This window comes from Kocuria sp. CPCC 205260 (genome assembly GCF_040981045.1).
Lineage (GTDB): Bacteria > Actinomycetota > Actinomycetes > Actinomycetales > Micrococcaceae > Kocuria > Kocuria palustris.
Genome location: NZ_JAVKPT010000002.1, coordinates 56924 through 172266, shown reverse-complemented (window position 1 = coordinate 172266; position 115343 = coordinate 56924). Strand labels below are relative to the sequence as shown.

Genomic DNA, 115343 nt, shown 5'->3' with positions numbered 1-115343 from the left:
ACGTCTTCAACGAGATCGGCGCCGTGACCGGGGGCCTGGAGATCGAGGAGGGCGAGTACATCATCGCTGTCGACGCCGACGGCAAGTGGAGCTTCACGCCCATGACCGAGGAGGAGTACGAGTCGGCCAGCTCCGATTCCTGAGCCGCAGGAAGCGCCCGGTCGCCTGATCGACGCGCACACGACGACGCCGCGCCGCGATCCCCACAACGGGGGCCGCGGCGCGTCGTCGTCGCGCGTCCTGCGGGCGAGGGTCAGTAGCCTGGCGGGCATGTTCAGTCACCCCGCCGCACCGATCCCGCCCCAGCAGCCGCAGGGCTCGAAGGTCGCCGGCACCCCCGCCCTCGACGCCGACTGGGCAGCAGCGGCCACGCGCTGGGAGCCGGAGATCCGTCCGGCGTCGCCGGCGCACTGGTCCTGGCTGCGCTGGGCGTGGGAGCAGCTCGACGGAGACCTGCCGTCGTCGGCGGCACCTGCTTCTGGCGCGGCGGAGGGGTCCGAGGCGGCTGCGCAGGGCGACGCTGCGCTGCTGGATGCGTCCCTGGCCCTGCTGACGGCGTTCCTGCAGGCCGCCGACGGCGACGCCGAGGTGCTCTCGGGTGCGGAGGCCGAAGCCCCCGACGGCACCACCCTGCGCGGCGCACCCCGTGCGGCCGCGGTGGCGGAGGAGCTCGCCGCGCGCTGCGGCACGACCCTGGGCTTCGCCCAGCTGTGGAGCCTGGCTCGACCCGAGGAGCTCCAGGAGGATCCCTGGGCGGAGCTGGGCGGGGATCCTGCGGAGGCGGATCAGGAGACGGAGGTCGTCGATGTGCCCGGCGAGGAGGCCCGGCGCCGCCCCCTGTTCCCGCTGGATAGCGATGACATCGCTTGGATCGTCTCCGGGTCCATGACCCCGGCCAAGGACAGCACCTGGCGGTGGTTCTCCGGCCTTGCCGCCGGAGCCGCGCAGAGCTGACTCGCGCAGGGCTGACCCGCCCTGAGCTGCTCCGCGCTCAGGGGCGCTCCCGGCCTGTCCGGGCGCCGCGCCCCAGCACGACTGGCACTGTGGTCGGCAGGCCCGGCGGCCGGGAGGGCCTCAGAAGCCGATCGTCCAGCCGCTGTCCACGAGGCTGCGGGCGTAGGCGGCCTGTCCCAGGTGGGTCGAGGCGTCCTCGAAGGTCGAGACCAGGCGCACGCCGCGGGTCACGGGCGGGTCGTAGGAGTCGTCGATGACCTCGGCGAGCTCGTCGTCCGACAGCGAGGCCGTGTACCGGGCCGATGCCTCCGTCACCTCGGTGAGGTAGGCGGCCAGCTCGTCGAGAGAGCTGGTGGTGACCGCGCCGACGTCCTGGGCCGAGTCGCCGAAGCCGAAGTCCTCGGCCCCGCGCTCGATCCCCAGGCGCTGCGCCCAGCCGCCTGCGCTCCAGACCTGCTCCCGGCCGCTGAGCTGGGCGACCTGGACGTCCTCCTGGCGGGCGGCATGCCAGATCAGCCACACGATCGAGTTGTGGATCCCACCCGGCTGGGTGTGCGCCTCCTGGAGGCCCAGGCCGTCCAGCACCAGTCCTGCGGTGTCGGCGGGGCGGCGTGCGAGGTCCTCGAGCAGCTGCTGAGCGGCGGTCATGATTCCTCCTGCGGTCGGCTGGCCCCTGCCTCCGGGGCCGTTCTCACGACCCTATGACCGCGCCCCGACACGACGAGAGGCCCGAGCTGCCGGCGTCACGCAGAGTCATCACGACGCAGGTGTGTGCTTTAGGGAATGCATGAGGCAGGATGGAGGCGGAGCCGGATCCACCGGCATCCGTCGCACCACCGCGGAGAAGGAGCACCCCCATGGGCTTCCGGAAGTCACAGACCACCCAGTCGTCGTCCGCCGAGCACGAGGAGCTGGACACCCAGCCCGCCGACCAGCTGCGCTCGAGCGCGCCGAAGCGCCGCCGCTCACCGCTGATCCTCGGCGCCCTGTCGCTCAGCGCCGGGCTCGCCCTCAGCGGCTGCGTCGCCACCGGCGGCGACGACTCCTCCGACGACTCGTCGTCCTCCTCGTCCGAGGAGACGTCGAGTGAGGAGAGCACGGAGGACTCCGCGGCCGCCAGCGAGTCGCCCTCGGAGGAGTCCACGGAAGGGGCCTCCGAGGACTCCTCGGACGACGCCTCGTCGGAGTCTTCGGATGATGCTTCCGAGGGCGCTTCGGACGATGCGTCGGAGGGCGCTTCGGAGGACGACTCCGAGGGCTCGGGCGGCGGCTCGGCCTCCGCCACGGGCGATGTGGTCGAGCTGTCCGGCCTGCCCGATGTGGAGCCGGTGCAGTCCGAGTCCGGCTCCGGCGACGGCGAGTTCGCCCTGGAGCACCCGGACGGCGAGGACGCCCCGGTCTACACCAGCCGCTCCGCCAGCGGGGACAGCTCCATCTACGCCTACTTCACCGGTCAGCGCACGGACGGTTCCACCACCTCCATGGGCGGCGTGGTCCCCGGAACCACCGGTGTGGGCTTCGAAGATCCCTACTGGATGGACGAGCGCATCACGGATGTGAAGGTCTCGGCCGAGGACGATGTCGAGTGGCAGTTCGACGTCTACTCGATCGACGAGATCCCGGACGTCAGCCCCGGTCAGTCGGTCAAGGCCGACGGCTCCAAGGTCTTCCACTGGACGGGCGAAGAGGCCGGCTCCTTCGACGTCCAGGTCGAGAGTGACGGCAACTTCATCGTCAAGGCCGAGACTGCCGATCCGGACGGCCCCACCGCCGAGACGATCTTCAACGAGATCGGCCCCGGCGAGGGCACCATGGAGCTGCCGGCCGAGGAGTACTTCATCACGGTGGAGTCCAGCGGCCCGTGGGAGCTCACCGCCCAGTGAGGCCCCTGATGATCATCGTGGCCCTCAGAGGATGATGGCCACGATGATCATCACCAGGACCAGCGCCAGCGCGAAGATCCCCCAGTTGCGCAGCGTGGTGCGGAACTCGGCCTTCTCGGCCTCCGTGGTGGGCTTGGGGGTCTCATCGCCCAGGTAGCGGAAGTCGTAGGAGCGCGGCGGCTGGCCCTCGGTCGTGCCGCTGCCGGGGCCGTAGCCCGGTCCGCTGCCCTGCCGAGCCCGCGGGACGTCCTCCTCCGAGCCGGAGGGCTGCCCGAAGGCAGCAGCATTCCCGCCGTCGAACCCCACGGGCCGGCCGGAGTCCGGGGCCTGCGGGGGCTGGCTGCTTCCCTCGCCCGACGGACGCGGCTCCTCCGTGGCCGGCTCGTCGGCCGGATCGCGGCCCAGCATGGAGGCCAGGGCGGCGTCATCGGCCGAGGACCATGACGGCGCGGGGCCGTCCTGAGGCTCGGGAGCCTTCGGTGCGGCCTCGCCCTCCGCGGTGGTACCGGAGTCGGTTCCTGCGGCGGTGCCGGCGTCGGGTCCTGCAGCGGTGTCGGCACTCGCGGCACTGTGCTCGGCGCGCTGGCGTCGGGCCTGCTGATCGGCAAGGCCCAGGGTATCGGTGAGTCGGCGCAGCCGATCCTTGAGGGCGCGGCTGAGGCCCTTCTGCTCGGAGATCTGCACGGCTCGCTGCGACACGCGGCTGTAGATGCGTCCGTCGTCGTCCACGCCCAGGTGCGCGGCCGCCTCGGCGGCCTCCACGGGAGGCGCCCCGGGGCTGGACTGCGCGGCCCAGCTCAGCAGCTGCACGGTCGCCGGAGTGCCGAGGGCCCGTGCGGCGGCGGGGCGCAGCGCCGGTGCGAACCGCAGCTCGAGCGCCTGGGTGCTGGCAGCGGCCTCGTCGTCCAGGGCGTCGATCGCGCCGCTGTCCGAGAGGACGGCCTCGAGCAGCACCGCGGCAGCCACGCGATCCCGGGGCTCGGCCCCGGCGTCCGACAGGACGGCCCTCAGCGTCTCGCGGGAGGCCTCCGCATCCCGGGTCAGCGCGGACAGGCGCTCCGGATCCGCCTGCGTGAGCTGCGAGGGATGCGACAGCGCGCCGCCCGGCTGCTCGTCGGAGCCTCCGGAGGAGCCGCTGGAGCGATTCGGGGACACGATCAGCACCTCTTTCATCGGACGGGGTGTGTCTCCGAGCCTACGCGGGCGAGCGCGCCCGCGCTCAGGCCTCCGCCAGGCGCAGCGTCCCGTGCACCGGCGGGACCCGCAGCGGCTCCGGCGCGCTGAGCCCGGCGGCCGCCGCTGCCTCGGCCAGGGAGTCCCTCAGGACCGACGACGAGCCCAGCCCTCCGCCCAGCACGATCGGACCCGTGAGGCTCAGCTGCTCGGCGACCCCGGCTGCCATCTCGATCAGGTGCCCTGCGGCGGCCTCGAGCAGCTCGCGGGCTCCCAGGAGGCCGGCGCTGGCGCAGCGGTCCACGTGCGTGGCCAGACCCGCCCAGGCGGTGCGCTCGAAGCGGTCGTGGAAGTCCGCGATCAGCTCCGAGCGCTGCCCCAGCCCGCGGGTCTCGAGCACGGCGCGGTCGAGCTCATCGGCGGGCTCGCCGGCGTCGGCTCGTCGCAGGGCGCGGCGCACGGCCTCGCGGCCGACCCAGAACGAGCTGCCCTCGTCGCCCAGCAGGTAGCCCCAGCCGCCGCGACGGGCCTCGGAGCCGTCGGCGGTCCGCCCCCAGGCCACGGAACCGGTGCCGGCGATCAGCGCGATGCCCTCGTCCGCCCCGGCGGCGGCCAGCAGCAGACGGGTGTCGTGCACGATGCGGAACCGCGCTGCGGCCAGAGTCCCCGCCGCCTCGATCACGAGCCGCCGGAGCCGGCGGGCGTCGTCGTCGGTGTCCACGCCGCCCGCCCCGATCACCACGTCCACGTGCTGCGCGGCCGGATCCAGTCCGGGGGCGCCCAGCTCCTCGAGCACGGCGGCCAGCCTCTGCCGGGCCTGGTCGCGGCTCACGTTCTGCACGTTGGAGCTGCCGCCGGAGGCCTCGGCGCCGATGACGAGCTCGGGCCCCGGTGCGGCGGCGGGGCCGTCCGCGCGCAGGCCGCGGGTGGAGGTTCCGCCGATGTCCAGGCCGATCACGGTGCGCTGCTGCATGCCTCCAGGCTAGCCAGCGGCTCTCGGCACTTCCTCTGGGGGAGAACGGCGTTGTGATCCGGGCCGCAGTCTTCCTACTGTGGTCACACGAAAGTCCCCTGATGAAAAGGAGCACTTCAGCATGACGACCACTGACACCTCCGTCACCGTCACCCGCGAGATCGATGCCCCGGCGGCCGAGATCTTCCAGATCCTGTCCCTGCCTGCCCGCCACGTCGACTTCGACGGCTCCGGCAACATCAAGAACGGCTCGGACCAGCGCATCGAGAAGGCCGGCGACGTCTTCACCATGGACATGCACCGCGAGGACCAGGGCGGCGACTACAAGACCGACAACACGGTCACAGGCTTCGACCCCAATAAGCTGATCGCCTGGAAGCCCGCCAAGCAGGGCACCACGGTCGAGGACAACGGCTGGGAGTGGGTCTGGGAGCTCGAGTCCTTGGGCGAGGGCCAGACGCGCGTCACCCAGACCTACACGTGGAAGGACGCCAACCCCGAGATCCTCAAGAAGGTCCACTTCCCCATGATCTCGGAGGAGGAGCTGGAGGAGTCCATGAACCGCCTGGCCTCCGTCGTCGCCTCCTGATCGACTGACGCATGATCCCGCACTCGGGATCGGCGGACCACGGCGCCCCGGCTCCTGCGAGCCGGGGCGCCGCGCCGTCCGGGTGCCCGTCTTGCGACCCGGGGTGACTGAGGGGCTCGCGAGGATTCGCTCACGCAGGGCTTGGCGAGCGATGGTCTGCGCAGGCGACTCCTCGCGGGTGCGAGGTGCCCGTGCGGCTGCGTCGGTCCTTGAGATCGGAGGAGCCCGGGCATGCGAGGACCCCGGGGCGTCGCGATCGCCTCCGGGGTCCTCGTCTGGTCTGCGCGGTCCTACTGCGGGGTCGGCTTGCCACCGTGCTCTTCTCGATGGTTATCGCCTGCGCCGCATGCGCGCCGCCGGTGTGTTGATGACCCGTCTCTCATTGTGCTGGGCTCGATCGTCAACCGGTTCGGCTGCTGCGGTCTGCTCCGGCCTTCACTGCGCGGCTTCTGCAGCCCTGCCCGTGTCGGTCCCGCTGATGGATGCCTTCTCCATTCGCACTCCCGTCTGTCGACCTGTGGTGCGCCAGACGCTACTCCTGTCTGCTGCTGTGAGCAAGGCCACATCGCGAGGAATCCCGACGGCTCCCGAATGGGAGGATGGCGCCATGAGCACCGCCCCTGACAACGGTCCAGCCTCCGTCCGCCTGGACGTGTGGCTATGGTCCGTCCGGATCTTCAAGACCCGCTCGGAGGCCACGACGGCCTGCCGGGCCGGGCACGTGCGGCTCAACGGTGCTCCCGCAAAGGCGGCGCAGGCGCTGCGCGTGGGGGACACGGTCACGGTCAGGCGCCCGGGCTGGCAGCAGGAGATCGTGGTCCGCAGGCTGCTGCTCAAGCGCGTGGGCGCCCCGGTGGCCCGGGAGTGCTACGAGGACCGCTCGACCCCGCCGCCGCCCCAGCTGCGCTCCGCGGTGCCGCAGCGCGACCGGGGTGCAGGGCGGCCCACCAAGAAGGACCGTCGCAAGATCGAGCAGCTGCGCGGGTACTGAGCACAGGGGCGGCCGCCGGCGAGAGCCTCCCTGCGCCCCCGGAGCAGCCGGCGGCGGGCGCTTCTCACGCGCGCGGCGGGCAGCTGCGCGCGCGGCCCTCAGCCGGCGTCGTCGTCGCGGCGGCGGGAGAAGTAGGACAGCAGCGAGGGCGCGTGGTCGTCGTGGCCGTAGATCTCGTCCATCGCATCGGCCGCCGTGGGCGCGCCGCCGCGGCGTGAGGGACGGTCCTGGTCGAAGGGCTCGTCCGAGCGCGTCGGCCGCGACGTCGGACGGGGGCGCGGGGCCGGGACCCGGGCCTCGCGGCGGATGCGCTGGCCCGCGGATTCGTGCAGGGCCCGCGTCCCGGAATCCTCCTGTCCCTGGTGGCTGCGCTGGCCCAGGTAGGCGCGCAGGCCCTGGGGCTGCTCGTCCGCGGCCGCCGGGCCCGGGCGCTGAGACCCCCGGCCGCTTCCTCGACCGCGCCCGGAGCGGCCGCGCGCGGGCTCCTGCTGCTCCACGGGTGCGCCGCGACGGGCCTGCTTGGCGCGGATCGCGCGCTGCACGGAGCGATCAACCAGCACCTCCGGCGGGCCGTCGTCCGCAGAGCCGTGCTCTGAGTCCCCGCGTGCCCCGCGCCTGCCGCGACGTCCGCGGCGCAGGGGCTCGTCCCGTGCGGGCACGGTCTGCAGCGGGGCGGTCTGCGGACCGTCCTCGGAGGCCCTGCGGTGCTCGTCGTCGTCCACGTAGAGCGGCAGAGCGGCAGTGGGGTCGTCCTCCTCGGCGCGATCGACCCGCCGGGTCGCGGCGATGCTCGCGGCGGTCGGCCGATCCTCCCGGTAGCGGGGCATCCCGGCGATGGAGTCGAGGTCCTCGGCGCGGCTGTGTGCGGGCTCGGGCTCGTCCTGCCAGTCGTCGTCCCGTTCCTCGTCCTCCCAGACCTCGTCCGGGGTGGGGTCCGGCTCCTGGGAAGAGCGCGGGCGGGCTCGGTGGTCGCGGACGTCGCTCCAGGCCTGCCAGCCGCGCAGCAGCCGCCAGCCCAGCCATAGGATCGCCGCGATCAGCGCGATCACTCCGGCGCCGTAGCCGCGGGCCATCCAGGCCAGCATCACGAGCAGCGTGAGGATCCCGCCGCCCAGTGGTGCCAGGGCGTACGGGGAGAGCTCGGGGAGCCAGCCCAGCGTGGGGGCGGAGACGCGACGACCGCCGAGCAGCCCCAGCCGCCAGCGGCGCACGCGGACGCCGCGCAGGACGTCGTCCTGGGCCCCGGGCTCCCACTCGGCGGAGCCGTGGGCGAGCAGGACGCGGTCGGAGCTGAACATCGCGGCCACCAGCAGGTGCAGCCCGATGGCCAGCCAGGCGATCGGCAGCCCGACCGCGAACCACAGCGCGATGACCCGCACGGGAGCCGGGACCCCGGAGGCGTCGTAGACCGTGAAGTCCAGGGCTCCCCAGGTCAGCCACAGCAGTCCGATGCCCGCCGCGGCTGCGACCAGTCCGTTGAGCACAGCGCGCACGCGCAGCGGGGGCCACGACGGGTGGGAGGAGCGCACGGGGCGTCCGCCGGACGAGCGGGCCATCGCGAGACCTCCTGGGGGGATGCGGGTCAGGCCGAGAGGCCCTGGATGGATACTGTGGAAGGCTAGCAACGGGGCGCGACGAACAGGCGCTCGAAGACGGCGGAAGACGACGGAGGCAGGACAGGTGCAGCGCAGCGATGTGCCGGGCGGCAAGGGGCTGAATCGGCGCATCCTCGGACTCGCCGTGCCTGCCTTCGGCGCCCTCATCGCGGAGCCGCTGTTCCTGCTGGCGGACACCGTCATCGTGGGGCGGCTGGGCACCGAGCCGCTGGCCGGCGTGGCCCTGGCCGGGGCGGTCGTCCAGACGGCCGTGGGGCTCATGGTGTTCCTGGCCTACTCAACGACTCCCGCAGTGGCCAAGCACCTGGGTGCCGGGCGCATGCGCGAGGCGCTGGCGGTGGGCCGCGACGGACTCTGGCTCGGCGCAGGCCTGGGCGTGGTCCTGGCGGTGCTCGGCGCCGTGCTGGGGCAGCCGCTGCTGCAGGCCATGGGCGGTCAGGGCGCGGTGCTGGAGCAGGCCTCGTCATACCTGTGGTGGTCGCTGCCCGGGCTTCCCGCGATCCTGCTGGTCACCGCCGCCACCGGCGTGCTGCGCGGGCTGCAGGACACCCGCACGCCGCTGGTCATCGCCATGGCGGGTGCTGCGCTGAACGTGGGCGCCAACGTGACGCTGGTGCACGGGGTCGGCATGGGCGTGGCCGGTGCGGCGCTGGGCACGAGCCTCACGCAGTGGGCCATGGCCGCCGTGTACCTGGTCATGCTCGGGCGGCGCTGCCGGGCGGAGGGCGTGGGCATGGCCACCTCCCCGCGCCGGGTCGCAGCGCTGATGGGGGTGGGCTCGTGGCTCATGCTGCGCACCGTCTCCCTGCGTGCTGCGCTGATGCTCACGGTCGTGGTCGCGACCCGGCAGGGGGCCGAGAACCTCGCGGCCTATCAGCTGATCATGACCATCTTCAACGTCATGGCCTACGCGCTCGACGCCCTGGCCATCGCGGCGCAGGCGCTCGTGGGCAAGGAGACCGGTGCTCGCGACACCCGCGCCGAGGGCCCCGACGGCGACGAGGCCCGTGAGGCCGTGCGCGTCCTGGTGCGGCGCATCGTGAGCTTCGGGATGGTCTTCGGCGTGGTCACCGGGCTCGTGGTGGGGCTGGTCCTGCCGCTGGCCGCGCCCCTGCTCACGCCCTCGCCCGACGTCCAGCGGCTCTTCGCCCTCGGGATGATCGTGGTGGCCCTGGGCCAGCCGCTGGCGGCCTGGGTGTTCGTGCTCGACGGCGTGCTGATCGGAGCCGGCGACGCCCGCTACCTGGCCCTGGCGGGTGTGGTGAACCTGGTGGTCTACCTGCCGATGCTCGCAGCACTGGTGCTGGCGGATCTCGGCGGCTCGCTCGGGCTGGTGCTGCTGTGGATCGCCTACGCGTTCGGCTACATGGGAGCTCGCGGGATCACGCTCGGAGTGCGCTCCCGAGGGGATCGCTGGCTGCTTCAGGCCTGAGCCGCTGCGGGCGGCGGCGCCGCTCGACTGACTCTGCGGGGCGCATCACCTGCTTCGATGATCCGTCGATGCGTGGGCGGTGGAGAAGCGTCCGGCCGGGGCCTGCCGACGCGACGACCGGGCGCACCCGGAGCCCATCTCGAGAGGTGATCTGCGGATGCCGTCGGTTGCCATCACAACGGGCCCGGATGTGCGCGCTGTCATAGAATGAAGGTGGAGAGGCAGTCAGGAGCGGCGCCGCAAGGGGCACGGTCTCCGGGCCCGATCCGCCAGGTCGCACAGGGCCTCTCCACCGGCTTTCAGCGTGGAAAGGCAGAGCGATGACCCAGAAGATCCTCGTCGGCTATGACGGCTCCGAGTTCGCGGAGAAGGCCCTGGATTGGGCCATCGGAGAGGCCAAGGCCCTGGACGGCGAGCTGACCGTGGTGGTCTCCACCGGTCGCCCCGTCGTGGCGGATGCCGCCATCACCGGTCCGTTCCTGGAGAAGATCGAGGACGAGGCCGAGCAGACCGCCCGCCGGGGCGTGCAGAAGGCCAAGGATGCGGGCGTGCGCGCCCAGGGCGTCCTGGAGCGCGGCGACGTCGCCGGGGTCCTCGTCAACGAATCGCGGGACAGCTCCCTGGTGGTCCTGGGAAAGCGCGGCCTGCACGGTCTGCGCGGTCGCCTGGGCTCCGTCTCCGCCGCCACCGCCGCCCACGCCGAGTGCCCGGTCATCGTCCTGCCGGAGACCATCGAGCCCACCCAGGGCGACTTCACCGGCCGCGTGGTCGTGGCCGTCGACAAGCTCGGCCTGGAGTCCCCGTCGGTCAGGAAGGCGGCCGAGTACGCCCAGGCCCACGGCAAGGGCCTCTCGCTCGTGACAGTGATCCCGTCCGTGACCTCCCTGCCCTCGGGCTCCGCGGAGCTCGATCAGGCGGTCTCGGAGCAGCTCACGGAGCCGGCGCGGAACATGCTGCAGGAGGTCGAGGACGACGTCGTCAGGCAGTTCTCCGGTCTGGACACCAGCATCCACATCCTCTCGGGCCGCCCCGCCGACGCCCTCGTGCAGGCCTCCGCCTCCGCGGACCTCGTGGTGATGGGCACGCGCGGCCGCGGCGGCTTCCGCGGACTGCTCCTGGGCTCGGTCTCCCAGGCCGTGCTGGTCGACGCCGTGTGCCCCGTGATGGTCGTGCCGAACCGGGCGCAGGCTGACAAGAGCTGAGTCCTCAGCCTCTCGGGCGAATCCCCGCGGCGCGCGCTTCGACGCCTGAGCCGACTCAGCGGCTGCGCCGTCAGGACCTCGCACTACAGTGGCGGGGCATCCCGTTGCGGATGCCCCGCCGCTGTCGTCCCCGGAAGCTGGTGCCCGTGTCCTACGAACCCGCAGCCCTGCGCGGTCTGGTCGCGCCCACCCTGGTGCGCGCCCTGCTGACGCTGGCCTTCGCCGCCTGCACGATCTTCGTGACGGACCCGAGCCTGGGCTTCAGCATCTGGCTGCTCGGGCTCTGGATGGCCGCCGTGGGCGCCTGCGTGCTGTGGGGCGATCTGCGCTCCCGTGACCACGAGAGCCTGGATCTGGGCGGACTGGCCACCGTGCCGCGCTCGACCGGGATCATGTGGGTCCTGGGAGGCATCGCCGTGGTGATGATCCCGTCCACCGCCGAGATGCTGGCGCTGGTGGCCTCCGTCGTGCTGTTCCTGGTCGGCCTGCCGGAGGGCTGGCTGGGCACGTCGCGCCGCGGCCTGCATCCCCTGGCCAAGGACTGGCAGATCGTGGGTCTCGTCACCGCCGCGGCCGCGATCGGCGTGCTGCTCGTGGCCGGGCTGGGGCCGCACGCGATCCTGGGTGTCGTGGGAGGCGCTGCGATCATCTCGGGGGTCCTGCTGCTGCTCGCCGGTCTCACCCTGCGCCATGAGTCCCGCTCCTGCGGGGTCCCCGCCGATCCGGACCCGCGCGGCGCGGAGTAGACTTGAACGGTGTGCCTCCGGCGCGCCCGGGTGTCCGAGTGACGCTCGCACGGGGGCTCGCATCCGCTCGACGGCCCGCCTTCGGCGCAGGGCGCAGCACTGGCTCTCGAGCCCGCATGACGACGACTTCAGGAGGACAGCCCCGTGGCTGGAGACAACCGACGGTCCAAGCGCCGCACCCCGGATGTGAAGGCACCCCTGGCGGTGTCCGCGGTCCTGGGGCTCGTGGCGTTCGGCATCGCCTCGGTCGTGGGCGCGGGCGGGACCGAGGGGGGCCTGCGGCTGGACCTCGGGCTGATCATCGGCGGGATCGCATTCATCGCCTCCGTGGTGGTGTGCGCGACCCTCATGATGATCGAGAAGCCTAACGACCCCTCCCTGGGCGAGGGAACCGGCGTCAACCGCTCCTCCGCCAAGCTCTACGCCCAGCGCCGGGCCACCCGCGAGCAGCGCGAGGCGCAGAAGGACTACGGGAAGAAGCCGGGAGATGACGACGGCGGCCCCCAGTTCGGCCAGCGCGTCCACCCCGAGCAGTGAGCTGACCCGCAGCAGCCCCGAAGTCGAGGCCGCACCTGCGCTCCCCATCAGGACTGATGGGAGGCGCGAGTGCGGCCTCGACGCATTCTGGCGTGACGAACCCTCCGCAAGTGTTTGCATTCGTGATGTACATATGCAACGATTGCATTAGCACACGAACCGAGGAGGACATGATGTCCGTTCGACGCTCCGCCCAGATCATCACCGCCGCCGTCCCGCTGCTGCTGGTCGGCGCTGCGGCTCCCGCCCTGGCCCTCGATCAGGCGCCTCCGGCCGCCGTCGAGACGGCCGCGGCGCAGGAGGGCCTGTCCGTCCCGCTGGAGATCTCCGGGATCGTCGACGGACTCAGCGATCGGGAGACGGCGCAGGTCGAGGCCTTCGCCCTGGGCATCGACGGCCAGCGCGAGTCGCTCGGGTCGGTGCAGGTCGACTCCGAGGGGCGCTACCTGCTGCAGGGAGCCGTCCAGCCCGGAGCGCCCGTGCTGCTCGAGGCCACCGTCTGGGAGTCGGGCCATGAGGACGAGGCCCTGAGCACCTGGTACGGCGACAGCCCGGATCTCGCCGGCGCCGAGGCGCTGCGCGCAGTCGGGTCGATGGACGGCATCGACATCTCCGTGGCCCGGCAGCAGGTGCCGGAGGCGGAGACGGTCGCGGCAGGCCCCGCCGTCGTGCCTGCCTCCCAGCAGGTGCCGGCCTCGGAGAGCGGGCTGTCCGCCGCCGGCTCGGCACCGCAGCTGTCCTCCGAGCGCGACGCTCAGCGGCTCGTGCTGGCGCTGCTGGCCACCGGGTCCTTCGTGGGCGGACTCGCGCTGCTGCGCAGATCCTCCGCCCAGCAGCGGGACTGACCCGCACCGCGTCGGGTCGCGGCCACCTGGCCGCGCTCAGCGCACAGACTTCCGAGCTGCGACGCCGTGCGCGCCGCAGGCTTGGTGCATGACTCGTCGTCGGTCCCTGCGGGGGCCGCGGCGCAGAGGCTCTCCGCCCGCATCCGCCGGGCGGAGAGCGGTCGCCCCGGGCAAGGGCGGCCGGGCCGCGGGCCGAGGCCGGGAGACCGAGGCCCGCGGGCGGGGAGAGTGCCCGCGCGTCCTGACGGGCGGGCGGGGCCGCGGGGCGGCTGCTCGATGACCGGGAGATCGTCGAGCCCGCCGCCCCGCGCGCCTCCCACCCGGGCCGAGTGCTCGAAGCGGGCTCGGATATGTCAGATTGGTGCCATGGCTTCCCCCCTCGAGGACTACGCGCTGCTCTCCGACATGCAGACCGGGCCGCTGATCTCGCGGCGCGGCTCGATCGACTGGATGTGCGTGCCCCGCTACGACTCCCCGTCGGTCTTCGGAGCGATCCTGGGCGATGCCGACCACGGCCGCTGGCTGCTGGCGCCGTCCGCCACCGTGGACGACGAGGGCCGCGATCTGCCCGAGGAGCAGTGGCGCGATCAGTGCCGCGTGGGCGATCGCTTCTACGCCGAGCACACCTTCGTGCTGCACACCGTGTGGATCACGGACACCGGCTCGGTGCGCGTCACCGACTTCATGCCGCTGGACACCCAGCTGAACGTCGTCCGGCGGATCGAGGGCCTGACCGGGGATGTGGAGATGGTCCAGGACCTGCGCCTGCGCTTCGACTACGGGCGCATCACCCCCTGGATCTCGCACTTCGCTGGCCTGGAGGACCCCGAGACCGGGGAGATCGGCGACGAGGAGCTGATCGCCCTGGCCGGTGCCGATGCCATGGTCCTGCGCAGCGAGGTCCCCGCCGAGCGCATCGATGACGACAACGGCCCGCGCCACGTCTCGCGCTTCACCGTCTCGGCCGGTCAGACCCGGGACCTGGTGCTGACGCACTTCGAGTCGCACCGCACCCCGCCGCCGCCCGTCGATGCCGGCGACGAGCTGCGCACCGCCCTGGACACCTGGCGCGAATGGGATGAGCAGTGGGAGAACACGCAGCGGACAGAGGGGAAGGTCGAGCTGAGCGACGGCGGCGACGGCGCGCCCACCTACGGCGGAGCCGCCGCCGAGGAGGACGGCCCCGATCCGCTGCTGAGCCTCGAGGAGCGCGAGGAGGCCGTGCGCCGGTCCCTGCTGGTCGTGCGCTCGCTCATGCACCAGCGCAGCGGCGGTCTGGTGGCGGCGCCGTCGATGTCGCTGCCGGAGCAGATCGGCGGCGAGCGCAACTGGGATGCCCGCTACTCGTGGCTGCGCGATGCGGCCCAGGCGCTGCAGGTCATGCTCGAGCACGGCCACGACCGCGAGGCCCTGCAGCTGCGCAACTGGATGCTGCGCTCCGTGGCCGGGCCGGCCGAGGACATCCAGAGCGTGTACGGCGTGGGCAGCGAGCGGGAGACCTCCGAGCACACGGTGGACCTGCCGGGCTACGAGCGCTCGCGCCCGGTGCGCGTGGGCAACTCGAGCTCCGGGAAGCTGCAGTCGGACACCGCGGGCTACCTGCTCGTGGCCTTCGAGCGGCTGCGCCGCCGCGGGCTGGAGGAGGATCAGCTGTCCTGGCCGATCCAGAAGGCGCTGCTGGGCCACGTCGTGGCGTCGTACGAGGAGCCGGACCAGGGCATCTGGGAGATGCGCGGGGACCGGGAGTTCCACACGCACTCGCGGGTCATGATGTGGGCGGCGCTGCAGGCCGGTGTGGAGGCCGTGCGCACGCACGGGCTCGACGGCGACCTGCAGCTCTGGGAGACCCACCGCGATCAGCTCGCGCTCGAGATCTGGACCTCGGGCTACGACCCCGCCGTGGGGACGTTCGTGCAGCGCTACGGCGCCCAGAGCGTCGACGCCTCGCTGCTGCAGCTGCCCTCCCTGGGCTTCGTGGACTGGGAGGACGAGCGGATGGTGCGCACCGCCCAGCGCATCGTCGAGGAGCTCGGCACCGAGTCCGGGCTGCTGCGCCGCTACCAGAACGTGTCCGTGCCGCCGGGCTCCGATCCCGCCGACTTCGAGTCGCAGATCGGCCAGGACGGCTTCGAGGGCCCGGACAGCCCGCATTTCGGCGTGACGCTGTGGCTGGCGGCCTACCAGGCGCGCAGCTCCCAGCTCGACGAGGCCCGACGCACGCTCGCCGGCGTCCTGCGCCGGGCGACCGATCTGGGGCTGCTCTCGACCGCCTACGACGGCGATCCCGACCACGGGGGCCGGATGCTCGGCAACATGCCGCACGTGAGCTCCCACCTCAGCCTCATCGAGGCGCTGGCCGCACTCGACGAGGCGGAGGGCCGACGCCCCGCGCCCGTGCTGCATGACGACCCCGAGGAGGATCCCGAGACCGCCGACGGCCAGGACCTCACGCGGGGAGGCTGAGCCCTCCGGGCGCTCGCCGCTGCCGCCCGGCAGCTACCGAGGCGGCTGTGGGAGGATCATCGCCATGCAGGCAGCCCTCCTCGTCGACGTCGGACAGATCGACTACCACGTGGGCGACGAGGCCATGGGCCACGCCGCCGTCGCCGCCCTGCGCGCTCGCGGGATCCAGGAGCCCGTGATGCTCACCCGGGATCCGCAGCACACCGCGGCTCGGTTCGAGTCGGTCGTGCCGGTGCCCACCCCGCGCTTCCCCTGGCCCCCGGAGGATCGCGCGCGCTACCTCGGGGAGATCCGCGAGGTGCTCGACGGCCGCACCGACGCCCTGCCGCCGGAGGATCAGGTCTTCGCGCTGATCGAGGCCCTGCGCGGCGTGGACGCGCTGCTGATCGGCGGCGGCGGCAACATGAACTCCCGCTACGGCTGGCTGCTCAGCGAGCGCGCCGCCGTGGTCGAGATCGCTCGCAGCCTGGGGCTTCCCGTGGTCATCAGCGGGCAGACCCTGGGCCCCGAGCTCAGCGAGCAGGACCGCCCCGTGCTGGCCAAGATGCTCGAGACCGCGGTGCTCGTGGGCCTGCGCGACCCGGACTCCCTGGCGCTGGCGCAGCAGCTGTGCCCCGGGCATCCGGGGTTGCGCGCGTGCCCCGACGACTCGGTGGGCTGGGCGCTCGAGGTGCTCTCCGCGCCCTGGAACACCCCGCAGAGCGAGGCTGCGGCGCCCGGCGGCTCCACGGCCGCGGCGCAGCCACTCGCGGAGGCGCCATCAGCTGAGGCCTCCCCTTCGGGCAGCCCGGCCGCGGGCGCTGCTGCGGAGGACGTCGAGGCCCAGGCGCTGTCCGATCCCACCGCCCCGCGGATCGTGGCGACCTTCGCCCCCGGCGCCGGCCCGTTCGAGGAGCATGAGGCCGCTGAGGTCTACGCGGTCGTGCTGGACGCGCTGGTCGAGCGCACCGGCGGGGCCGTGGAGCTCGTGCCGCACCTGGCCCGTCCGGGCGAGCACGACGGCGACGAGGCCTTCCACCGGCTCGTGGCCGCCCGGATGCGCCATGCGGCCGCCCACCGTCCGATCGAGGACGCCGAGGACAGCCTGCGGCGCACCCTGAGCGCCGACTACGTGGTGAGCTCGCGCTATCACCCGCTGGTCTTCGGCCTGGCCGGAGGTGCGACCGTCCTGCCGATCGCCGTGGACCGCTACTCCCAGGTGCGCATGGAGGGCGCCCTGCGCACCTGGGGCATCTCCGGGCAGGTCGTCCCGCTGGCTGCGCTGATCACCCCGCGCGAGGCCGCATGGGACACGCATCAGGCCGCGCAGCGCTGGACGCAGGAGGCCGTGGAGGGCCACCGGGAGTTCTGGAGCGATCTGCTGGCGCGTCGGGCCGCTGTGCGCGAGACGGCCGCGGCCTGGTGGGACGGGGTCCTGGTGGGGCTGTCCGGGGCGCTGCCCGGCCCGGCGGAGGTGCCGGAGGTCCCGGCGGCAGGGGCCGGCACCGAGTTCTCCCGCGCACTGCGCCGCGACTGGACGGATCCGCAGGCGCCGGTCGCAGAGGGCTCGGCGGCCTCCGTGGCGATCATCATGCGCACCAAGGACCGCCCGCTGCTGCTCGAGCGCGCCCTGGACGACGTCCTGGCCCAGACCCTGGCCGACTGGCGGCTGGTCATCGTCAACGACGGCGGCGATCCCGAGCCCGTGCAGCGCCTCGTCGACGCCCGGGAGGAGCGCTTCCGCGGACGCTGCCGGATCCTCTCGCACCGCCGCAGCGTCGGCATGGAGGCCGCCTCCAACCGCGGGGTGGCCGCCTCGGACAGTGAGTTCGTGGTGATCCACGACGACGACGACACCTGGGACCCCCAGTTCCTCCAGCGCACCGTCGCCTTCCTGGAGCGGCCGTCGTGCACAGATGCCGGGGTCATGGCCCGCACGGAGATCGTCTACGAGCAGATCGACGACCACGACGGCCAGAAGAGCGTGCGCGAGACCGGGCGCGCCCTGTTCTGGGCCGAGCAGAGCGCGATCACCCTCAGCGAGCTGCTGAGCATCAACCGGGGCGTGCCGATCTGCTTCCTCTACCGTCGCAGCCTGCACGGGCTCGTGGGGGGCTTCGACGAGTCCCTGCCGGCCGCCGGGGACTGGGAGTTCAATCTGCGCGTCGCCTCGAGCGCGACGATCGGCTTCCTGCCGGGCCGGCCCCTGGCGTTCTGGCATCAGCGCCCCAGCGCGCTCGGCGCGGACGGCAACTCGATGTTCGCGGGCAAGGCCCTGCACGAGAAGCACGATCTTGCGGTGCGCGAGCGGCACCTGCGCGAATGGACCGATCAGAACGGGATCGGCCTGCCGCTGTGGATGGCGCGGGAGATCCAGGATCTGCGCGAGCGGCTCGAGCAGATGCAGGAGGCCCAGCAGCAGATGCTCGAGCAGAACCGTCAGCTCCTGGAGGCCGTGCAGGCGCAGCGGGAGCTGACCCAGGAGGCCGAGCAGCGGATCAAGGAGCACTCCCTGAGCAGCCGGGTCGGTCGCGTGCTGCGCCGGATCGCACCCTGGGCCTTCCGGGGCCGCTGAGGCGTCTGGCGGGGCAGATTCATCAGCAGACGCATGGTGTGCGCAGTGTGGGGTGCGTCTCCTAGGATGGCCGAATCGGCCCAGCAGCGAAGATCCCCACGTGCGAACCCTGACTCGAGGCCGATGACCGTGGGAGTGCCACGGTCATCACCGCAGTACGTGCCTGAAAGCGAATCGCCTCATGGTCACCCCCCTCACCGACAACACCCCGGTCGGCCCCGCTGAGCTGGCCGATCTTCCCGCTCTGGTCGATCCTGCCGTCGAGCAGGCCACCACCTGGATCCGCAGGGCCCAGCAGCTCTCCGAAGAGGGAGTCGCGGACTCGGACGCCGCCGACCGCCTCTCCGCCATCCTGCAGGACCCCCGCGGCCTGGACTTCACCGTCGGCTTCGTCGATCGCGTCATCCGCACCGAGGACAGCGTCGCCGCCGCACGGGCGCTGCAGCGCATCGCGAGCATCGCCCCCAAGTCCCTCTCCGCGCTGGATCGCTCGCAGATCGTCTCCGGCAGCTACATGAGCCACCTGGCTCCGGCCGTCGTCATCCCGATCGCCCGCGGCCGCCTTCGCCAGATGGTCGGTCACCTGGTGGTCGACTCCCGACCGGGCCCGTTCGGCAAGGCCGTCGAGCACATCACGCAGCGCGGCGACTCGCTGAACATCAACCCGCTCGGCGAGGAGGTCCTGGGCCTCGCTGAGGCCGATAAGCACCTGGACGAGGTCGACCGCATCCTGGCCCGCGACGACGTCGACTACGCGTCGATCAAGGTCTCCTCCGTGGTCCCGCAGCTCTCGCACTGGGGCTTCGACGAGACCGTCGAGCGCGTGGTCGAGCGCCTGCTGCCGCTGTACCGCAAGGCCGCCGATGCCCCGGCCGGGACCAAGTTCATCAACCTGGACATGGAGGTCTACTCGGACCTGCACCTGACCACCCAGGTCTTCACGACGCTGCTCTCGCGCCCCGAGCTGAAGAGCCTGGAAGCGGGCATCGTCGTGCAGGCCTACCTGCCCGATGCCCTGGGCGCGGTGCAGCACCTGTCCGAGTGGGGCGAGCGGCGCGTGGCCGAGGGCGGCGCGCAGATCAAGGTCCGCCTGGTCAAGGGCGCCAACCTGCCCATGGAGCGCGTGGACGCCGAGATGCACGACTGGCCGCTGGCCGTCATGCCGACCAAGCAGGCCACGGACGCCAACTACAAGCGGGTCCTGGCCTGGGCCATGGACCCCGAGCACCTGCGCGGGATGCGCATGGGCGTGGCGGGGCACAACATCTTCGACATCGCCTTCGCCAAGCTGCTCGCCGAGCAGCGCGGGGTCTCCGAGCGCATCGAGTTCGAGATGCTGCAGGGCATGGCCGCCGAGCAGTCGATCGCCGTGTCCGAGGACGTCGGGGGAGTGCTCTACTACGTCCCCGCCGTGGCCCCGGAGGAGTTCGACGTCGCCGTGGCCTACCTGGTGCGCCGCCTCGAGGAGAACGCCGAGTCGGAGAACTTCATGTCCGGGATCTTCGAGATCGAGCCCGGCAACCAGATCTTCCGCCGTGAGGAGGGCCGCTTCCGCGCCGCCGTCGAGCAGCTGCTCGAGGAGGGCATGGTCCTGGACGGCGAGCAGGCCCCGGGCCCGCACCGCGTGCAGGACCGCACGCAGGAGGCCGCCGGGCGCCAGAGCGGCTACCAGGGCCATCAGCCGCTCGACGAGCCCTTCCGCAACGAGCCGGACACCGACATCTCGATCCCGGCCAACCAGAAGTGGGCGCTCGAGCTGCGGGATCTGATCACGGACCGGTCCTGGTACCAGGGTCTGGCCACCCCGGACTCGCTCGAGCTCGACGACGTCGCCGAGATCGTGGAAACCGGTCGCAATGCTGCCAAGGGCTGGCGCGAGCGCGGGGCCCGGGAGCGCGCGGAGATCCTCAACCTCGCTGCCGACAAGCTGGCCGAGCGCCGCGGGCACCTCATGGCAGTGGCCGCTGCCGAGACCGGCAAGGCCTTCACCCAGTCGGACGCCGAGGTCTCCGAGGCCATCGACTTCTGCCGCTGGTACGCCCGCCATGCCGAGGAGCTGGAGCAGGTCGACGGCGCCGAGTTCGAGCCCGATGTCCTGGACCTGGTCACCCCGCCGTGGAACTTCCCGCTGGCCATCCCCACCGGCTCGACCGTCGCCCCCCTGGCCGCCGGCGCCGCCGTCATCCACAAGCCGTCGCCGCAGACCGTGCGCTGCTCCGCGGCGCTGATGGAGGCGCTGTGGGAGGCGGGCGTCCCGCGCGACGTCCTGCAGCTCGTGGACGCCGTCGAGGGCGACACCGGCAAGGCGCTGGTGAGCCACCCGGGCGTGGATCGCATCGTGCTGACGGGCGCCTACGAGACCGCCGAGCTGTTCGGCGGCTGGCGCAGCGGCCGTCTGGTGATCGGCGAGACGTCGGGCAAGAACGCCCTGATCATCACTCCGGCAGCGGACCGCGATCAGGCCGTGTGGGATCTGGTCACCAGCGCGTTCGGCCACGCCGGGCAGAAGTGCTCGGCGGCCTCGCTGGGCATCATGGTCGGCTCGGTGGCCACCTCGCAGCGCTACGAGAAGCAGCTGCTGGACGCGGCGTCGTCCATGGTCGTGGACTGGCCGGAGAACCTGCAGGCCATCGTGGGCCCCACGGTCGAGAAGCCGGGCGACAAGCTCAAGCGCGCTCTCACCCAGCTGGACGAGGGCGAGAAGTGGCTGCTCGAGCCCAAGCAGCTCGACGACTCGGGCCGCCTGTGGCGCCCGGGCATCAAGACGGGTGTGAAGCCCGGCTCCTTCTTCCACGAGACCGAGGTCTTCGGCCCCGTGCTCGGGCTGATGCACGCCAAGGACCTGGACCAGGCGATCGAGTGGCAGAACGCCGTGGAGTACGGTCTGACCGCCGGCATCCACTCCCTGGACGTGCAGGAGGTCGGCTCCTGGCTGGAGCGCGTGGAGGCCGGCAACCTCTACGTCAACCGCGGCATCACCGGCGCGATCGTGCAGCGCCAGCCCTTCGGCGGCTGGAAGAAGTCGTCGGCGGGCCTGGGTGCCAAGGCCGGCGGTCCGAACTACCTCACGCAGATGGGCCACTGGACCAAGGGCGCCTTCCGCGCAGGCAACTCCGTGGAGGTCCAGCCGGGGCTGCTGCCCGCGGTGCGCGACGTCCTGGGCGACGCCGACGTGATCGAGGCGCTGCCCGCGGAGGATCTGGCCTGGCTGCGAGCCTGCGCCGCTGCCGACCAGCGGGCCTGGGAGTCCGAGTTCGGCGTGGCCAAGGACCCCACGGGCCTGGTCAGCGAGGCCAACATCTTCCGCTACCGCGCCCGCGACATCGTGGTGCGCGCTGCGGAGGATGCCCCGGTCACCGACGTGATCCGCGTGGGTCTGGCCGCCGCTCGCTCCGGCTCGGAGGTCACGCTCTCGGCCGCGCCTGCCGTCATGGAGGCCCTGCCGCGAGCGGCCCGCGCCCTGTTCACCCAGGTGCTGCCCGCCGTCGACGACGAGCGGTTCCGCGTCCAGGCCAAGGCCCGGCGCCTGCTCGGCGCCCGCACCGCCTACCGCGCGATGTCCGAGCCGGAGGAGCAGCGCTCCGCAGTGCAGAAGCTGCGCGATCGCCTGCCCTTCGGCGGCCGGGCCTCGGAGGACTCCGATCCCGAGGTGCTCGAGCTCGGTGTGGGCGCGCGCATCAAGGTCGTCGGCACCGATGCGGACCTGGTGGTCGATCTGGGCGCCACCCCGGATGTGGCGGTCATGATGCACCCGATCGTCGGCGCCTCCCGCGTGGAGATCCAGGAGATGCTCCACGAGCAGGCCGTGTCCATCACGCTGCACCGATTCGGCAACCGGTTCGCCGACATGCACCGGCTGCGGGACGAGCTGATGGGCTGAGGAGCGCGATCGGCGGATGCCTGCTCGAGGCATGGATAATCGAATGCCGACGATGAGATGACGGGCCGATCGGGGCGCCGCTGCCCAGCGGCGCCCCGATCGGTCATTGCAGAGGGGAGCAGCTATGTCATTGCGCGAGACCATCGCCCACCTCCCGCCCGAGCAGCGGGAGCGGATCGCCGGATTCGCCCGGCATGTGCCTGCAGGGATCAGGTTCGGGCCCGTGTTCCGACAGACCCGGCGGGAGATCCGGAAGGCGTGGACGGTCCCGTCATGGGGGCGTGAAGAGCGAGATCGACGGCTGCAGTCGCTGCTGGATGCCGCGGCTGGAACGGACTACTACGGCTCAGCTGCGGGGTACGAGGCGCTGCACGAGACGACGATGCCGCCGATGGAGCGGCTGAGCCGCCTGCCCATCCTCACGCGGGAGGCGGTGACGGCGCACAGCAGCAGGATGCTCACGGTGCCCGAGGCCCAGCTCGAGCGGGTCGCGACTTCCGGGACCTCCGGGGAGCCCATCGTGTTCTGGCTCGACCGCAGCCGGGGCGCCAGCGAATGGGCCTACGTCCTGAGCGCCTGGGAGCGGAGGACCGGCTATCAGGCCGACGACTGGCGTCTGCGGCTGCGCGGAGCCGAGCTTCCCGGTGGTGCGGACTGGTTCGTCCAGGGCTCCACGGGGGAGGTCGTGCTGCGCGTCCAGGCGCTGCGTCCCGAGCTCATCAGGGAGCACTGGCAGCTGGCCTCTCAGCGAGGGATCCAGTACCTGCACGGCTTGCCATCGGCCATCGCGTACCTGGCGCGCCTGGTGGAGACCGAGCTGCCGGACGATGACTGGCGGCACAGGATCCGGGGGATCCTCGCCGTCTCGGAGGAGCTCACAGAGGCCCACCTGGAGATCCTGCACCGCGTCTTCCCGCAGGCGCGCGTGGCCAACTTCTACGGGCTGAGCGAGCGCACGGCCTTCGCCGTCATGGACGACGACGGCGATTTCCACCCCGAGCCCCTCTACGGGGCCGTCGAGCTGGTCGATGAGCAGGGCCGAGCCGTCGAGGTCGGCGCTCGCGGCAGGATCATCACCACCGGTCTGCGGCTCACCGGACAGCCCTTCCTGCGCTATGACACGGGTGACTCGGCGCTGCGTACGGGAACGGATCCCTGGGGTCAGCCGATCTTCCGCGAGATCCGCTCTCGACGCAGGCGGGAGGGGCTGATCCGCAATGACGGCAGCTTCCTGCCCGCCGCGATCTTCGGAATGCACACCATGGAGGTGCTCGCAGCTCGGAAGTTCGGGTTCCGACAGCACGAACCGGGCAAGGCCACGTTCCTCGTGGAGCCGGTCACCGGAGCCACCGATGCGCAGATCCAGGAGCTCTACAGAGCGATGGCGGCGGTCATCGGGGATCGCATCCACCTCGAGCTGGAGGTGGTGGACCGTCTGGAGGTCCCGGCCAACGGCAAGGAGCGTCTGGTGGATCAGCAGATTCCGGGGGCGGCGACCACCTGGTCATGATCCTGCAATCGCATGGAGAATTTGCGGACGAACACGTAACCTCGCATCAGAGGTGCGCGCCTCTGGGCAGCTGATCCGATGACCCCCGGCGCGACCACATCCGAAGGGGAGAGCGTGAGATCGTTTCGTGAGAAGGTCGCCCACCTTCCGGCGGACCAGCGGGAGAGAGTGGGCCCCCTCGTCCGAGCCATTCCGCCGTCGCTGCGCTATGGGCCGGTGTTCCAGCGGACGCTGAGGGAGCTGCGCAAGGCTCGCACGGTGCCGTCCTGGGCGGCCCAGGAGCGCGGACGACGGCTCGAGCAGCTGCTCGATCAAGCAGCCGAGACCGATTATTACGGTTCCGAGCCCGGATACGAGGCACTGCGCGAGCGCGGCGTCGGCGCCTTCGAACGACTTTCCCGCTTGCCGATCCTGACCCGCGAGCAGCTGTCCAAGCACTCCCTGCGCATGCTCACGGTCCCGGAGAGCGGCGTCCAGATGACCGCCACCTCCGGCACCTCGGGCGATCCCATCCTGTTCCACCTGGACCGGCAGCGCGGGGCCGCTGAGTGGGCCTACGTCTTCGATGCCTGGCACCGGGCCACGGGCTATGAGCTCGACGACTGGCGGCTGTTCCTGCGAGGGGCGGCCGATCTGCCCGGTGGGGCGGATCACTACCTGCAGCGCGCGACCGGCGAGCTGGTGCTGCGGGTCCAGGCGCTGGCCCCCGAACGCATCCAGGAGCAGTGGGGCTGGGTGCGCGATCGCGGGATCCGCTACCTGCACGGCTATCCGTCGGCCCTGAGCTACATGGCCAAGCTGGTCGAGGAGCAGCTGCCCGACGACGAATGGCGTCATCAGATCCGCGGCGTCCTGGCCGTCTCGGAGGAGTTCACGCCCGGCCAGCAGCAGACCTTCGAGCGGGTGTTCCCGAATGCGGGGATCTCCAACTTCTACGGTCTGAGCGAGCGGACCTGCTTCGCCTCGATGGATCCGGACGGAACCTTCCATGCCGAACCCCTGTACGGCATCACGGAGCTGCTCGGAGAGGACGGCCTGCCCGTGGAGGTGGGGCAGCGCGGCCGGCTCGTGACCACCAGCCTCATGATCAAGGGCCAGCCGTTCCTGCGCTATGACACGGGAGATTCCGCCGAGCGCGTGGGCACGGATGCCTGGGGTCAGCCCACGTTCCGAGCGATCTCCTCACGGCGCGGCCGAGAGGGCCTGGTACGCGCAGACGGCTCGCTGTTCCCCACCACGTCACTGAACGTGCACGGGCATCAGTTCCTGTGCATCCGCCGCTTCCGCTTCCGGCAGGACGTGCCCGGCCGCGTCACGCTGCGGGTCGAGCCCACGGCTGATGCCGCCCCGGAGGAGCTCGAGGAGTTCTACCAGGCGATGTGCCGACGCACGGCCGGTCAGGTGGAGCTGGGCTTCGAGCTGGTGGGGCACCTGGAGATCCCGCCGAACGGCAAGGATCGGATCGTCGACCAGAACATCGCCGGAGTCAGCGGGACCTGGGCCTGAGCCCGACGGCAGGCCCGACCTGCCGTCGGTCAGCGCAGCTCGGTGCGCGGGCGCGTGGTCGCGACTGCGGCGATGATGCCGAGCAGGAGGCCGACGGCAGCACCCATGACTCCGATCATGGTCATGCTCAGGCCAGAGGGATCCTCGGGAGTCGTGGGGCTGCCCGCCGGTTCGATGCTGACCTGCGCGTCCTCGGCGCTGGTCGCCACCACCGAGGTGAGGGCGTCGCGCCAGGCCTCCGCCAGGGCGCTCGCCTCCTCCGGCGACTCGCCCACGGCCGTGATCTCCACGCCCGTGGTGGCCGGTGTGGCCGTCACAGTGATGCCGTCGAGCAGCTCCGAGGCCGACTTGTCGGTGTCGAGATCGCTCTTGGCCTCCTCGGCGACCACTAGGGACTCTCCCAGGGCCTCGTAGGTCGTGGTGCGGGAGATCGCCAGCTCCTCGGCGGCCAGGCGCTCGGCGGCGGTGTCATCGTCCGCCCCGGCGTGGACCATCATGGTCGTGACCGACTCGTACTGCGGAGGCTCCGAGGCCGCGAGCCCGAGCGCGATGCCGAGACCCAGGATCAGGCCCACGAGCGGGGCCCACCAGCGCCGCCGCAGCGCCGTCCCGAGATGCTCGGCGGACACGTCTCTGACCATGGGATCGCCGCCCTGATTGCGGGACCGGGTCTCGGTGCGCCTGCTGGTCTGCATGATTCTGCTGCTCCCCCTGAATTCGAATCGTTCGCTCTCCCCAGAGCGAGGTGGACGGCGCTGCAGTGCTGCGAAGGCTCCCGTCCGGTCTCCCAGAGTAGTGTCACCGATCTGACGCACATGCTGTATACGGCCATGAACCGTGCAGTTGAGTGGACAAACAGCCTTCATGAACGAACATCTGCCCGGAGGCACGTGACGTCGTGCCATCATGTCGTGATGCGTGCCGCCGCTGGGGAGCGGTCGGGCGCAGCGGCAGGTGCTCGGCGCCGGGTCGGGGGATCCGGAGCGTCGACGCCCTGCATTCGACGGCACGGGGACCGTCCCGGGGAGGAGCACACATGCAGACTGCAGTCTCAGCCCTGTCGTGGGGTGCCCTCGGCGCGGTCCTGCTGGTCGGCGCCGCGTGGGTGATCAAGCTCTGCCTGACGCATCCCAAGGCCACCATCGGGGCCGCCGTTGTCTACTCGATGATCTCCCAGACCGTCGGCACGGTGGGCGGCATCTCGATCCTCAACTACGGCGACGAGCTCGCCGTCGTGCTGGCCGTGGGCGTGGCCTGCGCTCGGCGTCTGATCGATCATCATGCGCTGCGCTTCTTCGCCGCGGTGTGGTTCCTGCTCGCCTTCATCCTCTTCGGCCTGATCAGCAGCGTGGTGCATGCCGTGCCCTCGTCCATCACGCTCATGGGGACCCTGCTGTACCTCAAGGGGCCGGCGCTGGGCTTCGCGGTGGCTCAGCTGGACTGGCGTCGTGCAGATCTGCCTCGCATCGCCAGAGCCGGCGCTGCGGTGATCGTGGTGATCCTGTTCACCTGCGCGCTCAACGCCGCGGCTCCGGGCCCGTGGAACGACCTGGTGAGCAGGACGGAGGTGGCCAGCGAGCGCGGAGGCTTCACGAGCCTGACCGGGCCCTTCGACCACCCGGTCGGGCTGGGCACCACCATGGCCCTGGCCTTCCTGGCCATCTACCTCTACCGCCTGCTGGTGCGCCGGACGCCCTTCACGTTCGTCCTGCTGATCGCCACCGGTCTGGCCTGCCTGGCGGCCTTCCGCCGCAAGTCGATCGTGGCGGGGATCGCCGTGGCCCTGGGCGTTCGCGCTGTCCTGCCCCTTCCACGGGCTCTGTTCGTCACGAGTGCGGTGATCCTCCTTCCCGTGGGCCTCGTTCTCCTGCGGGAGCCCCTGACGGCCGTCGTCGACGGGACCCTCACCGAGTACCTGACCGACTGGGATCGGGTCGCTCGCATCCGGATGACGATCGACGGCTTCCTGCTGGCTGTCGGTGCGTTCCCCCTCGGAGTGGGTCTGGGCCGCTTCGGCTCCTTCACGGCCTCCGAGAACTACAGCCCGATCTACACGGATCTGGGCTACGAGCGGATCTGGGGTCTGGGGCAGGGCGACATGGGCGGCTTCCTCTCGGACACCTTCTGGCCGGCCCCGCTGGCCGAGACCGGGATCCTGGGCGCCCTGTGCTATCTGGGAGCGCTGATCATGTTCATCGTCCCCGGCTGGCGGATGATGCGCTCGGCCTCGGATGGGCACAGCAAGTGGATCGGGGCGGTGACTGTGGCCTGGTTCGCCCAGCTGCTGATCGAGTCGGTCGTCGCGCCGGTCTTCCTGTCGCCGCCGATGTACGGGCTGCCGTTCGCAGTGGCAGGACTGTGCCTGGCGCTCGGAGCAGAGCCTCGCAGCGGGCGACGAGCGCTGGGGGTGAGGCCGTCGCAGGCCGCCGAACAGGATGCATCGATAGCCAAGCCCGGACGCGCTCCTTGGGAGCTCGGTGCCCAGCAGCAGGAAGGAGTCTCATGATCAAGGCGACCATCATCGGACCTGCCCCCGGGTCCTCGGGCGGAATCGGCATCATGGCCGGTCATCTGCTCGGCACGAGCTCCGAGCGCATGTCACTGGTCTTCCTGGATTCCGGCGGTGCTCCCGGACCGGCTCTGCAGAGGCTGGCGCATTTCGTGAGGGCGGCCGCTGACTGCCTCGGGCCTTCGTCAGCGCACCTGCGGGTGTTCGCCGTGGCCTCCCGCGGCAGCACATGGCGCAAGCTGACGCTGAGCGCACTGGTGCGCCTTCGCCGCCGTCCATACGCACTGCACCTTCACGGGGGCGGCTATGACGACTACTTCCGATCTCGTGGGCGCCTGGAGCAGGCCCTGGTGAAGAACATGTTCCAGGCGGCTCACCAGGTCATCGTCCTGGGGGAGAGCTGGGCGCAGTTCGTCCAGGAGGAGCTCGGGGTGTCGGATGCTGCCGTGTCCGTGCTGCCGAACGCGGTCCCTGGTCCTCAAGAGGTCCCGCAGCACGTGACCCATCCGATGCGCGTGCTCTTCGCGGGCCGCGTGGGTGCCCGCAAGGGGGCCCCCGAGCTGCTCCAGGCATGGTCCCGGATCAGCGCCGGGCGCGATGCCGTCCTGGTCCTGGCAGGCGATCTCGATGACCCGGACGGCTCCATCCGGGCCGCCGTGGACCGCGCGGAGCGGGTCGAGCTCACCGGCTGGTTGGACGCGGAGGCCCTGCAGGATCAGCTGCGCCGCGCCCAGATCCTGGTGCTGCCCAGCCGGGCGGAGAACCTCCCGCTGTCGCTGCTCGAGGGCATGGCGTGGGGGCTGGCACCCGTCGTCACGCCCGTCGGGGCGGTCCCGGAGGTCATCCTTGACGGTGAGAACGGCGTCCTGGTGCCGGTGGGGGAGGTGACGGCGCTCGCTCGGGGCCTGGCCGAGCTGATCGACGACGACGCCCGGCGGCAGCGGATCGCCGCCGCCGCCCGCACCACCTGGGAGCGGGGCTACAGCATGGACGGCTACCGCCAGCGCTTCGACGACATCATCGAGGCGGCCGTCGGGGCCGCAGCGCAGACCACGGAGGAGAAGCCATGACGTCGCAGGGACTCGAACCGCAGCTGCAGGCCGAGGTCGACGGGGCCCTCGGCCGCGCCATGGACTTCGCCCGTGAGCGCGACTACGCCGGGACGGACCCGTACGACGGACTGCTCTCGCCGTACGCGCGCGTGCTGCGCGGACGCGTTCCCCGCCAGGCCTGGGTGCAGGGGCACAAGCGCCTGGGCCGCGGCCTGCGCGCCGCCACACGTGTTCCCCCGGTGCGCATGACCAAGGGGATGGCGCTGTTCTCGACGGCTGCATCGCTGTCCGGCGACGAGCAGACGGCCAGGCAGCTCGCGCAGCGGATCCTCCAGGAGCGCGGGACGGGTCCGTGGGGCTACGAGTTCGACGTCCAGACGCGCTGGGCCTTCTATCCGGCAGGCAGCCCCAACGTCATCGCGGTGACCTTCGCACTGCGCGCCCTGTCCGCGGCGGGGATGCTGGACCGGGTCAGCGCTGACGTCCGTGATTGGCTGGAGGGGCAGTTCCACACATCGGGCTACTTCCGGTACACGACCACCTCGGACCGACTGGTGCACAATGGGTCCTTGCTTGCGGCGGAGTCGCTGGCGATGCTGGACGGAGACAGGGAACTGATCCGCACTGCGGTGGACCGGGCGGTCCGCGCGCAGGCGGAGGACGGCTCCTGGCCGTACGGTGAGGGTCCGGGACTCGAGTGGATCGACAGCTTCCACACGATCTACAACCTGGACTCGCTGTGGGCGCTGCAGCAGATGGGCTTCGAATCGGGGGATTCGGCAGCTCGCGGCGCGCAGTTCTGGAAGGACCGCTGTCTCAGCCCTGAAGGTCTCCCGCTCTACATGGCGGATGACCGGCAGGTCTCGACGGATGTGCACAACGTGGCCACCACGGTCGGGTATCTGGCCCGCGCAGCGCAGCGCGGCTGGCCGGTCCCGGACCCGGAGGCCGCGATTCGGCATCTGCTGGGACTGCAGGGCGGCGACGGCGGATTCCGCAGCGGAGGCAGGGGGCTTCCGCACATGCGGTGGAATCAGGGCCACGCGGCTGTCGCGCTGGCCTCATGGGCATCGTCAGGACGGCGGGCCGATTGGGACTCTGGGGGGAGAACCGATGACGGATCAGATGCAGCGAGTGATCGCGCCTGAGCGCACGGACGTGATGGGTGTGGGCGTCGATGCCCTCACGATGGATCAAACCATCGACCGGCTGCGGGAGATGATCGCCACAGGCAAGGGGCAGAACCACCTGTCCGTCAACGCCGCCAAGCTCGTGGCGGCCATCGAGGACCCGACCAAGCTCGAGGAGTTCAACCAGGGGACGCTCGTGAGCGCCGACGGCCAGGCCGTCGTGTGGGCCGCCCGCCTCCTGGGCCGCCCGCTTCCGCAGCGTGTGGCGGGGATCGACGTCATGAACCGCCTGGTCGATCTCTCCGCCCAGGAGGGGCAGCGGATCTTCCTGCTCGGTGCTCGTGAGGACGTCGTCGGGCGAGTGCGCCGCGAGTTCACCGCCCGCGGCGCCAACGTGGTGGGACACCGCGACGGCTACTGGCGCCGGTACATGACGGATGCCGAGATGGCCCAGACCATCCGCCTGCTCGACGTCGACATCCTCTTCGTGGCTTTGCCCTCGCCCATGAAGGAGGATTTCATCTACGGCTTCCGCGAGGCCATGAACGTCGGCCTCAGCGTGGGGGTGGGCGGCTCGTTCGACGTCGTGGCCGGCCGCACCCGGCGGGCTCCCGCGATCATCCAGCGCCTCGGCCTCGAATGGCTCTTCCGCCTGGTGCTGGAGCCGCGGCGGATGTTCAAGCGCTACGCGGTCGGCAACTCGAAGTTCCTCTGGTACCTGGTCAGGGAGCTGCTGCGCCGCGGCTGACGGCGGCCCCCGCGTCCGACGGCGGACGCGCGGTCTCAGGCCCTGCGCGCCGGCCGGGCGGTGCCCACCGCCACCAGGATGCCGACGAGCAGCCCCACCGCCCCGCCGACCACCAGGACGGCCGGATCGGACAGGCCCGACGTCGTCGCGGGCACGGTCGGCTCCCCGGCCGGCTCGATGCTCACGCGGTCCCCGGCCCCGCCGGATCCGTCGGCGTCGGCGGCATCGCTGAGCGCATCGCGCCAGGCCCCGGCCAGCTCGGCGGCGCCGTCGGCCGAATCCGCCGTGGCGGTGATCTCCAGGCCGGTGGTCTCGGGCGTGGACACCACGGTGACCTGCTCCAGCAGGTCCTCCGGAGAGGTCTTCAGCCCCAGGTCGCGGCGCACCTCGTCGGCCACCACCACGGAGTTGCCCAGCGACTCGTAGGTGGCCGCGCGAGCCTGCGCCAGGTCCTCGGCGGCCAGGCTCTCGACCGAGGTCGCGTCGTCGGTGGAGGGGCGCACGAGCGCCATGGTCACGGAGGTGTAGGTGGGGGCCTGCGTGACGACGAAGGCCGCGGCCAGCCCGAGCCCCAGGATCAGCCCCAGCAGCGCCTTCCACCATCCGCGGCGCAGCGCAGAGCCCAGCTCCGCGCCGCTGATGTCGCGCACTGCCGGAGCCACGGTCTTCTCTCCTGCCGAGCTCTGGTGCATGGCCTGCCCTTCGTCGGTCCCCCGCGCGCCCTGGGCGCGCCATGTCATCCCAGCGGCGCCTCGGGCGCGACGGTCCCCCCGGAAGCCGTCGGCCATGCCGCTGCTCGGGGCTCAGCCCCGGCGCGCTCATGATAGGCAGGCGCGGCGGCGGCGCGTCGAGTGAGCGGCGCAGGAACTGCTGCGCGACGTCAGATGTGGGGACAACCTGACGCCCCTTGTCAGAGGAGCTTCCGAACGTGCGAGCATGGGCCCGGAGACCGCGCGCCGCCCGTCGGATGCGCGCGGGCGGACGACGCTCGGGGGAGCGTCGCAGGGGGAGGGGGAGAGGTGACGGGTCCTGCCGAGGCGCTGGTGCTCGCGGCGGTCTGCGCCCTCGGTGGCGCTGCCGTGCTGTGGCTGCTGCGCGCGGCCTTCCGCGCGCCCAAGGCGTTCGCCGGCGTCGTCGCCGTGTCGACCGTGATCTCCCAGACGGCGCAGACAGTCACCGGCAGCAGCGCTGTGGGGTACATGGACGAGCTGTGCGTGCTGCTGGCCGTCGTGCTGTTCACCCTGCGCAGGCTGCGCGATCACGGATCGGTCCGCTGCTTCGCCGCGCTGTGGCTCTTCCTGGCCTTCGGCCTGCTCGGGGTCCTGAGCGGTCTCGTGCACTCGGTGCCGCTGGGCATCACCGTCACCGGAGCCTTCCTGTTCCTCAAGGGCCCCATGCTCGCCTTCGCCCTGGCGCAGCTGGACTGGCGCCGCGAGGACATCCCCGGGCTGATCCGCGGCGGCGCCGTCGCCGTCGTCGTGATCCTGCTGTTCACCGCGGCCAACGCGGCCGCACCCGCGGCGTGGAACGACTTCATCAGCGCGGGCACGGTCGAGCTCAGCGAGCGCGCCGGGATCGCCAGCCTCTCCGGGCCGTTCAACCACCCGGTGGGACTGGGGACCACGATGTCCCTGGCGTTCATCGCGATCCTGGCCTACCGCTCCACGATCCGCCGCTCCCGGATCAGCCTGGCGCTGCTCATCGGCTCCGGGCTCGCCTGCCTGCTGGCCTTCCGCCGCAAGTCGATCGCCTCGGCCCTCGTGGTCTCCCTGGGGATCCGAGCGTCGCTGCCGGGCAAGAAGGCCATGTACCTCACGAGCCTGGCGATCCTCACGCCGGTGGCGCTGATCCTGGGCTGGGACACGCTCACGCGCGTCGTGGACGCCACGCTGACCGAGTACCTCTCCGACGTCAGCCAGACCGCTCGCATCCGCCTGACCCTGGACAGCGTCCCGCTGGCGCTGGGGGCCTTCCCGCTCGGCGTGGGCTTCGGGCGGTTCGCCTCGTTCACGGCCGCGGAGAACTACAGCCCCTACTACCAGGAGCTCGGCTACACGCGCATCTGGGGGATGACGGGCCACGACGAGGTCGACTTCCTCTCGGACACCTTCTGGCCCGCGCCCCTGGCGGAGACCGGCGTCCTGGGCCTGCTGTGCTACATCGGCGGTCTGGTCATGCTCGGGCTGCCCGCCTGGCGGATGATGCGCCGCAGCCAGGATCCGCACCTGCGCTGGATCGGCTGCGTGGGCGCCGGGTGGCTCGCGGCCATGGCCATCGAATCGGTCGCAGCACCGGTGTTCGTGGCCCCGCCGATGTACGGGCTGCCCTTCCTGCTCTCCGGCGTGGTGCTCGCCCTGACCGCGGAGCCGACGACCGCCGCGGCATCCGTCGGTGCGCCCGAGCCCGTGACCGCGGCCGGCCCCGCATCCGCGTCCGGACCCGGTTCCGCCTCCGAGCCCGTCTCCGCGTCGGGAGCGGCCATCGCTCCCTGGGCGAGCGCCGCAGTGACGGTCCCCTGGGCACAGGGCGGGCCCGAGCCCGTCGGCCCGCAGCCGGGGCGGCCGGACGGCTCGGACCCGCCCGAGAGCGACCCGGGTCGACGTGCCTGAGCCGCACAAGTGGGGGTGCCCGACCCGGGTGCTGCGCCGGAGGCGGGACGTAGACTGTGGCGCCGCAAGACAGGCCCGCCGGCAGGCGCCTGCGCGCCGCGGGGGCGGTGCGGGGACCGGGAGGTCCGGCGCCGCGGTACGGGGATCGCACGGCATGAGCGGAGGACGGGTGGGATATGGCTGCTGAGAGACAGCGCGCTGCCGCCCTGCAGTCCGCACTGGTCATGTCCATCCGCATCGGCGGAGCCGCCCTGCAGATGCTGCTGGTGGCCGTCGTGGCCCTGCGCTTCCCCGTCGAGATGGTGGGGCTCAACGGCGTCATGTGGGCCGTGGCCCTGGTGGCGCGCGCCGCCGGCACCTTCGGGCTCGACACCTCCGGCATGCGCTCGCAGTCGCCGCTGTGGGCCGAGGGCAGGCACGACGAGGCCCGCGCCATCGCCCGCCGCGACGCCCGGGCCCTGCTGCGCATCTGGGCGGTGCTCACCGTCCTCGCCCTGGTGGCGTCCCTGATCGTCCAGCTCACCGCGGGGACCGGCGGGCTCGTGCTCGTCCTCTACGGCGTAGCCGTCTCCTCGGCCCTGGGGCGCCTGTTCATGGTCCAGCGGGTGGCGCGGCAGGCGCCGCTGGCGGGGCAGTTCCTGGAGTCCGTGGCCCTGCCGGGGCTCGCGCTGCTGATCGCGATCGCCTCCGCGCTGCTCGCCCCGCAGCTGCTGATCCCGGGACAGGTGGCCGCCTTCGTGATCATCAGCATCGCCTTCTGGCGGCTGTCGCCCTCGGCAGGGCCGCCGCCGCCGAGCGTGACGGTCCCGCCGGTGCCGTGGGGTCAGTCGCTGATCCTGGCGGCGGGGTCCGCGCTGACCGCGCTGAGCGTGCGCGGGCTGATGTTCCTGCTGGGCGCGCGCTCCCTGGCGGCCACCGGCACCTACGAGGTGGCCCAGCGCATCCAGTCCGCAGGGGCCATGGGCACCACCGCCGTGGCCACCGTCTTCATGCCGCGGATCGCGATGTCCGTAACCCGGCGCGGCAGACTGGTCGCCCTCGTGCTGGAGGCGGCCGCGGTCTCGGCAGTGCTTCCCACGCTGCTGCTCGGCTTCCTGCTGGTGCTGGGCGAGCAGAGGATCGTCGATCTGCTCGGCCCGGAGTACCAGGGCACGTGGGGCGCTTCCGTCATCCTGGTGGTGGCCACGCTGATCAACGCCCTGACCTCGGCCACGAGCAACGTGCTCATGTTCGGCGGGCGCGAGCGGCTCTTCATGGTCATCAGCGGGGCTCAGCTGGTCCTGGTGGTGGGCGGGGCCTGGCTGCTGGGGACCGACACTGCGGTGGGCATGGCCTGGTGGATGCTGATCGGCGAGCTGCTGCGCTCGTGCTCCATGGTCACCGGGTTCCTGGTGCACCTTCGGGGACTGCAGCCCAGGCATCGAGCCGACTGACCCTCGCATCTACGTGATGTATCAACTATGATTCGGGGCGTCCCGCGATCACAGGAGATGCCATGCAGCTCGGACTCAACACCTTCGGCGACGTCCACCCCGGCCCGGACGGTCAGCCCCTCTCGGATGCCCAGGTCATCCGCGACGTCCTGGCCGAGGGCATCCAGGCCGACCGTGTGGGCCTGGACTTCTTCGGGGTCGGCGAGCACCACCGCAGCGATTTCGCGGTCTCCGCGCCGGATACGGTCCTGGCGGGACTGGCCACCGCCACCGAGACCATCCGTCTGGGCACCGCCGTCTCCGTGCTCTCCTCGGACGACCCGGTGCGCCTGTACCAGCGCTTCGCGACCGTCGACGCCCTGTCCTCCGGCCGGGCCGAGGTCGTGCTGGGCCGCGGCTCCTTCACGGAGTCCTTCCCCCTGTTCGGCTTCGACCTGCAGGACTACGAGCGGCTGTTCGAGGAGAAGCTCGAGCTGTTCTCCCGTCTGCAGTCGGAGGGGCCCATCACCTGGGAGGGAGGTCTGCGCCCGGCGATCGACGGACTCGAGGTGCATCCCAAGACGGAGTCCGGGCGCCTGCCGGCTTGGATCGCGGTGGGCGGCTCCCCGCAGTCGGTCGTGCGTGCCGCGCACTACGAGATGCCCGTGATCTTCGCGATCATCGGCGGCAGCCCCACCGCCTTCGCGGCCTTCGCGCAGCACTATCGCCGGGCTCTGGAGCACTTCGGCAAGCCGGAGCTGCCCATCGCCTGGCACTCGCCGGGCCACGTGGCCGAGACGGACGAGCAGGCACGCGAGGAGTTCTTCCCCGCCCAGGCCCACAATCACGCGGTGATCGGGCGCGAGCGCGGCTGGCCGCCGCTGTCCCGCGAGGCGTTCGAGCAGATGGCCGGGCCCGACGGCGCCTATTACGTCGGCTCCCCGGAGACCGTGGCGCGCAAGATCGTGCGCCATCAGAAGGCTCTCGGCGCTGCCCGCTTCGACCTCAAGTACGCGGTCGGAACCCTGTCGCACAGCGCCATGATGCGCTCGATCGAGCTCTACGGCACCGAGGTCCGCCGCCTGGTCCAGGACATGCTCGCCGACTGATCCTGCGCGGTCGTCGTCCTCGTCCCTGCCCTCGCGCGCGGGCGGGGACTAGGGTGTGTGCATGGCTTATCACGCAGACGCGGCAGACGTTGACGGCAAGGAGATCCTCACGTGGGAGGGCTTCGGCGCCGCCACCCGGGAGCTCGCGCAGGATATCGCTGACAGCGGCTTCGTGCCGGACATCATCATCGGCGTGGCCCGCGGCGGGCTCGTCCCGGCAGGCGCGCTGTCCTACGCGCTGGGCGCCAAGCTGCTGGACGCGGTGAACGTCGAGTTCTACACCGACGTCCACGAGACCCTGCCGGACCCCGTTCTGCTGGCCCCCATGCTCGATGTCGAGTCGATCAGCTCCAAGAAGGTCCTGGTCGTCGACGACGTCGCCGACTCCGGGCGCACCCTGGCCCTGGTGCTCGAGCTGCTCAAGGGCTACCAGTCGGACACCCGCTCGGCCGTCATCTACTCCAAGCCGCGCTCCCTGGTGGACCCGGACTTCGTGTGGAAGGCCACCGACGAGTGGATCGTCTTCCCCTGGTCCGACGAGCCCCCGGTCACCCCGTCCGCCTGAGTCGTCCAGTTCCAGAGAAGCCCCCGATGCCGCAGCGGCATCGGGGGCTTCTGCGATCCGGCCTGTGCGCAGCGGCTCAGCTCGCCCGACGGCTCACCAGCGCAGCGGTGGCCTCGGCGATCGCGCGCTCCTCGTCGGTGGGGACCACCAGGATCTCCAGGCGCGACTCCGGCGTGGAGATGCGGCGGACCTCGTCCCCGCGCACGGCATTGGCCTCGGGGTCGAGCTCTGCGCCCAGCGCCCCGAGCTTGTCGACCACGCGCTGGCGGAAGCCCGCGGAGTTCTCCCCGATCCCCGCGGTGAAGATCAGGGCCTGAGCCCCTCCGACGGCCACGTGGTAGCCGCCGATGTACTTGGCCAGGCGGTAGGCGGCCATCTCCAGGGCGAGCTCGGCGCGCTGGTCGCCGGCCTGTGCGCGCTCGTCGACCGTGCGCATGTCCGAGTGGCCGGCCAGGGCCTTGAGCCCGGACTCCTTGTTCATGATCTGGTCCAGGCGCTGAGCATCGAGATCCGGGTAGCGCTCGAGCAGGGCCGTGACGATCGACGGGTCCAGATCGCCGGTGCGGGTGCCCATGATCAGCCCGGCCAGCGGCGTGTAGCCCATGGACGTGTCGTAGGACGCTCCGTCCCTGATCGCGGTGGCCGAGGCCCCGTTGCCGAGGTGGGCGACGACCGCGTCGAAGCTGTCGCGCTCCACACCCAGGAAGCGTGCGGCCTCGCCGGTGACGTAGTCGTGCGAGGTGCCGTGGAATCCGTAGCGGCGCACGCCGTACTCGGAGTACATCTCCTCGGGCAGCGCGTAGCGCCACACGTGCTCCGGCATGGAGCGGTGGAACGCCGTGTCGAACACGCAGACCTGGGGCATGTGCGGCCACTTCTTCTGGATGGCTCGCAGGCCCAGGGCGCTGGCCGGGTTGTGCAGCGGGGCCAGCGGGGCCAGGCGCTCGATCGCGCGGATGATCTCGTTGCTGACCAGCACCGGGGCGGAGAAACGCTCGCCGCCGTGGACCACGCGGTGCCCGGCGGCGTCGATCGTGCGGTCGCCGAGCTCCTCCTCGAGGCGCTGGGCCAGCAGCTCCAGGGCCTGCGTGTGATCCTCGATCTCCGAGGTGCCGATGTTCTGGATCAGGCCCTCGGTGATGACCTCGCCGCTCTCGGCCCCCTGGGTGGCCTCGTCCATGTTCACGAGTTCGTCCACGCGCGGCATGGAGGAGGTGTAGGCGGAGGGCTCCCCGCCCTCCTGGGTGGTGACCTCCCGGACCTGGTACTTCAGCGACGACGAGCCGGAGTTGACGACGAGGACGAGCATGGCGCTCCTTCGGATGGTGGGATTCGGTGTGCTGAGGTGCCGCTGCGGCGGACGCTCAGCCGTTCTGGGCCTGGATCGCGGTGATCGCCACGGTGTTGACGATGTCCTCGACCGTGGTGCCGCGGGAGAGGTCGTTGACCGGCTTGCGCAGGCCCTGCAGGACCGGGCCCACGGCGACGGCACCGGCGGACTGCTGGACGGCCTTGTACGTGTTGTTGCCGGTGTTCAGGTCCGGGAACACGAACACGGTCGCGTGCCCGGCCACCTCGGAGCCGGGCAGCTTCTTCTGGGCGATCGAGGCGTCCACGGCGGCGTCGTACTGGATGGGGCCCTCGACGGGGAAGTCCGGCTCCTCGGCCTGGACCAGTCGGGTGGCCTCGGTGACCCGCTCGACGTCCTCGCCGGAGCCGGAGGAGCCGGTCGAGTAGGACAGCATGGCCACGCGCGGGTCCACGCCGAAGGCCCGGGCGGTCTGGGCGGAGGCCTTGGCGATGTCCGCGAGCTGCTCGGCGTTCGGGTTGGGGTTCACGGCGCAGTCGCCGTAGACCAGCACGCGGTCCTCCAGGAGCATGAAGAACACCGAGGAGACGACGCCGACGCCCTCCTTGGTCTTCACGAACTCGAGCGCGGGGCGGATCGTGTTGGCGGTGGTGTGGGCCGCGCCCGAGACCATGCCGTCCACATCGCCGAGCTGGACCATCATGGTGCCGAAGTACGAGCCGTCGAGCATGCGCTCCAGGGCGGTGTCCTTGTCCACGCCCTTGTGCTTGCGGTACTCCACGTAGGCCTCGGCGTAGCGCTCGCGGCGCTCGGCGTCGTGGCGGAAGTCGATCAGCTCGAGCCCGTCGGCCTCGAAGTCCAGGTCGATGCCCTCGGCATCGCACAGGCGGGCCACCTCGTCCGGCTCGCCCAGGATGACCAGGTCGCAGAAGCCGCGGCGATGGATCATCTCGGCGGCGCGCAGGATGCGGGCGTCGTCGCCCTCGGGCAGCACGACGGTCTTGCGGTCTCGTCGGGCCTGCTCCACGAGCTCGTGCAGGAAGCGCAGGGGAGTGCGCCGCTCGGGGCGCTCCAGGCGCAGGCGGGAGGCCAGCTCCTCGCCGTCGACCTGATTCGCCCAGGCGCCCAGCGCAGCCGCCGCCTTGCGGGCCCCGCCCTTGACGATCCGCCCGCGGGTGGAGCCGACCCTCCTCGCTGCCGTGTAGGTGTCCTCCTCGGTGCTCAGCACGGGGAAGGGGGCGCTGGCCACGAACGAGCGCACCAGGCCCTCGGGCACGAACCCGCCCGTGAGCAGCACACCTGCGGGGGTGGCCTGATCGGGGGTGAGCGCTGCGGCCAGGGTGGCCATGAGCACGTCCGAGCGGTCCCCGGGGGTGATCACCAGATCGCCGTCGACGAGCAGCTCCAGGAAGTGCTCGACGTTCATGGCCGCGATCTTCACGCCCTTGATGTCGCGGTCCAGGGTGACGTCGGTGAGATCCGAGCGCAGGCCCGCCGACTCCACGAGCTCCTCCACGGTGGGGCTGATGACCTCGGGGACCTCGGGCAGGACGTACACAGGGAGGTTGTGCAGCCCGCGCTTGGCCTTCTGGGCGACCTCCTGGACCCACTCGGCGGGGCAGCGGTTGACCATGATCGCGAAGATGTCGCACTTGGAGTCGCGAAGCTCCGTGCGGGTGACCTCCACGGCGTTGAGCAGGTCCTCGGGGTGCTCCGCCTGCTGACCGCCGATGACGGCCAGCACCGAGCAGCCCATGTTGTTGGCCAGGCGCGCGTTGAGGTCGAACTCCGCGGTGGCGGCGTTGTGCGCCAGCAGGTCGGTGCCGTCGACCACGATGACGTCGCAGTGCTCGGCCATCTGCGCGTAGACGTCCACGGCCGCCGAGTCCAGGGCGTCGTGATCGCCCGAGGCCAGGAGCTCCCGGCACCGGTCCAGGGTGACAGCGCCGCGGCAGCGCTCCGGCGGCAGCTCGAAGGTCTGGGCCATGAGCGCGAGCATGGGGTCCTGCTCCGGGGTCTCGCCCAGGTGCACCGGACGGAGGAAGCCCACACGGTCGGAGTTCTTGAACAGGGTGTCCGTCAGCCCCAGCGCGATCAGGGACTTGCCGGCGGCCGGCGTCATGGCGCTGAGGTAGATGCCTTGGGTCATGGGGATGCTCCTCGTCGAGGTCGTCTCCGTGCCCCGCCCCTGCGTGGTCCCCGGGGCTTCCCCGAGCACGCCGACGGGCACAGACCAGTCTGCTGTCCAGCCTAGGCGGTGGGCCTGCCGCCGGACCCGGGGTTGCCCGGGCTTCCCCGGGGTTTCACACGGCGGTCGTCGACGGGGGCCCTGTCCGAGTGCCGGTGAGCAGGCTTACGCTGGGGGCATGATCGTCGCCTTCTCCGTATCGCCCATGGGCGGGGACAACCCCGCCGGCTCCGTCCACGACGCCGTGGCAGCCGCTGTCCAGGTCGTCCGCGACTCCGGGCTTCCGTACCGCACCGACTCGATGTTCACGAGCATCGAGGGGGAGTGGGACGAGGTGATGGCCGTCGTGAAGGAGGCCACCGAGGCCGTCGGGCGCTATGGCCCGCGCGTCTCGCTCGTGCTCAAGGCGGACATCCGCCCCGGCCACTCCGGAGAGCTCGACGGCAAGGTCGAACGTCTCGAGGCCGCGATCCAGCGCCAGCAGCTCGAGAGCGGGCACGCAGCCCAGGACGAGTCCTGAGCTCCGTCGCCTGGTCCACGCGCGTCGCCGGTCCCGACGACGCCGACGTCCTGACCCGGCTGCACGTCGCCTGCCTGCGCGAGACCTACCAGCCGCTGTACGGCCAGGACTTCGCCGAGGCCCTGCTCTCGGAGGATTCGGTGGCGGACATCGCCGCCGAGGACCGCGAGTTCCTCTCCGATCCCGCCGGCCGCGTGGTGCTGGGGCTCGACGGCACGGGCGAGCCTGCGGGATTCGCCACGGTGTGCGACGGCCCCCAGCGCTGGGAGCTGCAGTTCGAGCCCGGCCTGCAGCCCGAGCGCGAGCTCGTGAAGCTCTACGTCCTGGAGCGCCTGCACGGCTCCGGACTGGGTCGGCAGCTGCTGGACGAGGCCGTCGAGGGCCACGACCCGGTCTACCTCTGGATCATGGCGGGCAATGCGCGGGCGGAGGCCTTCTACGCCAAGAACGGGTTCGAGCGCATCGGCCCGGCCTACCAGGCCGACGGCCCCTGGTCCGGGCAGGAGACCTTCCGGATGCGCCGCTCCTAGACTGGCGCGCATGGGCCGACAGCGCAGGAACCGCAGGGACGATGCACAGGCCTCCGAGGATCCGGATGCGCTGCAGCCCGGGACGTGGCCGATCGCCACGGGAGAGGTCGAGCTGCGTCCGGATGACCTGAGCCCCGGCGCCTGGACGGTGCTCGTCAACGGCGTCCCGTCCTCGCACGTGGAGCCTTCCCGGCCCGAGCTGCTCGACTTCGAGTACATGCGCTGGATGGCCGCGATGCTGCGGACGCACGTGTCCGCGCACCTGGACCCGACGAGCCTGCGCGTGCTTCATCTGGGCGGCGGCGCCTGCTCCATGGCCCGCTGGGTCCACTGGCAGTGGCCGCAGGCCCGGCAGGTGGTCGTGGAGCTGGACGCGCGGCTCGTCGAGCTCGTGCGCGGCTGGTTCGACCTGCCGCGGGCCCCGCTGCTGCGCGTGCGCGCCGGGGAGGCTCGGGAGGTCACCGAGTCGCTGACCGAGTCCACGCGCGAGGTCGTGATCCGCGACGTCTTCGCCGGCTCTGTGACGCCCGAGCCGCTGACCACCGTGGAGTTCGCCCGTCAGGTCGATCGTGTGCTGGCCCCGGGCGGGCTGTACCTGCTCAACGTCGGCGACACCCGCGATCTGCAGGGAGCCCGCGCGGAGGCGGCGGCGCTGCGGGAGGTGTTCGAGCACGTGGCCGCCGTCGCCGATCCGGCGATGCTCAAGGGGCGCCGCTACGGCAACGTCGTTCTGGCCGCCTCCCATGCGCCCCTGCCCGCAGCTGCCTCGCCGGAGGCCGCGGCCATGGAGCGCGAGCTGCTGATCGACCCGGTGCCCGCTCAGCACAAGGACGCGAGCTGGGTGCGCGCATTCGTCGGCACCGTGCAGCCCCGCCGCGACCCCACCCCCTGAAACGCCGAGTGGATCCTCAGCTGCGCTGAAAGGCGGAATAGCGCAACTGAGGATCCACTCGGCGGTGTGGGGATCAGACGGTCAGAGGATCCAGCCCTCGATCACCCCGATGCCGAAGTACGCCACGAAGGCCGCGGCCACGACCCACATCAGCGGGTGGATCTCGCGGATCCGGCCCTGCACCACGCGGATGAACACGTAGGAGATGAAGCCGGCGCCGATGCCGTCGGCGATCGAGTACGTGAACGGCATCAGCACGAACGTCAGGAACGACGGCACCGCGATGCCCCAGTCGTCCCAGTCGATGCGCACGACGTTCTTGGCCATCAGGAAGCCCACGACCACCATGGCCGGGGCCACGGCCTCGAACGGCACGACCTCGACCAGCGGGGTGATGAACATGGCGGCCAGGAACAGCAGGCCCGTGACCACGTTGGCCAGGCCGGTGCGCGCGCCCTCGGCGATGCCGGTCGAGGACTCCACGAAGATCTGGTTCGAGGACACCGAGCCCGCGCCGCCGGCCACCGCGCCCGCGGCGTCGATGAGCAGGATGCGGTCGACGTTGTCGATCTTCCCGTCCTTGACCAGACCGGCCTGCTCGGAGAGCCCGACCATGGTGCCCATGGCGTCGAAGAAGATGGACAGCAGGATCGTGAAGATCAGCAGCAGCACGGTCGTGACGCCCAGCTGGGTCCACAGCCCGACCGGGTCGGCCTCGCCCACCAGGGACAGATCGGGCAGCGAGAACAGGCCCGTGGGGGTCGACGGCACCACGAGCGACCAGCCGGCCGGATTCTCGCCGGAGGACCCGGACGGCGCGACGGCCTCCAGGACGTGCGCCAGGACAGTGCCGCTGAGCACCGCGATCAGGATGGCCCCGCGGATGTTGCGCACCATGAGGGTGATCGTCAGCAGCAGCGTGATCACGAAGGTCAGCAGCGGCCAGCCGATGAGCTCGCCGCTCACGCCCAGGTCCACGGGCACGGTGGTCCCGGCGGCATCCGGCATGCGGCGCACGAAGCCCGCGTTGACGAGGCCGACCAGCGCGATGAACAGGCCGATGCCCACGACGATCGCCGACTTCAGCGAGGCCGGCACGGCGTTGAACACCGCGGTGCGGAAGCCGGTGAGCACGAGCACGAACATGATCACGCCGGCCCAGATGATCAGCCCCATAGCCTGCGCCCAGGTCAGCCCGGGCGTGGTGGCGATCGTGACGGCCAGGAACGCGTTGACGCCCAGGCCGGTGGCCACGGCGAACGGGGTCTTGGCCACGACGCCCATCAGGATCGTCATGACACCGCCGATCAGGGCGGTCATGGCCGCCACGCGGTCCACGCCCAGGGTGGCGCCGGTCGAGTCCGCGCCCAGCCCCAGGATCAGGGGGTTGAGCACCACGATGTAGCTCATGGCGATGAACGTGGCGACGCCGCCGCGGACCTCCCGGCCCATGGTGGAGCCGCGCTCGGTCACCTTGAACCAGCGGTCGAGGCCGCCCTTGGGCGCCGACGGGGGTGCGGCGACGTCGGTGCCGGTGGCGGTCGCTTGCTCCGCGGAGGCGGGCGCGGTGTGCTCGGACGGGGCGTCGGAGGCCTGCCAGGGTGGCTGCGACGAGTCGCGCGAGAAGGGTGAGGACATGGTGCGGCTCTCTCGAGAAGGGCGCCGTCGGTCATGCGGCACGCCGACGGATCCGCCGATTCTACGGCGGGTCGCCGGGCCCGCCGCGGCCGATATGGGCCGGCGGGGTGTGGAGCCGGCCACACCTCCGCATCGCCGGCTCCTCCGTCAGGCGGAGTGGACGGCGCCGTCGAGGTAGAGCCACTGCCCGTCCACGCGGCGGAAGCGGGAGTTCTCGTGCTGGCTGCCGCGCGGGGCGTCGGTCCCGGGCATGGGCCGGTAGTGGGCGGTGAAGTCGACCGTGCCCCACTCCTCGAACGGGCCGCCGCCGGTGGTGGCGTGGATGTCGAGGCGGTACCAGCGCAGGTCCGGGTCCAGCTCGAGGGTCTCGGGCCGGGTGTCGGGGTGCCAGGTGCGCAGCAGGTGCTGCTCGTCGCCCACCGCGAAGGCGCTGAAGCGCGAGCGCATGAGGGCCTCTGCCGTGGGTGCGGGCCTGCCCTGGTGCAGCGGCAGGCAGCAGCCGCCGTAGACGTCGCCGGAGCCGCAGGGGCAGCGCGACTGCGGGTCGAGGGCGGCCGGGGTGGTGTCAGCGGGGAGCGTCATGGATCCGTTCGGGACGAGGGAGGGCCGGTCTGCGGTGCGATGCGGCCTCCCGGGCAGGGGAGGAGCGCGCGGGCGGCCCGTGGGTCGGGACACTATGGCACGGGCCTGCCTCTGTCACCCTCATCCCGGGATCGCGCGACTACGATCGTCGGCAGGACGCTCACGACGAGGAGAGGGCCCGCATGCGCATTCCGCGGACGATGGCGATGGTCCTGGCAGGGGGAAAGGGCTCCCGGCTGGAGGCCCTGACGGAGCACAGGGTCAAGCCCGCGCTGCCGGTGGCCGGGACCTACCGGCTGATCGACATCTCGATGTCGAACCTGATGCACTCGCACCTGTCGGACGTGTGGGTGATCGAGCAGTACTTGCCGCACACCCTGAATCGGCACCTGAGCAACGGGCGGCCCTGGGACTTCGACCGCACGCACGGCGGTCTGCATGTGCTGCCTCCGTTCCAGGGGGCCGAGGGCGAGGGCTTCCCTCAGGGCAACTCGGACTCGCTGCTGCGGCAGAAGCAGACCATCCGGGAGTTCGACCCGGACCTGGTGCTCGTGCTCTCGGCAGATCACCTCTACACGCTGAACTTCCTGGACGTGATCGACACCCACCAGCGCCAGCGCGCCGACCTGACCCTGGTCACCACCCGAGTGGACGAGGATCCCTCCCGCTACTCCGTGGTGAGCACCGACGGACAGGGGAGCGTGAGGCAGTTCGCGTACAAGCCCGAGGACCCCCAGGGGCAGATCGTGGCCGCGGAGATGTTCCTCTTCGACGGACCCCAGCTGATCGAGGCGCTCGAGGACCTTCAGGAGGCCGAGGGCGGGCTGGAGGACTACGGCCACGACCTCATCCCGTGGTTCGTGCAGCGCCGCAGGGTCGTGGAGCACCGGATGGACGGGTACTGGATGGATCTGGGCACCCTGCAGTCCTACTGGACGGCGCAGCTGCAGATCCTCGACGGCGACGGCGCCGTGCTGGATGACCCTCAGTGGCCCATCGTCTCCGGGCAGCCGCAGCTGCTCCCGGCCCGCATCGCGGCCTCGGCGGAGGTCTCGGAATCCCTGATCTCGGCGGGCTCCCGGATCCGGGGCACGGTCGAGCACTCGGTGCTCAGTCCGGGGGTCGTGGTCGAGGAGGGCGCGGTCGTGCGCCACAGCGTGCTGCTCGACGGCGTGCGCGTGGGCGCGGGGGTGCAGCTCGAGAACGTGATCGTCGATGCCGGGGCCGAGATCGCCGGTGGCTCCAAGCGGGGCACGGCCGAGGCCGTCACGCTGATCGGGGCCGACGGCCGCGTGGCCGTGACCGAGCGCTTCGACCGCTCGGCGACGCTGCCCTCAGGCTTCTGACCCGCTGAGCGGGCTCGGTGCGGGGTGCGCCGTCGGGAGCTCCCGACGGCGCCATCCGGGTCCGTCGGCGACCACCAGACCGCGCTGCTCGAAGGCTCGGAACCAGCCCTCCATGGGCCACCTGCCCCAGCGCCGGGCGAAGACCTCCGCGTTGCGCAGGATGTCGTCCAGGTGCTCGACCGGCGGCGAGGACACCGGGTGCCACTGGTGATACGCGTCGGCACCGCCCACCCACTGCAGCGCGACGCCGTGGGCGGACAGGTTCATGGCGAAGTCCGTGTCCTCGCCGCCGTAGCCGGTGAACTCCTCGCAGAAGCCGCCGAAGCGCTCGCGCAGTCCCCGCCACGTCCCGGCGCTGAGCGCGAAGCTCAGGGACCAGAACAGGACGTGCTCCCCGGGGCGAGCGCAGCGGGTCTGCCCGCGCGGGAGATCGGGGCGAGCGGGATGGGGGCTGCGCAGCGAGCTCAGCCGGTCGAGGTCGTAGGGGCGGTCCTGCGCGCGCAGGTAGGTCACGGGTCCGCACAGCACCCCGGGGCGCTCGGCAGCCGCAGCGGTGTAGGCCGCGCCGAGATCGGGACCGGGCAGGCAGTCGGCGTCGAGGAAGATGATCACGTCCGCACCGGCGTCGCAGGCGGTGTCGCCAGCGGCGTTGCGCGCGGCCGCCAGGTTCACGGGCCCGGGCCCGGTGCGATCCAGCCGACGGGTCCCGGGGGCCTCGAAGGGCTCGGGGCCGATCTGGACCGTGTGGTGGACGGCCGCGGGCAGCCAGCGCCGCACGGCCTCGAGCTGGCGCAGGACGTGGTCCCGCCGCCCGATCGAGCACACCGTCACGACGTGCACGGAAGGCGCCGCCGGCGCGCTCATGACCCGCCCCGCCCGTGTCCAGCCGCCCCGAGGACGGTCTCGGCGGCGCGGCTGGCGGCGCCGTCGACCTGCCATGCCCGGCGCCGGTCCTGCGGGGGCCCCAGCAGCAGCGCGCGGTCGATGAGCTGCGGCCACTCGCCCGCCGCCGGCAGACCGGGTGCCTCGGGCACCACGGCCAGGCCGGCGTCGGCCAGGATGCGCGCGGTGGTCTCCTGCTCGGCGAAGGGGCGCTGCTGGGCCAGCACGATCATCGGGGCCCCGGCGGCGGCTGCATCGGCCACGGAGTTCTGCCCCGCCGCCGTGATCACGACCCCCGCCTCGGAGAGGACCTCGAACGGGTCCTCGACCCACTCGTCGAGCCCGAGCAGCCGGCAGCGCCCGCCCAGGTGAGCGGAGGCGATCCGCGCGACCTCGTGCCAGTAGGCAGGCGAGCCGTCCTGGCCGCCGCGGCCCAGCAGGATCGCCGCATCGCGACCGCGCACCGCGGACAGGGCGCGGCCCTCGAAGCGGCTGATCCCGCCCACCCGATGCACCCGCTCGGCTGACGGCGCCAGGTGAGCCGGCAGCGCAACCCAGTCAGGCCACGCCGCCACGATCCGATCGGCCAGCCGGAAGGAGAGCTCGTGCGGGGCGTCGTCGCGGATGCCCGGCAGGGCCTGGACGGTCGTGGGCACCCCGAGCAGGCGCACCAGCGCCGTCACCTCGACGGAGAGGTCCACGTGGACGACCGAGGGACGGTGATCGCGCACCCATGCGGCGATCATCGCCATGCGCTCGGTGTATCCGTCGTGGCCCTGCGGCGCCCAGTGCAGCGCCCCGTGGGCGGTGACGCCGCGCTCGTCGGCGGGGGCGTCCATCGGCAGGACCACGTCGGCCTCGGGGTGGGAGGAGAGGATCACCGCCTCCTCGTGCGGGGCCAGGGCGCGGGCGAGCGCGCGGCAGCGGGTGAGATGCCCGGCCCCCTGATGATGGGCGTACAGGCCGATCACGACGTGATCACCTCCTCGAACAGGGACAGGTACCGATCGATCATCACCTTCAGGTCGAAGCGCTCGACCGCGATGGCCCGGGCCTCGGCGCGCGGCTGGTGCAGGGCTGCGCGGGCCGCGCGCACGAGGTCGTCGACGTCGTCGGGCCGGGCCAGGTGCTCGGGCACGGTGCGCAGGATCTCGGGGATGCCCCCGCGGCTGAACGCGGCCACGGGAGTGCCGCAGGACAGCGCCTCGATCAGCACGAGCCCGAACGGCTCATCCCACTGCGGCGTGGCCAGGGCCAGCGAGGCCCGCCCGACCTCGTCCATGATCTGCTCCGGAGCCATGGCCCCGAGCCAGCGCACCTGATCCCCCAAGTGTGCAGCGATCCGCTGGGAGAAGTAGGTCGGATCCGCGCAGCGCCCGATCAGGGTCAGCGGCATCCCGAGCCGGCGGCAGGCCTCGATGGCAAGGTGGGGGGCCTTCTCCCGGGTCAGGCGCCCGAACCAGACCGCCCCTCCGCCGCCGGGGCCCGGGCGCCACTGGTCCGTCTGCACGCCGTTGTGGATCACCTCCGCGGCGCGCGGCAGCGACCACTGGCGGGCCGTGAACCGGCTGACCGCGCAGAACCTCTCGGAGGCGCCCGCAACCCGACCGAGCACGCCCTGCATGTCGTCCTGGGGCGGGGTGTGCAGGGTCGTGACCATCGGCGGGCGACGGGCGGGGCCCAGCTCCAGGATGGAGGGGTGCACGCTGTTGTTGTGCACCAGGTCGTAGTCGGAACGCTCCAGATACCGGCAGACGCGGGCGAAGGCGGCGGTCTCGGACTCCCGGGCACCGGGCGGATAGCGGTCGTCGCGGGCGCCGTGCTCGTGCCCGCTCCAGTCGACGCCGGGGAACTCCAGATCGCGGCGATGCCCCTGGGAGCCTGCGGCTGCGAACAGGTCGACGTCGAGCCCGCGACAGCGCAGCCCCTCGACCATGCGCTGGACGAAGACCTCGAGCCCTCCGCCGAAGGGTGGGGCGATCGGCATGCGCGACGGGCCGATCACGGCGATCCTCATGATCCTGCCTCAGCAAGCAGCTCGCGGTGCCGCAGCGCGATGCGCTCGGCCTGGGCGGCGCGGTCGCCGGCCCATGGCAGGGGTGCGACGCCCAGAGCCTGTGCGGCCGCACGGGCGGCATCGCGGCCGTCGCCCGTGCGGCAGGAGAGCACCGCGCCCGGCTGGTCGGCCTGATCCGCGAAGTGCCCGCAGTCCGGGGCCACGACCACGACGCCCAGGTCCCGGCACATCTCCAGCCACCCGGAGTGGGTCCCGCGAAGGTAGGGGAGGACGACGACGGCGCACTCGGCCACCTGCGTGAACAGGCGCTCGTCGTCCATCCGCCGATGCACCACGAGCTCCAGGCCCTGGATGCCGCTCAGGCCGCGACCCAGCTCGGTGCCGGCCGCGCGCTCGTCCAGGAAGACGGTGAGTCGGGCGCCGACCCCTCGGAGCCCCTCGGCCAGATCCCGGTGCCAGGACAGCTCCCGCACGGTGCTGGCCCGCAGGTCCTTGAGGAACACGGCGACCCCGAGCGAGGGCCCGCCGCGCTCGCGGACCTGCTCCTGCAGTCGTCGCGCTCGCTGCGGCGCGACGACGCAGGGGTGGGCGATGACCTCCGCCCGCCGGCCGAATCGCCGGCGGATCTCCTCGGCCGCCGAGCCGGTGAGGGTGATGACGGTCTCGGCTGCCTCGATCAGCACGGCCAGGCGCTCGAGGTGCTCCCGCTGCTCCTGAGCGGTGCGCAGATGCGGATGGGACAGATCGTGCACGGTGAGCACCAGACGGATCCCGGAGGCGCGGCACTGCTCGACGAGCTCGCGCATCTGCTGCGGGGTGCGGTGCTCGAAGCCGAAGTGCACGTGCAGGACATCCACGCGATCGGCGTCCTCGGCCAGGCGCTGCGCTTCGAGCAGCGGGTGCGGGATCCAGGTCCCCGGTCCTGCTGCGTCGAGCTCGGGAGGTGCGACGAGCTCGAATCCGTCCCAGCCGGCCAGCGGCTCCACGGCGTCCACATAGGGGTGATGGGCGGGGATCGGCGCTGCTCGCAGCCTCTGACTCCCCTGCACAGCACGATGCACCGCTGTCAGCCCTCCACCGCCTTCCGCGCAGAAGGGACCCCACGGGGCCCCTTGTCATAAGTATCGTTATCATCATACGGTGAGCAACCCCGGGCGCGCGAAGCACTATGCGGACTTCTACGGACAGGCCTCGGAGCGCGCCGGACAGGACGACGCCGCCCCGGGTGATCTGCCCCTCGTGGTCGTGATCGGCAACTGCCAGGCGGAGTCTCTGCGCGTGCTGCTGGATGCCGATCCCGGCCTGCGCTCCGTGCGCGTCCCGCCGGTCTTCGAGTGGGGCACCCGTGATGCGGAGGCGGCCGCCCGGCTCCTGGCCCGGACCGACGCGCTCGTGATGCAGCCGGTGCGCGACGACTACCGCGGCCTGCCCTCCGGCACGCGCCAGCTCGAGGCGCTGCTGCCGTCGTCGTCCCTCCGGCTGCGCATCCCGGTGCTGCGCTATGCCGGGCTCCACCCGTTCCAGGTCATCGTCCGGGACCCGGAGGACAGCTCGTTGGATCCGCCCGGGGTGCCGTACTCGGATCTGCGCACGCTCGCGCAGGCCTCGCGGGCGGGCGCGGGCCTCAGGCCCGACGCCCTGCCGCCGAACGCCCCGCAGCTGGAGGCCGAGGCGCTGGAGGCCCTGCATGCCGAATCCGTGGGGCAGCTGCGAGCACGCGAGCAGGCCCATGGCACGGTCGTCATGTCGGATGCGCTCGAGGCCCGTCCGCACTGGCACACCATCAACCACCCCGACAACGCGACGCTGCGCATCCTGGCCCAGCGGGTGCTGGAGGAGCTGGGCCGGGGGCTGGGCTTCGCCCCGGACCCGGATGGCGTCGCCGATCCCGGGCGCGAGCTGCTGCGCTCGGTGGAGTCCCCCGTGGATCCGACGCACGCGAGGGCGCTCGGGGCTGTCCTGCGGCCCGACGCGCGCACGAGCGGATGGCGGCTGGGCACAGGCCGGGACGCCCGGGAGCTCGATGAGGCCGGGATCGCCCGGGAGCAGCTCGCCTTCTGCCGGGCCAGGCCGCGGCTGATCGAGCGCGCCCTGGCCCGGCACGGGCAGCGCATGACCATGCTGGGGCTGCTGCCGTGAGCCGCCGGGCATCGGTGATCAGCCATCTGGTCGTGGGCCCCGAGAGCCACGGGGTGGTCCGGCACGGGCTGGGTCTGTTCCACGCCGCGCGGGAGGCCGGGGTCGGCGGGTTCGACCACCGGCTCGTGCGACGGACCGTCGAGCTGCCCGTCGCGGAGCCGTCCGCTCAGGCGCTGCTGCACGTCAGCTTCACCGACGCCCTGTTCGGCGCCGATGCGGACGGCGCGGTCGAGGCCGTGCTGCGGCTGCGCGGCCGCGGCCTGCTGAGCGTGGGTCCCCACGACGTGCCGCAGCCGGAGGAGGGGGCGCAGAGGTTCGCTCGCCGCCGCACGGCCTTCGCCCGCCTGGTGCGCGGCGCCGATCTGGTGATCGCCCACTCCGAGCACGAGGCTGCGGCCCTGCGCGCGCTGGCCGGCGAGGGGCCCGACGGCGGGGCGAGCACCGCCGTGCGCGCAGTGCCGCTGCCCCTCGAGGAGGCTCTGCCCGTCGGGCGCCCCGCGGCCGCCGGCGATGGCGGGGTCGTGGGGGTTCTGGGCTTCGTGCATCCCGGCAAGGGCATCGAGGATGTGATCGACTCCGTGCCGCGGGGGACCCTGGTGCGCGCGATCGGGGCGAGTGCGGCGGGCCACGACGCCGACGTCCAGGTGCTGCGGGAGCGCGCCGCGGCGCGCGGGGTGCGCTTCGAGCTCACGGGCTACGTCCCCGAGCCCGAGCTGGCGGGGCAGCTGGAGGCGGTCGACGTCCCCGTGTGCCCGCACCTGCACGTCTCCGCCTCGGGCTCGCTCAACACGTGGATCGCCCACGGGCGCCGGCCGCTCGTGGTGGACGGCCCGTACATGCGCGAGATCGACGAGCGCTGGCCCGGCGCCGTGCTGCGTCGTCGGCGCGAGGAGCTGGGGACGGCGGTGGGCGAGCTGCTGGCCGAGCCGCGGCGGACCCGGGCCGATCGCCCGCTGCCGCGGTGGGGCTGGGCGCAGGTCGCCGAGGCCTATGCGGATGCGTGGAAGGAGCTGCTGCGATGACGCTCGCGTCCGCTGGGGCCGACAGCGGCGGGATCTCCGTGGTGATCCCGTACTTCGAGGACCAGGAGGGCCTGGACGCTGTGCTCGCGGGGCTGCGCGCGCAGGAGCCGGTGCAGGCGCTGGAGATCGTCGTGGCCGATGACGGCTCCGCGCGCCCGCCCCGGGTCCCCGCCGGGGTGCGCGTGGTGCGCCAGGATGACCGCGGGTTTCGAGCGGCGGCGGCGCGGAACCTGGGGGCCGGGCACTGCCGCGGCGGGATCCTGGTCTTCCTCGATGGCGACACCGTGCCCGAGCCGGGCTACCTCGCCGCCGTCGAGGAGGCCCTGCGCGAGCATCCCCACGCCCTCGTCGTGGGGACCAGGGTCCATGTGGACGACACCGCGCAGCCGCCGCGTGATCTGGGCGAGCCGCAGTGGCTGGCCCGGGCGTGGGCGCAGACCGATCATCTGCGCCGCCACGACGACTCCCACTTCCGGTACGTGATCTCCGCGGTGCTCTCCTGCCGCCGCTCGACCTTCGAGCGCCTCGGCGGGTTCGACGCCGCGATGGTCGGCTACGGCGGGGAGGACTGGGAGCTGGGCTGGCAGGCCGTGCTGGGCGGCTGCGAGCTGCTGCATGCCCCGGCGGCGCGCGCGGTGCACCGCGGGGCCGACTGGGGTGGGCGCTCGGAAGCCGATCCGTCGGCGGCCGTGCTGCAGAAGAACCGCGAGAGCCTGCGCCTGGCCTCGCGGATCACCCACCCGATCGCCCGGCCCTCGGGGATGGTGCATGCCGTGGCGGACATCGTGGTCACCTGGGGCGATGCCGCGCAGAGGGAGGAGCACCTGCGCACGGGCACGGCCGCACTCGCGGTGCGGGATCTGCTGGGATCCGGCGATGTCCACGTGCGGCTCCCGGGCGGGTCCGGGGACATGGCAGAGGAGCTGGAGGAGATGCTGGCGGCCGATCCGCGGGTGCAGCTGGGGAGACCCGCTCCCTCCGTCGGCGGGCCGGGGGGCGCCGCCCGTGTCCGTCCGCGCTTCGAGGTCGAGCTGGTGCGCGCCTGCCGCATCCCGCCGGGCGGTCTGCAGGAGGCCTGCGAGCAGGCGGCGGCCCACGATGCGCCCGCGCTGGTGGTCACGGGCGGCGGCCAGGTGCTCGCGCGGATCCACCCCGTCCGGGTCGCGGCTCGCACCGCCCTCGGGCTGCGCGGCCGGGATCCCGGGGAGGCCGTCGGCGCGGAGGAGCAGATGCTGCGCCTGATCCGCTGCTGGCCGCTGCTCCAGGCGGGCACGCGGCTCGAGGACGTCTTCCGGGATGACGCATGAGCCGGGCCGTTAACTTAGTCAAGCCTGAGAAGTCAATGATGACGCCGGGTGACCTCCCATGTGACGTGGCGGCCCCCGTCGTCGTTCCATGGTCGGCATGACGAGCGAGACCACTTCGCGCCCTGCACGCGCACGCAAGCCCAAGCCCGAGGGGCAGTGGGCGGTCGACGGCCGCGAGCCCCTGAACCACAACGAGGAGTTCAAGGCCGCCGACGACGGCTTCGCCGTGCGCGCCCGGATCGAGAAGAAGTACTCGAAGGAGGGCTTCGCCTCGATCGATCCCGATGATCTCCACGGGCGCTTCCGCTGGTGGGGGCTGTACACCCAGCGCCGCCCCGGTATCGACGGCGGCCGCACCGGCGCGCTGTCGGACGCGGAGATCGAGGACGAGTACTTCATGATGCGCGTGCGCCTGGACGGCGGCGCCATGTCCCGCGCCCAGCTGCGCTGCCTGGCCGGGATCTCGCAGGAGTTCGCCCGCGGCACCTCGGACATCACGGACCGGCAGAACATCCAGTACCACTGGATCCGCGTGGAGGACGTCCCGGAGATCTGGCGGCGCCTGGACGAGGTCGGTCTGGACACCGTCTCGGCCTGCGGCGACGTCCCCCGCGTGATCCTGGGCTCCCCGGTGGCCGGTGCGGCCGCCGACGAGATCCTGGACCCCACACCCGCGATCGAGACGCTGAAGGCCGAGGTGCGCACCCTCGAGTTCTCCAATCTGCCGCGCAAGTACAAGACCGCGGTCACCGGGCACCCGTCGCTGGACGTGGCCCACGAGATCAACGACTGCTCGTTCGTGGGCGTCGTGCACCCCGAGCTCGGCCCCGGCTACGACCTGTGGGTCGCCGGCGCGCTGTCGGTGCAGCCGTACCTCGGCCAGCGCCTGGGCGTGTTCGTGCAGGAGGACCAGGTTCGCGACGTCTGGCGCGGGATCACCTCGATCTTCCGCGACTACGGCTACCGCCGCCTGCGCAACCGGGCCCGCATGAAGTTCCTCATGAAGGACTGGGGGCCGCAGAGGATGCGCGAGGTGCTCGAGACCGAGTACCTGGGCTATGCCCTGGCCGACGGCCCCGCCCCGGCCGCGCCCACCGGCCCCTCGGACCACATCGGCGTGCACCGGCAGAAGGACGGCCGGAACTACCTGGGCGCGGCCCCGCGCGTGGGCCGCATGCCGGGGGAGAAGCTCGCCGCGCTGGCCGAGATCATGGAGCGCTTCGGCTCGGACCGGGTGCGCCTGACCCCGCAGCAGAAGATCGTCCTGCTGGACATCGCCGATGACGACGTCGACGCCGCGATCGAGGCCCTCGACGAGATCGACCTCAAGGTCAAGCCGTCGCCGTTCCGCCGCTCGACCATGGCCTGCACGGGCATCGAGTTCTGCAAGCTGGCGATCGTGGAGACCAAGCAGGTCGCCTCGGACACCATCGACGAGCTCGAGCGCCGTCTCGAGGACCTCGAGCTGGACGTGCCGATCTCCCTGCACATCAACGGCTGCCCCAACTCGTGCGCGCGCATCCAGGTCGCCGACATCGGGCTCAAGGGCCAGCTGCTGCCGACCGAGGACGGCGGCTCCAAGCCCGGCTACCAGGTGCACCTGGGCGGCGGGCTGACCAGCTCGGAGCACGGCGGCGACGCCAACCTGGGCCGCACCGTGCGCGGGCTCAAGGTGTTCCAGGACGAGCTGCCCGAGTACGTGGAGCGCCTGACCCGCCGCTTCGCGGAACAACGCGAGCCCGGAGAGGGTTTCGCCGCGTGGAGCACCCGCGCCGAGGAGGAGGATCTGCAATGACCGCTGGAACCGCTGAGAAGACGCTGCGCAGCGAGGACGAGCTGCGCGAGCTCGCCGCCGCGGGCGCTCGCGAGCTGGGCGCCGAGCTCGACGCCGACGGCCACGTCCCGGCCCAGGGCGAGGCCGACCACACGGCCGCGATCCGCTGGGTCGCCGAGAACTTCCCGAACGCACGGGTGGCCGTGGCCTGCTCGATGGCCGACCTGGTCCTGCCGGCGCTGGTGGCCGAGCAGATCCCGAACGTAGACGTGCTCTTCCTGGAGACCGGTTACCACTTCCCGGAGACCGAGGGCACCAAGGAGGCCGCCAAGGCCATGCTGGACATCAACGTGATCGACGTGATGCCCAAGCTGACGGTCGCCCAGCAGGACGAGCAGCACGGCAAGGACCTGTTCCGCACGAACCCCACGGCCTGCTGCGCCATGCGCAAGGTGGAGCCGCTGGCCGAGTCCCTGCAGGACTACGAGGTCTGGTTCACCGGCGTGCGCCGCGACGAGTCGCCCACGCGCACCGACGCCCCGCTCGTGTCCTTCGACGAGACCCACAAGCTGGTCAAGGTCAACCCCATGGTCCGCTGGTCGCTGGACGACCTGGTGGAGCACTCGAACAGCGAGGGGCTGCCCGTGAACCCGCTGCTGTCCGAGGGCTACCTCTCGATCGGCTGCGCGCCCTGCACCCGCAAGGTCGCCCCAGGCGAGGACCCCCGCGCCGGGCGCTGGTCCGGCAGCGACAAGATCGAGTGCGGCATCCACCTCTGATGCCCGCGCGGGTCCGCCCGCACCACGAGACCACCGCACCTTCAGGAGAGCGAGACCCCATGACAGAGACCGCCGCGTCTGCCGCCGTGTCCGCCACGGGCGAGCAGTCCGCCCTGGACGCCCTCGAGTCCGAGGCCATCCACATCATCCGCGAGGTCGTCGCCGAGTTCGACCGCCCCGCCATGCTGTTCTCCGGCGGCAAGGACTCCGTGGTGATGCTCCACCTGGCGGCCAAGGCGTTCTGGCCGGCGGCGATACCGTTCCCGGTGCTGCATGTGGACACCGGGCACAACTTCCCGGAGGTCCTCTCCTTCCGCGACCGCACGGTCGAGCGGCTGGGGCTTCGCCTGGTCGTGGCCTCCGTCCAGGACTACATCGACGACGGCCGCCTCACCGAGCGCGCCGACGGCACCCGCAACCCGCTGCAGACCACCCCGCTGCTGGACGCGATCGCCGACAACCGCTTCGACGCCGTGTTCGGCGGCGGGCGCCGCGACGAGGACAAGGCCCGGGCCAAGGAGCGCATCCTGTCCCTGCGCGACGAGTTCGGGCAGTGGGATCCGCGCAACCAGCGCCCCGAGCTGTGGAACCTGTACAACGGGCGCCACACGGCGGGCCAGCACGTGCGCGCCTTCCCGATCTCCAACTGGACCGAGCTGGACATCTGGCGCTACATCGAGCGCGAGCACATCGACCTGCCCCCGATCTACTTCGCCCACGAGCGCGAGGTCTTCCAGCGCGACGGCATGTGGATGTCGGTGACCCCCGTGTCCCAGCCGCGCAAGGACGAGCAGATCGAGGCGAAGCAGGTCCGCTACCGGACGGTGGGCGACATGTCCTGCACCGGAGCGGTGGTCTCCCAGGCCGCCACCGTGGCCGACGTCGTCGCGGAGGTGGGCGTCTCCACGCTGACCGAGCGAGGCGCCACCCGCGCCGATGACCGCATCTCCGAGGCCGCCATGGAGGATCGCAAGAAGGACGGCTACTTCTGATCCTCCGGGCCGTGAGCCCCGCTGCCTCCGCCCCGTCCACGCCCCAGCGCCGATGCGCGCCGAAGAACCACAGAAGGTGCCCGTGACCGAGACCTCCGCTCCCGCCGTGACCTCCACGATCGATCCCGGCTCGCTGTTCCGCTTCGCGACCGCCGGCTCCGTCGACGACGGCAAGTCCACCCTGGTGGGCCGGCTGCTGCACGACGCCAAGGCGATCCTGGCCGATCAGCTCGAGGCCGTGGCCCGCACCTCCGCCGAGCGCGGCTTCGGCGGCGGCGAGGGCAAGCTGGATCTCGCCCTGCTGACCGACGGGCTGCGCGCCGAGCGCGAGCAGGGCATCACGATCGATGTGGCCTACCGCTACTTCGCGACCGACCGCCGCTCGTTTGTGCTGGCCGACTGCCCCGGGCACGTGCAGTACACGAAGAACACGGTCACCGGCGCCTCGACCGCCGACGCCGTCGTCCTGCTGGTCGACGCCCGCCACGGCGTGCTCGAGCAGACCCGCCGCCACCTGGCCGTGACGGCGCTGCTGCGCGTCCCGCACGTGATCGTGGCCGTCAACAAGATCGACCTGGTGGACTGGTCGCAGGCCCGCTTCGACGAGATCCGCGACGAGATCACCGAGGTCGCTCGCAGCATCGGCTCCGAGGAGCTCCTCCAGGGTCTGAAGGTCGTGCCGGTCTCCGCACTGGAGGGCGACAACGTCGTGGAGCCCTCCGAGCGGCTGTCCTGGTACTCCCGGGGCGGCTACGACGGCCGCCCGCTGCTGCGGATCCTCGAGGAGCTGCCCACGGTCGACGAGTCCGGCCGCGGCGAGGCCCGACCCTTCCGCTTCCCCGTGCAGTACGTCATCCGCCCGCAGGGAGGCGTGGCCCAGGGCGTGGATCCCGAGGCCACCCGCGACTACCGCGGCTACGCCGGGCAGATCGCTTCCGGGACCGTCTCCGTGGGCGATGAGGTCGTCGTGCAGCCGTCGGGGCGCCGGAGCACGGTCGTGGGCATCGACGTGGCCGGCACGGCCTCCGAGCAGGCCGGTCCCTTCCCGGGCGAGCAGCTCACGGAGGCCGCCGCCCCGCGCTCGGTGACGCTTCGCCTGGCCGATGACCTCGACGTGGCCCGCGGCGAGCTCATCGCCGCAGCCGATCCGACCCCGCCGGAGCCGGTCAAGGAGATCGCGGCCCGCCTGGCCTGGCTCGGCGAGACCCCTCTGCGCCCGCGCTCCCGCGTGCTGCTCAAGCACGGCACCGCCACGGTCAAGGCCATGGTGGGCGAGATCGTCGGCGCCCTGGACCTCGAGACCATGCAGCTGGGCCAGGCGCAGACGCTGGAGCTCAACGACATCGGCTCGGTCGTGCTGCGCACCCCGTCGGCGCTGCCGCTGGACGACTACGCCCAGCTGCGCCGCACCGGTGCCTTCCTGCTGATCGACGAGCAGTCCGGGAACACCCTGGCCGCCGGCCTGGTCGGGGAGGGCTGAGTGGCCGAACGCAGCCGCGGCCGCGACGGCGCCCCAGAACCGCTGGAGACCGTCACGCGCACCCCCGGCGGGTTCCAGGGGCGGCAGCGGCCCAAGCGCCGCTTCACCGGCTGGCCCCTGGTGCTCACAGGCCTGGCCGTGCTGCTCGTGCTGTCCGTGACGGCCACGGCGCTGCGCGCCAACGGGACGCTGGACGCGCTCGAGGACCAGCGGATCCAGACCTCGGATGCCGACGAGCTCACGCTGGGCTACTTCGCCAACCTGACGCACGGCCCGGCGCTGGCCGGTGTCCACGACGGGATCTTCGACGAGGCGCTGGGCAGCACCGAGCTGAGCACCCAGGTCTTCTCGACCGGCCCCACGACCATCGAGGCCATGAACTCCGGCGAGGTCGATGCCGCGTTCATGGGCCCGAACCCCGCGATCAACTCGTACGTGCAGTCCGGCGGCGAGTCGATCACGATCATCGGCGGGGCGACCTCCGGCGGCGCGCAGTTCATCGTCTCCGACGACGTCGCCGGCGAGGACGACCTGGCCGGGCGCACGTTCGCGACCCCGGCGCTGGGCGGCACGCAGGACGTGGCGCTGCGCGTGGGGCTCGAGGAGCGCGGCTACGAGGTGGACACCGGCTCCCCGGACTCCGTCTCGATCACGCCCATGCCCTCCGGTCAGGCGCTGCAGACCTTCCGGCAGGGCCAGATCGACGGCTTCTGGGGCCCCCAGCCGTGGGTCACCCTCATGACCGAGGAGGGCGGTCGCGTGCTCGTGGACGAGGGCGATCTGTGGCCCGACGGCGAGTACCCCACGACGGTGCTGGCCGTGCGCACCGACTACCTCAAGGAGCACCCGCAGACCGTGGAGAAGCTGCTCGACGGCCTCGAGGACTCGGTCGAGCACCTCGAGCAGATGCCGCAGGAGGACGAGGCCGTCATGCTCAACGAGGCGATGGTCGACGCCCAGGGCCAGGCGCTGCCCGAGCAGACGCTGATCAGCGCCCTGGAGCAGATGCAGTGGACCGCCGATCCCATGGCCTCGACGTATTCGACCCTGCTCGACAACGGCGTCTCCGCCGGGGTCACGCAGGATGCCTCGCTGGACGGCATGGTCGACGTGGAGCCGCTGAACCGCGTGCGCGAGCAGCGAGGCCTGGAGCCCGTGGAGGCCCAGCAGTGAGCGGGCAGTCCGTGATCCGCCTGGACGGTCTGGCCAAGTCCTTCGGAGGGCCCCCCGTGCTCGCGGACCTGGACCTGGAGGTGCGCCGCGGCGAGTTCGTGACCCTGCTCGGGGCCTCGGGCTCCGGCAAGACGACGCTGCTGAACATCATCGCCGGACTCGAGGAGCCCACCGCGGGCAGCGTCACGGCCCCTGCCGAGGGCTGCGCGTTCATGTTCCAGGATGCCTCCCTGTTCCCGTGGCTCACCGCCGGGCAGAACGTGGAGCTGGCCCTCGAGCTGGCAGGCGTGCCCCGTGCCCAGCGCCGCGAGCGGGCCGAGGAGCTGCTCGAGCTCGTGCGCCTGCCGCAGGTCGCGGACAAGCGCCCGCACGAGCTCTCCGGAGGCATGCGCCAGCGCGTTGGCCTGGCCCGCGGCCTCGCCCAGGAGCGCGAGGTCCTGCTGATGGACGAGCCCTTCTCGGCGCTGGACGCCATCACCCGGGACCTGCTCCAGGAGGAGCTGCTGCGGATCTGGGAGGTCACCGGGCGCACCATCGTGTTCATCACCCACAACGTCTCCGCGGCCGTCCACCTGGGCCAGCGCGTGCTGCTGCTGTCGTCGCGGCCGGGGCGGATCGTCGAGCAGTGGGACACGGGGCCCTGGAAGGATCCGGACTCCTACGGCTTCGAGGCCAGCGGCCAGACCTCCGAGGAGACGCTGGCGGAGCTGACCCGCACCATCACCCGCCGCCTCAGGGAGGAGATCGGCCGCCATGCCCGCTGATCGCACCACCGCCGGCGCCCAGACGCCCTGGGCGCAGGGTCGCGGCACGCCGTCGTCGGGCCCGTCGTCCTCGGAGACGTCCGCGTCCAGCCCCGACTCCCCGGACAGCGCCCTGGCGGGGCTGGACGCGCTGCAGTCCGACGGCCGCCGTCGACGCTCCCCGGGGGAGGTCTTCCGGCAGCGCGCCGCCCCCACGCTGGCCGCGCTCGTGGCCGCCGTGCTGATCTGGCAGCTGCTCGTGGCCCTGATCGATCCGCGCCCGGACATCATGCCGGGACCGATCGACGTCGCCCGGCAGATCGGGGCGGCCACCGCCGACGGTACGCTTCCCGGGGCGCTGGGCACGTCGCTGTGGCGAGGCATCAGCGGCTTCCTGATCGCGGTTCTGGTGGCCACGCCTCTCGCCCTGCTGATCGCCTCGTGGCAGGGGCTGCGCAACGCGGTGGGCCCGCTGATCTCCGGCATGCAGGTGCTGCCCTCGGTGGCCTGGGTGCCGGCGGCGATCGTGTGGTTCGGCCTGTCGGATGCCACGGTCTACTTCGTGGTGCTGATGGGCGCGATCCCGTCGATCGTCAACGGCATGCTGGCCGGCGTGGACCAGATCCCGCCGCAGCTGCTCAAGGCCGGGCGGATCATGGGGGCCACGGGCTCCACGCTGGCGCTGAAGGTCGTGCTGCCCGCGGCGATGCCGGGCTATGTGGCTGGGCTCAAGCAGGGCTGGGCGTTCTCGTGGCGCTCCCTGATGGGTGCCGAGCTCATCGCGATCGGCGGCTCGATCGGCTTCGGGCTGGGCTCCCTGCTGGCGCAGGGCCGCACCGTCTCGGACATGGCGGTCGTGCTGACCGCCGTGCTGACCATCCTGGCGGTCGGCATCGTGATCGAGCTGCTGCTGTTCAACCCGCTCGAGAAGCGGCTGCTGCGAGGTCGCGGCCTGCTGCGGTCCTGAGCGGACCAACTCATTGCTTAGGCTGGCCTCAGTGGATCAGCCGCAGAAACGTACGCACGGCCCCCGGCTGGGGCCGAGGAGGAGAGATACATGACGGAGCAGACGCAGACGCAGGGCGCCGCACGGCCGCTGCGCGTGGCGATCATCGGCGCCGGCCCCGCGGGCATCTACACCGCGGACATGCTGGCCAAGTCGGAGGCCGTGAAGTCCGGCGAGGTGGAGGTCTCGATCGACATCTTCGACCGCTACCCCACCCCCTTCGGCCTGATCCGCTACGGCGTGGCCCCCGATCACCCCCGCATCAAGGGCATCATCACGGCCCTGCGCCAGATCCTGGGCAGCGGCGCGGTGCGCTTCTTCGGCAACGTCGAGTACGGCCGGGACCTCACCCTGGGCGACCTGCAGGACCTCTACGACGCCGTCGTGTTCTCCACCGGCGCCGTCAAGGACGCCCCGCTCGAGGTCGAGGGCGTCGAGCTCGACGGTGTGCACGGAGCGGCGGACTTCGTCGCCTGGTACGACGGCCACCCCGACTACCCGCGCGAGTGGCCCCTGGAGGCGGAGCAGGTCGCGGTCATCGGCAACGGCAACGTGGCCCTGGACGTGGCCCGCGTGCTGGCCAAGCACGCGGATGACATGCTCACCACCGAGATCCCGGGCAACGTGTACCAGGGGCTGAAGGCCAGCCCGGTCACGGACGTCCACGTCTTCGGCCGCCGCGGCCCGGCCCAGATGAAGTTCACCCCGCTCGAGCTGCGCGAGCTCGGCAAGGTCCCGGACGTCGACGTCATCGTCCACGACGAGGACTACTCCCCGGAGGATGTGGCCGACGAGGCAGCCGGTGACTCCAACCAGGCCAAGGTCATGCTCAAGACCCTGCGCAAGTGGGTCGAGGACGAGACCCCCAAGACGGCCTCGCGCCGCCTGCACCTGCACTTCTTCCAGCGCCCGGAGCAGATCCTGGGCGAGGACGGCAAGGTCGTGGCGCTGCGCACCGAGCGCACCCGCCTCAACGAGGACGGCTCCGTGTCCCCGATCGGCGAGTACGTCGACCACCCCATGGGCGCCGTCTACTACGCGATCGGCTACCTGGGCTCGCCGCTGCCGGAGATCCCGTTCGACCTCCACCGCGGCGTGATCCTGAACCAGGAGGGGCGCGTGATCGATCCCGAGGGCTCGGTGCTCAACGGCGTCTACGCCTCCGGCTGGATCAAGCGCGGACCCGTGGGCCTGATCGGCGCCACCAAGTCGGATGCCCTCGAGACCATCACGCACCTGCTCGAGGACCGCGGCCAGCTCTCGGCCGTGCGCCCCGAGCCCGAGGCGGTCGTGGAGACCCTCGAGTCCAAGGGCGTCGAGTACACCACCTGGGACGGCTGGCTGCAGCTCGACGAGCACGAGCAGGCGCTCGGCGCCTCCTCCCACGACGCCGAGGGCAACCCCCGCGAGCGCGTGAAGGTCGTGGACCGCGAGGAGATGGTCCGGGTCTCCCGACAGGGCTGAGCCCCGTCTGCCGGTCCTGCCCCGCTCGCGGGGCGGGGCCGGCAGCTGCTCTCAGAGGCCCAGCAGGCCGCGGGCGGTGTCGTTGAGCAGGAGGCCCCGGGGGTCCGCCTGCTCGCGCACGGCCAGGAAGTCGTCCCAGTGCGCGTACATGGGACGCAGCTGCTCGGCCTGCAGTCCATGCCGACCGCCCCAGTGGGGGCGTCCGTCGTGGGCCAGGAAGACCTCCTCGAGGGCCTCGAAGGTCTCCGGGCGCCAGCGCCGCCAGAACTGCCGCACCGTGATCCACCCGGTGTAGCGCGCGTGCGCCGGAGACAGCCAGGTCTCCTCCGGCGCCGAGCATCGCACGCTCAGCGGGAGGCCCAGATCGGCCTGCTCGCGCTCGAGCACCTTCTGCACCTCGCGGAAGGTCTCCGGGAGCTGCTCGAGGGGCACGGCCCACTCGGTCTGCAGGAACTTCACGGGCCTCGAGGAGGCGAAGACCTTGTAGGACAGATCCGTGTAGCGCCGCGAGCTCAGCGACAGCGAGTCCAGCCGGCGCAGCCCGGGGATCGCTCGCGGGGCGGCCCCGGCCAGGCGGTTCAGGGCCGCCGGCAGGGCGCGGCGCAGGACGGCGTCGTCGCTGCGGCGCACGCCCTGGGCCATCCGGGAGCCGGGGGCGGACCATTCGGAGGGCAGCCGGTGCAGGCGGCTCATGATGTGGGTGTGGGCGGAGTCGCTGCCCGGGTTCCAGTACAGCTCGAAGTGATCGGCCGAGGCCATGCGTTCGCCCAGGCCCGCGATCAGCGGCTCGAGCGACTCGTTGAACTCGGCGGAGTGCAGGCGGAAGGAGTCCTCGCACTGCACCGTGACGGCAGCGATCACACCGACGACGCCCAGCCCGGCCCGGGTCGCCTGGAAGAGCTCCGGGCGCTGGGTGAGGGAGCACTCGACGATCTCGCCGGAGGCGAGCACCAGGGTCAGCGCCACGACCTGCCCCGACAGCGACTGGAAGCCGGCGCCGGTGCCGTGCGTGGCGGTGGAGATCGCCCCGGCAATGGACTGGTGCAGGGTGTCGGGCAGGTTGGAGAAGGCCAGTCCGCAGGCATCGAGCTCCCGCGCGGCCTGGATCAGTGGGGTGCCGCCCAGCAGCGTGGCTCGACGCCCCTGCCGGTCGACCTCCTGCAGCCCCACAAGCTCGGAGGTGTCCAGGCGCAGCTCCTGCGGCTGAGCCAGCAGGTTGAAGCTGTGGCCCGCGCCCGTGACCCGGGTGCTCAGCCCCGCCGCCGCGGCCGCCGCCATGGCCTCGGAGAGCTGCTCGACGGTCTGGGGGCGCAGCGTGCGGACGTCCTCCGCCGTCCCGGAGCGGTCCCAGGTGCTCCAGGTCGCGGGCCTCGTCTCCGAGGGCAGTCCATCCTCTGCGGTCATCGCTGTCTCCTGCTGACGAGTGGTGTGCGGTGGGCTCCTGCGGACATTCTGCCCCGCGCTCCTGCAAGCACGCGGTACGGCTGCCTCATCCCCAGCCGAGTCGGTGCAGCCGCTGCTCCTCGATCCCGAAGTGGTGGGCGATCTCATGCACGACGGTCACGGTGATCTCGTGGACCAGCTCATCCCGATCGCGGCACATGCGCAGCAGCGGTTCGCGGAAGATGCGGATGTGATCGGGCAGCGAGCCCATCCACGACGAGTCCCTCTCGGTGAGCGGCACGCCCTCGTAGAGCCCCAGCAGCTCCGGCATCCCCTCCGGAGGCCGTGCTTCGATCAGCACGACGACGTTGTCGAGCATCGCGAAGATGTCCTCGGGGATGCCGTCGAGGGCATCATCGACCAGGGATTCGAACTCGGCCTCGCTGACGTCCATCACCGCTGCATTCTCGCGCAAGGGCCTGACAACGGCTGTTGATCGCCGTCGTCGAGGCATCGTCGGGCCCTCGGGGGAGGGGGCGGACCTGATAGGCTCCGGTTCCGTCCGCGTGCCTTGCGCGCGGTGCGCCCTCATCGTCTAGAGGCCTAGGACACCGCCCTTTCACGGCGGCGACACGGGTTCGAATCCCGTTGGGGGTACCAGCGCAGGCGAGCGCCCGGTCGGCATCAGCCGGCCGGGCGCTTCGTCGTCTCCGGGGGCATTCAGCGCCCGACGGATGAGCTCCGGGGGCTGCGGATCCCGATTTGCGCGCAGGGGCTGTCATGGTGCTAATATCTTGCCTCGTTGGAAAACGGCAGGGAGGTCCCGCGGGACCGCCTGTAAGCACTCCACAAGGCCCTGTAGCGCAGTTGGTTAGCGCGCCGCCCTGTCACGGCGGAGGTCGCGGGTTCAAGTCCCGTCAGGGTCGCACGGACGGCGTCAGCTCAGCTGAGGCCGTCTTGGCATCTGAGACACCGGATGCCTGGCTCTGTAGCTCAGTTGGTAGAGCGTACGACTGAAAATCGTAAGGTCACCGGATCGACGCCGGTCGGAGCCACAGCCCAGAAGGCCCCCGCACACCAGTGCGGGGGCCTTCTGCATGCCCGCCCGCTTGTCGAGCGTCATCCCCTCCGCTGTCCGAGCGGCCGATTCCCCATCCCACCAGCCGACGGCTGGGCAGTCCGCAATCGGCCGGTCGAGGGCGACGGAGCGGCGGCTACCGTGGGCGCCATGACCGCAGAGCCGAACCAGCACCAGAGCCCCGACGCCGGCGGACAGCCGCTGCAGCGCATCCTCATGTGGGAGGGCTACGAGACCCTGATCCGGGATGGCAGCAAGCGCCAGACCGTGCGGTACCAGGACCCCTTCGTCCCGGGTCCGGCCGAGATCGTGTTGGAGAAGGATTCCGGCGAGGACGTCGTGATCAGCGCCGAGGTGACTGGCGTGCGCACCGTGCGCCGCGACGAGCTCAGCGAGCAGGACGCCGTGCGCGACGGCTTCGAGTCCCTCGCCCAGCTGCAGGCCGCTCTCGACCGGCACTACCCGGACATGCCCGGTGGCAGCGCCGTTGACATCGTGGCCTTCGAGCTCGTTCGGCCGTGACGGCTCGCGCGGCCGCTACTGTGTGGGCGTGAGCCGAGCATCCGCACCGCGTCGTCTGCTGCCCGCTGCCGCCCTGCTGGCGGTCGTCGCGGTGCTGTCGGGCTGCGCCGCCGACGGCGGGACGCCCCTCGGGGGAGTGCAGACCTCGCCGCAGGCCCAGGCGAGCACGGACGGTGGCTCCGACTCGCGCCAGCAGGCCGCACCGCACCCGGCGGCACCCGAGCAGTGCGCCGTGGTGTCCGAGCTGTACCTCTCCCTCACCCTGCTGCCGCTGGCCGAGGAGGACGGCGCCCCGTCGCTGGATCCGGCGGCGACGGCCGAGGACGTGCGCGATGCCGCCGAGGACGCGCCGGCTGCCGTGCAGGACGACTTCCGCGCTGCCGCCGGGCTGCTCGAGGGCTACGGAGCGGGTCTGGAGCCGCAGGAGCTCGACGAGCTGCGCACGGACCTGGACCCCGTCGATCTCTGGATCAGGCGGCACTGCTCGAGCTGAGCATCGTGATCGGGATGTGACCCGGCGCTGGGGATCATCAGCGGGCTCACCTACAGTGGAACGTCGGCGCATAAGCGCCCACCCGGAAGAACCGCGGCCCCCAGGACGACAAGAGGCTGGGGGCCGTTTCGCGCCCTGCCGCAGCCGCGGCGGCGCCTCCGGGACGGACAACAGACGATGAGGAGCCTGTCCACAGTGTCTCTGAAGAGATCCTGCAAGATCGCCCTGGCCTTCGTGGGCCTGCTCGTGGGAGCGGGATTCGCCACGGGCCAGGAGGTCATCCAGTACTTCCTCTCCTTCGGGGCCATCGGCCTCGTCGGCGCCGTGGTCGCAGGCGTGGTGTTCGCGCTGGCCGGCGCCGTGATCATCCAGCTGGGCAGCTTCTACCTGGCTGAGGAGCACAACCGCGTCTTTCGCAGCGTGGCCAACCCCGTGATCTCGCGGTTCCTGGATATCGCCGTGACCCTGACCCTCTTCGCGGTCGGGTTCGTCATGCTGGCTGGAGCCGGCTCCACGCTCGAGCAGCAGTGGGGCTTCCCCGCCTGGGCAGGTGCTGCGGTGATGACGGTGATCGTCATGCTGGTGGGCCTGCTGGACGTCGAGAAGGTCTCCGACGTCATCTCGATGCTCACCCCTCTGGTCATCCTGGCCGTGATCGTCGCGTTCATCTACACGATGGCGAACCTGCCGCAGGACTTCTCGCAGCTCAACTCGGTCGCCCAGGAGCAGGCCTCCCCTGTCCAGCCGTGGCTGCTCTCGGCCCTGAACTACAACGGCCTGGCACTGCTGCTGGGCGTGTCCATGTGCCTGGTGATCGGCGGCAACAATGCCGAGCCGCGCGAGGCCGGTCTCGGCGGCCTGATAGGGGGCATCCTCTACACGGTGCTGCTGCTGATGGCAGCGGTCGCCCTGTACTTCAACATGGCAGAGGTCGGCGACTCCGCGGTGCCCATGCTGCAGCTGTTCGAGGCCATGCACCCGGTGCTGGCCACGATCATGGTGTTCATCATCTTCGCGATGATCTTCAACACCGCGATCGGCATGTTCTACGCACTGGGGCGCCGGCTGACGGCCTCGCACCGGGACAAGTACCGCCCGGTCTTCCTGCTCGCCTGCCTGCTCGGCTACGGCGTGAGCTTCGCCGGCTTCGACACCCTCATGGAGTACGTCTACCCGGTGATCGGCTACACAGGCATGGTCATGATCGTGGTCATGGTCTTCGGCTGGGCGCGCTACCGCACGCAGATCGCAGAGGAGACCACGCGCCGCGGCCGTCTGCGCGCCCTGCTGCGCCTGCGCCGCGACCCGGGCAAGGACTACGCCCCCGGTCACGAGAAGCGCTACGAGGAGGCCGTGCGGCAGTCGCCGGCCGATGACGACCGCCTGACCCAGGTGCTCGAATCGCGCACGGAGCAGGACCTCGAGCTCTCGGACGACGAGGGCTCCGCGGAGCACGACGGCGACCGCGCGCCGGCCTGAGCCTCTGTGCAGCCGCCTCGCTGCGCGTCCGTCGGGCGTCGTGCGATGTGAGGCGCACCACGCAGGGCGCATAGGATCGGAAGCTCACCGAGCCGATCCGGAGCAGGGCGGGACTCGGCCCGCCCTGCTCCATCTCCGAGGAGGGACTGCCCCGCATGAGGAAGATGACGGCCGTGAAGGTCGCCCTGGCATTCGTGGGGCTGATCGTGGGGGCGGGGTTCGCGACCGGCCAGGAGATGATCCAGTACTTCACGTCCTTCGGCGCCGTCGGGATCTGGGGCGCGGTGATCTCCGGGCTGCTGGTGACGGCGGCGGGGTCGGTGACCCTGCTTCTGGGCAGCTACTTCATGGCCGAGAGCCACTCCAAGGTCTTCGGCAACGTCGCGCACCCGTGGCTGTCGCGGTTCCTGGACTGGTCGGTGACCTTCACGCTGTTCTCGGTCGGCTTCGTGATGATCGCCGGCGCGGGCTCCACGCTGGAGCAGCAGTTCGGCCTGCCCACCTGGATCGGGGCCGGGCTGATGGCCGTGCTCGTGCTGGCGGCGGGTCAGCTCGACGTCGACCGCGTCTCCAGCATCATCTCCGGGATCACCCCGCTGGTGGTCATCGCGATCCTGGCGGCCTTCGTCTGGACCATGTTCGATCTGCCGCAGGACCTCTCCCAGCTCAGCGCCGTGGCCCAGCAGGCCGAGTCGCCGGTGCGGCCCTGGTGGGTCTCGGCCATGAACTACACGGGCATGAACCTCATGGTCGCGGTGTCCATGTGCCTGGTGATCGGCGGCAGCACCCCCAACACGCGCGAGGCGGTCCGGGGCGGCTTCAGCGGCGGCCTGCTCTACATGATCCTCGTGCTGATGGTCGTGGTGCTCCTGTACCTGAACATCCAGGACGTGGGGCAGGCCGAGGTCCCCATGCTCAGCCTCTTCGAGTCCATCCACCCGGCGGCGGCAGCGGTCATGGTGGTCATCGTCTACCTGATGATCTTCAACACCGTGATCGGGCTGTTCTATGCCCTCGGGCGGCGCCTGACGGTGCGGGCCCCGCACCGCTACCGCCCCGTGTTCCTGCTGGTGTGCCTGGTGGGCTACGCCCTGAGCTTCCTGGGCTTCTCCACGCTGATGTCCTACATCTACCCGCTGGTCGGCTACATCGGGATGCTGATGATCGTCGTCTTCATCGTCTGGTGGGTCCGCCGCCGCGTCCAGGTGGGCCAGGAGACCGATCGCCGCGATCGCATCCGCGCGCTGCTGCGCCTGCGCGATGATCCCAAGCGGCGCTTCACGGCGCGCCACGAGCGCAAGCTGGCCGGGTACCTGCAGGACTCCTCGGCGCAGGGCGAGACCCTCACCGAGGCGCTGGACCTGGAGGTCATCGAGGAGGCCCGGGCCCGGTGCGAGCGCGCCGACGGCGGCGGCACGCGCGACGACGGCCGCGGCCGGGGCGGCTCCTCGCGGCAGCGGGGCTGACGCCCCGGCGGGCCCCGAGCATGTGAGCGGGCCTGCACTGGAGGGCGTGCCCAGCGGCGCCCGCCCTGGGAGATCCGCTGGGGACCCGGGTGCCCGATCCGCGCTTGCCCGGGATCCTCCATGCGCATGCGCACCGTTCTGATGACAGTTCTGGCCTTCGTGGGGCTGGTGGTCGGAGCCGGCTTCGCCACGGGCCAGGAGGTGCTCCAGTACTTCATCTCCTTCGGCGCGATCGGCATCGTGGGCGCCGTGCTCTCCGGCATCAACTACGCCTGCATGAACATGATGCTGGCCGTCTCCATGAGCCTGGTGATCGGCGGAAACCTCCCGAACACCCGCGAAGCCCGCTGGGGCGGCTTCTTCGGCGGACTGATGTGCGCGCTGATCGTGGTGACGGCCGCCATCCTGCGCTGCCTGCGCATCCCGGAGGTCACCGGCTCCGACGTCCCCATGCTCAAGACCTTCGAGTCGATCCACCCGGCGGCGGCCTCGGCCATGGTCGTGATCATCTTCCTGATGATCTTCAACACCGCGATCGGCATGTTCATGATCGCGCTGTTCGTGGTGTGGTCGCTGCGCCGCCGTGTGCAGATCGTGCGCGAGACCGGTCGCCGCGATCGCATCCGCGCCCCGCTGACGCTGCGCGAGGACCCGCGCCGCACCTACACCCAGAACCACGAGAAGCACCTCGAGCGCTGCGCCGAGTAGTCGGTGGCCTATGACGAGGCCATCACCGGCGCCATCGACGTCGAGGTCCTCAAGCGGCACCAGCGCGAGCGCGAAGAGCAGCGCGGCGAGGACGCGTCGTCGTCGAGCACCCCCTCCTCCTGGCCCGCCCCGCGTGAGCTGTGCGGGGACGCTCGGCGACCGCACGGGCTTGTGGCTTCCCCTGCGGCACCCGCAGGCGCCACTCGGTCCGCGCACGGGCCGCAAGGCACGCGCGAGGACCGCCCGGCCGTCGGGGTCCCGCGCTGCGGGGCCCCGACGGCGGCTCAGTCCCGACGGACGCGGGGGTTCGTCGCGGTGCGGTCGTCGAGCTCGGGGCGGGCGTGGCCGCGTCCGCGGATGAACAGGTAGCCGATGCCGAGCAGGAGCAGCCAGCCGACTCCGATCACCAGGGCCATCCGGGTGTCCGGGATGATGCCCAGCACCACGATCACGAGCAGCACGAAGGCCACCGCGGCCCAGGAGGCCACCGGCCACAGCGGCACCTTGAACTCGGACTCGGGGCCGCCGCGGAGGCCGAGCTCTCGGCGCATGGCCAGGTGGGAGAGCAGGATCATCAGCCACACCCACACGGTCGCGAAGGTCGCGATCGAGGCGATGAAGACGAAGACGTCGGTCATCACGGTGTTGAGCACCGCGCCCAGTGCGAGCACGAGCAGCATGCCGAGAACGGTCAGCCACGGGACACCGGTGCGGGAGACGCGGGCGAAGACCTTGGGCGCGTGCCCCTGCTGGGCCAGGCCGTAGAGGACGCGGCCCGCGCCGTAGGTGTCGGCGTTGATCGCGGAGATCGCGGCGGTGATCACCACGAGGTTCAGGATCGAGGGGGCCCACGGGACGCCGAGGGCGTCGAAGATCTGCACGAACGGGCTGGTCTCGCCGTCGATGCTGTCCCAGGGCACCAGCGACATGATCACGCCGAGGGCCATGATGTAGAAGAGCAGGATGCGGAACGGCACCGCGTTGATGGCCCGCGGGATGGCATGGCCGGGGTCGTCGGACTCGCCGGCGGTGATGCCGATGGTCTCGATGCCGCCGAAGGCGAAGACCACGACCGACAGCGACGCGAGCAGCCCCCATGCCCCCTCGGGCATGAAGCCGCCGTGGTCGAGGAGGTTGTGCGGGCCGGGGGAGGCATCCGGGGCGTAGGAGACGCCCATGACCATCAGGGCGATGCCGCCGACGATCATGGCGATGATCGCCAGGACCTTGATGCTCGAGAGCCAGAACTCGAGCTCGCCGAAGGTCTTCACGTTGCGGGTGTTGATGGCCCCGATGAACAGGATGACGGCGGTGATCCAGATCCACGCCGGCGTGCCGGGGAACCAGAAGCTCATGTAGACGGCGAACGCGGTGACATCGGCGATGGCCACGACGGCCATCTCGAACACGAAGGTCCAGCCCGTGACGTAGCCGGCGAACGGCCCGAGGTAGCGCGCCGCGTACTGGCCGAAGGAGCCCGGCAGCGGGTGGCGCACAGCGAGCTCGCCGAGGGCGCGCATGACCATGAACACCGCGAGCCCGGCGATCAGGTAGACCAGCAGCACCGAGGGCCCGGCCATGGAGATGGCCGAGGCGGAGCCGTAGAACAGGCCGGTGCCGATCGCCGAGCCCAGCGCGATGAACTGGATATGCCGATTGCTCAGCCCGCGCTTGAGCTCGGTGCCCTCCCTGCCGGGAGCGAGGTCGGCGGCAGGCTGCCGGGCAGGGTCGTGGTGGGTCATGGGCTCTCCTGAAGATCCAGCTCTGGGGTGCGCTCGGGCAGGCAGTGGGCTGAGGATCTGTCCGCGATGGCATATCCTCCCGAGCCGCAGCACACATCTTGGCAGGTGCGGTTCGCCTCTGCCGATTCGAGTGGCACAGTGATAGATGCACCTTCACTGAGTCGGGATCGACGACGACCCGATCGCCCTGTGCGCACGAGGCCCTCAGGGCATTCACGACGACGTCGAGGATGAAGTCCATGGCCTGACCCGAGGTCCCGGCGGCGAGCAGCACCCTGCGCGTCCTGCGCTACCTGGCGGGCCGGGGCGGTCCGGTGGCTGCGGCGTCGATCGCCTCGGCGCTCGAGCTGCCCCGTTCTTCGGTCTATCACCTCCTGCGGGTCATGGAGGAGGAGGGCTTCGTCGTCTGGCCGCCGGAGGAGCACCTCTACGGCCTGGGGGTCGCGGCCTTCGAGCTGTCCGCCGAGCTGGTGCGCATCCGCTCGCACGGCTGGGGGCAGGAGACGGGTGAGGTCACCGAGGGGCTGGAGACGGTCTCGGGCGCGGCCCGGGATCACCGCGGCCTGCCCATGGCCAGTGTGGCGCTGACCTGCCGCAGCGAGGGCGGCCAGGTCGACGACGAGCAGCGAGAGCGCTGCGTGCCGCGCCAGGCCGCCGCCAAGCTCTCCGCACGTCTCTACGGCATCCGGGAGCGGGAGGGGGCCTGATCAGGGCGGAGCCGAACCCGTGCGGTTCAGCTCGCGTGCTCCAGCTGCGCGATCGGCAGCCAGCGGCGCACCAGCCGCCGCAGGGCGAGCGCCGTGGACTCCAGGTCTCCGTCGCGGGCGAAGGCCATGGCATCGGCCATGTCGCGGGGGCTCTCGTCCGGCTGCAGGCGATCGGCGACCGCGCCGTAGTCCAGGGTGATGAGCGCCCCGTGCCCGAAGGAGCCGACCCATCGCGACAGCCGCTGCAGATCCTCGGCGAGCTCGGCCACGTCCTCGCGCTGCAGCGACGCGATGGCCCCGGAGGCCTCCCCGGCGCGCTGGGCGGCCACGGAGGCAGGGGCGATCAGCCGGTGGCGCATCCGCCCGCGGAACGGGGTGCGCACCAGGTCCTCTTCGAGGAACAGGGCGAACCAGGACAGCGGCACCGTCCAGTCCGACTGGCGGGCGTACTGCGGCAGGAAATGCTCGGGGGCAGCAGTCCGGGCACGGCCGGCGACCTCGTCATGCGGCAGCAGCAGGGACAGCAGCGCGGCGTCCTGATCGCCCTCCTCGGCCGCGGCGAACAGCTGCAGGCTGCGGCGCAGGCGCTGCGACGGGTGGAACAGCGGCCTGGGTGGGCCTTCGCCCGGGTGCGCCGGAGCGGCTGAGCTCGGCAGTCTCCACAGGGCGTCGAAGCGCGGGGGCAGGGAGCCGTCCTCGGCGACGGCCAGCCGGGCCAGCTGCTCCTCGAGCTGCGCTGCCGAGCCCTCCTCCGGCGGCACCGCTGCGGGGACCAGGGGCTGGTAGATGCCGTCGAGGTCATCCTGCGGCACGTAGACGCGCAGGGCGAAGCGCTGCGCCGGTGCGGCCGATGCGCGCCAGGCGCTTCCGAGCCCGCTCAGCGGCGCCACGGCAGCGACCCCGGCACCGCGACGACGGCGGGCATCACTCGACCTCGATGACGACCGGCACGTGATCCGAGGCGCCCTTGCCCTTGCGCTCGTCGCGGTCGATCGACACATCCGAGACGCGCTCGGCCAGCGCCGGGGAGCACAGCTGGAAGTCGATGCGCATGCCCTCGTTGCGGGGGAAGCGAAGCTGCGTGTAGTCCCAGTATGTGTAGACCTCCGGGCCGGGCAGGCGCTCGCGCACGACGTCGCGATAGCCCTCGTCCAGGAACGCCTGGAAGGCCCGGCGCTCCGGGGCGGAGACGTGGGTCATGCCGTTGTCCAGGAAGAACTGCATGTCCCAGACATCGTGGTCCTGCGGTGCCACGTTCCAGTCGCCCACCAGGGCGATCTGCGCCCGGGGATCCTCCTGCAGCCACTCGCGGGCGCGATCGCGCAGCACCGAGAGCCACTCGAGCTTGTAGACCATGTGCGGGTCGTCCAGGCCGCGGCCGTTGGGGATGTAGAGAGACCAGACGCGCACCCCTGCGCAGGTGGCGGCGATCGCGCGCGCCTCCTGGACGGGCTCCTGGCCCTCCTTGCCGAATGACGGCTGCCCGGGGAACGTGCGCTCGACGTCCTCGAGGCCCACGCGCGAGGCGATGGCCACCCCGTTCCACTGGCTCAGCCCGAAGTGCGCGACCTCGTAGCCGGAGAACTCGAAGGCCTCCCACGGGAAGGACTCGTCCTTGGCTTTGGTCTCCTGGATGGCCAGGACGTCGGCGTCCGTGCGCTCGAGCCAGGCCTCCACGCGATCGGCGCGGGCACGGATCGAGTTCACGTTCCAGGTGGCGATCTTCATGGGCCTCAGGGTATCGGTGCCGGCTGACGCCGCAGCCGGGGGAGTCGACGCAGCACGCGGGCCGGAGGCCGGGAGCCCGTCGACACAACGGGTCACAGACATCCGCCGCGATTCAGCCCGACCCCCGATCGGCGGTGTCCGCCCACGTGCGAGCCCGGTGCTCCGGAACACGTTGCTGACGTGCAGAGATGATGATTGTCGTTGGAACCGGACGGCATCGATCCTGTGCTCGTCGGGGCTCGCAGAGGGGTGTTCTGGCCGTGCCGTTCGCCCTTGAGGGGACATGCCCCGCGTTGCCGCTGTGATGCGCGGTCGGTTCCAATGTGTCTGCCCAGCGCGGAATCGCGCGGCGCCGCGGGCAGCGGCGCAGGGGCGACGGTGGGGGCCGTCGCCCGGTACAGGGGAGTCCCGGCGACGGCATCGTCCGCGACCGGGCACGGGTCGTGCGCAGTGCGCGCCGGCCGACGAGAAGGGGGAGCGGAGCACATGGCCGATTCGACGGACAGTGCCCGAGAGCGCATCGGGGGCGGCCGTCCGGGCGCGTGGGTGCGGCTGGGAGGCGCCGCCAGCGAGGGCAGGCGCGCACTGGAGATCGGGCACGCCGTGGGCGAGGTCGGCACGGTCGTGCTGGAGCCGTGGGAGACGGCCGCGGCGCAGCGGCTGAAGTCCGAGGACCCGGCGGTCGTGGTGCTGTGCCGCCGGCGCACGCTGATCGTGGACGAGTCCGAGACCGGCCCCGTGCACTCGAACGGGCTGTCCTACGACCAGGCCGAGGCGAACGGCTGGGTGGCGCGCAGCCGGGCCGAGGAGGCCATCACATGGGGGGCGCACCCGGGCCAGTGGCAGCTGCGGATCTGGGACCCGGCCTGCCGCACCGCCTGGACCGAGGCGATCGTGCGCGAGCTGTCGGACTCGCCCTTCGACGGCGTGCTGGCCGATGACCTGGACCTCGACGACCACCCGTTGGACCTCCCGCTGCCGGACCTGGGCTCCGACACGCAGCTGCGCGAGGCGCACGATGCCCTGATCCGCCAGGCCGGCGAGGCGCTGAACGGGATCGGGAAGCTGCTCATCGCCGTCGTCGAGGACGCGCGGCGGATGCCTGAGCGCTGGGTCGAGCTCTCGGCCTGGGGCGGGGTGTGCGAGCCGACGTGGCTGAGCACCGCCCACGGCCGGATGCTCGATCCCGGGGCCGCCCGGCAGCAGGCCTCGCTCATCACGAGCGAGGGCCCGGGTCGGGTGCCGGCCGAGCAGCTCGTGCTCGTGCGGATGCCGATCGCGGCGTCGCTGCTGCGTCGCACCGAGCTGGACCAGGCCCAGGAGCAGCAGCTCGTGCGCTGCGGGCTGGCGGCGTTCTGGGTCTTCGGCGCCGGGCGCGGCCGCTTCGCAGCGGGCTCCCGCGACGGCACCCGGGCGCACTGGATCCCGGAGATGCAGTGGGACCTCGGAGCCCCGCTGGGACCTGCCGAGGGCGTGGTGAGCATGTGGTCGCGCGAGTTCGAGGGCGGCTGGGCCGTGGTCAACCTGGCCTCCGACGGGCGACGTCGCCGTCATGTGACGATCCCTGAGGGCATGCTGGGCCCGGACGGGGCCCCGATGCGCGGCACCCAAGTCCTGCGCGCGCACCAGGGCATCCTGCTGCGCCGCGCCTGAGGGCCGCGGCCTGGGCTGCTGGCGCCCGGGCCCCTCAGCGAGTGCTCAGCGCCACCAGTCGTCGAGCAGCGTGGCCGGGGTGGTGCGCTTGTGCCGGGTCATCCGCCAGCGAGCCTCGATCCGCTCGGCGATCTCGTCGGGGACCTCGCGGCCCTCGAGATAGTCGTCGATGCTGTCGTAGCCCAGCCCGAGCTCGTCCTCGTCGGTGCGACCGGGGGAGGTGTCGAGCAGATCGGCGGTGGGGGCCTTGGACCACAGCGGCTCGGGCCCGCCGAGGTGGCGGACGATGCTGCGGATCTGGCGCTTGTCCAGGCCGAACAGCGGCAGGACGTCGGCGGCGCCGTCGCCGAACTTGGTGAAGAAGCCGGTCACGGACTCGGCGCCGTGGTCCGTGCCGAGCACGAGCAGGCCCCGCTGGCCTGCAATCGCGTACTGGGCCACGGCGCGCACGCGGGCCTTGATATTGCCCTTGTTGAAGTCGCTGGTCGCAGCGCCCAGGGCGGCCTCGACCTGCTGGGCGATCCCGTCGGCTCCGGGGGCCACATCGACCGTGAGCGCCTCGTCGGCGCGGATGAAGCGGAGGGCCTCCTGGGCGTCGTCCTCGTCGGCCTGCACGCGGTAGGGCAGGCGGACGGCCACGAACGAGGCCTCCCGCCCCTCCTGCCGCATCTGCTCGACGGCCAGCTGGGCCAGCCGCCCGGCCAAGGTCGAGTCCACACCGCCGGAGATCCCCAGGACGAATCCAGGGCAGCGGGAGGCCGCCGCGTAATCGCACAGCAGCTGCACGCGGCGCTGGACCTCCTGCGCCGGATCGATCCGGGGCTGGACGCCCATCTCCTCGATGATCGCCTTCTGCAGTTTGCGCATGGACTCATTGTAGCCAGCCTGCACGTCCGGGGATGTGGGCTCTGAGGGCGGGCGGAAACCCCGCATGAAGCCCGATCTGCGGAATATCAGGCAACATCCTGCCGCATCTGCGGATCCGGAATACGGTGAGGCGCATGAAGGCGCTCTCGGTGGCCCAGGCGGCCTCCTTCCTCGATGTCAGCGACGACACCGTCCGGCGGTGGATCTCGGCGGGCAGGCTCACGGAGCACCGCGACGACGCCGGGCGCGGCGTGGTCGATGCCCTCGAGCTGGCGCAGCTGGCCAAGAGCCAGGCCCATCAGCCGGAGGACCCCACGGCCGTGGTCAGCTCGGCGCGCAACCGCTGGGTCGGGCTCGTCACCGAGGTCTGCTCGGACACGGTGATGTCCCAGGTCGAGATTCAGTGCGGTCCGCACCGCGTGGTCTCGCTGATGTCCACGGAGGCCGTGCAGGAGCTGGGCCTGGAGCCCGGCTCGATCGCCACCGCCTCGGTCAAGGCCACCCACGTGGTCGTCGACGTCCCGGGGGAGGGGCGATGAGCGCGCGCACCCTGCGCCCGCTGGCCCTGGCGGCCGTCCCCGCGCTGGCCCTGAGCGGCTGCGGAGGCTTGGAAGAGGACGGCGAGGAGCAGCAGACGCTGACGGTCTTCGCGGCCGCCTCGCTGACGGACAGCTTCACCGATCTGGCCGAGCAGTTCGAGGAGGACCACCCCGACGTGGACGTGCAGCTCAGCTTCGCCGGCTCCTCCGCGCTGGTCTCCCAGCTGGAGGAGGGCGCCGACGCCGACGTCCTGGCCACCGCCGATGAGCGCACCATGGACCAGGCCTCCGAGGGCGGGCTGCTCGAGAGCGAGCCGCAGACCCTGGCCACCAACACCCTGACCATCGCGGTGCCGGCCGGCAATCCCGGTGGAGTCGAGTCCTGGGAGGATCTCTCCTCCGCCGAGCTCGACACCGTGATCTGCGAGCAGCGCGTGCCCTGCGGCGCCGCGACCGTCGAGCTCGAGGACGTCACCGGAGTGGAGGTGGCCGCCGTGAGCGAGGAGGGCTCCGTGACGGACGTGCTGGGCAAGGTGGCCTCGGGCCAGGCGGACGCAGGCGTGGTCTACCGCACCGACGTCACCTCCGCGGGTGATCAGGTCGAGGAGATCGAGATCCCCGACACCGACCGGGCCGTCAACCGCTACCCGATCTCGGTCCTGACCGATTCCGAGGACCAGGACCTGGCCCAGGAGTTCTCCGACTTCGTGCGCAGCGACACCGGGCGGGAGCGGCTCGAGCAGGAGGGCTTCGGCGCTCCGTGAGCGAGCAGTCCGGGCAGCCCAGCGCTGATGAGCAGTGCCCCGCGGACGGTGCCGGACGCGGGGACCGAGCAGCGAGCCGGGGAAGAGCGCGGCGGATGGCTGGAGCAGGAAGGCCCCCGCGGGCCCGACGCCCCCGCCTGGCCCTCCCCGGCTGGCTGCTGATCCCCGCCGTCGTCGGCGCGCTGCTGATCGTGCTGCCCGTGCTCGGGATGATCCTGCGGATCGAGCCCGGGCGGCTCTGGCCGCTCATCACGTCCGAGGCCTCGCTGGATGCCCTGTGGCTCAGCCTGCGCACCGCCGCCGTGAGCACCGCGCTGTGCCTGGTGCTGGGCACGCCGATGGCGCTGATCCTGGCGCGCACCAGCTTCCCGGGCCACCGCTTCGTGCGCTCGGTCGTGCTGCTGCCCCTGGTCCTGCCGCCCGTGGTGGGCGGGCTGGCGCTGCTCTACGTCTTCGGTCGGGTCGGGCTGCTCGGGCGCCACCTGGAGGCGCTCGGGATCGAGATCGCCTTCTCCACGGCTGCGGTGGTGCTGGCGCAGACCTTCGTGGCGCTGCCCTTCCTGGTCGTGGGGGTCGAGGGCGCCCTGCGCAGCGCCGGTGATCGGCACGAGGCGATCGCCGCCACCCTGGGGGCCTCGCCGTCGACCGTGCTGCGCCGGGTCACGCTGCCGCTCGTGCTGCCGGGGATGGGCTCGGGCGCGGTCCTGGCCTTCGCCCGGTGCCTGGGGGAGTTCGGCGCGACCCTGACCTTCGCGGGGTCGCTGCAGGGCGTCACCCGGGCCCTGCCCCTGGAGATCTATCTGCAGCGGGAGTCCGATCCGCAGGCGGCCGTGGCGCTGGCGCTCGTGCTGGTGCTGGTCGCGGTGCTGATCGTGGGGCTGTCCGCGCCGCGGCAGCTCGAACGGGCGCGGCCCGCCCGCGCTCGCGATGCCCATGCCCTGGACGGCGAGCCCCGCAGCGACGCTCCCCGCGACCCCGTCCCTGCCGCCGCCCCGCTGGGCTCCGGCGGTGAGCGCTCGTGAGCCTGCGCGTGCAGTTCGCGCTCGCCCAGCGCGGGCTCGACGTCGCCTTCGAGGTCGCCGACGGGGAGACCGTCGCTCTGAGGGGCCCCAACGGCTCCGGGAAGTCCACGATCCTGGAGGTGGTGGCCGGGCTGCTGGTGCCCGATCGGGGCAGCCTCGAGCTCGGCGGGCGCCGGCTGATGGATCTGCGGGGCCGCGGCCTCTGGGTCCCGCCGCATCGACGCCGGATCACCCTCATGGCCCAGCACCCGCTGCTGCTGCCGCACCTGGACGTGCTCGACAATGTCGCCTTCGGCCCGCGCAGCGCTGGGGCCAGCCGTGCCGAGTCCCGCCGACGGGCCCGCCGCTGGCTCGAGGCGACCGGCACCGAGCAGTTCGCCCGGCGCCGCGCCCACGAGCTCTCCGGCGGGCAGTCCCAGCGCGTCGCCCTGGCCCGCGCCCTGGCAGCCGAGCCGGAGGTGCTGCTGCTCGACGAGCCGCTGGCGGCCGTGGATGCCGAGGGCTCGCAGGACCTGCGCGAGCTGCTCGCGCGCCTGCTCGAGGTCCGCACCGCCGTGGTGGTCACCCACGACCCGGACGACGCCCGCGCGCTGGCCGATCGCATCCTGCATCTGGAGGCCGGGCGGATCCGCTGAGTCGGTGCCGCGTGCCACCATGGCCTCCATGAGCGCCTCCGATCCCGTCCTGACCGCCACCGGCCGCACCCTGGGCTGGGGCGTGATCTCCACCGGAGCCATCGCCCGCAAGGTCGTGCCGGACATCGCCGCCCTGGCCGATGCCCGCATGGTCGCCGTCTCCTCGCGCACCGCCGCTTCCGCAGAGGCCTTCGCCGCCGAGCACGGGATCGAACGGGCCTGTGGCGGTGCGGACGGCATGCAGCGGCTGCTCGCCGACCCGGAGGTCGACGTCGTCTACATCGCCACGCCCCACGGGCAGCATCACGAGCACCTGCTGGCCTCGCTGGAGGCGGGCAAGCATGTGGTCTGCGAGAAGGCTTTCACCATGACTGCCGCACAGGCGAGGGAGGCGATCGAACTGGCTCGGGAGCGCGGGCTGTTCCTCATGGAGGGGCTGTGGACGCGCTTCCTGCCGGTGCGACGGCGGATCGCCGAGATCCTGGACTCCGGGGAGATCGGGCGTCCCCGCTGGGTGCAGGCGGACCTGGGCTTCCGCGGCCCCGATGACGACCAGCATCGCCTGTGGCGGGTCGACGCCGGCGGCGGAGCCCTGCTCGACATGGGCTGCTACGCCCTGCACTGGCCGTGGCTGGCCCTCGGGGAGCCGACCCGGCTGAGCGCCTCGGCGGTCTTCCGCGGCGACGTCGACGGGCTCACGCAGATCTGCCTGCAGACCGAGCACGGCGGCGCGCAGATGACCGTGTCCCTGCTGTCCCAGGGCCCGCGCCGGGCCGTGATCTCCGGGGAGGACGGCACGATCGAGATCGCCTCGCCCATGCACCGCCCGGCCTCGTTCACCGTGGTCGATCTCCAGGGCGGCCGCCGGGAGGAGAGCTTCGAGGTCCAGGGCGCGGGGTACTGCTACGAGATGCGCGAGGCCACCCGCTGCGTCCAGGAGGGCCTGCAGGAATCGCCCGTGATGCCGTGGGCCGACACCCTGCGGCAGATGGAGCTGCTGGATGAGATGCGCGCCCAGATCGGGCTGCGCTACCCGGGCCACGACTGCCCCGCCGCCTAGAATCTCCACCATGACCACTCAGACGCAGACCGCCCCGGATTCCGCCGCAGCTCGCGAGAGGCTGCGCGAGCTCATCGTCGAGCTCGCCGTCGTGCGCGGACGGGTCACCCTGGCCTCCGGCATGGAGGCCGACTACTACATCGATCTGCGCCGCGTGACCCTGCAGCACGAGGCCTCCCGTCTGGTGGGGCAGGTCATGCTGGAGCTGCTGGATGACGCCGGCATCGAGTTCGACGCCGCCGGCGGGCTGACCATGGGTGCCGACCCCGTCGGCTCGGCGATCATGCGTGCCGCCGGAGACGCCGGGCGTCCCATCGACACCTTCGTGGTGCGCAAGGCGCAGAAGTCCTACGGCATGGGGCGCCAGGTCGAGGGCCCCTCGGTCGAGGGCCGCCGCGTCGTCGTGGTGGAGGACACCTCCACCACGGGCGGCTCCGCGCTGACCGCGGTCGAGGCGCTGCAGCGCGCCGGGGCGGAGGTGGTCGCTGTCGCGATCATCGTGGACCGCGCCACCGGCGCCAAGGAGCGCATCGAGGAATCCGCCGGGGTGCCCTGCCTGTACGCCTTCGGCAAGGACGAGCTCGGGCTTGACTGAGCCTCCGGCGGAAGACGGGCCGCACCAGGTCGGCGTCGGCCCGTGGGAGGGCCCATGGCCGGACGGTGAGCACTGGGACCCCGAGCTGCTGCGCCACGGCGACCGCCGCAACGTGGTCGACGAGTTCCGCTACTGGCGGCTGGAGGCCATCGTGGCCGCCCTCGACGAGCGGCGCCACGGCTTCCACGTGGCGATCGAGAACTGGGGCCACGACTTCAACATCGGCTCGGTGGTGCGCACCGCGAATGCCTTCCTGGCCAGGGAGGTGCACATCATCGGGCGCCGCCGCTGGAACCGGCGCGGGGCCATGGTGACGGATCGCTACCAGCATCTGCGCCACCACCCCAGCACGGAGCAGTTCCTGGCCTGGGCCCGGCAGGAGGGGCTGCCGGTGATCGCGGTGGACAACGTGGCAGGCTCCGAGCCGCTCGAGCTCTTCGACCTGCCGCAGCGCTGCGTCCTGCTGTTCGGGCAGGAGGGCCCCGGCGTCTCGCCCGAGGTCCTGGAGGCGGCAGCGGCCACCGTGGCGATCGAGCAGTTCGGCTCGACCCGCTCGATCAATGCCGGTGCCGCGGCAGCCGTGACGATGCATGCGTGGATCCGACGGCATGTCCACGGGCAGATCCCCGCTGGTGGGAGCTGAGACCTGCCTCTCTAGAACTGCTATGGCCTCTATATAAGTGCGAATTCATCGTACCGGCGCGTAGCAACACGTCATAGTCCGCTGCGACCAACGCGAACAGGTGTGATCGCGGTCGTGTCCTGAAAATGAACGATCCGCATGATCGCGGGCATGACCTTTCTCTATGACAATTCATCGTCCCTGGTTGGGGGGAACCGTGAGGCAGGTCACCGCGAAAAGACGGGAATGCTCCCGTCGTCTCGGCCCATTCTTGAGGGGCGCGACGACCATTCCCGCAGGAATGTCTGACAGCTCAGCGGACCGGGGAGTCCGTGAGGACCGGGGGGTCCGCAGGCATGTCATCTCGTCGGCGCACGATTTCCGGGGAGAGCCATGGCCACCGTGTCCGAAGTCCTTCACGACGCCTACAGCCGTCGACGCATCATCACCATCGCCGTCGCGGCACTGGCCACGCTGGCCGTTCCGTTGCTGCTGCCGAGCGTCCCCCAGGGGCAGCGCGGCATCGTCCTGGCCGCCGGCGTGGTCATCGGCCTGGTGACCGTGATGTCCATGCCCAGCACCAGGCTCAACTCCGCGATCGTGGGAGAGCACGAGAGCGCGGGCACCATGCGCCAGGGCGTGGCCCTGGCGCTCTACCTGTCGCCGCTGATCCTGCTGAACATCGTGTTCCCGCTGGTCTCGCCGACGATCTCCCAGCAGGAGTTCGCGGGCGTCTCGCTGACGCACATCATCCTGGCCAGCTCGATCACCACCCCCTGGCTCGCCCAGGCGGCCTGCATGCCGGCCTACCGCGGCATCGCCGAGATGATGGCCGAGAAGGACATGGACCGGATCGCACGGCGGTTCTGCCAGGGCTGGCTGCCCATGTTCGTGCAGTCCATGCCGCTGGTCGTCCTCTTCGCCGTGCCCCTGTGGCTGGCCACCGGGTGGAACCTGCAGGCCGTGGGGCTCTACGGAGTGCTGTGCCTCCTGCACCTGCTGTTCGTCCAGTCGCTCGTGATCGCCAACGTGGGCCAGAACCGCGGCCACTGGGCTGCCGCCTGGGCCGCCTACGCCCTGGCGCTGGCCGTGGCCCCCACCTGGGTGTGGCTGCCGCCGCTGGCCGCGGCCGCGACCCAGCTCTGGTTCATCCGCGGGAACCTGCGCCACCTCGCGGCCATGCAGCGCCTGGCGCACCAGGACGTGGCCAAGGACCTCGTGCGCGGCCTGCTGCTCGGCGCCGTGCTGTGGGCGGACAAGTTCGTGCTCTTCCTGAGCACCGACGGCGGCTTCCACGTGATCGTGGTCTTCATGGCCATGCTGCCCGCCGTGCTGGCCTACAACTTCTACTTCGTGAACCTCGCCCCGGCCGTCGACAAGTCCATCCAGGGCCTGCACGCCGCGATCCAGGGCGAGTCCATGAACGAGCTGGTCTCGACCTCCGGGCGCCTGGCCCGCGTGATCGACCGCTCGGTGCTGCGCACCGGCGCCCTGGGAATGGTCCTCACCCTGGCCTGCTCCCTGGTGCTGGGCTCGATCTTCCCCGAGCAGCTCATGCTCGCCGTCGTCGTCGCCCTGTCGTCCTGGTGCTTCCTGATGCTGACCATGCTCAGCTACGAGCTGGACTACATCGGCGAGCGGTTCGCCCCGCAGTCCCTGGGCGCCGTCCACATCGCCGTGCTCGCGCTGTCCTTCGCGGCGCTGCCGGTGCTCAGCGCCTACGGAGTGGTCCTGCTGGCCGACCTGGTCCTGGTGGCGATCGCCTGGGTCCTCTACAAGCGGCACTGGTCGCAGCCGGAGTACACGCTCTTCTGGCGCCACGCCGTCGCCTGGTGACCCCTCGGGTCGGCGCCGGGCTCTCGCGCGCCGACCCCCTGCAGGCCCCGCCTGCCGACGCCCCGTCGTCCGCCGTACCCCCAGACCCGCGCAGCATCGCCGCACAGGAGACTTCCGCATGAGCATCCTCGACCACCTCACCAGCGCCCTCGGCCGCCGTCGCCCCGACTTCGGCACGCCCTCGACCGATATGTCCATCCCGGCCGTCGCCGCCCGCAGCGGGGACTACCCCGAGGTCGACGTCGCGATCGTCATGGAGTCGACCTACCCCTACCTCAAGGGCGGCGTCTCGGCCGTCGTGCACGACATCGTGGTGGGCAACCCGGACATCGAGTTCGGCATCATCCACATCGCCTGGGACTCGAACTCCCCGCTGACGGATCTCTACGACGTCCCGTCGAACGTGAAGTGGGTCCGTCCGGTCTTCCTGGCCCTCGACGAGCACCGCCACGACTTCTCCTCGGTGCGCCCCGAGGCCCTGGGCATGAGCCCGAGCGAGCGCCGCCGTCTCGTGGAGCGGCTCTTCGACGCCTTGGAGGCCCTGTCCGAGCGCCGCGAGGACGGCCCCCTGTGGGAGCTGCTCGAGGAAGGCATGCTCGAGTCCACCCGCACGTACCCGCTGTGGGCGCTGCTGGGCACCCGCGAGTTCATGGAGGGCGTCTCCCGCCGCCTGCCGGGGCTCGGGATGTCCCTGTCGGACGCGTTCTGGCTGCTGCGCAACTACTTCTCGCTGGCGCATGCGGTGCTGGGCGAGACCATGCCGCGGGCCCGCGTCTACCACGCGCACACGACCGGCTATGCCTCGCTCATGGCCGCGGGCGCGGCGCGCGAGCACGGCACGTCCTTCCTGCTCACCGAGCACAACCTGTACGTCCGCGACACCGTGAACACCCTGCTGGGGCGCAACATGGCCCTGCCGATCGCCTCCGGGGACTACCGCACCTTCGACGTCTCCGCCGAGGAGCGGGCCTGGATGGCCTGGTGGATCGAGATGGGCCACTTCTGCTATCCGTCGGCCAAGGTGGTCACCTACCTCTACCCGTCGGCGATCGCCGAGGCAGCCTCGCTGGGCTCGGACATCGACAAGGCGGTCGTGCTGCCCAACGGCATGGTCATCGACGAGTTCGAGCGCCCGTACATGGCCCGGGCCGAGGCCATGCAGTCCATGCTCGCGGATCCGTCCAGCCACACCTGGAACCTCGTCTACATCGCCCGCCTGGTGCCCATCAAGGGCCTGCTCGACCTGCTGGACTCCATGTCCATGCTGCGCGAGTCCGGGCACGGCAACGTGCACCTGCACGTGCTGGGCCCCACCGAGCACGATCCGGGCTATCGCGACATGTGCCTGCAGAAGATCAAGGCCCTGGACCTCGAGGACATGGTCACGATCTACGGCACGGTCAACGTGCGCGAGATGCTGCACGAGTTCGACCTGCTGGTCCTGCCGTCCTACAACGAGGGCCAGCCGATCGTGGTCCTGGAGGCCATGGCTGCCGGCATCCCCACCGTGGGCACCAACGTGGGCGGCATGCAGCAGCTGATCTGGGACGACCTCAAGGGCGCCGACGATCAGGTCTACGGCCCCTGCGGTCAGCTCGTGGAGGCTGGCGACACCCGCATGATGGCCGACGGCATCCGCGCGGTGATCAGCGATCCCGAGCGCTATCGCGCCTACAGCCAGACCGCTCGCGACCGCGTGCAGAACTTCTTCCAGCTGCACGAGGTCATGGCCTCCTACAACCAGCTCTACCGGATGCTCGGCGGGATCCCCGGCCGCGTGCCGGCCTCGCTGTACCTCGAGGACTACGAGCTGCTCGACCCGGTGGACGGCCCGCTGGCCGCTGCGGCCCAGCAGGCCGACGAGTCCGCGGTCTCGCAGCTGGACACCGTGTTCGACCTCGCGGAGATCCGCGAGTCCGGGCGGCGCCGGTGAGCGGTGCCGGGGCCTGGATCCGCTACGGCGAGCCTCTGCGCCCGGAGGAGCTCGACTTCGCGGCCGAGCACTACCGGGCAGCGATCCTGCAGCCCTGGGAGCTCGAGGCGGCGGCGCAGCTCAAGCGCCGCCGCCCGGAGATGACGGTCATCTGCTACAAGTGCCTGTCCTCCACGCGCTCCTACGAGCCCGGGCCCGTCCACTCCTCGGGCGTCTCCCACGCGGAGGCCGAGGACGCCGGCGACGACTGGTTCGCGCGGCGCCCGGACGGATCACGGATCGAGTGGCAGCGCTATCCGGGGCACTGGCAGATGGCCGTGTGGGATCCGCGGTATCGGCAGCGATGGGTCCGAAATGTCGTGGACGAGCTCGCCGACTCGCCGTTCGACGGTGTCATGGCCGACAACGACGTCTACGACGACTACTACGGCCTGGACCTGCCGCTGCGCGGCATCGAGTCCATGGCGCAGATCCGCGAGGCCCTGGGCGAGCTCGTGGCGGCCGCCGGGGAAGGGCTGCAGGCCCACGGCAGGGTCCTGATCCCCAACATCGCCGAATCGCGACGCACCCCGGGGCGCTGGCAGGAGCACGCGCGCTGGGGCGGCGGGTTCGAGGAGGTCTGGCTGGGCTACAGCCCCACCGACCTGTTCGACCCCGTCACCGCCGAGGCACAGCTGCCCCAGGCTGCCGGGCCTGGGCTGTCGATCCTGCGGGTCCCCACGGACGGCACCGACACCCACCCGAACTTCCTGTACGGCCTGGCGGCCTTCTGGATCTTCGGCGAGGGCCGCGGTGCCTACTCGGCCACCGGCCACGACGACTACTCCAAGCTCCAGCACGTCCCCGAGCTCGACATGGACCTGGGTGCCCCCCTCGAGGAGCCGCAGGGGGATCGGCACGTCTGGCAGCGGCGGTTCGCGCACGGCTTCGCCGCCGTGAACCTGAACCAGGACGGACGACGCCGGCGGCGGATCGATCTGCCTCCTGGGCTCGTCGACGGGCAGGGTCGGACCGTGGGCGGCTCGATCGTGCTGGAGCCGCATCGCGGCGTCGTGCTGCGTGTGGACCCGGCCGCGACCGGCAACTGAGGCCACCGGGTGCAGGAGCCTGCCGCCGCGAGAGCGCACGGCCTAGACTGGAGGGAGCACGTACCGGGCCGCGCAGCTCAGCGTCCGTCCGGAGATCCTCCAGAGGAAGAAGGAGCCAGGCATGCCCATCGCCACACCTGACGTCTACGGCCAGATGCTGGACACCGCCAAGGAGAAGGGCTTCGCGTACCCCGCGATCAACGTCACCTCCTCCCAGACCCTGAACGCCGCCATCCGCGGCTTCGCGGAGGCCGGCTCGGACGGCATCATCCAGGTCTCCACCGGCGGCGCCGCCTACTGGTCCGGCTCCTCCAAGAAGGACATGGTCGTGGGCTCGCTGGCCTTCGCCGCCTTCGCCCGCGAGGTCGCCAAGCAGTACGACGTCAACATCGCGCTGCACACCGACCACTGCCCGCAGGACAAGCTCGAGGGCTTCGTGCTGCCGCTGCTGGAGGAGTCGGAGAAGGCCGTCGCCCGCGGCGAGGACCCCATCTTCCAGTCGCACATGTGGGACGGCTCCGCGATCGACCTGGACGAGAACCTGCGCATCGGCGCGGACCTGATCGAGCGCACCGGCAAGGCGCACATCGTCCTGGAGGTCGAGATCGGCGCCGTCGGCGGCGAGGAGGACGGTGTCGTCGGCGAGATCAACGACACCCTCTACACCACCACCGACGACGCCATCAAGACCGTCGAGGCCCTGGGCCTGGGCGAGAAGGGCCGCTACATCACGGCACTGACCTTTGGCAACGTCCACGGCGTCTACAAGCCGGGCAACGTGCGGCTGCGTCCCGAGCTGCTCAAGCAGATCCAGGACGAGGTCGGGCAGAAGTACGGCAAGGACCGCCCGTTCGACCTGGTGTTCCACGGTGGCTCCGGCTCCTCCGAGCAGGAGATCTCGGATGCCGTGTCTTACGGCGTCATCAAGATGAACGTCGACACCGACACCCAGTACGCCTTCACCCGCCCGGTCGCCGGTCACATGCTCGCCAACTACGACGGCGTGCTGAAGGTCGACGGCGAGGTCGGCAACAAGAAGCTCTACGATCCCCGCGTCTGGGGCGCCAAGGCCGAGGACGGCATGGCCGCCCGCGTGGTCCAGGCCTGCGAGAACCTGGGCTCCGCCGGCACCAGCGTCAAGTGATCTTCTGCTGATCATCGCCGACGCGCTGCACTGACCGCGCAGTCGTCGGCTCCACGGGCTGCTCTCCCCGCCGCAGGGGAGGGTGGCCCGTCGTCGTGCCCGGACCGATGCGGGCTCGCCCTCGGACCTTCGTGCCTGCGCTGCAGCCTGTGGACACATCCGAGACGGCCAGTGCGTCAGATGTGCTTCAGCGTGTTCCCGGATGTGACGCGGGGCATTAGTCTGTGGGCAGCATCCGGGCACTGCCCCTTGTGGGGCTCATCTCGAGCGCACCACCAGCTGACCGAACGCGCGTCGAGACCGACGCCTTCCGCGCCCTCCGACCGGAGACCGCACCACCGCTCGACTCTGCCTTCGAGACCGGTCCGTGAGCCCCGCTTGCAGGCCCTGCCCCTCGAGGCGAGGCGACTTGAAACACCAGGGGAGTCCCTTGTCCACCACCGCCACCGCGTCTGCCCCCGCGCAGACCGAGAAGAAGAAGGGCGGAGCGCGCGTCCGCGTGCAGAAGTTCGGCACCTTCCTCTCCTCCATGATCATGCCGAACATCGGCGCCTTCATCGCCTGGGGCATCATCACCGCTCTGTTCATCCCGGCCGGCTTCACGCCGAACGAGAAGATCGGCTCCATGGTCGGGCCCATGGTCACGTACCTGCTGCCCCTGCTGATCGCCTACACGGGCGGCAAGCTCGTGGCGGATGTCCGCGGCGGCGTCGTGGGCGCAGTGGGCACCATGGGTGTCATCCTGGCGACCTCCTCTCCGGTGTTCATCGGCGACGCCCCCGCCTCGCCCATGTTCCTGGGCGCCATGATCATGGGCCCGCTGTCGGCCTGGGTCATCAAGAAGTGGGATCAGTGGGCCGTGCCCCGCATCCCCACCGGCTTCGAGATGCTGGTCAACAACTTCTCCGCGGGCATCATCGGCGCGATCATGGCGATCGCCTCTATGTTCCTGCTGGCCCCGATCATGCTGCTCCTCATGGCGGGCGCCGGTGCGGCCGTCGAGTTCCTGATCGACAGCTCGCTGCTGCCCCTGGCCTCGCTGCTGATCGAGCCAGCCAAGATCCTGTTCCTGAACAACGCGATCAACCACGGCATCCTGACCCCGCTGGGCACCCAGCAGTCCCTCGAGCAGGGCTACTCGATCCTCTACCTGCTGGAGGCCAACCCCGGCCCCGGCCTGGGCGTGCTGATCGGCTACATGATCTTCGGCAAGGGCATGGCGCGGGGCTCCGCACCGGCCGCGGCCATCATCCACACCTTCGGCGGCATCCACGAGATCTACTTCCCGTACGTGCTCATGAAGCCGCAGCTGCTCATCGCGACCATCCTGGGCGGCATGTCCGGTGTGCTCGTGGAGCTGCTCTTCGACGCGGGTCTGCGCTCACCGGCTGCCCCGGGCTCGATCATCTTCCTCATCAGCAACGCCCCGCCCGCCCAGATGCTCGGCGTGATCCTGGGCTTCCTGGCCGCCACCGTGGTCTCCGCCGCGATCTCCTGCGCCATCCTGCGCATGTCCAAGAGCGACGAGGGCGACCTGGCCAAGGCGGCCGCCGACATGGAGGCCATGAAGGGCAAGAAGTCCTCCGTGGGCGGTATGTTCGCAGCCGGCGGCGCCGCCGGCGCTGCAGGTGCTTCCGCCGGCTCGATCCCCGAGATCAAGGCCATCGTCTTCGCCTGCGACGCCGGCATGGGCTCCTCCGCCATGGGCGCCTCGGTCCTGCGCAGCAAGATCAAGGACGCCGGCTTCGGCGGCGACGTCACCGTGGTCAACAAGGCCATCAACTCGCTCACGGACGAGTACGACCTGCTCGTCTCGCACGAGGACCTGGCCGATCGCGCGGCGACCCCCACGCCCTCGGCGCATCACGTCACGGTGGACAACTTCATGCAGTCCCCGCGCTACGACGAGATCGTCGAGCTCATCCGCGAGCAGCGTCAGGGCGGCTCGGCCGGCTCCGCTGAGATCCCGGCCGAGCAGGGCACCTCGGGCAGCGCCGCCGCAGCTGGTGCGGGAGCAGGCACCGCGACCGCCGTCGCCGCTCCGGCCGGATCGCAGACCGATCCCACGCCGGCCTCCGAGGCCGCCGAGCACCAGGACGACCAGAAGGTGCTCACGCCCCAGACCATTCGTCTGGACGGCCGGGCCGCCTCGCGCGATGAGGCCATCGACCAGGCCGGCGCCCTGCTGGTCGAGGTCGGCGCCGTCGAGCAGTCCTACGTGACGGCCATGCACGAGCGCGAGCAGTCCGTGTCCACGTTCATGGGCAACGGCCTGGCGATTCCGCACGGCACGAACGAGGCGAAGGAGGCCATCCGCACGTCGGCCATGTCCTTCATCCGCTACGACGAGCCGGTGGACTGGAACGGCAAGGAGACCCGCTTCGTGATCGGCATCGCCGGTGCGGACGGCGGCCACATGGCCCTGCTGTCCAAGATCGCCAAGATCTTCTCCAAGAAGGAGACCATCGCCCAGCTCGAGGCGGCGCAGACTCCGGAGGAGATCCTCGACATCTTCGGAAAGGTGAACTCATGAAGGCACTGCACTTCGGCGCAGGCAACATCGGACGCGGCTTCGTCGGGGTCCTGCTCCACGAGGCCGGATACGAGCTGGTCTTCGCGGACGTCGCCGACGCTCTGATCGGGCAGATCAACGACCAGGACTCGTACGTGGTCCACGAGGTCGGCGAGGGCGCCCGCGATCACGAGGTCACCGGCTTCTCCGGGGTGAACTCGGCCTCCGACCTGGACGGGCTGCGCGAGCAGATCGTCTCGGCGGACATGATCACCACCGCCGTGGGACCGCGCGTCCTGCAGATCATCGCGCCCACCATCGCCGAGGGCCTGCGCGCCCGCGCGGAAGCCGGGGTCGAGGGCCGCGTGGCGGTCATGGCCTGCGAGAACGCGATCAACGCGACCCACGGGCTGGCGGAGGCCATCCGCGCCGCGTACCCGGAGGCCGATCAGGTCGCGATCTTCGCGAACACCGCGGTGGACCGGATCGTGCCGGATCAGGCGCCGGGCCAGGGCCTGGACGTCACCGTGGAGACCTACCACGAGTGGGCCGTCGAGTCCGGTCCCTTCCAGGGCCAGACCCCGGACGTCCCGGGCATCACCTGGGTCGAGGACCTCGAGCCGTACATCACGCGCAAGCTGTTCACGGTCAACACCGGGCACGCGGCCACCGCGTACTTCGGTCGCCAGGCGGGGATCACCAAGATCTCCGACGTCCTGGCCGATGCCCAGGTCCGCTCCCAGGTCGAGGCCGTGCTGGCCGAGACCAAGGAGCTGCTCGTGGCCAAGTTCGGCTTCGCGCCGGAGGTCCAGCAGGCCTACGTGGAGAAGATCATCACCCGCTTCACGAACCCGCACCTGCCGGACACCGTCGAGCGCGTGGGCCGTGCCCCGCTGCGCAAGATCTCGCGCACGGAGCGCTTCGTCGGCCCGGCCGCCGAGCTCGCCGAGCGCGGTCTGAGCGCCGACGCCCTCGTGGCTGCCGTCGCCGCGGCCCTGGCCTTCGACGTCCCCGAGGACCCGGAGTCCGCCGAGCTGCAGGCCCGCCTGGCCGCCGCACGCGGCGATCGTCAGGCCACCGACGCCCTGGTCACCGACCTGACCGGCATCGCCGAGGAGCATCCGCTGTTCCCAGCGCTGTCCGAGGTCTTCGCCGCGGCCTGATCACCGCGGCCTCGCCGGCCCCCGCTCCTGCCCCTTCGGGGGATGGGGGTGGGGGCAGTCGTCGTCGACGCAGCGCGACGGGAGCGCAGCAGCGCGCGACGACGTGTGACGGAGGCGGGGCCCTGTCGTCGCAGGCCGGTGCCCGCTGCCTGCACCGACACCGGTGTGCGGGCGCAGGTTTGCGGTAGCATTCCCGGCATGTGTGGAATCGTGGGATATGTCGGGCGCGCCCCCGAGGTCGATGAGAACCGGAATGCTCTGAACGTGGTCCTGGAGGGACTGCGTCGTCTGGAGTACCGCGGCTATGACTCCGCCGGCGTAGCGGTGCTCGCCGACGGCGTCATGGAGGTGCGCAAGAAGGCCGGCAAGGTCGCCGCTCTGGATGCAGAGCTCGCGGCGAACCCGTTGCCGATGTCCCCGCTGGGCATCGGGCACACCCGCTGGGCCACCCACGGCGGCCCCACCGATGAGAACGCGCATCCGCACATCGTCGCCGGTGGCCGCCTGGCCGTCGTGCACAACGGCATCATCGAGAACTTCGTGGAGCTCAAGCGCGAGCTGACCGAGAAGGGGTACACCTTCGTGTCGGAGACCGACACCGAGGTCGCCGCCTCCCTGCTCGCCGACATCTACGAGAACCAGGCCGACCAGGACCTGACCCGCGCCATGCAGCTGGCCTGCGCCCGACTCGAGGGCGCCTTCACGCTGCTGGCCATCCACGTCGACCACCCGGACCGCATCGTGGCGGCCCGCCTGAACTCCCCGCTGGTCATCGGCGTGGGCGAGGGCCAGAACTTCCTGGGCTCCGACGTCTCGGGCTTCATCGATCACACCAAGTCCGCCGTCGAGATGGAGGACCGCCAGATCGTCACGGTCACCCCCGAGGGCTTCGAGATCACCGACTTCGACGGCGCCCCCTCCGAGGGCAAGCCCTTCGAGGTCCAGTGGTCCGCCGAGGCCGCGGAGAAGGGCGGCTTCCCGTCCTTCATGGACAAGGAGATCCACGACCAGCCCGCCGCCGTGCGCGACACCCTTCTGGGCCGCCTGGACGAGAACGGCAAGCTGACCCTGGACGAGCTGCGCATCGACGAGTCCGTCCTGCGCTCCGTCGACAAGATCGTCGTGATCGCCTGCGGCACCGCCGCCTACGCCGGCCAGGTCGCCCGCTACGCGATCGAGCACTGGTGCCGCATCCCCACCGAGGTCGAGCTCGCGCACGAGTTCCGCTACCGCGACCCCATCGTCAACGAGAAGACCCTGGTCGTCGCGCTGTCGCAGTCCGGCGAGACCATGGACACCCTCATGGCCATGCGCCACGCCTCGGAGCAGGGCGCCAAGGTCCTGGCGATCTGCAACACCAACGGATCCTCCATCCCGCGTGCGGCGGACGCCTCGCTGTACACGCACGCCGGCCCGGAGATCGCGGTCGCCTCCACCAAGGCGTTCCTGGCGCAGATCACCGCCGCCTACCTGCTGGGCCTGTACCTGGCGCAGCTGCGCGGCAACATGTTCGCCGACGAGATCCAGGACGTCCTGGAGGAGCTCCAGGCCATGCCGGAGAAGGTCCAGGCCGTCATCGACGAAGAGGACCAGCTCCGCCAGCTCGGCAAGGACTTCGCGGAGACCACCTCGGTGCTGTTCCTGGGCCGCCACGTCGGCTTCCCGGTGGCCATGGAGGGCGCGCTCAAGCTCAAGGAGATCGCCTACATCCACGCCGAGGGCTTCGCCGCCGGCGAGCTGAAGCACGGTCCGATCGCCCTGATCGAGCCGGGCCAGAAGGTCTTCGTGATCGTGCCATCCCCGCGCGGCCGCGACTCGCTGCATTCCAAGGTCGTCTCCAACATCCAGGAGATCCGCGCCCGCGGTGCCGAGACCATCGTGATCGCGGAGGAGGGCGACACCTCGGTCGAGGACTACGCCAACCACGTGATCCGCATCCCGCAGTCGCCCACGCTGCTCCAGCCGCTGCTGGCCACCGTGCCGCTGCAGATCTTCGCCTCCGCCATGGCCGAGGCCAAGGGCTATGACGTCGACCAGCCGCGCAACCTGGCCAAGTCCGTCACGGTCGAGTGACCTCTCGCGCGGCCTGATCCGCGCAACCCGCGCTGCGGCCCGGCATCCCCTGCTCTTCAGGGGATGCCGGGCCGCACGGAAGCATGATCTCAGCGGCCGAGCGGGCGTGGTGCCACCACGCATAGGCTGGGAGCAGAGCGTCCCGGGGAGCCCGGGGCACGCACGACGAGAGGAGCACCGATGTCGAGCATCGGCAAGAACCTGCTGGGCGAGCCCGATCCCACCCTGCTGCAGGAGAACGCGGAGATGGTCGCGCGCTTCGACGCCGGCGACGAGGCCGAGGACCTGGCGCCGGCGTTCCCCAAGGAGCAGCTGCCCTGGGCGATCCTGGCCGAGGAGGCGCTGGCCGACGGCCGGACGCTCGAGGGCTACGCCTACGCCCGAGTGGGCTACCACCGCGGTCTCGACGCCCTGCGCGCCAGCGGCTGGAAGGGCCACGGCCCGGTGCCGTACAGCCACGCGCCCAACCGCGGCTTCCTGCGCGCGCTGTCGGCTCTGGGCCAGGCGGCAGCGGCCATCGGCGAGCTCGACGAGGCCCAGCGCATCCAGAAGTTCCTCAACGACTCCGACCCGACGGCGGCCCAGCAGCTCCAGAGCTGACGTCGACCCGGAGGGGCGGCCTCATGCAGTGACGACGACGCCGGCTCGGCGGTCCGCTGCCCCGTGGCTGCACGGCCCACCGACACCTGGCGCGGGCCGCCGAGATCCATCGCTGGCGTCGACCCCGGCGACGGCCTGATGACGAACGGCGCGGCCGCACTCCCTGCAGCAGTGGTGCGGCCGCGCCGTTCGTCGTCGCCGAGCAGCGAAGGCCCGGACGGCTGATCAGACCGCGGGGGCCTCAGCCGTCTCGACGGAGGCGGCCTGACTGGCCGCCAGGCTCTCGCGCACGCGGGCAGTGGCCTCGACCAGGTGCTCGAGCGAGGTGCGGGTCTCGTCGTAGCCGCGGGTCTTCAGCCCGCAGTCGGGGTTGACCCACAGCCGCTCGGAGCTGACGTGCTCGAGGGCCTGGGTGAGCAGCGACTCGATCTCGTCGGTGCTGGGCACGCGCGGGGAGTGGATGTCCCATACGCCGGGGCCGAGCCCGCGCTCGAAGCCGACCGCGCGGACGTCGGCCAGCACCTCCATGCGCGAACGGGCCGCCTCGATGCTCGTGACATCGGCGTTCAGCGCGTCTACGCCGGCGATGACCTCGCCGAACTCCGAGTAGCACAGGTGCGTGTGGATCTGCGTGGCGTCGTCGACCGAGGAGGTCGCCCGGCGGAAGGACTCGACCGACCAGTCCAGGTAGGCGCTGCGATCGGCTCGGCGCAGGGGCAGCAGCTCGCGCAGGGCCGGCTCGTCGACCTGGATGATGCCGATCCCAGCGTCCTCGAGGTCGGCGATCTCATCGCGCAGGGCCAGGGCCACCTGATCGGCCGTCTCGGCCAGCGGCTGGTCGTCGCGCACGAACGACCAGGCCAGGATGGTGACCGGCCCGGTGAGCATGCCCTTGACCGGCTTGTCGGTCTGCTGCTGCGCCCAGGTGATCCACGGGACCGTGAAGGCCTCGCCGCGCAGCCCCTCGCCCTCGCGGGAGACGTCGCCCCACAGGATCGACGGACGCGTGGCCCGGGAGCCGTAGGACTGCACCCAGCCGTTGGCGGTCGTCGCGAAGCCGTCGAAGTGCTCGGCGAAGTACTGGACCATGTCGTTGCGCTCCGGCTCGCCGTGCACCAGCACGTCCAGGCCGAGCTCGTCCTGCAGGGCGATGACCCGGGAGATCTCCTCGCGCAGGAAGCCGTCGTAGGCGGCGTCGTCGATCCGTCCGGCGCGGTGATCGGCGCGGGCGCGGCGGACCTCCCCGGTCTGGGGGAAGGACCCGATCGTGGTGGTGGGCAGCACTGGAAGGCGGCCGCTGCCGAACGAGCGTCCCGCCTGGGCTGCGCGACGCTGCTCGGCGGTGCCGCGCTGCGAGTCGGCCTCGGTGAGGGAAGCAGTGCGGCCGCGGACCTCGTCGATGCGCACACCCGGGGCCGCAGCGCGGGTGCGGCGGGCCTCGTCGGCCTCCTGCAGCTCGGCGGCCACGGCCCCGCGGCCCTCGGCGAGCCCGCGTGCCAGGACGGCGACCTCGCGCACCTTCTCGTCGGCGAAGGCCAGCCAGGACCGGATCTCGGGGTCGAGCTCGGGCTCGGCCTCGAGGGTGTGCGGCACGTGGATCAGCGAGTTCGACGTGGCCACGGAGACCCGGGCGCCTGCGTCGCGGAAGCCCTCGAGCCGCTCGAGTGCGGCGGAGAGGTCGGTGCGCCAGACGTTGCGCCCGTTGACGACTCCGGCCACGAGCACCGGGGCGTCTGCCGAAGTGAACAGGCCGAGCTGGTCGTCGGTGAGACCGCCGCGAACGAGGTCCACGTGCACGGCCTCGGCACCCGAGCCGGTCAGCGCGCCGAGCAGCTCGCCCGCATCGCCGTAGGGGGAGGTGAGCAGCAGCTGGGGGCGCTCGTCGAGCCCTCCCAGGTATCCGGCCGCGCGCTCGATCGCCGCGCGCAGGTCCTGCTGAGAGAGGCGGGAGTGGTCCGCGACCAGGGCGGGCTCGTCGATCTGCACCCACTCGGCCCCGGCATCCTCGAGTGCTGCGAGGATCTCGCCGTAGATCGGCAGCAGCTCCTCGAGACGATCCAGGGGCTCGATGGGCTCGGCTGCGGTGCCGTCGTCCTTGGCCAGGGCCAGGAAGGTCACCGGGCCCACGAGCACGGGGCGCAGGCTCCGGCCCTGCTCGGAGGCCTCGGCCAGCTGCTCCAGCAGGCGGCCGGGCGCTGCGGCGAACTGCGTCTGCGCGCCGATCTCGGGCACCAGGTAGTGGTAGTTGGTGTCGAACCACTTGGTCATCTCGAGCGGCTGCCGGGCGTCGTCGCCGCGGGCCAGCACGAACTCCCCGGAGCGGTCCACGGTTCCGGTCTCGGTGCGCAGGTCGCCGAAGCGCGTCGGCACCGCGCCGACGGCGATCAGGGTGTCGAGCACGTGGTCGTAGAGCGCGTAGGAGCCGGGCACGGCCGAGGCCTGCTCCAGGCCCAGCCCCTCGAGGCGCTCGGCGGTGGAGGCACGCAGCTCGGCGGCGGAGGACTCGAGCTGCTCCAGGTCGCTGCGTCCGGCCCAGTGCGACTCGAGCGCGCGCTTGAGCTCGCGGTTCGGGCCGATGCGGGGATAGCCCAGGATCGTGGCGGTCGGGAAGGCGGCGGGCTGGGCGTCGTTCGAGATGGTCACTGCGGTCTCCTTATAGGTGCGGATGGGGCGCCCGTCGGCGGGCTGGGATGCGGGGATGAGTCCGGCGAGTCCGGCTGAAGGGGTGGGGCGGGGCAGATCGAGCTGCTCCAGGACGTCCAGGGCGGCCTCGTGCTGGTTGAACGTGTAGAGGTGCAGCCCGGGAGCCCCGGAATCCAAGGCAGCGCGTGCGCTGTGCACGGCAGAGCGGACGCCGATCCGGTGGCGCTCGGCGTCCGAGTCGGCCGTCTCGAGCTCGTGGGCCAGCAGCGGGTCCGGCTCCAGGCCGGCCAGGTCGCAGATGCGCAGGTACCGGCGCAGGCTCGTGACCGGCATGATCCCGGGGATGATCGGCAGCTCCACTCCGGCGCGACGAGCCCGGGACACGAAGGCCGCGTAGTCGTCGGCCTCGGGGTAGAGCTGAGTGATCGCGAAGTCGGCGCCGGCGCGCTGCTTGGCCAGCAGCACCTCGAGGTCCTGGTGCACGGAGGTCGACTCGGGGTGCTTGATCGGATAGGCGGCCACGCCGATCGAGACGTTGCCGGCGCACAGCTGGGCGGCTCGGCCGCGCTCGACCGAGCGGATCAGGTCCACCAGATGCCGGGCGAAGGGCAGCTCCTCAGGGCCGGGCTCGACGGCCGGATCCCGGTCCCCGCGCAGGGCCAGGACGCCGCGCACGCCCAGGTCCAGCAGCTCGTGGATCAGCTCGCGCAGCTGCATCTCCGTGACTCCCGTGCACAGCACGTGGGCCAGGGGGCGCAGCGGGGTCTCGAAGATCAGGTGGGACAGCAGCGCCATGGACTGGACGCGGCGCTGCGGATCGACCGCCGCGGTGACCGAGACGTAGTCCGGCACCGTGGGCGCCAGGGCCTCGATGGTCTGCAGGAGGGACTCGGTGCTGGCTGCGCTGCGCGGCGGGTAGAGCTCGTAGGACAGCGCGGGCACCGTCTTGCGGCGCGACGGCGCCCCCGTCTCCGGGGGACGATCCGAGCGCGGTGCTGGGGGATGGTGATCGGGCATTCCGTGTTCGCCTTTCCGTGGATGCCCGATGGAGGGCAGACCACGGGGTGCGCACGGAGGCCCGCGCCGCCGCTGAAGATGCGGCGGGGCACGGGGCCGGTGGACCACGGAAGTCTGAGAAGACGCTCCATCGGTCCTGGCGGGAGCACCGTTCCCCGCGAGATCCGCGGGGATGGTTGCTGCGACGTCGACGAGCCAGGTCTCTCGGTCGCTCTGGATAGATAGCGAGATAAATACCACCCCAGGCGGCCCTGCTTGTCAACCCCCGAGATCTCCCACGGCCGCCAGGGAGGGGCGCGCGATAGGATCGCCCCGGACCGTCGCGCCCTCGGCCCGTGGCGCGCGATCCGCCATGGCCTCCACAAGGCGCGTGGCGCGGCATCCAGACCTCGTGCGGGCCCAGTCAGGAGAGCAATCGCATGCCAGCCATCTCGATCGTCGGAGCCCAGTGGGGCGATGAGGGCAAGGGCAAGGCCACGGACATCCTCGGCGGCCGCGCGGACTACGTCGTGAAGCCGAACGGCGGCAACAACGCCGGGCACACCGTGGTGGTGGGCGGCGACAAGTTCGAGCTCAAGCTGCTGCCCGCAGGCATCCTCTCCCCGCGGGCCACCCCCGTGATCGGCAACGGCGTGGTGGTCAACCCGCAGGCGCTGTTCGAGGAGATCGACGGCCTCGAGGCCCGCGGCGCGGACACCTCCAAGCTGCGCATCTCGGCCAATGCGCACCTGGTGGCCCCGTACCACCAGACCCTCGACCAGGTCACCGAGCGGTTCCTGGGCAAGCGCGCGATCGGCACCACCGGTCGCGGCATCGGGCCGGCGTACATGGACAAGATCGGGCGCCTGGGCCTGCGCGCGCAGGACATCCTCGACGAGTCGATCCTGCGCCAGAAGATCGAGGGCGCCCTGCGGCAGAAGAACGAGCTGCTGCTCAAGGTCTACAACCGCCGCGCGTTCGAGACCGACGAGATCGTGGACTACTTCATGGGCTACGCCGAGCGCATGGCGCCCATGATCGTGGACTCCACACGCCTGCTCAACGACGCCCTGGACCGCGACGAGACCGTCCTGCTCGAGGGCGGGCAGGCCACCTTCCTGGACGTTGATCACGGCACGTACCCGTTCGTGACCTCGTCGAACCCCACCACCGGCGGCGCCTGCGTGGGCGCGGGCATCGGGCCCACGCGCCTGACCCGCTCGATCGGCATCATCAAGGCGTACACGACCCGCGTGGGCGCCGGTCCGTTCCCCACCGAGCTGTTCGACGAGTCCGGGGAGCGGCTGCGCACCGTGGGCGGCGAGTTCGGCGTGAACACCGGGCGCCCGCGCCGCACCGGCTGGTACGACGCCGTGATGGCGCGTCACGCCTCGCGGATCAACGGCTTCACGGACTACTTCGTGACCAAGCTCGACGTCCTCACCGGGCTCGAGGAGATCCCGGTGTGCGTGGCCTACGACGTCGACGGCGTGCGCCACGACGAGATGCCCATGACGCAGACCGAGTTCCACCACGCCAAGCCGATCTACGATACCTTCCCCGGCTGGTCGGAGGACATCTCGCAGGCCCAGACCCTCGAGGACCTGCCGGCCAATGCGCGCGACTACGTCCTGACCCTCGAGTCCATGTCCGGCACCCGGTTCTCCGCGATCGGCGTGGGCCCGGGCCGCGAGAACACGATCGAGCTGCGCGACCTGATCGACTGACGTCGCCTCGCCTGTGCGATGACAGGCGCTCGGGATGGTGACAGATCGGCACCCCATCAGCCCTGATGGGGTGCCGATCTGTCACCATCCGCTGCGTGACCGTCCCGCGCGCGGACCGGGCTCACCCGCCGTGTCGGATAGCATCTGGCAGACCCCTGGGCGTGCTGCGCCTCATCGTGCATGCAGGCGCCCCTGATCGATGCCCGTCGCGGCGCCGTTCGATCCCCGACGTCGGAAGTGACTGACCGTGTCCACACAGAGCACCAGACTGGACCCCGCCTCGGCGCGGTCCGAGGGCGAGGGCCTGCGCCGCAGCCTCAAGACCCGGCACATGACCATGATCGCCATGGGCGGTGCGATCGGCACCGGGCTGTTCGTGGCCTCCGGCAACTCGATCGCCACGGCCGGGCCCGGCGGTGCGCTCGTGGCCTACATAGCGATCGGGCTCATGGTCTTCCTGCTCATGCAGTCCCTGGGCGAGATGTCCGCCTGGCGTCCTACCTCCGGATCTTTCGGCGATCACGCGGCGCGCTACGTCTCGCCGTCCTTCGGCTTCGCGATCGGCTGGAACTACTGGTTCAACTGGGCCATCACCCTGGCCGCGGAGCTCGTGGCGGCCGCACTGGTCATGCGCTACTGGCTCCCCGACGTCCCCGCCTGGGTCTGGTCGGCGCTGTTCCTGCTGATCGTCTTCGGGCTCAACGCCCTGTCCACGCGGGCCTACGGCGAGGGCGAGTTCTGGCTCTCGGCGATCAAGGTGGCCGCCGTCGTCGTCTTCCTGGTGCTGGGCGTGCTGATGGTGCTGGGCATCATGGGCGGCGACGCCCCCGGTTTCGGCAACTGGACCGACGGGCAGGCGCCGTTCGTGGGCGGGACCATGTCGATCCTGGCGATCTTCATGGTCGCCGGCTTCGCGTTCCAGGGCACCGAGCTCGTGGGCGTGGCGGCCGGTGAGGCCGAGGACCCCGAGCGCACCGTGCCCAAGGCGATCCGCACCGTGTTCGTGCGCATCCTGCTGTTCTACGTGCTGGCGATCATCGTGATCGGCTTCCTGCTGCCGTACACGCACCCGAACCTGCTGGCCTCGGACATCGAGGACGTCGCGATCTCGCCGTTCACCCTGGTGCTGCAGAACGCGGGCGTGGCCTTCGCCGGCTCCGTCATGAACGCCGTGATCCTCACGGCCATCCTCTCGGCCGGCAACTCCGGGCTGTATGCCTCCACGCGCATGCTCTGGTCCATGGCCACCGACGGCAAGGCCCCGGCCTGGCTGGCCAAGGTCAACCGCCGCGGCGTGCCCATGCGGGCGCTGCTGGTGACCTCGTCCTTCGGCCTGCTGGCCTTCCTCACCACGTTCATCGGCGAGGGCGCGGCCTACACCTGGCTGCTCAACGCCTCGGCTCTGGCGGGCTTCATCGTGTGGGCGGGCATCGCCTGGACGCACTACTGCTTCCGCCGGGCCTTCAAGGCGCAGGGGCGGCCGCTGTCCGAGCTGCCGTTCCGCTCGCGGTTCTTCCCCGCCGGCCCGATCGTCGCGCTGATCATGTGCCTGCTGGTCATCCTGGGCCAGGGCTACGACGCCTTCGTGACCGGGACGGTGACGCCCATGTCGCTGCTGTCCTCGTACATCGGCCTGCCGCTGTTCCTGGCCTTCTGGATCGGGCACAAGCTGAGCACCAAGGAGCCGGCCGTGGATCCCGCGCAGGCGGATCTCTCGCGCGGCTGAGCCGCCGACGCACGTTGCAGGGAGGGCCTCGGGAGACCGAGGCCCTCCCTGCAACGTGCGGGGCTCAGGCCAGGAGGATCGTGAGCAGGCTCAGGGCGCCGAGCACCACGACGGCTGCGCTGATCGCCAGGATCTCCAGCGGATCGGGAGCCGAGGACTCCAGGGCCACGCTGCGCGCCCCGCGCCGGTAGCGCAGCCCCTGCCGCAGCCAGATCCCCAGCGCCAGCACGGCTGCCGCGACCAGCGGCAGCACCGGGGCCAGGCCGTGATGGGGCAGCCAGCGCAGCAGCAGCGCGGCCGCGACCACGAGCGCCAGCAGCGTCCGGCCCCATGCCAGCGAGGTCCGCTCGGGCTGCAGGCCGGGGTCGTCGTGTGTCGGGCGCTCTCGGGAGCGCCGGGAGCTGCGGGTCGCGATGGGCCCGTCGGCGGCGTCGAATCGGCGGGGCTTGCCGCCGTCGTTGGGGCGGGTCCGGGAGTGCACAGGCCCTCAGCGCCCGATCAGGGCGCCGAGCAGCACGCCGGAGGCCAATGCGGCACCCAGAGACAGCACCGGGGCCATGATCGCCAGCGGCAGCGGGGCGCGGCGGCGCATGGCGCGCTCGACCCGCAGCCAGCGCACGCTCGCGGAGATCGCCACGACCATGGACAGGGCGATCAGCCCGGCCGCCAGCACCACGCGCACGGTCTGGGGGATCAGGTCCCCGGCGAAGGCCTCCAGCGCGATGCCGCCGGCCAGCAAGCCCAGGGCCGTGCGGATCCAGGCCAGGAAGGTGCGCTCGTTGGCCAGGGTGAAGCGCGGGTCCGGCTCGACGCCGCCGCCGAGCAGGCGCGCTGCGAACGGGGACCGTCCGGTCTCGCCGGACGGGCGCGGGGTGCGGTTCATGACCGCCACGCTACCGGGCGCCACACGGTGTCACGGGCTTTCCGGGCCTTCCGGGCTGTCCGCCGGGGGCCATAGGCTTTCCGCTGGACGCCCGACACAGCCACCGCCCGCGGTGGCGAGACCAAGGAGGATCCCCCGTGCGACTCGCGCTCGCCCAGATCGACCCGGCTCCGGACGTCGCGGCCAATCTGGCGACCATCCGCCGCCACGTCACCGATGCCGCCGCTCGCGGCGCGGACCTGGTGGTCTTCCCAGAGGAGGCGATGCTCGGGGTGGAGTCCGGGGTCAAGGACCGCTTCGCCGAGATCGTGGCGCGCGAGTGGGACACGTTCGTGACCTCGCTGCAGGAGCTGGCGCATCAGGAGCGGATCGCGATCGTCGCCGGAGCCTACGAGCCCTCGGACGATCACCGCCCGTACAACACCCTGGTGGCCGTGGGCGCGGACGGGTCGCTGCTGGCCACCTATCGCAAGCTGCACCTCTACGACGCCTTCTCCTACCAGGAGTCTGAGCGCATCCGCCCCGGGGATGCGGGGACGGCGAGCATCGAGGTCGCCGGTGTGCGGATCGGGCTGAGCACCTGCTACGACATCCGCTTCCCCGAGCTCTACCGCGCCCTGGCCGACGACGGCGCCCAGCTCGTCCTGGTGCCCGCGGCCTGGTTCTCCGGCCCGGACAAGGTCCGCCACTGGGAGACGCTGCTGGCCGCGCGCGCGATCGAGAACACCCTGTGGATCGCGGCGGCGGACACCTTCAACGACCACACGGTCGGGCACTCCCAGGTCCGCGATCCGCTGGGCGGGCTCACCGCCCGGGTCGAGGAGGGCGAGCGGCTGCTGATCACCCAGATCGACACCCGACGCGTGGACGAGGTGCGCTCCACCGTGCCTTCGCTGGCGAACCGGCGCTTCCGCCCCGGCTCCCTGGCCGAGCAGCCTCTGGGGCAGCAGCAGGACTGAGTCCCAGCACCGCACGAGTACGACGACGGCCGGCCGCCCCCCTGCGCAGGGAGCGACCGGCCGCAGTCATCCGACAGGAGCCGGGCTGATCACCAGATGCGCACGCGCTCCTGGGGGTCCAGCCACATCAGATCGGACTCCGTGGTGCCGAAGGCCTCGTGGAAGGCATCGACGTTGCGCGCCGTCTGATTGGCGCGGAACTCGTTGGGGGAGTGGACGTCGACCGCCAGGCGCTGGGCCGTGGTCTCGTCGCGTGCCTTCTGCTGCCAGATGAAGGACCAGGACAGGAACAGCTTCTGCGCCGGGGTGAAGCCGTCGTCGTCCTGCTCCTCGAAGGCCGCGGGATCCGCACCGGCGCGCTCGCGGGCCTCGTCCGGGTTGTCAGCGGTCTCGACCACGCCGCGGGAGAGCTCCCACGCCTTGTAGGCGATCGACAGCCCTCCGAGGTCGCCGATGTTCTCGCCCAGGGTCATGCGCCCGTTGACCGTCGGCGGCTCCGGGCGATCGGCGAGCTGGTCCGGCACCAGGCCGTCGTACTGGCTGACCAGGCGCTCGGTGCGCTCCTCGAAGGCCGCGCGGTCCTCGTCGGACCACCAGTTGCGCAGGCGGCCGTCGCCGTCGGCGGTGGAGCCCTTGTCGTCGAAGCCGTGCCCGATCTCGTGGCCGATCACGGAGCCGATGCCGCCGTAGTTCATGGCGTCCTCGGCGTCCTCGTCGAAGAACGGGGGCTGCAGGATGGCCGCCGGGAAGACGATCTCGTTGCGCAGCGGGTGGTAGTAGGCGTTGACCGTCTGCGGGGTCATCAGCCACTCGTGCTTCTCCACCGGCTTCCCGGCCTTGCGGATCAGCTCGGCGCGCTCGAACTCCGAGGTGCGCACGATGTTGCCCACCAGATCATCGGCGCGGATCTCCAGCTGCGAGTAGTCCCGCCACTTCTCCGGGTAGCCGATCTTGGGGGTGAACGACGCCAGCTTGCGCAGCGCCTCAGCGCGGGTGGAATCGGTCATCCAGTCCAGCGTCTCGATCGAGCGCCGGTAGGCGGCCAGCAGGTTCTGGACGAGCTCGTCCATCCGCGATTTGGCCGTGGGGGAGAAGTGGCGCTCGACGTAGACGCGGCCCACGGCCTCGCCCAGCACGCCGTTGACCAGCCCGACTCCGCGCTTCCAGCGCTCCTTGAGCTCCGGGGTGCCGGAGAGGACCGTGCCGTAGAAGGCGAAGTCCGCCTCCACGAACGCCGCCGAGAGGTAGGCCGCCCGCGAGTTCACGATCTGCCAGCGGGCCCAGGCCTTCCAGTCCTCCAGGCGGGAGGCGTCGAACAGGGGATCGAGCTCGGCGAAGAACGACGGCTGCTGATCCACCACGGTCTCCACAGCCGAGGCCGGCAGCCCGAGACCCTCGAGCAGCAGGGCGCTCCAATCGAGGTTGCGGCTGAGCTGCTGCAACTCCTCCAGCGACTTGGGGTTGTACATCTTGGTGAGGTCGCGGACCTCGACCTTGTCCCAGTGCCGCTGGGCGATCTCGGTCTCGAGCCCGAAGATCCGCTCGGCCTCATCGTGGGCGCGCTCGATCCCGGCGAGTTCGAGCATCCGGGCGATGTGCTCGCGGTACTTCTGGCGGATCTCGGTGTGCTGGGCCTCCCGGTAGTACTCCTCGTCGGGAAGCCCGATCCCCGACTGGCCGATGAAGACCAGGCTGCGTCCGGGATCGCCCGGATCGGCGTCGGTGTCCACGCCCAGCACCGAGGACACGCCGCGGGCCAGCAGGCGGCCGAACAGGCGGGACAGGCCCTGCACGTCCTGGACGGCGTCGACCTCCGCGAGGTCCTCGGCCAGAGGCTGCGCGCCCAGCTGCTCGAGGCGCTGCTCGTCCATGTAGGAGGCGTAGAGGTCCGCGATCTTCGCACGGATCGGATCCGGGTCCTCGCCCGGCTCCTCGGTCACGATCTCGCGCACCGCCTCCTCCGCGCGGTCGCGCAGCACGACGAAAGCGCCGATCAGCGCCTTGTCCTCCGGGATCTGCGCCTCGCGCAGCCACGGGCCGTTCACGTAGCGGAAGAGGTCGTCCTGCGGGCGGACCGTGCGATCGAAGGTCGTGGCGTCCAGGGAGGTCATGGCCTCCTCCGGCGTGTCGGCGGGAGCGGGTCCGGGTGCGGCGGTGCTGTCGGTCATACCGCCAGGCTAGTGGCCCGGGAGGGTGCCGGTGGGCCCGCTTCGCCGAGCGCGTGACGACGACGGCGGCCCCGAGCGCAGGTGCTCGGGGCCGCCGGGGTGCGATCAGGCGCCGGCGGCGATGACCTCGTCGAGCACGCCGTTCAGGGCCGTGACCTTGGGGTCGGAGTCGATCACGGCGCCGTCGGCGAAGTCGGTGAAGATGCTCAGATCCACGGCGGCGCGCACGACGGTCTGGGAGAAGTTGGCCATGATCAGGCGCCACTGCTCGACCGCGCGCACGCCGCCCACGGCGCCGTAGCCGACCAGGCCGAGGACCTTGCCGTTCCACTCGGAGCCCAGCGAGTCGACCGCGTTCTTGAAGCCGCCGGGGACGCCGTGGTTGTACTCCGGGGTGACGAAGATGTAGCCGTCGAGGTCGTCGATCACGCGGGACCAGGCCTGGACCTGCTCGGAGTCGTAGGCCTTGTCCGCCATGGCGGGCAGGGTGGCCGAGGAGAAGACCGGGAGGTCGAAGTCCTTGAGGCTCACGAGCTCGAACTCGGCTACCGTGTGGAGCGGATCACACGCGGCGCCGCTGCGCCGATCGCACAGCCCCAGGAGATGTCATGACCGCTCCCCATCAGCAGCCCGCCGAGGATCGGTCCCCGGCAGCCCACGAGGATCCCACCCCGCCTGATGCGCGCCGCGTGACCCCGTCCTCGCAGCGGATCGCGGAGGGGGCGCAGAAGCTCTCGGAGTCCGGCATCCCGCAGGCCCTGGCTGATCTGGCGCAGGCCTCGGACAAGGCGGCCGCGCTCAACGCGCACGGCGGCGAGCTCTGCGAGAAGCTCGGCATCGAGTACCTGGAGGCCTCGGCCCAGCGGGTGGTCGCGCGCATGCCGGTCGAGGGCAACCGCCAGCCCGTGGGCCTGCTGCACGGCGGGGCCACGATCTCGCTGGCCGAGTCGCTGGGCTCCATGGGGGCCTTCATCCACGGTGCGGGGCTCGGGCGCGTGGCCGTGGGGCTCGAGGTCAGCACCACCCACCATGCCTCCGCCCGCAGCGGCTGGGTCATCGCCACGGCGGAGGCGCTGCAACTCGGGCGCTCGATCGCGACCTACGAGGTGGTGGTGCGCGCCGAGGCGGACAATCGCCGCATCTCGACCGTGCGCATCACCTGCTTCCTCAAGGAGCTCTGACCCCCTCTCCTTCCGCCGAGTGGATCCCCAGTTGCGCTGTTCTGCCTCTCAGCGCAACTGAGTATCCACTCGGCGTGTGCGGGGAGGCTCAGAAGAGGCGGGACGACGCGATCTCGGCGCCCTGGGCCAGTGCCTCCAGCTTGGCGGCGGCGATCTGCGGGTGGATGCGCCCGCCCAGACCGCAGTCGGTCGAGGCGATCACGCGCTCGCGACCCACGACCGAGGCGAAGCGCTCGATGCGCTCGGCCACCAGTTCCGGGTGCTCGACCACGTTGGTCGCATGCGAGACGATGCCCGGGATGATCAGCTTGTCCTCGGGCAGGGAGACGTCCTCCCACACGCGCCACTCGTGCTCGTGGCGGGCGTTGGCGGCCTCGAAGGAGAACGCGCCGGCGTTGATCTGCAGCATGGTGCGCACCAGGTTCTTGAACTCCAGATCCGTGGTGTGCGGGCCGTGCCAGGAGCCCCAGCACAGGTGGAACCGGACCTGCTCGGCGGGGATGCCCTCGAGCGCGTAGTTGATCGCCTCCACGCGCTTGGCCGTGAACGCCAGGTAGTCCTCGACCGACGGCTCGGGGTTGACCTGATCCCAGTTCTCCGCGATCGAGGGGTCGTCGATCTGCACGATCAGCCCGGCGTCGGTGATCGCCCGGTACTCCTCGCGCATGGCCTCGGCGCACGCCTGCAGGACCTCGTCCTCGTCGCCGTAGTGCTTGTCCTCCAGGCGCGCGCACGACCCCGGCGAGAGCGAAGCCAGGTAGCCCTCGGACGCGCCCGTGATCTCCAGCGCGCGCTTGAGGTTGGCGATGTCCCGGGCGACGGCCTCCTGACCGACATAGCGGATCGGGCCCACGAACTCGGGGAACGGCGGCAGATTGCCGGTCGAGATCCCGCTGGAGGGGTCGGTGTAGGCGTCCTGGAAGCGCTGCCGGTCACGGCGGTCGCCGAAGCTCGTGAGCCGCACCTGACCCGGCTCGGAGCGCACCGCCGTCTGGCTCCAGAGATCGACCGAGCCGGGGCCCAGCCCGTCGAGGCGGTCGAAGATGTAGTGCCACCAGGCGCCGTAGTCGGTGTCCTCGGACATGGCGTGGCCGTACTCGCCGTCGTTGACGACGTCGATCCCCAGGTTCTTCTGGCGCTGGACGACGTCGACGACGGACTCGGTGAGCAGCTGGTCGTAGTCCTGTCCGCCGGTGCGGGCGCGGTTGGCCTCGATCAGCTGATCGGTGCGCGGCAGGGAGCCGGCGTGGGTGGTGAGGATCCGGTTCTCGGAGCGGTGCATGAAGAGGTTCCGTTCTGTGTGAGATGGGTATCCACTCGGAGGTGGGGAGAGGGGTCAGAAGAGGCGGCTCGAGGCGATCTGCGCGCCCTCGGCCAGCGACTCGAGCTTGGCCATGGCGATCTGCGGGTGCAGACGGCCGCCCAGCCCGCAGTCGGTCGAGGCGATGACGCGCTCGCGGCCCACGACGGAGGCGAAGCGCTCGATGCGCTCGGCCACCAGCTCCGGGTGCTCGACCACGTTGGTGGAGTGCGAGACGACGCCCGGGATGATGACCTTGTCCTCGGGCAGCCCGGCATCCGCCCACTCGCGCCACTCATGGCCGTGACGGGCGGAGGCCGCCTCGAAGGAGTAACCGCCGGCGTCGATCTGCAGCAGGGGCTCGATCAGGTGCTTGAGCTCCAGATCGGTCGTGTGCGGGCCGTGCCAGGAGCCCCAGCACAGGTGGAATCGGATCTGCTCCTGCGGCAGCCCGCGCAACGCGTGGTTCAGCGCCTCGATCCGCAGCTGGATGAAGGAGCGGTAGTCCTCGAGCGAGGGCTCCGGGTTGATCTGGTCCCACGACTCGGCGATCGAGGGGTCGTCGATCTGCACGATCAGCCCGGCGTCGACGATCGCCTGGTACTCCTCGCGCATGGCATCGGCGCAGGCGTAGACGAGCTCCTCATCGGTGGCGTAGTACTCGTTGCTCACTCGGGCGCAGGAGCCGGGGGACAGCGCGGCGATGAAGCCCTGCTCGGCGCCGGAGCCCTCGAGCGCGGACTTGAGGTTCGCGATGTCCGCCTGCACGGCGTCGTGGCCGGTGTAGGTCAGCGGCCCGGTGATCTTGGGCTGGGCCACCCGCCTGCGGGCGGTGAGGATACCGGAGGACTGATCGGCGTAGGCCTCGGCGAAGCGCTGGCGGTCGCGGCGATCGGCGAACGACGTCAGCACGATATTGCCGGGCGAGGAGCGCCTGGCGCCGGCGTTCGGGTCCCAGCGGTCCTCGTCGGAGGGGCTCAGCCCGCCCAGGCGGGAGAAGGAGTAGTTCCACCAGGCGCCGTAGTCCACGGAGCTGGACATGGTGTGGCCGTACTCGCCGTCGTTGACGATGTCGATGCCGATCTCGGACTGCCGGGCGACGATGTCGCGCACGCCCTGCTGCATGGTGGCCACGAGCTCCTCCCACGAGATCGTGCCGGCCTGGTAGGCATCGTTCGCGGCCAGCAGCTCGGGGGTGCGGGGCAGGGAGCCCACGTGGGTGGTCTGGATGCGGTCGGTATTCAGCATGCGCGAAGGCACGTCCTTTCCATCGGTCCTGGCGGGAGCACCTCTGCGCTGGGGACGGATCCCCGCATGGTTGCTGCGACGTCTTCGAGCCAAGGTCTCTCGGTCGCTCGTGATGGTGACGCCGATCATCCTGCCATGCCGAGGACGTCGAACCCAACCCACGAAAGCCGCCGAGTGGATCCCCAGTTGCGCTGTTCGCCCGAACAGCGCAACTGGGGATCCACTCGGCGGGGTGGGGGGGGTGGGGGAACGGAGGGTCAGCGGGGCATCGCTGTCGGGTCGTCGAACTCCTCCGGGGCGCGGAAGCGGGTCACGCCGCGCCGCTTGGCCAGCACAGCGCCGATGATCCACAGGAGAGCGAACAGGCCCGCCGTGAGCAGGATCTGCTGACGCACGCCGGGCACCGTCATGCCCAGGATCACGACGGCCACCATGCCCGCCAGCGCCACGTAGGACAGCACCGGGTAGCCCCAGGCCCTGAGCACGAGCTCGCGGCCCTCGCGCTCGGCGCGGCGGCGCAGCACCAGGTGGGAGACGATCGTCATGGTCCAGATGACGATCAAGGTGGAGCCCACGATGTTGAGCAGGATGCCCAGGATCTCCTCGGCCCACAGGTAGTTCAGCCCGACCGTCACGAAGCCGAAGGCCACCGAGGCCAGCACCGCGGCCACCGGCACGCCGCGGGGGTTGGTCCTGCTCAGCGCGACCGGTGCAAGGCTGCGGTGGGACAGCGAGAAGATCATCCGCGAGGCGCCGTACAGGTTGGCGTTCAGCGACGACAGCAGCGCGACGGTCACCACGACCGCCATGATGGAGGCGACGGCCGGAAGCCCCGCGGTGTTGAGCACGGCCACGAACGGGGAGGCCAGCAGGTTCTCGTCGTTCCACGGCATGGCCAGGACCATGATGGCCACGGAGCCCATGTAGAAGATCAGGATGCGCCACACGATGGTGCGGATCGCCCGGCCCACGTTCTTCTCGGGGTCCTCGGTCTCGGCCGCCGCCACGGCCACGATCTCGATGCCGCCGAAGGCGAAGGCCACGATCAGCAGGCCGGCGGCCACGCCTCCGATGCCGTTGGGCATGAAGCCGCCGTGGGCGGTGAGATTGGCCAGGCCGGGCGCCTCGGCCGTGGGCAGCAGGCCGATCACGAACAGCCCGCCGATCACCAGGAAGACGACGACGGCGGCGACCTTGAGCAGCGAGAACCAGAACTCGAACTCGCCGAACTGCCCCACGCCGATGAGGTTGATGGCGGTGAAGATGATCATGAAGATCAGCGCGAGCAGCCACTGCGGGGCGATGGGCCAGGCGGAGACCAGGATCTGGGCGGCCGCGGTGGCCTCGGCGGCGATCACGATGATCAGCTGCACCCACCACAGCCAGCCGACGGCGAAGCCCGCGGCCGGGCTGACGGCTCGGCCCGCGTAGACGGAGAAGGCGCCGGAGGTGGGGTGATCGGCGACCATCTCGCCGAGCATGCGCATGATCAGGATGATCAGGAACCCGGCGACGACGTAGGACACGAGCACCGACGGCCCGGCGGCGGCGATGCCTGCCCCCGAGCCGACGAACAGGCCTGCGCCGATGGCCGAGCCGAGGCTCATCATGACCAGGTGGCGGCCCTTCATGTGGGCCTTCAGATTCGAGTCCTGGGGGCCGTCTGCCCCGGGCGCTGCGGCAGCCGTGGTGCTCTGCGAATGGCGTCCGCGACTGGTCGCGGGTGAGGATCCGGAACCCATGGGGGCCTCCTGGTGGTGAGGGCGCCGGGGGATCGGCCTCGGGCGCCTGTGCTGCACGTCACAATCTGATGGCGACACACTAGGCCACCCCGAGGGCGAGTTCCGGGCCTCCGCGGAAGCCTTCGCGAGCGTCGGACGATGCGCCCCGTGATCCGCGTCTCACGGCTGGGATCGTCCGGCGTGCCTGCGCGCAGCGGGCGAGGGCGTCCGCTGCGCGCAGGTGTGTGACATCAGATCGTCTCGGGGCCCTCCGAGCCCGCCTGATAGTCCTGCACCGGCACCAGGCCGTCCGCCACGGCGTCGATCGCCGGCTGCACGATCCGCCAGCAGTGCTGCGAGGCCTCGGCGCTGACGCTGAAGGAGCGGTCGGCGTCGAGCATGCGGCGCACCACGGAGCCGTAGGCGGAGAAGGGCGACTCGGGGGTGGCCGAGGACAGGGTCACCCGCGAGGTCCCGCGGGGGTCGAAGGGGCCGCCCGCGCTGAGCTCGAGGCTGATCTCGCCGGTGGCCAGGTCCACTCGCAGGATGTCACCGGCGGGGTCGCCGAACTCCTGGGCCCCGGCGGGGACGGGGCGGAAGCGCACCAGCACCTCCTGATGCGGCGAGCCGATGGCCTTGCCGGAGCGCAGGTGCACGGGCACGCCCTGCCACCGCCAGCTGTCGACCTCGACCGTGAGCCGGGCCCAGGTCTCGGTGCCGTTGGCGGGATCCACGCCCTCCTCGTCGACGTACGACGGCAGCTCGCGGCCGTCGATGCTGCCGGCCGTGTACCGACCCGCGGCCATGTTCTGCTCGATAGGGCCGATCACGCTGGTGCGGGCCAGGACCTGGGAGATCAGCTCCGGGATCTCGCCATCGGCGATCGACGACGGCGGGTCCATCATCAGCACGCCCATGACCTGCAGCAGGTGGGACTGGTGCATGTCGCGGATGGCGCCGGTGGCGTCGTAGAAGCCGGCTCGGCCCTCGAGGCCGAGCGTCTCGTCGAACGTGATGGAGATGGACTCGACCAGATCGCGGTGCAGCAGCGGCTCGATGATCCGGTTCGCGAAGCGCAGGCCCACCAGATCCAGCACGGCGGGCTCGCCCAGGAAGTGATCGATCCGCAGGATCCGGTCGGCCGGGACCAGGCGATCGGCCAGGCGGTTGAGCTCGCGGGCGGAGTCCTCGTCCGTGCCGATCGGCTTCTCGAGCGCCAGCCAGAGGTCCTGGGGCAGCTCGATCTCGCTCAGCGCGTCGAGCACCTTGCCGGTCACGGCCGGGGCGAGGGCGAAGTAGAGCACCACGCGGCCGTCGTCAGCGTGCTCGAGCAGCTGGGCCAGCTCCTGCGGGGAGGAGGCATCGGCGGTGACCCATTCCGTGGTCTCGAGGGTCCGCTCGACGGCCGGACCGGCGGAGTCGCCGAAGGCCTGGGCGACCGTGTCCCTCCAGTCCTGCTTGTCCGTCCGCGCGCTGCCGATCACCCTCACCTGCCGCTCGGGCTGCAGGGCCAGGACCTCGCCGAGCCCTGGCAGCAGCAGACGGGAGGTGAGGTCGCCGGAGGCGCCCAGGACGATCAGGGTGGTGGGGGTCGTGTCGGTCATGGCTCCCACTGTAGGCAGGGCCTGCGACGTCCGCCCCCTCTGCTGTGATGGGGCCATGAGCCACGACAGCACGCGCCCCGCCTCCGTCCCCCTCGAGGACTACGCCCTGCTCTCGGATCTGCGCACCGCGCCGCTGGTCTCCCGCGAGGGCAGCGTGGACTGGCTGTGCTTCCCGTCGGTGGACTCCGCCGCGGTGTTCTCCGCTCTGCTCGGGGACCCGGACGACGGACGCTGGCAGCTGAGGATCGCCGACGGAGAGGTCGTCTCGCGGCGCTATCGACCGGGGACCTTCGTCCTGGAGACGCAGTGGCGCTCGCCGAGCGGGTGCGCGACCGTCGTGGACGCCCTGCCCACCGGCGACGACCGGGCGAACCTGGTGCGGGAGGTGACCTGCACGGAAGGGGTCGTCACGGTCGAGCACGATCTGCGCATCCGCCCCGACTACAACCGCAGCTCCCCCTGGGTGCACCTGCGCGAGCTGCCCGAGGGCGGCAGCGGGATCGCAGCCATCGCCGGGCCGGACATGCTCGTGCTGCGCGGCCCGCTGCTGTCGGCGCAGGAGGACGACGACTCCCGCCACGACCTCAGCGCTGAGGGCGAGGTCGGGCGCTGGCTCGGCGGCTCCTTCGAGCTGCAGGCCGGGAAGACCCAGGCGTGGGTCCTGACCTGGTGCTCCTCCTGGAGCCCTCTGCCGGAGGCCGTGGACGCTTCCGTCGCGCTGGAGCGCACCGAGTGCTACTGGCGGGACTGGCGGGACGCCACCTGCTCCCAGCAGACGGTCAGTGAGGGGCAGGAGCGGTCGCTGCTCGTGCTGCGCGCGCTCACGCACGGGGAGACGGGCGGCATCGCGGCCGCCCCCACCGCTGGGCTGCCCGAGGACTTCGGCGGGGTGCGCAACTGGGACTACCGCTACACGTGGCTGCGCGACGCCTCGCTGACCATCGAGGCGGTGATGGATCACGGCCACACCGAGGGCGCCCGCCACTGGCGGGACTGGCTGCTGCGCGCGGTCGCAGGCGACCCGGAGCGGATCCAGATCATGTACGGGATCGACGGACGCCGCAGGCTGCCCGAGCACGAGCTGGAGCATCTCTCGGGCTATGAGGGGTCGCGGCCGGTGCGCATCGGCAACGGCGCGGTGGATCAGTACCAGGCCGACGTGATGGGCGAGGTCATGCTCGCCCTGGCCGCGCTGCGCGACGCCGGCGAGCCGGAGGACCTCTGGTCCTGGGGCCTGCAGAAGACCCTGCTGCGCTACTGCGAGCAGCGCATCGACGAGCCCGACCACGGCCTGTGGGAGATGCGCGGGGAGCCCGCGTTCTTCACCCACGGCCGCGTGATGATGTGGGCGGCGTTCAACGAGGGCCTGCGCGCGGTGCACGAGCACGGCCAGATCCGCGACGGCGTGGCCGAGGCCGACGGCTGGCCGGACGTGGAGGACCAGAGCGCCGTCGAGACGACGCGCCAGGGCGCCGGTACCCCGGTCCTGGCCACCCCGGAGGAGATTCGGCGATGGTCCGAGCTGCGTGATCGACTCCACGACGAGATCATGGAGAGGGGCTGGAACGAGCAGCTGGGCAGCTTCACCCAGACCTACGTCCCGGGCCACGGCAGCCAGGAGGTCGACGCCTCCCTGCTGCAGCTGCCGCACACCGGCTTCATCGACGCCGATGATCCCAGGATGCTGGGCACGGTCGAGCGGATCGAGCAGGACCTGGTCGATGACCACGGCTTCGTGGCTCGCTACCGCACCGCTTCGGGATCCGACGGGCTGGAGGGCGGCGAGTACCCGTTCCTGCTGTGCCTGGCCTGGCTGGCCGAGCAGTACGCCGGCTCCGGGCGCGTGGAGGACGCACGACGGGCGCTGGACCGGCTCGAGAGCTGCGCGAGCGACCTGGGCCTGCTGGCCGAGGAGTACTCGCCCGAGCATCAGCGCCTGGCGGGCAACTTCCCGCAGGCCTTCAGCCACCTGGGCCACCTGCGCGCCGCGCAGGCTGTCGAGCGGGCCGAGGGCTCAGCGCGGGAGGCGGCTCAGGCGAACAGCCCCTCGTAGGCCTCCTGGAAGCGCTCGGCGACCCGATCCCAGTGCTCACGGGCCTCCGGGTTCGGGTCGAAGGTGTGCGCGTACGGCGGATCCACGGGCTCGATGTCCGGGGCGAGGACCTCGGAGGCCAGCACGGCCGTGCCGCGCAGGGTCGAGCGCTTGAAGGTGGCCTGGACGGCGCTGCGCCCCAGCAGGTCAGAGAGCTGCTGCTGCAGGCCCGGGACGGACTGGGTCATCCCGCCTGCGGTCACGAGGCGCTCGACCTCACCGGAGGCCTCGGTGAGCTGCTGGGCCACGCGGCCGTAGGCGGCCACCACGCCCTCCATCACGCCGCGCAGGATGTCCTCGGGGCTCGTGGCCGCCGAGAGCCCGAGCACGGCGGCGCGGGCGTCGCCCACCCATCCGGTGGAACGCTCGCCGGTGAGGAACGGCAGGACCAGCGGGGTCGTGGGATCGATCGGGCGCTGGGCCACGTCCTCGGGGGAGAGGTCCTCGGGCAGGCGCAGGGTCTCCTCGGCCCAGGTGACGGCGCGGCTGGCGTCGTTGATGGCCCCGCCGAGCAGGCAGCGGGTGTCGTCGATGCGGTAGCACCACAGTCCCGACGGGATGGTCTCGGGCTGCTCGTGCAGCAGCACGCGCATGGCCCCGGAGGTGGCCATGGAGGTGACCATGGTGGTCGCATCCCGACCGCCGGAGCCCACGTTGGCGCTGAGGCCGTCGGCCACGGGGGCGAACCACTTGGCCTGGCGCAGCGCCGGCCACCGCTCGGCCACGGCCGGGGGCACCTCGCGGATGGGCTGGTTGGGGCGGGCGATCAGCGACAGCGACTCCCGCTCGACCTGGGCCAGCTCGAGCATCCGATCCGACCAGTCTCCGGTGCGCCGATCCAGCAGACCGGTCCAGGCGGCGGTGGAGGTCCCCACTCGCGCCTTGCCCAGCAGGCGCAGGTGGAAGTACTCGCCCAGCGACATCCACCGGGTCGTGGCGGCGAAGGCCTCCGGCTCGGTCTCGCGCAGCCAGCGGAAGCGCGGCGTCAGATAGGACGTGTGCAGGCGGGTGCCCGTCAGCTGCTGGATCTCGGCCTCGTCGATCTCCTGACGCAGCGCGGCCAGTTGCCCGCAGGAGCGCGAGTCGGCGTAGGTGTAGCAGGTGGTGGTGGCGCGGCGACGGGAGTCGGTGCCCACCAGGGAGGAGGCGAAGGTGTCGATCGCGACGCCGCCCACCCGGCCGACGAGCTCCTGGCGCGAGCCGATGATCTGATCGATCAGGCGGCACAGCTCTTCGACCACCTGATCCGGATCGATCGTGCTGGTGCCTTCGACGGCGGTGGTGAAGTGGTGCGGGATCTTGTCCCGGTAGCCGCGCACCGGCGTGCCCGTGGCGTCGTGGAGGCTGCCGCGGGTGGCGGTGGAGCCGACGTCGAGGGCGAGGACGAGGGGATCGACGGCGTCCTTGAGCGGAACGGCGAAATCCACGTCGTCGTCGGTCTTGGGCGGACGGGGTGCGGACTTGGCCACGTGCGGGTCCTTTGACGAGGGTCTCGGTGCGGCGGGCCGGCCCTGGGCCGCGGTGCCCGCTGCGAAGTCGACGGGATCCGAGCCCTGCGTGCAGCGGCTGATCCCGGCGGTCGACGTCGGCACCTCATCGTATCCCGGCTGAAGGCGCCGCGCGCCGGTCCGGCCGGGGCCGCGGACGTTCCGAGCCCGGGAGATCGACGACGCCGAACGCAGGGCAGAAGAAGGCCCGCCCCGTCCTGCGCGGTGCAGGGCGGGGCGGGCCGAGGCTCGCGGGCGAGCGTTCGGAATCAGCGGCCGTTCTTGGAGGCCGAGACCCGGTTCACGATGATCAGGATGATGCCGACGATGAACAGCAGGCCGCCGAGCAGGCCCAGGCCGATGCCCGCGAAGGCGCCGCCGACCATGCCGCCGACGCCGACGTCGGTGATGTAGACCGAGTCGTT

96 protein-coding genes, 3 tRNA genes and 2 riboswitches (2 of these 101 running past the window's edge) are annotated in these 115343 nt (G+C 71.4%); of the genes, 68 read left to right on the top strand and 31 right to left on the bottom strand.

Translation table 11 applies throughout. From position 1 onward, the window contains the following. A protein-coding gene (locus RF645_RS05415) for a hypothetical protein (RefSeq protein WP_368818694.1) crosses the window boundary here: on the top strand, positions 1–143 show its 3' portion. It extends 820 nt beyond the left edge of the window; only the last 143 of its 963 coding nucleotides appear in the window; the start codon falls outside the window, past its left edge; its stop codon occupies positions 141–143. A 127-nt stretch (positions 144–270) separates the two neighbouring features. Then, a complete protein-coding gene (locus RF645_RS05410) occupies positions 271–954 on the top strand; it encodes a hypothetical protein (protein WP_006214064.1) in 684 nt (227 codons plus the stop codon). 120 nt (positions 955–1074) lie between these two features. Here the strand turns inward: RF645_RS05410 and RF645_RS05405 are convergent, their stop codons facing one another. Next, positions 1075–1602 (bottom strand): DinB family protein, encoded by a 528-nt coding sequence (locus RF645_RS05405; RefSeq protein ID WP_006214065.1) that lies wholly within the window; start codon positions 1600–1602, stop codon positions 1075–1077. 209 nt (positions 1603–1811) lie between these two features. Between RF645_RS05405 and RF645_RS05400 the strand changes: the two genes are divergently transcribed. After that, on the top strand, positions 1812–2837 hold the full coding sequence (locus RF645_RS05400; RefSeq protein WP_006214066.1) for a hypothetical protein: 1026 nt from the start codon (positions 1812–1814) through the stop codon (positions 2835–2837). A gap of 24 nt (positions 2838–2861) precedes the next feature. Here RF645_RS05400 and RF645_RS05395 read toward each other — a convergent pair whose 3' ends face one another. Further along, on the bottom strand, positions 2862–3992 hold the full coding sequence (locus RF645_RS05395) for a hypothetical protein (RefSeq protein WP_157796621.1): 1131 nt from the start codon (positions 3990–3992) through the stop codon (positions 2862–2864). Between the two features lie 64 nt (positions 3993–4056). After that, positions 4057–4983 (bottom strand): BadF/BadG/BcrA/BcrD ATPase family protein, encoded by a 927-nt coding sequence (locus RF645_RS05390; protein WP_006214068.1) that lies wholly within the window; start codon positions 4981–4983, stop codon positions 4057–4059. A 121-nt stretch (positions 4984–5104) separates the two neighbouring features. Between RF645_RS05390 and RF645_RS05385 the strand changes: the two genes are divergently transcribed. Both RF645_RS05385 and RF645_RS05380 read left to right on the top strand, forming a co-directional pair. Next, positions 5105–5572 carry an SRPBCC domain-containing protein gene (locus RF645_RS05385; RefSeq protein WP_006214069.1) on the top strand — a complete coding sequence of 156 codons (468 nt, stop codon included), beginning with the start codon at positions 5105–5107 and terminating at the stop codon, positions 5570–5572. A gap of 607 nt (positions 5573–6179) precedes the next feature. Beyond that, positions 6180–6563, top strand: a complete 384-nt coding sequence (locus RF645_RS05380) for an RNA-binding S4 domain-containing protein (RefSeq protein ID WP_006214070.1) — start codon at positions 6180–6182, stop codon at positions 6561–6563. Between the two features lie 98 nt (positions 6564–6661). On the opposite strand, the gene RF645_RS05375 is transcribed toward RF645_RS05380, so the two are convergent. Then, positions 6662–8119: a hypothetical protein gene (locus RF645_RS05375; protein ID WP_368818693.1), complete on the bottom strand. Its 1458-nt coding sequence runs from the start codon at positions 8117–8119 to the stop codon at positions 6662–6664. Between the two features lie 124 nt (positions 8120–8243). Between RF645_RS05375 and RF645_RS05370 the strand changes: the two genes are divergently transcribed. From RF645_RS05370 to RF645_RS05325, 10 genes are all read left to right on the top strand, one after another. Further along, the gene (locus RF645_RS05370) at positions 8244–9611 is read left to right on the top strand and encodes an MATE family efflux transporter (protein WP_006214074.1); all 1368 of its coding nucleotides are present in this window, start codon (positions 8244–8246) and stop codon (positions 9609–9611) included. Between the two features lie 320 nt (positions 9612–9931). Continuing rightward, complete coding sequence (locus RF645_RS05365) at positions 9932–10813, top strand: universal stress protein (protein ID WP_006214076.1); 882 nt, start codon at positions 9932–9934, stop codon at positions 10811–10813. A 146-nt stretch (positions 10814–10959) separates the two neighbouring features. Continuing rightward, positions 10960–11559 (top strand): DUF308 domain-containing protein, encoded by a 600-nt coding sequence (locus tag RF645_RS05360; protein WP_006214077.1) that lies wholly within the window; start codon positions 10960–10962, stop codon positions 11557–11559. Between the two features lie 144 nt (positions 11560–11703). Next, a complete protein-coding gene (locus tag RF645_RS05355) occupies positions 11704–12096 on the top strand; it encodes a hypothetical protein (protein WP_006214078.1) in 393 nt (130 codons plus the stop codon). Between the two features lie 170 nt (positions 12097–12266). Then, entirely contained in the window at positions 12267–12941 is a 675-nt protein-coding gene (locus RF645_RS05350) for a hypothetical protein (protein WP_040560519.1), read from the top strand. Between the two features lie 366 nt (positions 12942–13307). Beyond that, positions 13308–15404, top strand: a complete 2097-nt coding sequence (locus RF645_RS05345) for a glycoside hydrolase family 15 protein (RefSeq protein ID WP_006214081.1) — start codon at positions 13308–13310, stop codon at positions 15402–15404. Between the two features lie 64 nt (positions 15405–15468). Then, positions 15469–17958, top strand: coding sequence for a polysaccharide pyruvyl transferase family protein (locus RF645_RS05340; RefSeq protein WP_006214083.1), 2490 nt, complete (start codon positions 15469–15471; stop codon positions 17956–17958). A 181-nt stretch (positions 17959–18139) separates the two neighbouring features. Beyond that, on the top strand, positions 18140–21838 hold the full coding sequence (locus RF645_RS05335; protein WP_368818692.1) for a proline dehydrogenase family protein: 3699 nt from the start codon (positions 18140–18142) through the stop codon (positions 21836–21838). 223 nt (positions 21839–22061) lie between these two features. Further along, the gene (locus RF645_RS05330) at positions 22062–23348 is read left to right on the top strand and encodes an AMP-binding protein (RefSeq protein WP_368818691.1); all 1287 of its coding nucleotides are present in this window, start codon (positions 22062–22064) and stop codon (positions 23346–23348) included. A 114-nt stretch (positions 23349–23462) separates the two neighbouring features. Beyond that, positions 23463–24854 carry a phenylacetate--CoA ligase family protein gene (locus RF645_RS05325; RefSeq protein WP_040560545.1) on the top strand — a complete coding sequence of 464 codons (1392 nt, stop codon included), beginning with the start codon at positions 23463–23465 and terminating at the stop codon, positions 24852–24854. Positions 24855–24883: 29 nt separating this feature from the next. On the opposite strand, the gene RF645_RS05320 is transcribed toward RF645_RS05325, so the two are convergent. Next, entirely contained in the window at positions 24884–25549 is a 666-nt protein-coding gene (locus RF645_RS05320) for a YveK family protein (RefSeq protein WP_006214088.1), read from the bottom strand. 341 nt (positions 25550–25890) lie between these two features. Between RF645_RS05320 and RF645_RS05315 the strand changes: the two genes are divergently transcribed. Genes RF645_RS05315 through RF645_RS05300 form a run of 4 tightly spaced genes read left to right on the top strand, consistent with a single transcriptional unit; the run spans position 25891 to position 30293 of the window. Continuing rightward, positions 25891–27360 carry a hypothetical protein gene (locus RF645_RS05315; protein ID WP_006214089.1) on the top strand — a complete coding sequence of 490 codons (1470 nt, stop codon included), beginning with the start codon at positions 25891–25893 and terminating at the stop codon, positions 27358–27360. Further along, positions 27357–28433: a glycosyltransferase family 4 protein gene (locus RF645_RS05310; protein ID WP_368818689.1), complete on the top strand. Its 1077-nt coding sequence runs from the start codon at positions 27357–27359 to the stop codon at positions 28431–28433. Before RF645_RS05315 ends, RF645_RS05310 begins: the two co-directional genes overlap by 4 nt. After that, positions 28430–29563 (top strand): hypothetical protein, encoded by a 1134-nt coding sequence (locus RF645_RS05305; RefSeq protein ID WP_058871966.1) that lies wholly within the window; start codon positions 28430–28432, stop codon positions 29561–29563. The genes RF645_RS05310 and RF645_RS05305 overlap by 4 nt, the downstream gene beginning before the upstream one ends. Further along, a complete protein-coding gene (locus tag RF645_RS05300; RefSeq protein WP_082677018.1) occupies positions 29529–30293 on the top strand; it encodes a WecB/TagA/CpsF family glycosyltransferase in 765 nt (254 codons plus the stop codon). The genes RF645_RS05305 and RF645_RS05300 overlap by 35 nt, the downstream gene beginning before the upstream one ends. A gap of 35 nt (positions 30294–30328) precedes the next feature. Here the strand turns inward: RF645_RS05300 and RF645_RS05295 are convergent, their stop codons facing one another. Next, the gene (locus RF645_RS05295; protein WP_058871967.1) at positions 30329–30985 is read right to left on the bottom strand and encodes a hypothetical protein; all 657 of its coding nucleotides are present in this window, start codon (positions 30983–30985) and stop codon (positions 30329–30331) included. Positions 30986–31312: 327 nt separating this feature from the next. On the opposite strand from RF645_RS05295, the gene RF645_RS05290 reads away from it, so the two are divergent. The 4 genes from RF645_RS05290 to RF645_RS05275 all read left to right on the top strand — a co-directional run bounded on the left by RF645_RS05290 (position 31313) and on the right by RF645_RS05275 (position 35988). Next, positions 31313–32902, top strand: a complete 1590-nt coding sequence (locus tag RF645_RS05290) for a hypothetical protein (protein WP_058871968.1) — start codon at positions 31313–31315, stop codon at positions 32900–32902. Between the two features lie 176 nt (positions 32903–33078). After that, the gene (locus RF645_RS05285) at positions 33079–34335 is read left to right on the top strand and encodes a lipopolysaccharide biosynthesis protein (RefSeq protein WP_058871969.1); all 1257 of its coding nucleotides are present in this window, start codon (positions 33079–33081) and stop codon (positions 34333–34335) included. Positions 34336–34397: 62 nt separating this feature from the next. Next, entirely contained in the window at positions 34398–35423 is a 1026-nt protein-coding gene (locus RF645_RS05280) for an LLM class flavin-dependent oxidoreductase (RefSeq protein WP_058871970.1), read from the top strand. A gap of 61 nt (positions 35424–35484) precedes the next feature. Then, positions 35485–35988 (top strand): phosphoribosyltransferase, encoded by a 504-nt coding sequence (locus RF645_RS05275; protein ID WP_058872047.1) that lies wholly within the window; start codon positions 35485–35487, stop codon positions 35986–35988. 76 nt (positions 35989–36064) lie between these two features. On the opposite strand, the gene RF645_RS05270 is transcribed toward RF645_RS05275, so the two are convergent. Together RF645_RS05270 and pta are read right to left on the bottom strand one after the other, a co-directional pair. Beyond that, positions 36065–37297 carry an acetate/propionate family kinase gene (locus RF645_RS05270; RefSeq protein ID WP_058871971.1) on the bottom strand — a complete coding sequence of 411 codons (1233 nt, stop codon included), beginning with the start codon at positions 37295–37297 and terminating at the stop codon, positions 36065–36067. 55 nt (positions 37298–37352) lie between these two features. Beyond that, positions 37353–39446, bottom strand: coding sequence for a phosphate acetyltransferase (pta, locus tag RF645_RS05265; RefSeq protein WP_058871972.1), 2094 nt, complete (start codon positions 39444–39446; stop codon positions 37353–37355). A gap of 217 nt (positions 39447–39663) precedes the next feature. Here pta and RF645_RS05260 point away from each other — a divergent pair, with 217 nt between their 5' ends. From RF645_RS05260 to RF645_RS05250, 3 genes are all read left to right on the top strand, one after another. After that, positions 39664–40005, top strand: a complete 342-nt coding sequence (locus RF645_RS05260) for a thiamine-binding protein (protein WP_006214103.1) — start codon at positions 39664–39666, stop codon at positions 40003–40005. A gap of 140 nt (positions 40006–40145) precedes the next feature. Then, positions 40146–40535, top strand: a complete 390-nt coding sequence (locus RF645_RS05255; RefSeq protein WP_006214104.1) for an N-acetyltransferase — start codon at positions 40146–40148, stop codon at positions 40533–40535. A gap of 10 nt (positions 40536–40545) precedes the next feature. After that, positions 40546–41427, top strand: a complete 882-nt coding sequence (locus RF645_RS05250) for a spermidine synthase (RefSeq protein WP_058871973.1) — start codon at positions 40546–40548, stop codon at positions 41425–41427. A gap of 81 nt (positions 41428–41508) precedes the next feature. On the opposite strand, the gene RF645_RS05245 is transcribed toward RF645_RS05250, so the two are convergent. Both RF645_RS05245 and RF645_RS05240 read right to left on the bottom strand, forming a co-directional pair. Beyond that, complete coding sequence (locus RF645_RS05245; protein ID WP_235586822.1) at positions 41509–42879, bottom strand: NCS2 family permease; 1371 nt, start codon at positions 42877–42879, stop codon at positions 41509–41511. 333 nt (positions 42880–43212) lie between these two features. Next, the gene (locus RF645_RS05240; protein WP_006214107.1) at positions 43213–43647 is read right to left on the bottom strand and encodes a YchJ family protein; all 435 of its coding nucleotides are present in this window, start codon (positions 43645–43647) and stop codon (positions 43213–43215) included. A 182-nt stretch (positions 43648–43829) separates the two neighbouring features. Between RF645_RS05240 and RF645_RS05235 the strand changes: the two genes are divergently transcribed. Continuing rightward, the gene (locus RF645_RS05235) at positions 43830–44993 is read left to right on the top strand and encodes a glucose-1-phosphate adenylyltransferase family protein (RefSeq protein WP_058871975.1); all 1164 of its coding nucleotides are present in this window, start codon (positions 43830–43832) and stop codon (positions 44991–44993) included. On the opposite strand, the gene RF645_RS05230 is transcribed toward RF645_RS05235, so the two are convergent. The 4 genes from RF645_RS05230 to RF645_RS05215 are packed head-to-tail and all read right to left on the bottom strand — an operon-like array spanning position 44982 to position 48887. Next, positions 44982–45857, bottom strand: a complete 876-nt coding sequence (locus RF645_RS05230) for a glycosyltransferase family 2 protein (RefSeq protein ID WP_058871976.1) — start codon at positions 45855–45857, stop codon at positions 44982–44984. The genes RF645_RS05235 and RF645_RS05230 overlap by 12 nt on opposite strands. Further along, the gene (locus RF645_RS05225) at positions 45854–46846 is read right to left on the bottom strand and encodes a glycosyltransferase (protein ID WP_024289646.1); all 993 of its coding nucleotides are present in this window, start codon (positions 46844–46846) and stop codon (positions 45854–45856) included. The genes RF645_RS05230 and RF645_RS05225 overlap by 4 nt, the downstream gene beginning before the upstream one ends. Further along, positions 46843–47892: a glycosyltransferase gene (locus tag RF645_RS05220; RefSeq protein ID WP_058871977.1), complete on the bottom strand. Its 1050-nt coding sequence runs from the start codon at positions 47890–47892 to the stop codon at positions 46843–46845. The genes RF645_RS05225 and RF645_RS05220 overlap by 4 nt, the downstream gene beginning before the upstream one ends. Then, complete coding sequence (locus RF645_RS05215) at positions 47889–48887, bottom strand: glycosyltransferase (RefSeq protein ID WP_058871978.1); 999 nt, start codon at positions 48885–48887, stop codon at positions 47889–47891. Before RF645_RS05215 ends, RF645_RS05220 begins: the two co-directional genes overlap by 4 nt. Positions 48888–49032: 145 nt before the next feature. Here RF645_RS05215 and RF645_RS05210 point away from each other — a divergent pair, with 145 nt between their 5' ends. The 11 genes from RF645_RS05210 to RF645_RS05160 all read left to right on the top strand — a co-directional run bounded on the left by RF645_RS05210 (position 49033) and on the right by RF645_RS05160 (position 61771). Continuing rightward, a complete protein-coding gene (locus RF645_RS05210) occupies positions 49033–50031 on the top strand; it encodes a WcbI family polysaccharide biosynthesis putative acetyltransferase (protein WP_201023904.1) in 999 nt (332 codons plus the stop codon). Continuing rightward, positions 50028–51053, top strand: coding sequence for a hypothetical protein (locus tag RF645_RS05205; protein ID WP_058871979.1), 1026 nt, complete (start codon positions 50028–50030; stop codon positions 51051–51053). The genes RF645_RS05210 and RF645_RS05205 overlap by 4 nt, the downstream gene beginning before the upstream one ends. Further along, positions 51050–52360: a glycosyltransferase family 2 protein gene (locus RF645_RS05200; RefSeq protein WP_058871980.1), complete on the top strand. Its 1311-nt coding sequence runs from the start codon at positions 51050–51052 to the stop codon at positions 52358–52360. Before RF645_RS05205 ends, RF645_RS05200 begins: the two co-directional genes overlap by 4 nt. A 97-nt stretch (positions 52361–52457) precedes the next feature. Next, positions 52458–54155 (top strand): nitrite/sulfite reductase, encoded by a 1698-nt coding sequence (locus RF645_RS05195; RefSeq protein WP_058872049.1) that lies wholly within the window; start codon positions 52458–52460, stop codon positions 54153–54155. Continuing rightward, on the top strand, positions 54152–54913 hold the full coding sequence (locus RF645_RS05190) for a phosphoadenylyl-sulfate reductase (RefSeq protein ID WP_006214116.1): 762 nt from the start codon (positions 54152–54154) through the stop codon (positions 54911–54913). The genes RF645_RS05195 and RF645_RS05190 overlap by 4 nt, the downstream gene beginning before the upstream one ends. Positions 54914–54972: 59 nt before the next feature. Next, on the top strand, positions 54973–55905 hold the full coding sequence (gene cysD / locus RF645_RS05185) for a sulfate adenylyltransferase subunit CysD (RefSeq protein WP_006214117.1): 933 nt from the start codon (positions 54973–54975) through the stop codon (positions 55903–55905). Positions 55906–55987: 82 nt separating this feature from the next. Further along, complete coding sequence (locus RF645_RS05180) at positions 55988–57385, top strand: sulfate adenylyltransferase subunit 1 (RefSeq protein WP_058871981.1); 1398 nt, start codon at positions 55988–55990, stop codon at positions 57383–57385. Next, positions 57386–58558, top strand: coding sequence for an ABC transporter substrate-binding protein (locus tag RF645_RS05175; RefSeq protein WP_058871982.1), 1173 nt, complete (start codon positions 57386–57388; stop codon positions 58556–58558). Continuing rightward, positions 58555–59322 carry an ABC transporter ATP-binding protein gene (locus RF645_RS05170; RefSeq protein WP_058871983.1) on the top strand — a complete coding sequence of 256 codons (768 nt, stop codon included), beginning with the start codon at positions 58555–58557 and terminating at the stop codon, positions 59320–59322. The genes RF645_RS05175 and RF645_RS05170 overlap by 4 nt, the downstream gene beginning before the upstream one ends. Beyond that, a complete protein-coding gene (locus tag RF645_RS05165; protein ID WP_006214121.1) occupies positions 59312–60268 on the top strand; it encodes an ABC transporter permease in 957 nt (318 codons plus the stop codon). The genes RF645_RS05170 and RF645_RS05165 overlap by 11 nt, the downstream gene beginning before the upstream one ends. Positions 60269–60358: 90 nt before the next feature. Further along, positions 60359–61771: an FAD-dependent oxidoreductase gene (locus tag RF645_RS05160; protein WP_006214122.1), complete on the top strand. Its 1413-nt coding sequence runs from the start codon at positions 60359–60361 to the stop codon at positions 61769–61771. Positions 61772–61822: 51 nt separating this feature from the next. Here the strand turns inward: RF645_RS05160 and RF645_RS05155 are convergent, their stop codons facing one another. Both RF645_RS05155 and RF645_RS05150 read right to left on the bottom strand, forming a co-directional pair. Then, positions 61823–63175: a D-arabinono-1,4-lactone oxidase gene (locus RF645_RS05155; RefSeq protein ID WP_058871984.1), complete on the bottom strand. Its 1353-nt coding sequence runs from the start codon at positions 63173–63175 to the stop codon at positions 61823–61825. Between the two features lie 85 nt (positions 63176–63260). Then, positions 63261–63608: a metallopeptidase family protein gene (locus RF645_RS05150; protein WP_006214124.1), complete on the bottom strand. Its 348-nt coding sequence runs from the start codon at positions 63606–63608 to the stop codon at positions 63261–63263. Between the two features lie 130 nt (positions 63609–63738). Here RF645_RS05150 and RF645_RS05145 point away from each other — a divergent pair. From RF645_RS05145 to RF645_RS05110, 8 genes are all read left to right on the top strand, one after another. Further along, positions 63739–63814, top strand: a tRNA-Glu gene (locus tag RF645_RS05145). 192 nt (positions 63815–64006) lie between these two features. Beyond that, a tRNA-Asp gene (locus RF645_RS05140) sits at positions 64007–64080 on the top strand. A gap of 56 nt (positions 64081–64136) precedes the next feature. Further along, positions 64137–64209: transfer RNA gene (locus RF645_RS05135), tRNA-Phe, on the top strand. A 173-nt stretch (positions 64210–64382) separates the two neighbouring features. Further along, positions 64383–64754 (top strand): ASCH domain-containing protein, encoded by a 372-nt coding sequence (locus RF645_RS05130; RefSeq protein WP_081609461.1) that lies wholly within the window; start codon positions 64383–64385, stop codon positions 64752–64754. Positions 64755–64782: 28 nt separating this feature from the next. After that, on the top strand, positions 64783–65247 hold the full coding sequence (locus RF645_RS05125; protein WP_058871985.1) for a hypothetical protein: 465 nt from the start codon (positions 64783–64785) through the stop codon (positions 65245–65247). Positions 65248–65442: 195 nt separating this feature from the next. Then, positions 65443–66726 carry a hypothetical protein gene (locus RF645_RS05120; RefSeq protein ID WP_058871986.1) on the top strand — a complete coding sequence of 428 codons (1284 nt, stop codon included), beginning with the start codon at positions 65443–65445 and terminating at the stop codon, positions 66724–66726. Positions 66727–66881: 155 nt separating this feature from the next. Next, a complete protein-coding gene (locus RF645_RS05115) occupies positions 66882–68192 on the top strand; it encodes a hypothetical protein (RefSeq protein ID WP_058871987.1) in 1311 nt (436 codons plus the stop codon). Between the two features lie 126 nt (positions 68193–68318). Beyond that, entirely contained in the window at positions 68319–68900 is a 582-nt protein-coding gene (locus tag RF645_RS05110) for a hypothetical protein (RefSeq protein ID WP_153005739.1), read from the top strand. Between the two features lie 284 nt (positions 68901–69184). On the opposite strand, the gene RF645_RS05105 is transcribed toward RF645_RS05110, so the two are convergent. Further along, complete coding sequence (locus RF645_RS05105) at positions 69185–70642, bottom strand: amino acid permease (RefSeq protein ID WP_024289667.1); 1458 nt, start codon at positions 70640–70642, stop codon at positions 69185–69187. Between the two features lie 314 nt (positions 70643–70956). Between RF645_RS05105 and RF645_RS05100 the strand changes: the two genes are divergently transcribed. Further along, on the top strand, positions 70957–71349 hold the full coding sequence (locus tag RF645_RS05100; RefSeq protein ID WP_058871989.1) for a helix-turn-helix domain-containing protein: 393 nt from the start codon (positions 70957–70959) through the stop codon (positions 71347–71349). Between the two features lie 26 nt (positions 71350–71375). Here RF645_RS05100 and RF645_RS05095 read toward each other — a convergent pair whose 3' ends face one another. After that, positions 71376–72239: a hypothetical protein gene (locus RF645_RS05095; protein ID WP_058871990.1), complete on the bottom strand. Its 864-nt coding sequence runs from the start codon at positions 72237–72239 to the stop codon at positions 71376–71378. Positions 72240–72273: 34 nt separating this feature from the next. Then, positions 72274–73077: an exodeoxyribonuclease III gene (locus tag RF645_RS05090; protein ID WP_006214132.1), complete on the bottom strand. Its 804-nt coding sequence runs from the start codon at positions 73075–73077 to the stop codon at positions 72274–72276. Positions 73078–73563: 486 nt separating this feature from the next. On the opposite strand from RF645_RS05090, the gene RF645_RS05085 reads away from it, so the two are divergent. Beyond that, positions 73564–74730 (top strand): putative glycoside hydrolase, encoded by a 1167-nt coding sequence (locus tag RF645_RS05085; protein ID WP_058871991.1) that lies wholly within the window; start codon positions 73564–73566, stop codon positions 74728–74730. Between the two features lie 45 nt (positions 74731–74775). On the opposite strand, the gene nadE is transcribed toward RF645_RS05085, so the two are convergent. Further along, a complete protein-coding gene (gene nadE, locus RF645_RS05080) occupies positions 74776–75597 on the bottom strand; it encodes an ammonia-dependent NAD(+) synthetase (protein ID WP_058871992.1) in 822 nt (273 codons plus the stop codon). 134 nt (positions 75598–75731) lie between these two features. On the opposite strand from nadE, the gene RF645_RS05075 reads away from it, so the two are divergent. From RF645_RS05075 to RF645_RS05005, 15 genes are all read left to right on the top strand, one after another. After that, positions 75732–76136, top strand: a complete 405-nt coding sequence (locus RF645_RS05075; protein ID WP_058871993.1) for a molybdopterin-binding protein — start codon at positions 75732–75734, stop codon at positions 76134–76136. Continuing rightward, the gene (modA, locus tag RF645_RS05070; RefSeq protein WP_006214136.1) at positions 76133–76900 is read left to right on the top strand and encodes a molybdate ABC transporter substrate-binding protein; all 768 of its coding nucleotides are present in this window, start codon (positions 76133–76135) and stop codon (positions 76898–76900) included. Before RF645_RS05075 ends, modA begins: the two co-directional genes overlap by 4 nt. 95 nt (positions 76901–76995) lie before the next feature. Then, a complete protein-coding gene (locus RF645_RS05065) occupies positions 76996–77922 on the top strand; it encodes an ABC transporter permease (RefSeq protein ID WP_006214137.1) in 927 nt (308 codons plus the stop codon). Then, positions 77919–78557, top strand: a complete 639-nt coding sequence (locus RF645_RS05060; RefSeq protein ID WP_006214138.1) for an ATP-binding cassette domain-containing protein — start codon at positions 77919–77921, stop codon at positions 78555–78557. Before RF645_RS05065 ends, RF645_RS05060 begins: the two co-directional genes overlap by 4 nt. 28 nt (positions 78558–78585) lie before the next feature. Continuing rightward, complete coding sequence (locus tag RF645_RS05055; RefSeq protein WP_024289675.1) at positions 78586–79617, top strand: Gfo/Idh/MocA family protein; 1032 nt, start codon at positions 78586–78588, stop codon at positions 79615–79617. 10 nt (positions 79618–79627) lie between these two features. Beyond that, a complete protein-coding gene (gene pyrE, locus RF645_RS05050) occupies positions 79628–80212 on the top strand; it encodes an orotate phosphoribosyltransferase (RefSeq protein ID WP_006214140.1) in 585 nt (194 codons plus the stop codon). After that, positions 80205–80855, top strand: a complete 651-nt coding sequence (locus RF645_RS05045) for an RNA methyltransferase (protein ID WP_006214141.1) — start codon at positions 80205–80207, stop codon at positions 80853–80855. The genes pyrE and RF645_RS05045 overlap by 8 nt, the downstream gene beginning before the upstream one ends. Before the next feature lie 372 nt (positions 80856–81227). Next, positions 81228–82670, top strand: a complete 1443-nt coding sequence (locus RF645_RS05040) for a hypothetical protein (protein WP_058871994.1) — start codon at positions 81228–81230, stop codon at positions 82668–82670. A gap of 118 nt (positions 82671–82788) precedes the next feature. After that, the gene (gene pelF / locus RF645_RS05035) at positions 82789–84603 is read left to right on the top strand and encodes a GT4 family glycosyltransferase PelF (protein ID WP_058871995.1); all 1815 of its coding nucleotides are present in this window, start codon (positions 82789–82791) and stop codon (positions 84601–84603) included. After that, the gene (locus RF645_RS05030; protein ID WP_058871996.1) at positions 84600–85691 is read left to right on the top strand and encodes a putative glycoside hydrolase; all 1092 of its coding nucleotides are present in this window, start codon (positions 84600–84602) and stop codon (positions 85689–85691) included. Before pelF ends, RF645_RS05030 begins: the two co-directional genes overlap by 4 nt. A gap of 121 nt (positions 85692–85812) precedes the next feature. Beyond that, on the top strand, positions 85813–86835 hold the full coding sequence (gene fbaA / locus RF645_RS05025; protein ID WP_058871997.1) for a class II fructose-bisphosphate aldolase: 1023 nt from the start codon (positions 85813–85815) through the stop codon (positions 86833–86835). Positions 86836–87265: 430 nt separating this feature from the next. Further along, positions 87266–89368: a PTS mannitol transporter subunit IICBA gene (locus tag RF645_RS05020; RefSeq protein ID WP_058871998.1), complete on the top strand. Its 2103-nt coding sequence runs from the start codon at positions 87266–87268 to the stop codon at positions 89366–89368. After that, complete coding sequence (locus RF645_RS05015; protein WP_058871999.1) at positions 89365–90510, top strand: mannitol-1-phosphate 5-dehydrogenase; 1146 nt, start codon at positions 89365–89367, stop codon at positions 90508–90510. The genes RF645_RS05020 and RF645_RS05015 overlap by 4 nt, the downstream gene beginning before the upstream one ends. Before the next feature lie 198 nt (positions 90511–90708). After that, positions 90709–92583 carry a glutamine--fructose-6-phosphate transaminase (isomerizing) gene (gene glmS, locus RF645_RS05010; RefSeq protein WP_058872000.1) on the top strand — a complete coding sequence of 625 codons (1875 nt, stop codon included), beginning with the start codon at positions 90709–90711 and terminating at the stop codon, positions 92581–92583. Positions 92584–92763: 180 nt separating this feature from the next. Continuing rightward, positions 92764–93183 (top strand): DUF3151 domain-containing protein, encoded by a 420-nt coding sequence (locus RF645_RS05005; RefSeq protein WP_058872001.1) that lies wholly within the window; start codon positions 92764–92766, stop codon positions 93181–93183. Positions 93184–93408: 225 nt separating this feature from the next. Here RF645_RS05005 and metE read toward each other — a convergent pair whose 3' ends face one another. Next, positions 93409–96843, bottom strand: a complete 3435-nt coding sequence (metE, locus tag RF645_RS05000) for a 5-methyltetrahydropteroyltriglutamate--homocysteine S-methyltransferase (protein ID WP_082677023.1) — start codon at positions 96841–96843, stop codon at positions 93409–93411. Positions 96844–96967: 124 nt separating this feature from the next. After that, positions 96968–97067, bottom strand: a riboswitch (SAM riboswitch). Between the two features lie 195 nt (positions 97068–97262). Here metE and RF645_RS04995 point away from each other — a divergent pair. Further along, positions 97263–98549, top strand: coding sequence for an adenylosuccinate synthase (locus RF645_RS04995; protein ID WP_058872002.1), 1287 nt, complete (start codon positions 97263–97265; stop codon positions 98547–98549). A gap of 331 nt (positions 98550–98880) precedes the next feature. Continuing rightward, positions 98881–100275 (top strand): amino acid permease, encoded by a 1395-nt coding sequence (locus RF645_RS04990; RefSeq protein WP_235444634.1) that lies wholly within the window; start codon positions 98881–98883, stop codon positions 100273–100275. Between the two features lie 64 nt (positions 100276–100339). Here RF645_RS04990 and RF645_RS04985 read toward each other — a convergent pair whose 3' ends face one another. Both RF645_RS04985 and RF645_RS04980 read right to left on the bottom strand, forming a co-directional pair. After that, entirely contained in the window at positions 100340–100756 is a 417-nt protein-coding gene (locus RF645_RS04985) for a DUF202 domain-containing protein (protein WP_082331035.1), read from the bottom strand. A 6-nt stretch (positions 100757–100762) separates the two neighbouring features. Continuing rightward, complete coding sequence (locus tag RF645_RS04980; protein ID WP_058872051.1) at positions 100763–101158, bottom strand: YidH family protein; 396 nt, start codon at positions 101156–101158, stop codon at positions 100763–100765. A 137-nt stretch (positions 101159–101295) separates the two neighbouring features. Here RF645_RS04980 and RF645_RS04975 point away from each other — a divergent pair, with 137 nt between their 5' ends. Continuing rightward, a complete protein-coding gene (locus tag RF645_RS04975) occupies positions 101296–102117 on the top strand; it encodes a carbon-nitrogen hydrolase family protein (RefSeq protein WP_058872003.1) in 822 nt (273 codons plus the stop codon). Between the two features lie 89 nt (positions 102118–102206). On the opposite strand, the gene RF645_RS04970 is transcribed toward RF645_RS04975, so the two are convergent. Then, on the bottom strand, positions 102207–104285 hold the full coding sequence (locus RF645_RS04970; protein WP_153005741.1) for a M13 family metallopeptidase: 2079 nt from the start codon (positions 104283–104285) through the stop codon (positions 102207–102209). 105 nt (positions 104286–104390) lie between these two features. After that, on the bottom strand, positions 104391–104879 hold the full coding sequence (locus RF645_RS04965; protein ID WP_268766255.1) for an NAD(P)H-dependent oxidoreductase: 489 nt from the start codon (positions 104877–104879) through the stop codon (positions 104391–104393). Between the two features lie 14 nt (positions 104880–104893). Here RF645_RS04965 and RF645_RS04960 point away from each other — a divergent pair, with 14 nt between their 5' ends. Next, positions 104894–105466 (top strand): PaaI family thioesterase, encoded by a 573-nt coding sequence (locus RF645_RS04960; RefSeq protein ID WP_082677025.1) that lies wholly within the window; start codon positions 104894–104896, stop codon positions 105464–105466. Between the two features lie 88 nt (positions 105467–105554). Here the strand turns inward: RF645_RS04960 and RF645_RS04955 are convergent, their stop codons facing one another. From RF645_RS04955 to RF645_RS04940, 4 genes are all read right to left on the bottom strand, one after another. Next, positions 105555–106748, bottom strand: a complete 1194-nt coding sequence (locus RF645_RS04955; protein ID WP_058872006.1) for a cobalamin-independent methionine synthase II family protein — start codon at positions 106746–106748, stop codon at positions 105555–105557. A gap of 54 nt (positions 106749–106802) precedes the next feature. Beyond that, positions 106803–108014 carry a cobalamin-independent methionine synthase II family protein gene (locus RF645_RS04950; RefSeq protein WP_058872007.1) on the bottom strand — a complete coding sequence of 404 codons (1212 nt, stop codon included), beginning with the start codon at positions 108012–108014 and terminating at the stop codon, positions 106803–106805. A 16-nt stretch (positions 108015–108030) separates the two neighbouring features. Then, a riboswitch (SAM riboswitch) is annotated at positions 108031–108133 on the bottom strand. 138 nt (positions 108134–108271) lie between these two features. After that, on the bottom strand, positions 108272–109756 hold the full coding sequence (locus RF645_RS04945) for an amino acid permease (RefSeq protein WP_327033451.1): 1485 nt from the start codon (positions 109754–109756) through the stop codon (positions 108272–108274). Between the two features lie 230 nt (positions 109757–109986). Beyond that, positions 109987–111339, bottom strand: coding sequence for a glucose-6-phosphate dehydrogenase (locus tag RF645_RS04940; RefSeq protein WP_040560451.1), 1353 nt, complete (start codon positions 111337–111339; stop codon positions 109987–109989). A 55-nt stretch (positions 111340–111394) separates the two neighbouring features. On the opposite strand from RF645_RS04940, the gene RF645_RS04935 reads away from it, so the two are divergent. Further along, a complete protein-coding gene (locus tag RF645_RS04935) occupies positions 111395–113392 on the top strand; it encodes a glycoside hydrolase family 15 protein (protein ID WP_368818687.1) in 1998 nt (665 codons plus the stop codon). On the opposite strand, the gene RF645_RS04930 is transcribed toward RF645_RS04935, so the two are convergent. Together RF645_RS04930 and RF645_RS04925 are read right to left on the bottom strand one after the other, a co-directional pair. After that, positions 113371–115023, bottom strand: coding sequence for a gluconokinase (locus tag RF645_RS04930; protein WP_368818686.1), 1653 nt, complete (start codon positions 115021–115023; stop codon positions 113371–113373). The genes RF645_RS04935 and RF645_RS04930 overlap by 22 nt on opposite strands. A gap of 164 nt (positions 115024–115187) precedes the next feature. After that, positions 115188–115343, bottom strand: the final stretch of a protein-coding gene (locus RF645_RS04925) for a hypothetical protein (protein WP_368818685.1). 675 nt of this gene lie beyond the right edge of the window; only the last 156 of its 831 coding nucleotides appear in the window; the start codon falls outside the window, past its right edge; the stop codon is at positions 115188–115190.

What these genes read in the sequence shown, in the direction of transcription:
- RF645_RS05410 (WP_006214064.1), top strand. Translation starts at nt 271, where the DNA reads ATGTTCAGTCACCCCGCCGCACCGATCCCGCCCCAGCAGCCGCAGGGC.
- RF645_RS05405 (WP_006214065.1), bottom strand. Translation starts at nt 1,602, where the DNA reads ATGACCGCCGCTCAGCAGCTGCTCGAGGACCTCGCACGCCGCCCCGCC.
- RF645_RS05400 (WP_006214066.1), top strand. Translation starts at nt 1,812, where the DNA reads ATGGGCTTCCGGAAGTCACAGACCACCCAGTCGTCGTCCGCCGAGCAC.
- RF645_RS05390 (WP_006214068.1), bottom strand. Translation starts at nt 4,983, where the DNA reads ATGCAGCAGCGCACCGTGATCGGCCTGGACATCGGCGGAACCTCCACC.
- RF645_RS05385 (WP_006214069.1), top strand. Translation starts at nt 5,105, where the DNA reads ATGACGACCACTGACACCTCCGTCACCGTCACCCGCGAGATCGATGCC.
- RF645_RS05380 (WP_006214070.1), top strand. Translation starts at nt 6,180, where the DNA reads ATGAGCACCGCCCCTGACAACGGTCCAGCCTCCGTCCGCCTGGACGTG.
- RF645_RS05375 (WP_368818693.1), bottom strand. Translation starts at nt 8,119, where the DNA reads ATGGCCCGCTCGTCCGGCGGACGCCCCGTGCGCTCCTCCCACCCGTCG.
- RF645_RS05365 (WP_006214076.1), top strand. Translation starts at nt 9,932, where the DNA reads ATGACCCAGAAGATCCTCGTCGGCTATGACGGCTCCGAGTTCGCGGAG.
- RF645_RS05350 (WP_040560519.1), top strand. Translation starts at nt 12,267, where the DNA reads ATGATGTCCGTTCGACGCTCCGCCCAGATCATCACCGCCGCCGTCCCG.
- RF645_RS05345 (WP_006214081.1), top strand. Translation starts at nt 13,308, where the DNA reads ATGGCTTCCCCCCTCGAGGACTACGCGCTGCTCTCCGACATGCAGACC.
- RF645_RS05340 (WP_006214083.1), top strand. Translation starts at nt 15,469, where the DNA reads ATGCAGGCAGCCCTCCTCGTCGACGTCGGACAGATCGACTACCACGTG.
- RF645_RS05335 (WP_368818692.1), top strand. Translation starts at nt 18,140, where the DNA reads ATGGTCACCCCCCTCACCGACAACACCCCGGTCGGCCCCGCTGAGCTG.
- RF645_RS05320 (WP_006214088.1), bottom strand. Translation starts at nt 25,549, where the DNA reads ATGCAGACCAGCAGGCGCACCGAGACCCGGTCCCGCAATCAGGGCGGC.
- RF645_RS05315 (WP_006214089.1), top strand. Translation starts at nt 25,891, where the DNA reads ATGCAGACTGCAGTCTCAGCCCTGTCGTGGGGTGCCCTCGGCGCGGTC.
- RF645_RS05310 (WP_368818689.1), top strand. Translation starts at nt 27,357, where the DNA reads ATGATCAAGGCGACCATCATCGGACCTGCCCCCGGGTCCTCGGGCGGA.
- RF645_RS05305 (WP_058871966.1), top strand. Translation starts at nt 28,430, where the DNA reads ATGACGTCGCAGGGACTCGAACCGCAGCTGCAGGCCGAGGTCGACGGG.
- RF645_RS05300 (WP_082677018.1), top strand. Translation starts at nt 29,529, where the DNA reads ATGACGGATCAGATGCAGCGAGTGATCGCGCCTGAGCGCACGGACGTG.
- RF645_RS05295 (WP_058871967.1), bottom strand. Translation starts at nt 30,985, where the DNA reads ATGCACCAGAGCTCGGCAGGAGAGAAGACCGTGGCTCCGGCAGTGCGC.
- RF645_RS05285 (WP_058871969.1), top strand. Translation starts at nt 33,079, where the DNA reads ATGGCTGCTGAGAGACAGCGCGCTGCCGCCCTGCAGTCCGCACTGGTC.
- RF645_RS05280 (WP_058871970.1), top strand. Translation starts at nt 34,398, where the DNA reads ATGCAGCTCGGACTCAACACCTTCGGCGACGTCCACCCCGGCCCGGAC.
- RF645_RS05275 (WP_058872047.1), top strand. Translation starts at nt 35,485, where the DNA reads ATGGCTTATCACGCAGACGCGGCAGACGTTGACGGCAAGGAGATCCTC.
- RF645_RS05270 (WP_058871971.1), bottom strand. Translation starts at nt 37,297, where the DNA reads ATGCTCGTCCTCGTCGTCAACTCCGGCTCGTCGTCGCTGAAGTACCAG.
- pta (WP_058871972.1), bottom strand. Translation starts at nt 39,446, where the DNA reads ATGACCCAAGGCATCTACCTCAGCGCCATGACGCCGGCCGCCGGCAAG.
- RF645_RS05260 (WP_006214103.1), top strand. Translation starts at nt 39,664, where the DNA reads ATGATCGTCGCCTTCTCCGTATCGCCCATGGGCGGGGACAACCCCGCC.
- RF645_RS05250 (WP_058871973.1), top strand. Translation starts at nt 40,546, where the DNA reads ATGGGCCGACAGCGCAGGAACCGCAGGGACGATGCACAGGCCTCCGAG.
- RF645_RS05245 (WP_235586822.1), bottom strand. Translation starts at nt 42,879, where the DNA reads ATGGGCCGGGAGGTCCGCGGCGGCGTCGCCACGTTCATCGCCATGAGC.
- RF645_RS05240 (WP_006214107.1), bottom strand. Translation starts at nt 43,647, where the DNA reads ATGACGCTCCCCGCTGACACCACCCCGGCCGCCCTCGACCCGCAGTCG.
- RF645_RS05235 (WP_058871975.1), top strand. Translation starts at nt 43,830, where the DNA reads ATGCGCATTCCGCGGACGATGGCGATGGTCCTGGCAGGGGGAAAGGGC.
- RF645_RS05230 (WP_058871976.1), bottom strand. Translation starts at nt 45,857, where the DNA reads ATGAGCGCGCCGGCGGCGCCTTCCGTGCACGTCGTGACGGTGTGCTCG.
- RF645_RS05220 (WP_058871977.1), bottom strand. Translation starts at nt 47,892, where the DNA reads ATGAGGATCGCCGTGATCGGCCCGTCGCGCATGCCGATCGCCCCACCC.
- RF645_RS05200 (WP_058871980.1), top strand. Translation starts at nt 51,050, where the DNA reads ATGACGCTCGCGTCCGCTGGGGCCGACAGCGGCGGGATCTCCGTGGTG.
- RF645_RS05195 (WP_058872049.1), top strand. Translation starts at nt 52,458, where the DNA reads ATGACGAGCGAGACCACTTCGCGCCCTGCACGCGCACGCAAGCCCAAG.
- RF645_RS05190 (WP_006214116.1), top strand. Translation starts at nt 54,152, where the DNA reads ATGACCGCTGGAACCGCTGAGAAGACGCTGCGCAGCGAGGACGAGCTG.
- cysD (WP_006214117.1), top strand. Translation starts at nt 54,973, where the DNA reads ATGACAGAGACCGCCGCGTCTGCCGCCGTGTCCGCCACGGGCGAGCAG.
- RF645_RS05165 (WP_006214121.1), top strand. Translation starts at nt 59,312, where the DNA reads ATGCCCGCTGATCGCACCACCGCCGGCGCCCAGACGCCCTGGGCGCAG.
- RF645_RS05160 (WP_006214122.1), top strand. Translation starts at nt 60,359, where the DNA reads ATGACGGAGCAGACGCAGACGCAGGGCGCCGCACGGCCGCTGCGCGTG.
- RF645_RS05155 (WP_058871984.1), bottom strand. Translation starts at nt 63,175, where the DNA reads ATGACCGCAGAGGATGGACTGCCCTCGGAGACGAGGCCCGCGACCTGG.
- RF645_RS05150 (WP_006214124.1), bottom strand. Translation starts at nt 63,608, where the DNA reads ATGGACGTCAGCGAGGCCGAGTTCGAATCCCTGGTCGATGATGCCCTC.
- RF645_RS05130 (WP_081609461.1), top strand. Translation starts at nt 64,383, where the DNA reads ATGACCGCAGAGCCGAACCAGCACCAGAGCCCCGACGCCGGCGGACAG.
- RF645_RS05115 (WP_058871987.1), top strand. Translation starts at nt 66,882, where the DNA reads ATGAGGAAGATGACGGCCGTGAAGGTCGCCCTGGCATTCGTGGGGCTG.
- RF645_RS05110 (WP_153005739.1), top strand. Translation starts at nt 68,319, where the DNA reads ATGCGCACCGTTCTGATGACAGTTCTGGCCTTCGTGGGGCTGGTGGTC.
- RF645_RS05105 (WP_024289667.1), bottom strand. Translation starts at nt 70,642, where the DNA reads ATGACCCACCACGACCCTGCCCGGCAGCCTGCCGCCGACCTCGCTCCC.
- RF645_RS05090 (WP_006214132.1), bottom strand. Translation starts at nt 73,077, where the DNA reads ATGAAGATCGCCACCTGGAACGTGAACTCGATCCGTGCCCGCGCCGAT.
- RF645_RS05085 (WP_058871991.1), top strand. Translation starts at nt 73,564, where the DNA reads ATGGCCGATTCGACGGACAGTGCCCGAGAGCGCATCGGGGGCGGCCGT.
- nadE (WP_058871992.1), bottom strand. Translation starts at nt 75,597, where the DNA reads ATGCGCAAACTGCAGAAGGCGATCATCGAGGAGATGGGCGTCCAGCCC.
- RF645_RS05075 (WP_058871993.1), top strand. Translation starts at nt 75,732, where the DNA reads ATGAAGGCGCTCTCGGTGGCCCAGGCGGCCTCCTTCCTCGATGTCAGC.
- modA (WP_006214136.1), top strand. Translation starts at nt 76,133, where the DNA reads ATGAGCGCGCGCACCCTGCGCCCGCTGGCCCTGGCGGCCGTCCCCGCG.
- RF645_RS05065 (WP_006214137.1), top strand. Translation starts at nt 76,996, where the DNA reads ATGGCTGGAGCAGGAAGGCCCCCGCGGGCCCGACGCCCCCGCCTGGCC.
- RF645_RS05055 (WP_024289675.1), top strand. Translation starts at nt 78,586, where the DNA reads ATGAGCGCCTCCGATCCCGTCCTGACCGCCACCGGCCGCACCCTGGGC.
- pyrE (WP_006214140.1), top strand. Translation starts at nt 79,628, where the DNA reads ATGACCACTCAGACGCAGACCGCCCCGGATTCCGCCGCAGCTCGCGAG.
- RF645_RS05040 (WP_058871994.1), top strand. Translation starts at nt 81,228, where the DNA reads ATGGCCACCGTGTCCGAAGTCCTTCACGACGCCTACAGCCGTCGACGC.
- pelF (WP_058871995.1), top strand. Translation starts at nt 82,789, where the DNA reads ATGAGCATCCTCGACCACCTCACCAGCGCCCTCGGCCGCCGTCGCCCC.
- fbaA (WP_058871997.1), top strand. Translation starts at nt 85,813, where the DNA reads ATGCCCATCGCCACACCTGACGTCTACGGCCAGATGCTGGACACCGCC.
- RF645_RS05015 (WP_058871999.1), top strand. Translation starts at nt 89,365, where the DNA reads ATGAAGGCACTGCACTTCGGCGCAGGCAACATCGGACGCGGCTTCGTC.
- glmS (WP_058872000.1), top strand. Translation starts at nt 90,709, where the DNA reads ATGTGTGGAATCGTGGGATATGTCGGGCGCGCCCCCGAGGTCGATGAG.
- RF645_RS05005 (WP_058872001.1), top strand. Translation starts at nt 92,764, where the DNA reads ATGTCGAGCATCGGCAAGAACCTGCTGGGCGAGCCCGATCCCACCCTG.
- metE (WP_082677023.1), bottom strand. Translation starts at nt 96,843, where the DNA reads ATGCCCGATCACCATCCCCCAGCACCGCGCTCGGATCGTCCCCCGGAG.
- RF645_RS04995 (WP_058872002.1), top strand. Translation starts at nt 97,263, where the DNA reads ATGCCAGCCATCTCGATCGTCGGAGCCCAGTGGGGCGATGAGGGCAAG.
- RF645_RS04990 (WP_235444634.1), top strand. Translation starts at nt 98,881, where the DNA reads ATGACCATGATCGCCATGGGCGGTGCGATCGGCACCGGGCTGTTCGTG.
- RF645_RS04980 (WP_058872051.1), bottom strand. Translation starts at nt 101,158, where the DNA reads ATGAACCGCACCCCGCGCCCGTCCGGCGAGACCGGACGGTCCCCGTTC.
- RF645_RS04970 (WP_153005741.1), bottom strand. Translation starts at nt 104,285, where the DNA reads ATGACCGACAGCACCGCCGCACCCGGACCCGCTCCCGCCGACACGCCG.
- RF645_RS04960 (WP_082677025.1), top strand. Translation starts at nt 104,894, where the DNA reads ATGACCGCTCCCCATCAGCAGCCCGCCGAGGATCGGTCCCCGGCAGCC.
- RF645_RS04955 (WP_058872006.1), bottom strand. Translation starts at nt 106,748, where the DNA reads ATGCACCGCTCCGAGAACCGGATCCTCACCACCCACGCCGGCTCCCTG.
- RF645_RS04950 (WP_058872007.1), bottom strand. Translation starts at nt 108,014, where the DNA reads ATGCTGAATACCGACCGCATCCAGACCACCCACGTGGGCTCCCTGCCC.
- RF645_RS04945 (WP_327033451.1), bottom strand. Translation starts at nt 109,756, where the DNA reads ATGGGTTCCGGATCCTCACCCGCGACCAGTCGCGGACGCCATTCGCAG.
- RF645_RS04940 (WP_040560451.1), bottom strand. Translation starts at nt 111,339, where the DNA reads ATGACCGACACGACCCCCACCACCCTGATCGTCCTGGGCGCCTCCGGC.
- RF645_RS04935 (WP_368818687.1), top strand. Translation starts at nt 111,395, where the DNA reads ATGAGCCACGACAGCACGCGCCCCGCCTCCGTCCCCCTCGAGGACTAC.